Annotated in this window: 117 protein-coding genes, 2 tRNA genes and 1 pseudogene (2 of these 120 running past the window's edge); 61 read left to right on the plus strand and 59 right to left on the minus strand. The window is 50.2% G+C overall.

Features of this window, described 5'->3' with window-relative positions; genetic code table 11:
* From cysG to FCN51_RS21240, 5 genes are all read left to right on the plus strand, one after another.
* Window positions 1-188: the end of a siroheme synthase CysG gene (gene cysG / locus FCN51_RS21220; RefSeq protein ID WP_160256790.1), read on the plus strand. 1216 nt of this gene lie to the left of the window's left edge; 188 of the gene's 1404 nt are visible here — the last part of the coding sequence; its start codon lies off the left edge, out of view; the stop codon is at window positions 186-188.
* 88 nt (window positions 189-276) lie between these two features.
* Window positions 277-1704, plus strand: coding sequence for an FAD-binding oxidoreductase (locus FCN51_RS21225; RefSeq protein WP_160256791.1), 1428 nt, complete (start codon window positions 277-279; stop codon window positions 1702-1704).
* A gap of 98 nt (window positions 1705-1802) precedes the next feature.
* Window positions 1803-2615, plus strand: coding sequence for a MetQ/NlpA family ABC transporter substrate-binding protein (locus FCN51_RS21230; protein ID WP_160256792.1), 813 nt, complete (start codon window positions 1803-1805; stop codon window positions 2613-2615).
* On the plus strand, window positions 2612-3595 hold the full coding sequence (locus FCN51_RS21235) for a methionine ABC transporter ATP-binding protein (RefSeq protein WP_003626376.1): 984 nt from the start codon (window positions 2612-2614) through the stop codon (window positions 3593-3595). Before FCN51_RS21230 ends, FCN51_RS21235 begins: the two co-directional genes overlap by 4 nt.
* Complete coding sequence (locus FCN51_RS21240) at window positions 3576-4250, plus strand: methionine ABC transporter permease (RefSeq protein ID WP_160256793.1); 675 nt, start codon at window positions 3576-3578, stop codon at window positions 4248-4250. The genes FCN51_RS21235 and FCN51_RS21240 overlap by 20 nt, the downstream gene beginning before the upstream one ends.
* A gap of 53 nt (window positions 4251-4303) precedes the next feature.
* Here the strand turns inward: FCN51_RS21240 and hmpA are convergent, their stop codons facing one another.
* Entirely contained in the window at window positions 4304-5518 is a 1215-nt protein-coding gene (gene hmpA, locus FCN51_RS21245; RefSeq protein WP_160256794.1) for an NO-inducible flavohemoprotein, read from the minus strand.
* A 368-nt stretch (window positions 5519-5886) separates the two neighbouring features.
* Between hmpA and FCN51_RS21250 the strand changes: the two genes are divergently transcribed.
* Entirely contained in the window at window positions 5887-6255 is a 369-nt protein-coding gene (locus FCN51_RS21250) for a helix-turn-helix domain-containing protein (RefSeq protein WP_003626381.1), read from the plus strand.
* A 103-nt stretch (window positions 6256-6358) separates the two neighbouring features.
* On the opposite strand, the gene FCN51_RS21255 is transcribed toward FCN51_RS21250, so the two are convergent.
* Complete coding sequence (locus tag FCN51_RS21255) at window positions 6359-7519, minus strand: serine hydrolase domain-containing protein (protein ID WP_160256795.1); 1161 nt, start codon at window positions 7517-7519, stop codon at window positions 6359-6361.
* Window positions 7520-7552: 33 nt separating this feature from the next.
* Window positions 7553-8221: a DNA oxidative demethylase AlkB gene (gene alkB, locus FCN51_RS21260; protein ID WP_160256796.1), complete on the minus strand. Its 669-nt coding sequence runs from the start codon at window positions 8219-8221 to the stop codon at window positions 7553-7555.
* Between the two features lie 109 nt (window positions 8222-8330).
* Here alkB and FCN51_RS21265 point away from each other — a divergent pair, with 109 nt between their 5' ends.
* Complete coding sequence (locus FCN51_RS21265; RefSeq protein ID WP_003626388.1) at window positions 8331-8717, plus strand: hypothetical protein; 387 nt, start codon at window positions 8331-8333, stop codon at window positions 8715-8717.
* Between the two features lie 74 nt (window positions 8718-8791).
* Here FCN51_RS21265 and FCN51_RS21270 read toward each other — a convergent pair whose 3' ends face one another.
* The 9 genes from FCN51_RS21270 to FCN51_RS21310 all read right to left on the minus strand — a co-directional run bounded on the left by FCN51_RS21270 (window position 8792) and on the right by FCN51_RS21310 (window position 15585).
* Window positions 8792-10246 (minus strand): sodium:solute symporter family protein, encoded by a 1455-nt coding sequence (locus FCN51_RS21270; RefSeq protein WP_160256797.1) that lies wholly within the window; start codon window positions 10244-10246, stop codon window positions 8792-8794.
* Complete coding sequence (locus tag FCN51_RS21275; RefSeq protein ID WP_003626393.1) at window positions 10243-10440, minus strand: DUF3311 domain-containing protein; 198 nt, start codon at window positions 10438-10440, stop codon at window positions 10243-10245. Before FCN51_RS21275 ends, FCN51_RS21270 begins: the two co-directional genes overlap by 4 nt.
* Before the next feature lie 157 nt (window positions 10441-10597).
* A complete protein-coding gene (locus tag FCN51_RS21280; RefSeq protein ID WP_160256798.1) occupies window positions 10598-11089 on the minus strand; it encodes a hypothetical protein in 492 nt (163 codons plus the stop codon).
* A 31-nt stretch (window positions 11090-11120) separates the two neighbouring features.
* Entirely contained in the window at window positions 11121-12266 is a 1146-nt protein-coding gene (locus FCN51_RS21285) for an anhydro-N-acetylmuramic acid kinase (RefSeq protein ID WP_160256799.1), read from the minus strand.
* Between the two features lie 4 nt (window positions 12267-12270).
* Complete coding sequence (locus FCN51_RS21290) at window positions 12271-12627, minus strand: DUF6476 family protein (RefSeq protein ID WP_160256800.1); 357 nt, start codon at window positions 12625-12627, stop codon at window positions 12271-12273.
* Between the two features lies 1 nt (window position 12628).
* Complete coding sequence (locus FCN51_RS21295) at window positions 12629-13351, minus strand: pyridoxine 5'-phosphate synthase (RefSeq protein WP_014457337.1); 723 nt, start codon at window positions 13349-13351, stop codon at window positions 12629-12631.
* Window positions 13348-14319 carry a 4-hydroxythreonine-4-phosphate dehydrogenase PdxA gene (gene pdxA, locus FCN51_RS21300; RefSeq protein WP_160256801.1) on the minus strand — a complete coding sequence of 324 codons (972 nt, stop codon included), beginning with the start codon at window positions 14317-14319 and terminating at the stop codon, window positions 13348-13350. The genes FCN51_RS21295 and pdxA overlap by 4 nt, the downstream gene beginning before the upstream one ends.
* Before the next feature lie 54 nt (window positions 14320-14373).
* Window positions 14374-15036, minus strand: a complete 663-nt coding sequence (locus FCN51_RS21305; RefSeq protein ID WP_003626406.1) for a hypothetical protein — start codon at window positions 15034-15036, stop codon at window positions 14374-14376.
* Between the two features lie 54 nt (window positions 15037-15090).
* A complete protein-coding gene (locus FCN51_RS21310; RefSeq protein ID WP_014457335.1) occupies window positions 15091-15585 on the minus strand; it encodes a protein-export chaperone SecB in 495 nt (164 codons plus the stop codon).
* A gap of 255 nt (window positions 15586-15840) precedes the next feature.
* Here FCN51_RS21310 and FCN51_RS21315 point away from each other — a divergent pair, with 255 nt between their 5' ends.
* The 5 genes from FCN51_RS21315 to FCN51_RS21335 all read left to right on the plus strand — a co-directional run bounded on the left by FCN51_RS21315 (window position 15841) and on the right by FCN51_RS21335 (window position 18643).
* Window positions 15841-16188 (plus strand): lipopolysaccharide assembly protein LapA domain-containing protein, encoded by a 348-nt coding sequence (locus FCN51_RS21315; protein WP_160256802.1) that lies wholly within the window; start codon window positions 15841-15843, stop codon window positions 16186-16188.
* A complete protein-coding gene (pyrF, locus tag FCN51_RS21320; protein ID WP_014457334.1) occupies window positions 16181-16894 on the plus strand; it encodes an orotidine-5'-phosphate decarboxylase in 714 nt (237 codons plus the stop codon). The genes FCN51_RS21315 and pyrF overlap by 8 nt, the downstream gene beginning before the upstream one ends.
* Window positions 16895-16922: 28 nt before the next feature.
* The gene (locus FCN51_RS21325; protein ID WP_160256803.1) at window positions 16923-17564 is read left to right on the plus strand and encodes a phosphoribosylanthranilate isomerase; all 642 of its coding nucleotides are present in this window, start codon (window positions 16923-16925) and stop codon (window positions 17562-17564) included.
* A gap of 71 nt (window positions 17565-17635) precedes the next feature.
* A tRNA-Ser gene (locus FCN51_RS21330) sits at window positions 17636-17726 on the plus strand.
* A gap of 263 nt (window positions 17727-17989) precedes the next feature.
* Window positions 17990-18643, plus strand: coding sequence for a TetR/AcrR family transcriptional regulator (locus FCN51_RS21335; protein WP_020944407.1), 654 nt, complete (start codon window positions 17990-17992; stop codon window positions 18641-18643).
* On the opposite strand, the gene FCN51_RS21340 is transcribed toward FCN51_RS21335, so the two are convergent.
* A complete protein-coding gene (locus tag FCN51_RS21340; protein ID WP_160256804.1) occupies window positions 18594-20051 on the minus strand; it encodes an NCS1 family nucleobase:cation symporter-1 in 1458 nt (485 codons plus the stop codon). The two genes, FCN51_RS21335 and FCN51_RS21340, sit on opposite strands and share 50 nt — an antisense overlap.
* A 128-nt stretch (window positions 20052-20179) precedes the next feature.
* On the opposite strand from FCN51_RS21340, the gene hydA reads away from it, so the two are divergent.
* Entirely contained in the window at window positions 20180-21580 is a 1401-nt protein-coding gene (gene hydA / locus FCN51_RS21345; RefSeq protein ID WP_160256805.1) for a dihydropyrimidinase, read from the plus strand.
* On the opposite strand, the gene FCN51_RS21350 is transcribed toward hydA, so the two are convergent.
* Window positions 21577-22587, minus strand: a complete 1011-nt coding sequence (locus tag FCN51_RS21350; protein WP_160256806.1) for a 2OG-Fe(II) oxygenase — start codon at window positions 22585-22587, stop codon at window positions 21577-21579. The two genes, hydA and FCN51_RS21350, sit on opposite strands and share 4 nt — an antisense overlap.
* 220 nt (window positions 22588-22807) lie before the next feature.
* On the opposite strand from FCN51_RS21350, the gene FCN51_RS21355 reads away from it, so the two are divergent.
* The 4 genes from FCN51_RS21355 (at window position 22808) to FCN51_RS21370 (ending at window position 29265) form a co-directional block, all read left to right on the plus strand.
* The gene (locus FCN51_RS21355; protein ID WP_201762559.1) at window positions 22808-25225 is read left to right on the plus strand and encodes a TonB-dependent receptor; all 2418 of its coding nucleotides are present in this window, start codon (window positions 22808-22810) and stop codon (window positions 25223-25225) included.
* A gap of 113 nt (window positions 25226-25338) precedes the next feature.
* A complete protein-coding gene (locus FCN51_RS21360) occupies window positions 25339-26682 on the plus strand; it encodes an NAD(P)-dependent oxidoreductase (RefSeq protein ID WP_160256807.1) in 1344 nt (447 codons plus the stop codon).
* A 15-nt stretch (window positions 26683-26697) separates the two neighbouring features.
* On the plus strand, window positions 26698-27966 hold the full coding sequence (gene preA, locus FCN51_RS21365) for an NAD-dependent dihydropyrimidine dehydrogenase subunit PreA (RefSeq protein ID WP_160256808.1): 1269 nt from the start codon (window positions 26698-26700) through the stop codon (window positions 27964-27966).
* Window positions 27967-28002: 36 nt separating this feature from the next.
* The gene (locus tag FCN51_RS21370; RefSeq protein ID WP_160256809.1) at window positions 28003-29265 is read left to right on the plus strand and encodes a M20 family metallo-hydrolase; all 1263 of its coding nucleotides are present in this window, start codon (window positions 28003-28005) and stop codon (window positions 29263-29265) included.
* 49 nt (window positions 29266-29314) lie between these two features.
* Here FCN51_RS21370 and FCN51_RS21375 read toward each other — a convergent pair whose 3' ends face one another.
* The gene (locus FCN51_RS21375) at window positions 29315-30727 is read right to left on the minus strand and encodes an aminotransferase-like domain-containing protein (protein ID WP_003626574.1); all 1413 of its coding nucleotides are present in this window, start codon (window positions 30725-30727) and stop codon (window positions 29315-29317) included.
* Between the two features lie 133 nt (window positions 30728-30860).
* Between FCN51_RS21375 and FCN51_RS21380 the strand changes: the two genes are divergently transcribed.
* The 4 genes from FCN51_RS21380 to FCN51_RS21395 all read left to right on the plus strand — a co-directional run bounded on the left by FCN51_RS21380 (window position 30861) and on the right by FCN51_RS21395 (window position 38801).
* Window positions 30861-32210 (plus strand): aspartate aminotransferase family protein, encoded by a 1350-nt coding sequence (locus tag FCN51_RS21380; RefSeq protein WP_160256810.1) that lies wholly within the window; start codon window positions 30861-30863, stop codon window positions 32208-32210.
* A 40-nt stretch (window positions 32211-32250) separates the two neighbouring features.
* Window positions 32251-32640, plus strand: coding sequence for a tautomerase family protein (locus FCN51_RS21385; protein ID WP_003626577.1), 390 nt, complete (start codon window positions 32251-32253; stop codon window positions 32638-32640).
* A 380-nt stretch (window positions 32641-33020) separates the two neighbouring features.
* Window positions 33021-35708: a Hint domain-containing protein gene (locus FCN51_RS21390; protein ID WP_160256811.1), complete on the plus strand. Its 2688-nt coding sequence runs from the start codon at window positions 33021-33023 to the stop codon at window positions 35706-35708.
* Between the two features lie 654 nt (window positions 35709-36362).
* Window positions 36363-38801, plus strand: a complete 2439-nt coding sequence (locus FCN51_RS21395) for a membrane-bound PQQ-dependent dehydrogenase, glucose/quinate/shikimate family (protein WP_310255469.1) — start codon at window positions 36363-36365, stop codon at window positions 38799-38801.
* A gap of 87 nt (window positions 38802-38888) precedes the next feature.
* Here FCN51_RS21395 and FCN51_RS21400 read toward each other — a convergent pair whose 3' ends face one another.
* From FCN51_RS21400 to FCN51_RS21415, 4 genes are all read right to left on the minus strand, one after another.
* A complete protein-coding gene (locus FCN51_RS21400; RefSeq protein WP_201762560.1) occupies window positions 38889-39881 on the minus strand; it encodes a hypothetical protein in 993 nt (330 codons plus the stop codon).
* Window positions 39881-41371: an amino acid permease gene (locus FCN51_RS21405; RefSeq protein ID WP_374727183.1), complete on the minus strand. Its 1491-nt coding sequence runs from the start codon at window positions 41369-41371 to the stop codon at window positions 39881-39883. The genes FCN51_RS21400 and FCN51_RS21405 overlap by 1 nt, the downstream gene beginning before the upstream one ends.
* A 432-nt stretch (window positions 41372-41803) precedes the next feature.
* Window positions 41804-42598, minus strand: a complete 795-nt coding sequence (locus tag FCN51_RS21410; protein ID WP_160256812.1) for a family 1 encapsulin nanocompartment shell protein — start codon at window positions 42596-42598, stop codon at window positions 41804-41806.
* A 1-nt stretch (window position 42599) separates the two neighbouring features.
* Window positions 42600-43631, minus strand: a complete 1032-nt coding sequence (locus tag FCN51_RS21415; RefSeq protein WP_160256813.1) for a Dyp-type peroxidase — start codon at window positions 43629-43631, stop codon at window positions 42600-42602.
* Window positions 43632-43965: 334 nt separating this feature from the next.
* Here FCN51_RS21415 and FCN51_RS21420 point away from each other — a divergent pair, with 334 nt between their 5' ends.
* A complete protein-coding gene (locus FCN51_RS21420) occupies window positions 43966-45399 on the plus strand; it encodes a cytochrome ubiquinol oxidase subunit I (RefSeq protein WP_160256814.1) in 1434 nt (477 codons plus the stop codon).
* A 5-nt stretch (window positions 45400-45404) separates the two neighbouring features.
* A complete protein-coding gene (gene cydB / locus FCN51_RS21425; RefSeq protein ID WP_003624446.1) occupies window positions 45405-46421 on the plus strand; it encodes a cytochrome d ubiquinol oxidase subunit II in 1017 nt (338 codons plus the stop codon).
* Between the two features lie 196 nt (window positions 46422-46617).
* On the opposite strand, the gene FCN51_RS21435 is transcribed toward cydB, so the two are convergent.
* Entirely contained in the window at window positions 46618-46950 is a 333-nt protein-coding gene (locus FCN51_RS21435) for a hypothetical protein (protein ID WP_160256815.1), read from the minus strand.
* Between the two features lie 353 nt (window positions 46951-47303).
* Between FCN51_RS21435 and proP the strand changes: the two genes are divergently transcribed.
* Window positions 47304-48764 (plus strand): glycine betaine/L-proline transporter ProP, encoded by a 1461-nt coding sequence (gene proP, locus FCN51_RS21440; protein WP_050818458.1) that lies wholly within the window; start codon window positions 47304-47306, stop codon window positions 48762-48764.
* Window positions 48765-48834: 70 nt separating this feature from the next.
* On the opposite strand, the gene FCN51_RS21445 is transcribed toward proP, so the two are convergent.
* The 4 genes from FCN51_RS21445 to FCN51_RS21460 all read right to left on the minus strand — a co-directional run bounded on the left by FCN51_RS21445 (window position 48835) and on the right by FCN51_RS21460 (window position 54393).
* Window positions 48835-49581 (minus strand): lysophospholipid acyltransferase family protein, encoded by a 747-nt coding sequence (locus FCN51_RS21445; RefSeq protein WP_035362319.1) that lies wholly within the window; start codon window positions 49579-49581, stop codon window positions 48835-48837.
* 96 nt (window positions 49582-49677) lie between these two features.
* On the minus strand, window positions 49678-50298 hold the full coding sequence (locus FCN51_RS21450) for an SCO family protein (RefSeq protein ID WP_160256816.1): 621 nt from the start codon (window positions 50296-50298) through the stop codon (window positions 49678-49680).
* 4 nt (window positions 50299-50302) lie between these two features.
* Window positions 50303-53104, minus strand: a complete 2802-nt coding sequence (polA, locus tag FCN51_RS21455) for a DNA polymerase I (RefSeq protein WP_160256817.1) — start codon at window positions 53102-53104, stop codon at window positions 50303-50305.
* Window positions 53105-53292: 188 nt separating this feature from the next.
* A complete protein-coding gene (locus FCN51_RS21460) occupies window positions 53293-54393 on the minus strand; it encodes a branched-chain amino acid aminotransferase (protein ID WP_201762561.1) in 1101 nt (366 codons plus the stop codon).
* A gap of 280 nt (window positions 54394-54673) precedes the next feature.
* Between FCN51_RS21460 and FCN51_RS21465 the strand changes: the two genes are divergently transcribed.
* Window positions 54674-56137 (plus strand): protein adenylyltransferase SelO, encoded by a 1464-nt coding sequence (locus FCN51_RS21465; protein ID WP_160256819.1) that lies wholly within the window; start codon window positions 54674-54676, stop codon window positions 56135-56137.
* A 20-nt stretch (window positions 56138-56157) separates the two neighbouring features.
* Here FCN51_RS21465 and FCN51_RS21470 read toward each other — a convergent pair whose 3' ends face one another.
* A complete protein-coding gene (locus FCN51_RS21470; RefSeq protein WP_160256820.1) occupies window positions 56158-56970 on the minus strand; it encodes an ABC transporter ATP-binding protein in 813 nt (270 codons plus the stop codon).
* A complete protein-coding gene (locus tag FCN51_RS21475) occupies window positions 56967-58085 on the minus strand; it encodes a FecCD family ABC transporter permease (protein ID WP_160256821.1) in 1119 nt (372 codons plus the stop codon). Before FCN51_RS21475 ends, FCN51_RS21470 begins: the two co-directional genes overlap by 4 nt.
* Window positions 58086-58132: 47 nt before the next feature.
* Here FCN51_RS21475 and FCN51_RS21480 point away from each other — a divergent pair, with 47 nt between their 5' ends.
* Both FCN51_RS21480 and rpoH read left to right on the plus strand, forming a co-directional pair.
* Entirely contained in the window at window positions 58133-59146 is a 1014-nt protein-coding gene (locus FCN51_RS21480; RefSeq protein WP_201762562.1) for an RluA family pseudouridine synthase, read from the plus strand.
* A gap of 249 nt (window positions 59147-59395) precedes the next feature.
* Complete coding sequence (gene rpoH / locus FCN51_RS21485) at window positions 59396-60355, plus strand: RNA polymerase sigma factor RpoH (RefSeq protein ID WP_014457306.1); 960 nt, start codon at window positions 59396-59398, stop codon at window positions 60353-60355.
* A gap of 90 nt (window positions 60356-60445) precedes the next feature.
* On the opposite strand, the gene recJ is transcribed toward rpoH, so the two are convergent.
* The 5 genes from recJ to FCN51_RS21510 form a co-directional block, all read right to left on the minus strand.
* Window positions 60446-62278 (minus strand): single-stranded-DNA-specific exonuclease RecJ, encoded by a 1833-nt coding sequence (gene recJ, locus FCN51_RS21490; RefSeq protein WP_160256822.1) that lies wholly within the window; start codon window positions 62276-62278, stop codon window positions 60446-60448.
* Window positions 62279-62294: 16 nt separating this feature from the next.
* Window positions 62295-63293 carry a class II fructose-bisphosphatase gene (glpX, locus tag FCN51_RS21495; protein WP_160256823.1) on the minus strand — a complete coding sequence of 333 codons (999 nt, stop codon included), beginning with the start codon at window positions 63291-63293 and terminating at the stop codon, window positions 62295-62297.
* A gap of 53 nt (window positions 63294-63346) precedes the next feature.
* Window positions 63347-64660 carry a homoserine dehydrogenase gene (locus FCN51_RS21500; protein WP_003624416.1) on the minus strand — a complete coding sequence of 438 codons (1314 nt, stop codon included), beginning with the start codon at window positions 64658-64660 and terminating at the stop codon, window positions 63347-63349.
* Entirely contained in the window at window positions 64657-65889 is a 1233-nt protein-coding gene (locus FCN51_RS21505; protein ID WP_003624415.1) for an LL-diaminopimelate aminotransferase, read from the minus strand. Before FCN51_RS21505 ends, FCN51_RS21500 begins: the two co-directional genes overlap by 4 nt.
* Before the next feature lie 140 nt (window positions 65890-66029).
* Window positions 66030-67202 carry an OmpA family protein gene (locus FCN51_RS21510; protein WP_020944380.1) on the minus strand — a complete coding sequence of 391 codons (1173 nt, stop codon included), beginning with the start codon at window positions 67200-67202 and terminating at the stop codon, window positions 66030-66032.
* Window positions 67203-67248: 46 nt separating this feature from the next.
* On the opposite strand from FCN51_RS21510, the gene FCN51_RS21515 reads away from it, so the two are divergent.
* Together FCN51_RS21515 and FCN51_RS21520 are read left to right on the plus strand one after the other, a co-directional pair.
* Entirely contained in the window at window positions 67249-67929 is a 681-nt protein-coding gene (locus FCN51_RS21515) for an ATP-dependent Clp protease proteolytic subunit (RefSeq protein WP_014457301.1), read from the plus strand.
* 138 nt (window positions 67930-68067) lie between these two features.
* Window positions 68068-69081, plus strand: a complete 1014-nt coding sequence (locus FCN51_RS21520; RefSeq protein WP_124297268.1) for a ferritin-like domain-containing protein — start codon at window positions 68068-68070, stop codon at window positions 69079-69081.
* Between the two features lie 71 nt (window positions 69082-69152).
* On the opposite strand, the gene pqqE is transcribed toward FCN51_RS21520, so the two are convergent.
* From pqqE to pqqA, 5 genes are all read right to left on the minus strand, one after another.
* Window positions 69153-70247 (minus strand): pyrroloquinoline quinone biosynthesis protein PqqE, encoded by a 1095-nt coding sequence (pqqE, locus tag FCN51_RS21525; protein WP_160256824.1) that lies wholly within the window; start codon window positions 70245-70247, stop codon window positions 69153-69155.
* Window positions 70244-70519, minus strand: a complete 276-nt coding sequence (gene pqqD, locus FCN51_RS21530; RefSeq protein WP_003629377.1) for a pyrroloquinoline quinone biosynthesis peptide chaperone PqqD — start codon at window positions 70517-70519, stop codon at window positions 70244-70246. Before pqqD ends, pqqE begins: the two co-directional genes overlap by 4 nt.
* A 20-nt stretch (window positions 70520-70539) precedes the next feature.
* The gene (pqqC, locus tag FCN51_RS21535) at window positions 70540-71280 is read right to left on the minus strand and encodes a pyrroloquinoline-quinone synthase PqqC (RefSeq protein ID WP_003624408.1); all 741 of its coding nucleotides are present in this window, start codon (window positions 71278-71280) and stop codon (window positions 70540-70542) included.
* The gene (gene pqqB, locus FCN51_RS21540) at window positions 71277-72188 is read right to left on the minus strand and encodes a pyrroloquinoline quinone biosynthesis protein PqqB (protein WP_160256825.1); all 912 of its coding nucleotides are present in this window, start codon (window positions 72186-72188) and stop codon (window positions 71277-71279) included. The genes pqqC and pqqB overlap by 4 nt, the downstream gene beginning before the upstream one ends.
* A gap of 88 nt (window positions 72189-72276) precedes the next feature.
* Entirely contained in the window at window positions 72277-72357 is an 81-nt protein-coding gene (gene pqqA / locus FCN51_RS21545) for a pyrroloquinoline quinone precursor peptide PqqA (RefSeq protein WP_014457297.1), read from the minus strand.
* A gap of 343 nt (window positions 72358-72700) precedes the next feature.
* Here pqqA and FCN51_RS21550 point away from each other — a divergent pair, with 343 nt between their 5' ends.
* The 3 genes from FCN51_RS21550 to FCN51_RS21560 are packed head-to-tail and all read left to right on the plus strand — an operon-like array spanning window position 72701 to window position 76217.
* A complete protein-coding gene (locus tag FCN51_RS21550) occupies window positions 72701-74026 on the plus strand; it encodes a lipopolysaccharide biosynthesis protein (RefSeq protein ID WP_003624403.1) in 1326 nt (441 codons plus the stop codon).
* Window positions 74019-75056 (plus strand): ELM1/GtrOC1 family putative glycosyltransferase, encoded by a 1038-nt coding sequence (locus FCN51_RS21555; protein ID WP_160256826.1) that lies wholly within the window; start codon window positions 74019-74021, stop codon window positions 75054-75056. The genes FCN51_RS21550 and FCN51_RS21555 overlap by 8 nt, the downstream gene beginning before the upstream one ends.
* Window positions 75057-75071: 15 nt before the next feature.
* Window positions 75072-76217, plus strand: coding sequence for a glycosyltransferase (locus tag FCN51_RS21560; RefSeq protein ID WP_124297262.1), 1146 nt, complete (start codon window positions 75072-75074; stop codon window positions 76215-76217).
* 95 nt (window positions 76218-76312) lie between these two features.
* Here the strand turns inward: FCN51_RS21560 and FCN51_RS21565 are convergent, their stop codons facing one another.
* Window positions 76313-77098, minus strand: a complete 786-nt coding sequence (locus FCN51_RS21565; RefSeq protein WP_160256827.1) for an exodeoxyribonuclease III — start codon at window positions 77096-77098, stop codon at window positions 76313-76315.
* Window positions 77095-77463: a HesB/IscA family protein gene (locus FCN51_RS21570; RefSeq protein ID WP_003624395.1), complete on the minus strand. Its 369-nt coding sequence runs from the start codon at window positions 77461-77463 to the stop codon at window positions 77095-77097. The genes FCN51_RS21565 and FCN51_RS21570 overlap by 4 nt, the downstream gene beginning before the upstream one ends.
* A gap of 123 nt (window positions 77464-77586) precedes the next feature.
* Between FCN51_RS21570 and FCN51_RS21575 the strand changes: the two genes are divergently transcribed.
* The 9 genes from FCN51_RS21575 to FCN51_RS21615 all read left to right on the plus strand — a co-directional run bounded on the left by FCN51_RS21575 (window position 77587) and on the right by FCN51_RS21615 (window position 86645).
* Window positions 77587-78807, plus strand: a complete 1221-nt coding sequence (locus tag FCN51_RS21575) for a deoxyguanosinetriphosphate triphosphohydrolase (protein WP_003624394.1) — start codon at window positions 77587-77589, stop codon at window positions 78805-78807.
* Window positions 78808-78854: 47 nt separating this feature from the next.
* Window positions 78855-80654: an arginine--tRNA ligase gene (argS, locus tag FCN51_RS21580; protein WP_160256828.1), complete on the plus strand. Its 1800-nt coding sequence runs from the start codon at window positions 78855-78857 to the stop codon at window positions 80652-80654.
* Window positions 80654-81652: an SPOR domain-containing protein gene (locus FCN51_RS21585; protein WP_160256829.1), complete on the plus strand. Its 999-nt coding sequence runs from the start codon at window positions 80654-80656 to the stop codon at window positions 81650-81652. Before argS ends, FCN51_RS21585 begins: the two co-directional genes overlap by 1 nt.
* A 20-nt stretch (window positions 81653-81672) precedes the next feature.
* The gene (locus tag FCN51_RS21590; RefSeq protein WP_160257177.1) at window positions 81673-82584 is read left to right on the plus strand and encodes a segregation and condensation protein A; all 912 of its coding nucleotides are present in this window, start codon (window positions 81673-81675) and stop codon (window positions 82582-82584) included.
* Window positions 82581-83447, plus strand: coding sequence for an SMC-Scp complex subunit ScpB (gene scpB / locus FCN51_RS21595; RefSeq protein WP_160256830.1), 867 nt, complete (start codon window positions 82581-82583; stop codon window positions 83445-83447). The genes FCN51_RS21590 and scpB overlap by 4 nt, the downstream gene beginning before the upstream one ends.
* Before the next feature lie 72 nt (window positions 83448-83519).
* Window positions 83520-84188, plus strand: coding sequence for a Sec-independent protein translocase protein TatB (tatB, locus tag FCN51_RS21600; protein WP_160256831.1), 669 nt, complete (start codon window positions 83520-83522; stop codon window positions 84186-84188).
* Entirely contained in the window at window positions 84185-85000 is an 816-nt protein-coding gene (gene tatC, locus FCN51_RS21605) for a twin-arginine translocase subunit TatC (RefSeq protein WP_003624388.1), read from the plus strand. Before tatB ends, tatC begins: the two co-directional genes overlap by 4 nt.
* Window positions 85001-85018: 18 nt before the next feature.
* Window positions 85019-86287 (plus strand): serine--tRNA ligase, encoded by a 1269-nt coding sequence (gene serS, locus FCN51_RS21610; protein WP_003629393.1) that lies wholly within the window; start codon window positions 85019-85021, stop codon window positions 86285-86287.
* 19 nt (window positions 86288-86306) lie between these two features.
* Entirely contained in the window at window positions 86307-86645 is a 339-nt protein-coding gene (locus FCN51_RS21615; protein ID WP_003624383.1) for a DMT family transporter, read from the plus strand.
* On the opposite strand, the gene FCN51_RS21620 is transcribed toward FCN51_RS21615, so the two are convergent.
* Together FCN51_RS21620 and FCN51_RS21625 are read right to left on the minus strand one after the other, a co-directional pair.
* Window positions 86642-88834, minus strand: a complete 2193-nt coding sequence (locus tag FCN51_RS21620; RefSeq protein WP_160256832.1) for a protein-disulfide reductase DsbD family protein — start codon at window positions 88832-88834, stop codon at window positions 86642-86644. The two genes, FCN51_RS21615 and FCN51_RS21620, sit on opposite strands and share 4 nt — an antisense overlap.
* Before the next feature lie 93 nt (window positions 88835-88927).
* Window positions 88928-89143: a zinc-finger domain-containing protein gene (locus tag FCN51_RS21625; protein ID WP_003624380.1), complete on the minus strand. Its 216-nt coding sequence runs from the start codon at window positions 89141-89143 to the stop codon at window positions 88928-88930.
* 60 nt (window positions 89144-89203) lie between these two features.
* Between FCN51_RS21625 and FCN51_RS21630 the strand changes: the two genes are divergently transcribed.
* Window positions 89204-90313 carry an alpha/beta fold hydrolase gene (locus tag FCN51_RS21630; RefSeq protein WP_160256833.1) on the plus strand — a complete coding sequence of 370 codons (1110 nt, stop codon included), beginning with the start codon at window positions 89204-89206 and terminating at the stop codon, window positions 90311-90313.
* A gap of 120 nt (window positions 90314-90433) precedes the next feature.
* Window positions 90434-90510 (plus strand) — tRNA-Arg (locus FCN51_RS21635).
* Between the two features lie 126 nt (window positions 90511-90636).
* On the opposite strand, the pseudogene FCN51_RS21640 reads toward FCN51_RS21635, so the two are convergent.
* The 16 genes and pseudogenes from FCN51_RS21640 to FCN51_RS21715 form a co-directional block, all read right to left on the minus strand.
* Window positions 90637-91524, minus strand: a pseudogene (locus FCN51_RS21640) (tyrosine-type recombinase/integrase); the annotation flags it as partial.
* A 53-nt stretch (window positions 91525-91577) separates the two neighbouring features.
* Window positions 91578-91835 carry a helix-turn-helix domain-containing protein gene (locus tag FCN51_RS21645; protein WP_160256834.1) on the minus strand — a complete coding sequence of 86 codons (258 nt, stop codon included), beginning with the start codon at window positions 91833-91835 and terminating at the stop codon, window positions 91578-91580.
* The gene (locus FCN51_RS21650) at window positions 91828-92247 is read right to left on the minus strand and encodes a DUF3310 domain-containing protein (protein WP_087635490.1); all 420 of its coding nucleotides are present in this window, start codon (window positions 92245-92247) and stop codon (window positions 91828-91830) included. Before FCN51_RS21650 ends, FCN51_RS21645 begins: the two co-directional genes overlap by 8 nt.
* The gene (locus FCN51_RS21655) at window positions 92244-92753 is read right to left on the minus strand and encodes a hypothetical protein (protein ID WP_019087815.1); all 510 of its coding nucleotides are present in this window, start codon (window positions 92751-92753) and stop codon (window positions 92244-92246) included. The genes FCN51_RS21650 and FCN51_RS21655 overlap by 4 nt, the downstream gene beginning before the upstream one ends.
* A gap of 635 nt (window positions 92754-93388) precedes the next feature.
* Window positions 93389-93766, minus strand: coding sequence for a hypothetical protein (locus FCN51_RS21660; RefSeq protein WP_019087813.1), 378 nt, complete (start codon window positions 93764-93766; stop codon window positions 93389-93391).
* Window positions 93763-94065, minus strand: coding sequence for a DUF6874 family protein (locus FCN51_RS21665; protein ID WP_019087812.1), 303 nt, complete (start codon window positions 94063-94065; stop codon window positions 93763-93765). The genes FCN51_RS21660 and FCN51_RS21665 overlap by 4 nt, the downstream gene beginning before the upstream one ends.
* The gene (locus FCN51_RS21670) at window positions 94062-94652 is read right to left on the minus strand and encodes a 3'-5' exonuclease (RefSeq protein ID WP_019087811.1); all 591 of its coding nucleotides are present in this window, start codon (window positions 94650-94652) and stop codon (window positions 94062-94064) included. Before FCN51_RS21670 ends, FCN51_RS21665 begins: the two co-directional genes overlap by 4 nt.
* Window positions 94649-95275, minus strand: coding sequence for a lambda exonuclease family protein (locus tag FCN51_RS21675; protein WP_026019180.1), 627 nt, complete (start codon window positions 95273-95275; stop codon window positions 94649-94651). Before FCN51_RS21675 ends, FCN51_RS21670 begins: the two co-directional genes overlap by 4 nt.
* Window positions 95272-96030: an ERF family protein gene (locus FCN51_RS21680; protein ID WP_019087809.1), complete on the minus strand. Its 759-nt coding sequence runs from the start codon at window positions 96028-96030 to the stop codon at window positions 95272-95274. Before FCN51_RS21680 ends, FCN51_RS21675 begins: the two co-directional genes overlap by 4 nt.
* A complete protein-coding gene (locus tag FCN51_RS21685; RefSeq protein WP_087635488.1) occupies window positions 96030-96224 on the minus strand; it encodes a hypothetical protein in 195 nt (64 codons plus the stop codon). Before FCN51_RS21685 ends, FCN51_RS21680 begins: the two co-directional genes overlap by 1 nt.
* Complete coding sequence (locus FCN51_RS21690) at window positions 96221-96541, minus strand: hypothetical protein (protein WP_087635487.1); 321 nt, start codon at window positions 96539-96541, stop codon at window positions 96221-96223. The genes FCN51_RS21685 and FCN51_RS21690 overlap by 4 nt, the downstream gene beginning before the upstream one ends.
* A 78-nt stretch (window positions 96542-96619) precedes the next feature.
* Entirely contained in the window at window positions 96620-96922 is a 303-nt protein-coding gene (locus tag FCN51_RS21695; RefSeq protein ID WP_160256835.1) for a hypothetical protein, read from the minus strand.
* Window positions 96922-97143: a hypothetical protein gene (locus FCN51_RS21700; RefSeq protein ID WP_160256836.1), complete on the minus strand. Its 222-nt coding sequence runs from the start codon at window positions 97141-97143 to the stop codon at window positions 96922-96924. The genes FCN51_RS21695 and FCN51_RS21700 overlap by 1 nt, the downstream gene beginning before the upstream one ends.
* An 11-nt stretch (window positions 97144-97154) precedes the next feature.
* Window positions 97155-97868 (minus strand): KilA-N domain-containing protein, encoded by a 714-nt coding sequence (locus tag FCN51_RS21705; protein WP_157893970.1) that lies wholly within the window; start codon window positions 97866-97868, stop codon window positions 97155-97157.
* 381 nt (window positions 97869-98249) lie between these two features.
* Window positions 98250-99179: a hypothetical protein gene (locus FCN51_RS21710; RefSeq protein ID WP_157893969.1), complete on the minus strand. Its 930-nt coding sequence runs from the start codon at window positions 99177-99179 to the stop codon at window positions 98250-98252.
* A 124-nt stretch (window positions 99180-99303) separates the two neighbouring features.
* Window positions 99304-99672 carry a hypothetical protein gene (locus FCN51_RS21715; protein WP_124307092.1) on the minus strand — a complete coding sequence of 123 codons (369 nt, stop codon included), beginning with the start codon at window positions 99670-99672 and terminating at the stop codon, window positions 99304-99306.
* A 337-nt stretch (window positions 99673-100009) separates the two neighbouring features.
* Here FCN51_RS21715 and FCN51_RS21720 point away from each other — a divergent pair, with 337 nt between their 5' ends.
* Window positions 100010-100804 carry a P63C domain-containing protein gene (locus tag FCN51_RS21720; RefSeq protein ID WP_236661218.1) on the plus strand — a complete coding sequence of 265 codons (795 nt, stop codon included), beginning with the start codon at window positions 100010-100012 and terminating at the stop codon, window positions 100802-100804.
* A gap of 57 nt (window positions 100805-100861) precedes the next feature.
* On the opposite strand, the gene FCN51_RS21725 is transcribed toward FCN51_RS21720, so the two are convergent.
* Window positions 100862-101146 (minus strand): hypothetical protein, encoded by a 285-nt coding sequence (locus FCN51_RS21725; RefSeq protein WP_019089159.1) that lies wholly within the window; start codon window positions 101144-101146, stop codon window positions 100862-100864.
* Between the two features lie 106 nt (window positions 101147-101252).
* Here FCN51_RS21725 and FCN51_RS21730 point away from each other — a divergent pair, with 106 nt between their 5' ends.
* A complete protein-coding gene (locus FCN51_RS21730; RefSeq protein WP_019089158.1) occupies window positions 101253-101633 on the plus strand; it encodes a hypothetical protein in 381 nt (126 codons plus the stop codon).
* Between the two features lies 1 nt (window position 101634).
* Here the strand turns inward: FCN51_RS21730 and FCN51_RS21735 are convergent, their stop codons facing one another.
* Entirely contained in the window at window positions 101635-101874 is a 240-nt protein-coding gene (locus FCN51_RS21735) for a hypothetical protein (RefSeq protein WP_160256837.1), read from the minus strand.
* Window positions 101875-101972: 98 nt separating this feature from the next.
* On the opposite strand from FCN51_RS21735, the gene FCN51_RS21740 reads away from it, so the two are divergent.
* From FCN51_RS21740 to FCN51_RS21780, 9 genes are all read left to right on the plus strand, one after another.
* Entirely contained in the window at window positions 101973-102362 is a 390-nt protein-coding gene (locus FCN51_RS21740; RefSeq protein WP_160256838.1) for a hypothetical protein, read from the plus strand.
* A 58-nt stretch (window positions 102363-102420) separates the two neighbouring features.
* Entirely contained in the window at window positions 102421-102654 is a 234-nt protein-coding gene (locus FCN51_RS21745) for a helix-turn-helix domain-containing protein (protein WP_087635481.1), read from the plus strand.
* The gene (locus FCN51_RS21750) at window positions 102654-102926 is read left to right on the plus strand and encodes a DUF2312 domain-containing protein (RefSeq protein WP_160256839.1); all 273 of its coding nucleotides are present in this window, start codon (window positions 102654-102656) and stop codon (window positions 102924-102926) included. Before FCN51_RS21745 ends, FCN51_RS21750 begins: the two co-directional genes overlap by 1 nt.
* Before the next feature lie 2 nt (window positions 102927-102928).
* Window positions 102929-103288 carry a VRR-NUC domain-containing protein gene (locus FCN51_RS21755; protein WP_087651801.1) on the plus strand — a complete coding sequence of 120 codons (360 nt, stop codon included), beginning with the start codon at window positions 102929-102931 and terminating at the stop codon, window positions 103286-103288.
* The gene (locus FCN51_RS21760) at window positions 103285-103905 is read left to right on the plus strand and encodes a DNA N-6-adenine-methyltransferase (protein ID WP_160256840.1); all 621 of its coding nucleotides are present in this window, start codon (window positions 103285-103287) and stop codon (window positions 103903-103905) included. Before FCN51_RS21755 ends, FCN51_RS21760 begins: the two co-directional genes overlap by 4 nt.
* 14 nt (window positions 103906-103919) lie before the next feature.
* On the plus strand, window positions 103920-104639 hold the full coding sequence (locus tag FCN51_RS21765) for a hypothetical protein (protein WP_160256841.1): 720 nt from the start codon (window positions 103920-103922) through the stop codon (window positions 104637-104639).
* On the plus strand, window positions 104636-105523 hold the full coding sequence (locus FCN51_RS21770) for a YdaU family protein (RefSeq protein WP_160256842.1): 888 nt from the start codon (window positions 104636-104638) through the stop codon (window positions 105521-105523). Before FCN51_RS21765 ends, FCN51_RS21770 begins: the two co-directional genes overlap by 4 nt.
* Before the next feature lie 3 nt (window positions 105524-105526).
* Window positions 105527-106270, plus strand: coding sequence for a hypothetical protein (locus FCN51_RS21775; protein WP_160256843.1), 744 nt, complete (start codon window positions 105527-105529; stop codon window positions 106268-106270).
* Window positions 106271-106550: 280 nt separating this feature from the next.
* The gene (locus FCN51_RS21780; RefSeq protein ID WP_160256844.1) at window positions 106551-106733 is read left to right on the plus strand and encodes a hypothetical protein; all 183 of its coding nucleotides are present in this window, start codon (window positions 106551-106553) and stop codon (window positions 106731-106733) included.
* On the opposite strand, the gene FCN51_RS21785 is transcribed toward FCN51_RS21780, so the two are convergent.
* Complete coding sequence (locus FCN51_RS21785) at window positions 106728-106958, minus strand: hypothetical protein (RefSeq protein ID WP_160256845.1); 231 nt, start codon at window positions 106956-106958, stop codon at window positions 106728-106730. The two genes, FCN51_RS21780 and FCN51_RS21785, sit on opposite strands and share 6 nt — an antisense overlap.
* Window positions 106959-107602: 644 nt before the next feature.
* On the opposite strand from FCN51_RS21785, the gene FCN51_RS21790 reads away from it, so the two are divergent.
* The 7 genes from FCN51_RS21790 to FCN51_RS21820 form a co-directional block, all read left to right on the plus strand.
* Entirely contained in the window at window positions 107603-108160 is a 558-nt protein-coding gene (locus FCN51_RS21790; protein ID WP_201762563.1) for a hypothetical protein, read from the plus strand.
* Window positions 108161-108255: 95 nt separating this feature from the next.
* Window positions 108256-108561: a hypothetical protein gene (locus FCN51_RS21795; protein ID WP_087635476.1), complete on the plus strand. Its 306-nt coding sequence runs from the start codon at window positions 108256-108258 to the stop codon at window positions 108559-108561.
* Window positions 108562-108705: 144 nt separating this feature from the next.
* Window positions 108706-109179 (plus strand): hypothetical protein, encoded by a 474-nt coding sequence (locus FCN51_RS21800; RefSeq protein WP_019089341.1) that lies wholly within the window; start codon window positions 108706-108708, stop codon window positions 109177-109179.
* Window positions 109160-110659, plus strand: a complete 1500-nt coding sequence (locus tag FCN51_RS21805; RefSeq protein WP_160256846.1) for a hypothetical protein — start codon at window positions 109160-109162, stop codon at window positions 110657-110659. Before FCN51_RS21800 ends, FCN51_RS21805 begins: the two co-directional genes overlap by 20 nt.
* Window positions 110659-112176 carry a phage portal protein gene (locus tag FCN51_RS21810; protein ID WP_160256847.1) on the plus strand — a complete coding sequence of 506 codons (1518 nt, stop codon included), beginning with the start codon at window positions 110659-110661 and terminating at the stop codon, window positions 112174-112176. The genes FCN51_RS21805 and FCN51_RS21810 overlap by 1 nt, the downstream gene beginning before the upstream one ends.
* Window positions 112177-112221: 45 nt before the next feature.
* Complete coding sequence (locus tag FCN51_RS21815) at window positions 112222-112866, plus strand: phage scaffolding protein (RefSeq protein WP_070323753.1); 645 nt, start codon at window positions 112222-112224, stop codon at window positions 112864-112866.
* A gap of 80 nt (window positions 112867-112946) precedes the next feature.
* Window positions 112947-113108 carry the 5' portion of a DUF4043 domain-containing protein gene (locus tag FCN51_RS21820; RefSeq protein WP_160256848.1) on the plus strand. 1233 nt of this gene lie beyond the right edge of the window, so the window shows 162 of its 1395 coding nt (coding positions 1-162); its start codon is at window positions 112947-112949; its stop codon lies beyond the right edge, outside the window.

The raw sequence follows: 113108 nt of genomic DNA on the forward strand, positions 1-113108 counted from the left end.
TTAAGCACGGATTGCCTGAAAACTGGCCTGTTGCGGTGGTGGAAAAAGGTACTTTGCCAGAGCAAAGAGTATGTGAAGGCACGTTGGCAACGTTACCAGATCTGGTAGCAGAACAGCAGATACAAAGTCCGGCACTGGTGATTATAGGAGAGGTTGTACGCCATCGTGTGATCTCACCGCATCATTGATTGCAGATACAAGACCAAACCGTTGATATTTGCGGCATCTTTGGCTGCCGATTTTAAACCACTATCTATCGGGAAGACTGGATAGCGCATGACAAACACTTCATTCCCTCATGCAGATGCACCCAAACGGGCTGAAGCTGTGCTGGCGCAGTTGAAAGCGCAGTTTGGTGAACGTGTTTCGTGCAATGAATCCGTTTGTGAAGCCCATAGCCATGGAGAGGCCTTGCAGGTGTCCCGCATGCCAGCGGCTGTGGTGTTTGCTGAAAGCACGGCGGATGTATCCGAAGTGCTCAAGCTTTGCCATCATCATCAGGTTCCAGTGGTTGCATTTGGCGCAGGTACATCGGTGGAAGGGCATGTCACGCCACCAGAACATGCTATCAGTCTTGATCTTTCCCGTATGACAGAGGTGCTGGAAGTTAATCCGGCTGATCTGGATTGCCGCGTGCAGGCAGGTCTTACCCGGCAAGACTTGAATGTCCAGTTGCGGGATACAGGTCTGTTTTTTCCGGTTGATCCGGGTGGTGAAGCAACCTTGGGCGGCATGTGCGCCACGCGTGCTTCTGGCACAGCCGCGGTGCGTTACGGCACCATGAAGGAAAATGTGCTTGGACTAACAGTTGTTCTGGCAAATGGAGAAGTTATTCGTACTGGTGGGCGGGTGCGCAAGTCTTCCACCGGATATGATCTTACGTCTCTGTTCGTAGGGTCAGAAGGCACATTAGGGATTATTACAGAGGTGCAGTTGCGCCTGCACGGTATTCCTGAACAGCTTTCCGCTGCTATTTGCCAGTTCGAAAATCTGCATGATGCGGTCAGCACGGCTATTGAGATTATTCAGATGGGCGTGCCTATTGCCCGTGTGGAATTGATGGACGAAGTGCAGATGGCTGCAAGTATCAGCTATTCTGGCCTCACAGATTTGCAGCCTCTGACAACCCTGTTTTTTGAATTTGCGGGTGCACCAGAATCTGTGCGTGAACAGGTGAGTGTGACCGAAGATATTGCGTGCGAAAATAACGGTTTGCGCTTTATGTGGGCAGATACGGCCGATGAACGTGCGCGCCTTTGGAAGGCGCGGCATAATGCGTTCTGGGCAGCAAAGGCAATTGATCCATCAGCACGTGTTATCAGCACAGACTGCATTGTGCCCATTTCACGCCTGGCAGATCTGATAGATGGCGTTCGGCAGGATATTGCAGCTTCTGGCCTGCAGGCTGCTATTCTGGGGCATGTGGGTGATGGAAATTTCCACACTCTGATTATGACAGAAGATAGCGATGCCGGGCATGCGCGTGCGCTTGATCTTGACCGCAAGATTGTTGCACGTGCTCTGGCGATGGGTGGTTCATGCAGCGGTGAACATGGCGTAGGTTTGGGAAAGCTGGAGTTTCTGGAAACAGAGCACGGGGCGGGAGCGCTGTCTGTCATGCGGGCATTGAAAGCAACGCTGGATCCGCTGAACATTCTTAACCCTGGTAAACTATTGCCAGAAGGGCCTGTGTTCAAAGGGTAAGGAGCGTTCAGGCAACTTACCCGTATAAACTTGACATCTGCGTGTTATTTTCTGTTTATACACACAAAATCGTATTTATCTGAAATGGACTATAAATCATGTCTTCGTCCTTTTTATCCCGTAGGGTAATGCTTGCCGGAATGGGCGTGGCCATGATGGCCCCCTACGGTGTTGCACGTGCTGATGGTCAGGTTCTGCGTATCGGCATTATTGCTGGTGAGGATGAAGATGTCTGGCGCGTGGTGGCTGAAAACGCTGCCAAGGAAGGTCTGACCCTCAAGATCATCCCGTTTTCAGATTACAATGCACCGAACGAAGCATTGGCTGAACACGAACTGGATGCAAATGCCTTTCAGCATGGGCCTTTTCTGGAAGCGCAAAACAAGGCCAAGAATTTCCATATCGTGCCTGTAGGTAACACCTATCTGTCTCCCATAGGTCTGTATTCTCGGCGCTGGAAATCTGTTGCGGAATTACCAAACAAGGCCGTGATTGGTGTGCCGAATGACCCGACGAATGAGGGGCGCGCCCTTTTGCTGTTGCAGAAATTGGGGCTGATCAAAGTGGCGGAAGATGCCGGTCTGGTGCCCACAGCGTTAGATATTACCGAAAATCCACGCCAGATTTCTGTAAAAGAAATGGATGCCGGAATGGTGGGGCGCGCGCTGCCAGATATGGATGCGGCTGTGGTGAATACAGATTGGGCCAACAAAGCGGGTATTGATCTGCAAAAAGAGCGGATTGCACAGGAAGCCCCGCAAAATAACCCGTATGTCTGCTTTATTGCTGTGAATGAGACAGACAAAAATGCACCGTGGGTCAGCAAGCTTGTTTCAGCTTTTCAGCAAGATAATGTCAAACAGGCGTTGGTGCAGGCATTTCATGGTGCGGTTGTGCCGGGTTGGTCATGAGTCTTTTACAGGTTGAACATCTTACCCGCTCATTTGGCGGGCAGCCTGCCCTCAAGGATATTTCTTTTACGGTGGGCAAGGGCGATAGCCTTGGCATCATCGGGCGTTCAGGGGCGGGAAAGTCCACCTTGTTGCGGTGCCTATGCGGGCTGGATCGTCCTCAATCCGGACGTATTCTGCTGGAAGGGCAGGATCTGGCAGTTCTGCCAGAATCTCAGATCATTCCCTTGCGGCGGCGTATCGGGCTGGTGTTTCAGCATTTCAATTTGCTGACATCCCGCACCGTTGCCGCCAATGTGGCTTTGCCATTGGAAATTGCAGGTATCCCACGTGATCAGCGGGTAAAACGTGTCGCAGAACTGCTTGATCTAGTGGGGTTGGCTGATCACGCCAATAAATATCCTGCCATGTTATCTGGCGGGCAAAAGCAGCGTGTTGGTATTGCCCGTGCCCTTGCAGCACAACCTGCCTTGCTGTTGTGCGATGAAGCAACTTCTGCGCTAGACCCGGAAACAACAGAGTCGATATTGGCTTTGTTAAACAGCATCAATCGTGAATTGGGGCTGACCATTGTTTTTATCACGCATGAAATGGACGTTGTGCGTGCATTGGCCAAGCATGTTCTGGTGCTGGATCATGGTCGGATCATAGCACGTGGTCTGCCCGCTGATATTTTGGAAGAAACAAGCCTGCAAGCTGCTTTACCCCCCAATATGGAACGTAGCCCGCAGGAAGGTAGCCACGCAGTGGTAAGACTAACGGTGGATCAAAACCTGATTATGGCACCGTTACTGCAAAATGTGCAGGAGATGTGCCAGACACAGGCTTCCTTATTACGAGTTATTCCTGCCGAAGATGCAGAATATCAGGTTTTGGATGTTCTTTTACAGGTTGGGGATGTTTCTGTCGCAACCATGAACTTTCTTCAGCAAAATTGTCATGCAGCAGAAGTGGTAGGCTATGTCCCGGCTCATTCTTGATCTGCTATGGCACGCCACTGGCGAAACGCTGATAATGGTGTTGGTATCCGGTTTTATTGCGGTTCTTTTTGGGCTGCCATTAGCCGTTTTTATGGTTGTAGCTGGGCGAGGCGGCCTTTATCCATTGCCGGTGCTGCCACGTTTGCTTGGTGTGGTGATTGATGCCATCCGGGCTGTGCCATTTATTATTCTGCTGGTGCTGCTTATTCCATTTACCCGAATGGTCGTGGGCAGTGCGTTGGGCACAACTGCTGCCATTGTCCCGCTTTCCATTGCCGCTATTCCGTATTTTGCGCGCATTGCTGAGGTTTCCCTGCGGGAAGTCGATCACGGATTGGTTGATGCCGTGCGCGCCATGGGCGGAACGCGCTGGATGGTTATCCGGTATGTTTTGCTACCAGAAAGCATGCCTGCGCTTGTATCCGGCATAACAGTTACACTGGTAACCTTGGTGGGTGCATCAGCCATGGCAGGCACTATTGGTGCCGGTGGTTTGGGGGATCTGGCTATTCGCTATGGTTATCAGCGCTTCAATACAACAGTGATGTTAGGGGTGGTCGCTGTATTGATTGTGTTGGTGACGGGTATGCAGGCCTTGGGTAACTGGCTTTCACGTATATTGCGTCATTCAGAACGTACCAGAAATGCAGACTAAGATTGGAAGAATCTTCTCTCTATTCTTAATCGAATAGAGAGAAGATTATAAAATTAAATTCCTACAAGTTCTGCATCAGCAGCAGATCCAAAGAATTCATAGTGGATCTGGTTTTCTGGCACGCCAGCTTCGGTAAGAACTTTAATCATGTCCCGCATAAAGCTATCAGGCCCACAGATATTGTAATCTGTGGTGATATCTACACGAGGTTTAAGCCATTCTGCAGTGATTCTGCCTTCATGCAACTTTACGTTCTTGTTCGAACGATTTGTGGGCACGGGAGAATGGCTATAGAAAATATCAGCTTCAAGCGCATCTTTTTCAGCCAAAGTGTAGATGTAATCTGTAAATGCTTCATCCTGTGCAGTGTGCACGCCGTGGATGTAGTGGATATTGCGCTTGGTTCCATCCTTCAGAAACGCGCCGAGGGTAGAAATAAAAGGTGTTTGTCCAACACCTGCACACAGCAGAACAATTTTGCTGTTTTGCTCTGTTCCAGGCGTAAAGTCTCCCGCTGGTGCAGAAACGTCCAGAACCTGCCCTTCTTGCACGGTATCATGCAGCCATTGAGAAACCACACCACCATCCGCGCGGCGCACACTAATGCGGTAATGATCTGCGCCGGGTTCGGAAGAAATACTGTAGTTACGGCGTTGTGAGCCGTGCCTCGGAACATCTAGCTTGAAGCTGAGATATTGCCCGGCTTCGTGTTTCATAATGGGTTTGTTATCCACGGGCACCAGTTCGAAGGACGTGATGGTATGACTTTCACGCACTTTGCGGCGCACCGTAAACGGGCGCCAGCCTACCCATCCGCCAGGGGCTGCGGCATGTTCTTCGTAAATCTGTTTTTCACGGCCCATGAGAATGTCTGCCAAGAACCAGTAAGCCTTACCCCATGCTTCCAGAATTTCGGGTGTGGCAGCGTCACCCAGCACATGAGCAATTGCTCCCAAAAGTGCATCAGCTACGTAGGGGTAATGTTTGGGCAGAATATTTAGCCCAACATGTTTTTCGGCAATACGTTCAACCATACCGCCCAAAGCGCCAAGGTTATCAATGTTACGCGCATAAGCCAGCACAGCCAGAGCAAGGGCTTTAGGTTGTTCACCATCTTTTTGGTGAGACATGTTGAAAAGGTCCCGAATATCGGGGTTGGACAGCAGGCGTTTGTACATTTCCTGCGTAATATCTAGCCCATGTGCTTCAAGAGCTGGAACACAGGCCTTTATAATTGAGAGTGTTTTTGCATCAAGCGGAGAAGGCATGGAGAAGATCCTATAAAATGTATTTAATATACATCTTATAGGCACATAAAAAGGTGTCAATACGATGCATCTTTTGTGCGGAGATGGCTGCATTGTGGTGCACGCAATATTTAGGTGTATGAGCGCACTATATTTAGGATATTATGTTAGATAATGGTTAATATTAAACGATTTATGAAAAAAGAGATTTTTTGATTTTGCATTTCTGTAAATCTAAGCTTACTTACTGCACATAACAAAATATGTTATCAGGTTATTAAGTTTGTAATGATCTGCCATACTTTGCAGAGCATGAAATATGGCAACCATAAAATATTGGGTATGCTACAAGAACCACGGTAACTCTGGAGCAATGGATATAAAGAACAATGGCTGACCAGGACGACGTTATTTCACCCGGGATAGATCTTGGGCAAAGAATCAAGATCCTGCGTAAATCCGCTGGACTAACACAGCAGCAGGTTGCAGACGCGCTGGGGGTTTCAAGGCCGGCTATCGCTTTTTGGGAAACCGGACGGGAAGGAAGTGCCAGAAAACATATTCCCAAACTGGCGGCACTTTTTAATGTTGACCCGGAAATTTTTCTGACAGGCTATGTGCAGGAAGATATTGAGCTGGTGATTACGCCAGATGAACATGATGTGATCCGCCTTTACCGTATGCTTGATCCATCTCGTAAAGTATCTGCGCAGAAGTGGTTGGAACGGCAGGCGCGGATGGCCCGGCAGGAAGACTGAATTTATCAGACAGATTTTGATATATCAGGTCACTTCTTTTCAGTGTTTATGGACAAAAACCTTCATAAATACTGAAAAGAAGTGACCTTGATGAAGTTGCTATTTAAAGCAGCTCTAAGGCCAGTGCTGCTGCAGAAGCGACATCGTGCCTTAAGGCTACAACATTGCCCTTCCCATCAGGGTGAACCCGGTTTGTTAAAATAAGAACAAAGCTATCTGTTTGCGGGACCAGCCACAAAGAGGTGCCGGTAAATCCGGTATGGCCAAAAGATCCTACAGGAAAGTAATCCCCTCGTGGGGTAGAATAATGGGTATTAATGTCCCACCCCAAACCGCGTTGGTCAGTTTTGTCCGCAGGTTGTTGCGGAGATGACATCATAACCAGTGTTTCTGCCTTGAGCGGAAAAGAAGAAGGCTGCCCGGCACGTTTGTTCAGCAGCGCAATGGCGTAGCGGGTCATGTCATCCGCGCAGGAAAATAAACCTGCATGGCCTGCAATACCCCCCATTCGGCGTGTTGTGGGGTCATGCACAATACCGCGAAGAAGGTTTCCTTTTTCATCGTACTGGGTGGGGGCAATTGTACTGTAAAGTGTTGGTGCCGGAGCAAAAAAGGTTCTTTTTAAGCCCAGTGGTTTGAGAATATTTTGAGTTGCATAGTCTTGTAAGGTCAGGCCAGAGAGCTTTTCTATAATTAGACCAAGCAGAATGAAGTTGATGTCACTGTAGATAAACTGTTCTCCTGCAGGATGAATGGGTGCGCAGGAAAATGCCATCTGTATAGCCGTGTTACGGCCTACCCATGGTGTTGAAAGATCCAGATCTGGCGGCAACCCGGAATAGTGGGTGAGTAACTGGCGGACAGTAATATCCTGTTTACCCTGACCGGAAAAGGCAGGAAGGTAATGGCAAACAGGAACATCCAGTTGCACTAAGTGGCGTTCATAAAGCTGCATGATGGCAGGTGCCGTAATAAGCACTTTGGTAAGAGACGCCATATCAAACAGCGTATCCCATGTCATTGCTTCTGGGTGGGGCACAAGTGCGCGTTGCCCAAATACACCTTTCCAAACCACTTGGCCTTGATGACCAATGGCAGCAACAGCTCCGGGAGTTTTGTTGGTTTTGATAGCTTCCTGAAAAATCTGTTCCACTTGTGCAAAATGGTTTTTTGTATCGGAGGCCATACTGTTCTTTATCGGCATGTAGAACAGGTTTGTCATGCCCAACAGCAGAATACGGCGGCTAAAAGCGGAAGAGGGCATACTTGTTCTGCCTTATAATAAAATGCGGTTTGTTTAAGAGGCGACGAATCTGAATGTGATATTCAGGCGTGTTTCTCCTGTTCGGATATGTGCGCCAGAACGGATGGGTTTAACCCCATGAAAGCGTAGGCGATCAGGCCCACCCCACACCAGCACATCTCCATCTTTGAGCAGAATTTGCCGGGTAGGGTCTGATCTTTTGAGGCCACCCCATAGAAAAGTTGCTTCCAAGCCAAATGAGAGAGAAACTACGGGCTGATCCGTGCACCCTTCATCGCGGTCCTGATGAAGGCCCATACGGGCGCCGGGGCTGTAAGAATTGATAAGGCAGGCATTTGGTTGAAATTGTGCAAAGCCTGCTTTCTGGGCAGCCTTGTGAGCCAAGGCTTGAAAGATAGCAGGCATATCTGGCCAAGGCTGGCCAGTAAAAGGGTTTACCTTGGTATAGCTGTAGCCTTGTGCTGTGCTGATCCAGCCAAATGTGCCGCAACATGTCATGGCAACGGACATCTGCCCTCCGCCCGGAGTATGCATTTTTCTAAATGGTGCTTGCTGCGCAATGTGATGAATAGCCAGCATACAGGTTTCAGCATCGTGCAAGGCAAAACCAGGCAATAATACTGCTCCGGCATCTAATTGCACATAATCTGGCCGTGTATCAGGCAAAAGAAAATCCAGTTGCGCGGGGCGATTGTCTTTCATGCTGAAAGCTCTGCGTGGAAAGTGTTTGCGGTGGTGTGCGCACTCTGGCACAGCATGCAAAGAGTATAGCAGCACCTACGTTTGAAACAGAAGGAGCAGATTCCCAGCAATGTCGGTTTCTGGTCGGGATATGATGTTTATCGGTGGCATTCCGGCTGTTATCAGCTTTAATGCCAGTAGCCGTATGTTTCGTGGGGTTTTTATAGGCCTGAACGCAGAGGTGGATTTTCTGGCGCGTTCCCCTATGGATTTACAACCGCAGGGCGAGGCGGCTTTGCATGTGTTTTTGGAAACATGCCGCCAGCAGAATCGTTCTCCTTTGCTTGCACGGCAAGCGGGGCAAAAAGGGTATCTGCTTGAAGATATATATGCAGAGCTGGAAGAGCCTGCACGCCAGAAGGGAATAGATTTGTATCAGCTTGTGCGGGTACAGACACAGGAATTTCAGAACACAGAAAATCGAAAAAAGAATTCAACCGTTTTTCTGAATTTTTAATAAGAACGGCTCAATTATTTAAGGAAAAAGGGAAGGCTTGCTCCACGCCTTCCCTTTTTAATATCTGGTGTGTCTCAGGCCGTTGTATTGGCCGGAATATTCTGTTTGGCGGGTGCCATTACGGACACAAGTGCAACCATGGCAATATTGATAGCCAGAGAAAGAAGGCCCGTAGAAACGTTGCCTGAAAATACCCCCAGATGAACAGGGTGAATAGGTTTCAGGCCGTCCATCCAGCACATGCCAACGCCAAAAACTGTGCCTACAGCCCATCCTGTCAGCATGGCGGCTGCAGAAAAGCGCACGCGCAACAGGCCCAGAATAAGTGCCGGGAATGTTTGTAGAATAAACACGCCCCCCAGAAGCTGGAAATCAATGGCAAACTGCGCGTTCAGGAACAATACGCAAACCAGTGCGCCAATTTTCACGATGAAAGCTGTAATACGGCTTGTGCGCACCGGGTTGGCCTGTGCAGGAAGCAAATTATTGGTAACCAGATTTGCCGCGCCAATGGCCATAACGGCAGCAGGCACCAATGCGCCCACGGCAATGGCAGCAAGGCAAAAACCGGCAAACCATGCAGGAAAGACACTTTGGAACAGCATTGGCACAACCATGGATGCATTGGTGGTGTGAATGCCAGCCGCATGCGCCATAAAGCCCAACATGGCGATAAGGCCTAATACAATGGTGTACGCAGGCAAAAAGACGGCGTTCTGTTTAATGGTATCTGCCGAACGAGATGCCAGAATACCTGTAAGTGTATGTGGATATAAAAATGCAGCCAGAGCGGAAGAAAGCGCGAGTGTGGCATAAGCTAAGCTTTGTCCGGTTTTAAGCACCGTATCCGCATGTGCAGCCGTGGCAAACAGGGCGCTATAGCCGCCAGTGTGCAGGGGAATAACCGTTACCGCCACCAGCACGGCAATATAGATCATAATATCCTTGATAAAGGCCGTAAGTGCCGGAGCATGTAGCCCACCCAACCATGTGTAAGCGGCTAGAGAAATAAAGGCGATAATAAGCGGTAGATCGCCCGGAAGCCCTAGAGCCTGCACCACGGTGCGAATACCAATAAGCTGGAGCGCAATATAGGGCATAACGGCTACCAGCCCTGTTAAGGCGACTACAACCTCCAGTGCCCGGCTGTTAAAGCGCGCTTTAACAATATCAGCCGCCGTGGCGTGCCCGCCTGCACGTGCAATCTTCCAAAGCTTCGGCATAACCAGAAAAATAAAGGGGTAGACAATAATGGTATAAGGCAGCGCAAAGAATCCATATGCCCCCGCAGCATATACCAGTGCTGGCACTGCAATAACGGTGTATGCTGTGTAGAAATCTCCCCCTACCAGAAACCACGTGACCCACGGTCCAAATTCTCGCCCGCCGAGAGACCATTCTTCATGGCTGTTAGCATCACGCTTGGCGTGGAACAGGCTGCGTATCCATTGTATGGAACTGCCAACCACAATGGTGGCAGCAAAAAAGAAAACAAAAACGCCAAGCGCCCAAGGGTTTATGGTGTTCATGTGTTTTGTCCCTTTTTCCAGACAACCCAGATAAGGGCAGAGGTTACGGGTACCCAGGCGAATTGGTACCAATAGAAAAAGGGAAAACCCCATAAAACAGGATCGTACCTGTTATACAGAGGTGTCCAGAGCAACCCCAAAAAGGGCAGGGCAAGCAGGAAGTTCAGATATTTCATTACAGAAAACCCGGTCATTTTGTTTTTTTTGTTCGTGACCGGGATAAGAATGGCGATGAAAGTTACCGCCTGTCAATTATTCTGTATGTCTTTTTGGTTTGAGAAACCAAGCTGTGTCTTTTCCACTACAAGTGGGTTTACTGCCTGTGGTGGAGCAGAAAAAGGACCCACTGTTTTAGCGTGTAGCGCTGTGCTTTTTATTCTGTAAAACTTGGTTCAGCTTATCGCCATATTGCCGATAGCTACCCTCTGGCACGCAGCCCATTTCTTCCAGATCTGCCAGATCCGCACCGTGATTGATCCACATATTCACTTCGCGTGAATCAATAGAGGCTGGGATTTCACGTGGTTCATAAACGATAGGTGGATTGTCACCTTCCGCAGCACCAAAAAGCATAAAGCTATCTGGTTCTGGTGTCTTGCTGGCACTTAGGCTGATTTCACCGCAGACAACCTGCTTTTTTTCTGCATTAGGGTGCGTGGTAATGGCGCGGAAAAAAGGATGTGTATCCGGGAATCGTTTTGTCAGTGTTTTAAGGGTATTTTTTACAAAAGGAGATGCTTTTTTATCGCTACCGTCGATAATGGTTTGTGCACTCGCAGAACAGGCTAGTCCCGGCGTGCCAAGGGCAGCAAGCAACAGGCTGAATGCCAGAAAGCGTTTCATGGTTTAAGTCTTTCCTGTTCAATGGAATGTATTAAGCAATATTATACTGCACTTTCGTGTTTAAAACAGCTCTCGCCTTCCATGGCGTAATGCCGCCGCAACTTAACCGGCCCCCTTGTTGAGGAGCAGGTACACCAGTGGTGGATGGCAGAGATAAAGGTAACCCATACAGGCTTCTGACTGCCAGAAAGCCAAAGCATTCGGCTTCCAGCGCATCTCCGTTCCATCCCAGAGTTTCTGCCGGAAATACGCCGCCAGAAAGGCGTTGTGTAAGTGCCTCCATCATTGCTGGATTATGCCGGCCACCCCCACATACAAACCATGCCTTTGGCTGTTCAGGCAAAGGAGTGCGGGCAATGGTTTCTGCCGTAAAGGCAACCAATGTGGCAGCTCCATCTGCGGGAGAGAGTGCAGCAATATCCTGCAAGGCAGTATGAAAGCTCAGCCTGTCGAGAGATTTAGGGGCGGGTTTGCTAAAAAATGGATGTGCCAACAACTGCTGCAGAATAGGTGCTGAAACCTTACCGTTGCGTGCCAATTGCCCATCTTTATCGTAGGGAATGCCTGTATGGCGGAAAGTCCAGTCATCCAGCAGGGCATTTCCGGGGCCTGTATCACAAGCCAGAATCTCACCTTCTGAAGTCAGCAGAGTAAGATTGGCAACGCCTCCGATGTTTAGAATTGCAACAGGTCGCGGCTGATCATGCAGCAGAGCGGCATGATATAAAGGAGCTAAAGGTGCACCTTCTCCGCCAGCCTGAACGTCTGCTGTGCGAAAGTCATGGATAACTGGTAAATCCGTAGCAGAAGAAAGGGCAATGGCATTGCCGATCTGCCATGTGCGTCCAGGCTGGTGCAAAATGGTCTGACCATGAAAGCCAATAATATCGGCAGGCATATCAGGTGCCATCTGGCGGAGTTGCTGTACAGCTATGGCATGCACTTCTGTCAGATCATGTTCTGCAGACAGTAACGCTGGGTCAGAAGGTGCAAGCTGGGGTGCCGCATCCAGTATGTGGCGCAGACGTGCCCGTAACTCTGGCGTATAAGGTACGGTTAGGGCAGGGCCATGCCGCAATATACGTGTGCCATCGGTTTGTATAAGTGCGGCATCTACGCCATCAAGCGATGTGCCACTCATAAGCCCTATGGCAGTAAGATGAGGTCGCGCAGGCATAGCGTTAATGTGCCGCGTTTATATCTAGCCCGGTACGTAACTGGCCGGTTGGCACGTCCCATAATAGAATGCGGTCTTGCCCATGTTCTGTAACATGCAGGGCCAACATATTGTCCCGCACACGTGTTACGCTTAACAACTGCTCACCTGCAGGTAACGTCGCATGTGCTGTGGGAAGGCTAGCAGTTGGTGCAGCATCCGATAATGCAACAGGTGGAAGGTTAGGGGGGACAGGCTTACTGCTCATGCGATGAATAAGTACGCCTGCCAGTACAACAACGCCCACCACAATCAGCACACCCATGCCGATAACGGCCACAAGTAAGGCTTTGGGTGTTTTGTATTCCTGTGGTTCTTCCATTTTAAAGAGCCGCACCTTCTGCAATATGGCGTTTCATGTTTTGCACAACGGCTGCCAGACCATCAAAAATGGCCTGTCCAATCAGAAAGTGCCCAATGTTGAGTTCTCGCAGTTCTGGCAAGCTTGCTATGGGCCCAACATTTTCAAATGTCAGGCCATGTCCTGCGTGTACTTCCAGCCCAAGTGCGGCTGCTTGCGTGGCAGCGGCACGCAGGCGTTCCAGTTCCTCTGCTTTCCCTTCTGCGTAAGCGCCAGTGTGGAGTTCTACCACCTGCGCACCTGTTTTGGCGGCAGCTTCTATCTGTGCGGATGAGGGATCTATAAACAGTGAAACACGAATACCTGCTTGTGCGAGTTTTTGCACTTTAGGGGTAAGTGTTTCTAGCTGTCCTGCTACGTTCAGGCCACCTTCTGTAGTCAGTTCTTCACGCCGTTCGGGCACAAGGCAGCAGGCATGGGGGCGTAAACCAAGGGCTATGCCAACCATTTCTTCTGTTGCGGCCATTTCCATATTAAGGGGGGCGGCAATTTCTGCACGCAGGCGTTGCAGATCTTTATCGCGGATATGGCGCCGGTCTTCACGCAGATGGGCAGTAATGCCATCAGCACCAGCCTGAATAGCCAACAGGGCTGCAGCAACGGGGTCTGGATATGTGCCGCCACGTGCATTGCGAATGGTAGCGACATGATCAATGTTGACGCCAAGCCGGATAGCTGAAGTCATGCTGCGTTCCTTCTGTTTTGCGCAAGCTGTGCTGCCAACCGAATGGCTGCAACAAGGCTGCTTGGGTCTGCCTTGTTCTGCCCCGCAATGTCAAAGGCTGTTCCATGGTCGGGCGATGTGCGGATAATTGGTAACCCCAGCGTTACGTTTACGCCTTCTGCCATATCCAGCGTTTTGAGCGGGATCAGCCCTTGGTCATGATACATGCACAAGGCCACATCGTAACGGCTGCGGGCTGCGGGTGTGAACATGGTATCTGGCGGCATGGGGCCTGTAATGTTGAGCCCTTCCTGCTGTAACGCTTTAATGGCAGGAATGATAATTTGCTGTTCCTCATGGCCCATCAAACCGTTTTCCCCGGCATGAGGGTTTAATCCCGCTACAGCAATGCGCGGGGCTTTGAGGCCAAAATCACGCCTTAGACCAGCAGCAACAGTGCGGGCTGTTTTAATAATCAGCTCTGTATTTAATTGTTCCAGCGCGTGTCGGAGGGAAACATGCACGGTAACAGGCACAACCCTCAGAGATGGGCTGGCCAGCATCATCACTTCCTGCCCAGGCACATGGCATAGTTCTGCCAGATAGCTGGTGTGCCCTGGGTGCTTGAAGCCTGCGCTTTGGATGACTTCCTTGCTAATAGGGTTGGTAATAATGGCCGAAGCTTCACCATTCTGGGCCAGTTCTACAGCCAGACGGATGCTTTCAATAACACTGGGCGCATTCTGGCGGTCTGGTTCTCCGGGGGCGGCAGGTGTTGCCAGCTGGAGGGGAAGCACAGGTATGGCGTGGGAGAAAACATCTGCTCCCTGTTCCAGATAACGCACAGCTTGCACGGGAGCATGTTGTTCCAGAAGGGCGGGATCTCCCACAAAAACAAAAGGAAGCCCGCTTTCGCGCAATATGCGCCATGCTTTTACAGTAATTTCAGGTGCAATACCTGCCGGGTCACCTTGTGTTAGAGCCAGCATAGGCTTCTTCCTTCAGCGCAGGAAAATACGGATGATGTAAATAGGAAGGAAAACCTAGAAACGATCAGGCGTAAAGGTACTGAGGAACTGATAAAGCACATTAGGTGCAAAACCATATTCCACAGCCATAACAGCATCCGGGCTGAGGGCACGATACCATGCAGGATTAAAGTGATCAGACAGCACAATGGAGTTGGGGAGCGTATGCTCTGAATGAAGCAGGTTCATAAATGGTGTTAGGCTACTGAGGTTTGGGTCTTCTGGTCTGTTCTGCAAATAGGTATCTGGATCAAAAAACAGGTGACCTGAGCGCTTTTCTTTGTCGCCAGATCGAAGGAAATGGTCATATCCATTTACAAAACCGCCGGATTGTAGATTTTGCTCTGAAATGTCCGGATAGCGCTGGAGATAATAACGCTCGGAAAATAGGTAATGTGGGGAAAACTTTTTGTATCCCCCATTGCAGTAATGTTCAAAGCCGGAAACACAGGTGCCGTTTGTAATGGCCTCTGCCGCTTCGGAACAATTTACCCGGTACCATTCCTCGTTGAAATATCTGTTGGGTGAGTGACCGGAGGACGCCCCCTCCAGCTTATACCATTGTTCAAGCTCCTGATCAGAAAAAGACAACAGAGCATCCATAATCGCACCGTATTCTGTGCGGTACCAATGTGCATCAAAAGGGTACCATAAAGCTGCGGATGCTTTACCGGGCATGGTCTGTCATCTTTCGTTTTCAGGTATGGAAATCAAGGAGCCTGAATGTTGCTTTTAGCCCACTGCGCGGCGGTTTCGCCACAATGCTGCAAAATCAATCTGCTGCATGATAACTGGCAGGAAACCTGCTTCACGGCACAGCGTGGCTAGCATGTTGCGGGCGGCCGGGTATAGAAGCCGGGGGGCTTCTATAAGCAGCAGGGTTTCAAAAGTTTCTGCTGTTGCGTGCTGCAGCGTAAAGATGCCCGCATAAATCAGATTCACATCAAATAGAGGGACAATTTCTTCCCCTTCCCGTTGTGCAGGAAGATGCCCCTGACACCGCAAGATAAGCTCAACTTCAAAGTTAGGCTGATTTTCGCCCATTTGATGAGCGCGTACATCTACAGAAACACCAAGGTGAGGGCGTTCTGTTACGCGTGAATAAATGGCCGGCGCCCCAAGAACCTGAAATTCAACAGATTTGACATATTGGATTCCCATCAGAATAGACGGTGCAGGAGGTGTTTGGGATGCGCCGCCAAGTGAATCTGCAGTTTCGGTATTCATGATGGATGTCTGGTCCTCAGGAGTAATGTCGCAAACAGAAATAGCTCATTATTCGGGAAAAATGAGCAAAACAATATAATCCGCATCAGCCCTACCAGATTCAGACAGTTGCGGCGAGAGGAAACACAATAAACTCTTTTCTGTTGTGGCTCTGGCAACGCTTTAGAAATGTGTGAAATATTTTATCATTCAGCCTGTGCTTGATGGTATTCAGTCGCTTGTTCTTTACGTGTGATACGGCTACGACTTGGTGTCATGATCAGGCTGATAATTGTTGTCCCATTCCTGTTGGCGCTTGTGGTGTTCAGTGCCAGTAATCAGGATCCGCTCGATATGTGGTTGCTGACATATAGCTGGAAATCTTCCGCTGGTGTGTTGGCGCTATTGGTGGCGGCTGTTGCCTTTTTGCTGGGCGCTTTCTGTTTGTGGACGGCGGAATTCAAGCAACGCCGGCGAGCACGCAAGGCAGAACAGCACGTAAAAGAGCTGGAAGCCCAGCTTGCACAGGTGCAGGCAGTATCCAGCCAGCCGGTGGCCCCTGCGCCGGTAGCTGTCGCGGTTCCTCCTATTTCTCCTGCAAATGGAGCAGAACCACATGTCTGATACCGCAAGGCAAACAGGTTTGATTGTGGCGCTGGATACGCAGGATCCGGCACAGGCCAAGGCATGGGCGCACGCGGTGGAAGGCATTGCAGGCGTTATCAAGCTGGGTATGGAGTTTGCTTATGCGGCAGGCTTTCAAGCTGTTGCAGATGTAGCCGGGCAGAGGCCTTTATTTCTGGATCTTAAGCTACACGATATTCCCAATACGGTTGGGGCCGCTGTAAAGGCGCTTTCCCATTTGCGCCCCCGTATGCTGACACTGCATGCTGTTGGCGGTGCAGAAATGATGAAAGCTGCGCGCAAAGCATGCGATGAGGCTTTTCCGGCAGGGGAGCGCCCATTGCTGCTGGCTGTAACCGTGCTGACAAGTATGGATGACCATGCTTTGGCAGAAGTAGGTGTGCCAGATGATACGCGCACGCAGGTTTTGCGTTTGGCGGATCTGGCAATGAAGTCTGGCATGGATGGATTGATCTGTTCTGCTCATGAACTCAAGGCACTCCGAGAGGCTCTGGGCGATAAACCAGTTCTGGTAACGCCTGGTATTCGGCCCGCAGGAGCAGCTAAGGGTGACCAGAAACGTGTTATGACACCTGCGGAAGCACGTGCCGCCGGAGCAGACTGGATTGTAGTGGGAAGGCCGATCACACAGGCAGCAGATCCCGCAGCAGCAGCAGCAGCCATTGCTGCGGAACTGGCAGCATAAATCTGCTGCATTGTAGGTAGGGTAGGTTATGAGCGGCGTTCAGACGGGCGTAAAAATCTGTGGCATTACAGAAGAAGCCGGGCTGGAAGCCTGCATGGAATATGGTGCAGATTGGGTAGGCTTTGTTTTTTTTGAGCGCTCTCCCCGTTACATAAATGCATTGCAGGCAAAGGCGCTGGCAGCCCGTGTTACAGGCAGCATCAAGAAGGTTGGGCTTTTTGTACGCCCTGACGATGCGGTTTTAGAACGTGTGTTAGATCAGGTAGATCTGGACATATTGCAGCTTTATACAACGCCTGAATGTGCCGTGCAGATACAAGCTAAGTTCAGGCGGCCTGTCTGGTTATCCATACCGGTTGCATCACAGACTGATTTGCCACGCCAATGCATGATGGAACGGCTTTTGATTGAGCCCAAGCCCCCAACGGATGCAACACGGCCTGGTGGTAATGCACAGCGGTTGAACTGGGATCTGCTACATGGCTGGAAACCTGCTTATTCGTGGATGCTGGCAGGAGGTCTAAACCCCGCAAACGTAGGGCAAGCTGTTGCCGTAACTGGGGCCCCTGCTGTGGATGTGTCATCTGGTGTTGAAAGTGCGCCTGGCGTTAAGAGCCCCGATGCAATTGCGCGTTTTATCCATAATGCGCGCACTCCAGCCGTTGGTTGAGATAAAAACTTTATTTTTTCTTCTTTAGGTCTTGCCTGTTCCGAAAATTTTGCTATTACCTCTCTCGCGTCGGAGAGATGGCCGAGTGGCTTAAGGCGCACGCTTGGAAAGCGTGTGTACGTTAATAGCGTACCGAGGGTTCGAATCCCTCTCTCTCCGCCAGAATATAACCCCTTTAAAAAATTTAGTTTAAGTGCTCTGTAGAAGTTACAGCGTTTGGTTATGCTTTTCCGTATCGGAAAGCACATATGGCTTCCTACTCCATGCCTATTGCTGATTGCGCGATCCAATAGAGTTTGGAATCGTCGGGATGGATTTTGTGTGCTGATGGTAGGAGGGGGCAATGGTGGTGTCTGTAATAAGGACTTTCCGCCTCCGGTTTAATTTAGTAAGCGCATATGAAATTCTAATCAGAGATTTCTGTAATGATGCGCAAAAACGGCAATATCGAGCCATCTGTTGGCAATCCTCGTAAACAGAATACTACCCAGATATTGGATGCCGCAGAAAAAGTGTTTGCCGTTCATGGTCTAAGCGGCACACGTATAGATGACATAGCCAAGGCCTGCGCGTTGCCAAAGGCAAATGTTCTTTATTATTTCAATACAAAGGAAACACTTTATCAGGCGACTTTAGAGCGGTTTTTGGCGGATTGGCTGGGAGATGCCAATATTCATCTTTCGGTAAACATGAATCCGCGAGAAGGTTTGCAAAGCTACATTCAAGCTAAAATGCTATTTTCGCGGCAGCGTCCAGAAGCCTCTCGCCTTTTTATGCATGAGCTTTTAGCTGGCGGTGAGCAGATACAGTCTTTCCTGCGGGAAACACTCAAGCCGCATGTAGAGGATTTGGCAGTTATATTTGCAGCATGGCATGAGAAGGGACTTATCAAGAAGATAGATCCCTTTCACTTCATGTTCATGCTTTGGGCGATGACGCAATCTTACGCTGATATGCAGGTGCAATTCGCAGCCGTTTTAGGGCAAAAACGTCTTACAAAGCGCGATTTCGAAATAGGCACAGAAACGATTATGCAGTTGGTTGCCTCAATTTGTATTGATGCGGAAGAAAGGAACTGAGCAGCGTTTGTGCGAGTATGCCAATTGCAAAACCAAAAAGGCATGAAAAGTTTCTCATACTTGCTAACGCGGGTAAGAAAATAAAAAGAGCACCACACCCTGTGCTGATAAAAAGCGAGAGCAAAGCAACAGGATTAAAGCCAGACCTATACCAGTAAATGTTTCTTTGATCTGATGAATACAAATCATCCGTAATGATGGTTTGTTTTTTTATAAGATAGTAATCACTCAGAATAATGCCTATCAGAGGCGTGATGAATGTTCCCAAAACATCAAGCGTAAGATGAATAAGTTCTGGCCGTGCGTATAAATTCCATGGTGTGAACAAAATAGCGCCTATGGCAGCAATAAGCCCTCCCTTACGCCAAGATAGAAGGTGAGGGGCCATATTAGAAAAATCAAAAGCTGCAGATACAAAGTTGGCTGAAATATTGATGCCAATAGTGGCTGTAACAATAGTGATTACACCAATAATGGCGGTTCCCAGGCTTGTCGTTCTTACGGCTGTTTCTACGGGGTCAAAAATCATATGCCCAAATACGGGAAGTGTAAGTGCTATGGTAACGAGTGTAAGACATGAGAAGGCAAGAAAATTGAAAGGTAATCCCCAAAAATTTCCACGATTTATCGACTGCATGCTGGTGCCATAGCGTGAAAAATCGCCAAAATTCAAAATGATAGGGGCAAAAAAAGCAAGTATTAAAGCCATCGCATTAATAATGCCAAAAGCATGGGTGATCAGGCTAACAGGTTGATGGGGCGTAAAAATTTGGAAAGAAAGATGCCAGCCAATTTTAGAAAGCAGCCAAATATCTAATAGAGCCATCAGGCCATAAATGACGGGGCCTGCCCAATCTATAAAGTGACGTATAGCGTCCATGCCATTCCAGAACACAAGAGTTTGCAAGCCCCATATCGTAAGAAAGGCGAGCCACCCCACATAGGATAATCCGAGTAAGCCATGTTGTGTGGCATTGGCCCACGGTTCGAGAACAGGCCAGATTTTTAAGACGAGAATAACTAAAGCGTTTGATGCTAACCATGTTTGGATGCCATACCACCCAACGGCTATAATTCCACGTATGAGTGCGGGAATAATGGCGCCGTACACACCAAAGGTCATACGTGCGATAACAGGGAAAGGTGCCCCTGTTTTAAAACTAGGCATAGCCATGAGGTTGCAAGCTAATTGTACAAGTAGAATAGCAAAAAGTAGGGCTGCAAATACATCGTATAATGGGAGACCTAAAGTGAATAGACTGCCAACAGTGATGTATCCTGCTACACTATGAATATCCGACATCCATAAAAACAGATAATCTTTCCATCGCCATGTGCGTGTAGCAGATGGCGCCAAGTCTTCGTTTGTTAAACGATTATCATGTGTTGCATGATGTGTTCCACCCATAATGCTTTCCTACATTACGATTCGAATCCGAAATATATTATTGACCAATTAGTCAGAATAACAATACGATTTCGATACAAAATATATTTTGTCCTTTAACGGTCAGAAAACAGAAAGGTAGGCGCCTCATGCTTCATGTTAAAGGCGGAATGCTTGTTACGGCAGAAGGCAGTAAGCGGGCGGATATTCTGTGTGGTCCAGATGGAAAAATTGCCCATGTCGCAAGCACTATAGAAACGCCAACGGGGTGCGATGTTGTGGATGCGGCGGGGCTACTGGTGATACCGGGGGGCATTGACCCGCATACCCATATGGAAATGCCTTTTATGGGCACAATTGCGAGTGATGATTTTTATACCGGAACCGCTGCCGGTTTAGCCGGTGGAACAACAAGCATTATTGATTTTGTTATCCCTGATTCCAGAACATTCCTCGTGGATGCATGGAAGGCGTGGCGGCAGAAAGCACAGAAGTCTGCTGCTGATTATGGTTTCCATGTTGCGATCACGCATTGGAATGATCAGATTTACCACGACATGAAAACTCTTGTAGAGCAATGCGGAGTTAATTCATTTAAACACTTCATGGCCTATAAAAATGCATTGATGGTGGAAGATGAAGCCTTTCTGCATTCCATGCGTCGGGCAGCAGAATTGGGCGCTATTTGCACAGTGCATGCCGAAAATGGAGATGCCGTTGCTTACTTGCAGCAAGATCTATTGTCTGAAGGTCGCACAGGACCGGAAGCGCATCCAGTATCCCGCCCACCTGCAGTAGAAGGAGAGGCAGCGCATCGAGCCATTACTTTGGCTGGGTTGCTTGGTGTGCCTATTTATATAGTGCATGTTTCGACGCAGGAAGGTGTGAAAGCTATTTCAGAAGCACGATTGCGAGGGCAAGAGGTGTACGGAGAAGTACTACCGCAGCATTTAGTGTTTGATGAGAGCGTCTACGAAGGTTCTGATTGGTTGAAGGCGGCACAGTACGTCATGAGCCCACCGTTTAGGTCCAAACATCATCAGGCTGCCTTGTGGGGCGGTATGATGTCTGGTCAGTTACAAACTACAGCTACAGACCATTGTTGTTTTTGTGCGCCACAAAAAGAAATGGGCAAAACAGATTTCACCCGTATCCCAAATGGCACGCCTGGGATTGAGGACCGAATGAGTGTTTTATGGCATTATGGCGTTAAAACAGGAAAACTCTCGCCTGAACAGTTTGTGGCTTTAACATCTACCAATACAGCTCAAATTTTTAATATATATCCACAAAAAGGAAGTTTAGAGATCGGAGCAGATGCCGATATCGTGCTGTGGGATCCTGATGCAGAGCGTACAATTTCTGCAAAAACACATCATCAGAATGTTGATTATAATATTTATGAAGGAATGACGGTAACGGGTGTTGCCAAGAAAACAATTAGCAAAGGGCACCTTGTCTGGAATGAAGGGGATTTACGTGCGGTGCGTGGGGCAGGTCAGTACATCGCACGCCAGCCAAAAAGCAGAAACCTGCGTAAGCCTCTTTAACTTGCAGATTGATGTGCGGAATTTATAGAGTCTTCGTTGAAAGCAAAAGGTAAACAGGCATAGCGTTTACCTTTTGTAACGGGCCGCACAGCATGTAAAAGTGCACTGGAAAAAATAAGCGCTCCGCCAGCAGGAGGACAAAACCCTTGATTTGAAAATTCGGGAAAGGTGAGTTCACCACCTTCAAAAGTATCATTTAGATTAATGGAGATTGCAAAGAGTCTGTGCTTGGCACCTTCTACGGTGTTGTCTCTGTGTGGAGCAAAGTGTCCTTTGTGTGCGGCATCATAACAACTTACAATCATACGATCCATGCCGGTTACGGTGCATTGAAATGTTTTGCGAATTTCAGGAACAACACGCCTAATAATGCGTGCTTGTAAGCCTTTGATTAAGTTTTGATTTTTTATTTTACAATCATAACGGCGTTTAAACATCGGATCTATTTTTTCCACAGCTAATCCATCTGCATTTTTTGTAAGGAAGCCTGATGGGGTGGGTGAGTTGTAATGGTAATAATGTATGAGAGCATGACAAAAATCAGCTTCGAGAATATCAGTTAACAAAAGTGCTGGAATAGGTATATTTTGAGAAGATGACCTATTTTTCAGGTTATTTTTAATAGTTGAATATGAGATGGCATGTTCTGGAAGAACTTCTTTTATCCTTAACATTGGATCTGTTATTACACATGTAATTTCATCAATATTGATGCCAAAAATATTATGAACATGACAATCTAAGTCATAAATATAGTAAAAATTATCATTCTTTATGTCTTTGTCATCGAAGGATGTTGTAACAACAAAAATTTCTATAGGGATGGCTTTTTTTAGTTCTAATAGATTCTGTAATGTATTCATAATCTTATTTGCAAAAAGTTTTTGTATATCAGGAACAAAAACAAGAATGTTATATTTTCCTGCTGCCATATCAAAGCTGTAATACCCCCAATTTGTAGAGCACTTTTGGGTGAAAATAGGAGTGGGGTCTCCGGGAAGAATCATAGAATAACCCTCATGATGTAGAGAAAGTTTTTAATAACTTACTGGATATAGGATTGAAGTTTCAATCATAATTCAGTTTCAGAATAAGTGTGATGCACGAAAGACACAGGATTATAAAACTTAACCAGGCATTCAGATTTATGTTGCGAATCCGAAACGTTAAAACATAACGTTTCTGTGTCCCCGCTATTTGTCCTGTTTGTCAGAGCTGAGAAAAAACATGCCCCATCCTCGTTTTTCAGTTGTTCATTTTCTCTTGGCCGGAACCATCTGTAGTTCAATCGCAATGGAGAGTGCTGCGTTTGGTCAGTCCGTGCCGCATCCTGCAAAAACAGTAAGGGCACAGCCTAAAAATACGAACAAGAAAACAGCAGCACCTAAAAAACTAGGTGCAGTTGAATCTAAAGGTGGTCCGGAAGAAGTTCACGTAGGCGGACATGCTTTATCTGCCCAAGGTGTCACACGTCGCGCTCCTGGTGGAGGGTTGATGCGATTGGAGACTAGAGCAGGAACTATCCAATCTGTTACGCGTGACTTTATTGCCAAACAGCCACCATCAGCTAACCCTGTTCAGGTTTTGGCACTAACTCCCAGTGCGTTTGTTACTCTTACAGAACCCTATGGCATTGCTGGTGGCAACCTGATGTTACGTGGTTTGCCGGGTGACCACGTAGGTTGGATTTACAATGGGGCACCTGTAAATGATGTGGGGGATGGGGGATTTTATGCAAACCAGACATCCGATGGTGATAACCTGAAATCAGTTTCTTTGATGCCTGGTTCAGTAGATATTGATACCCCTAGTATTTCTGCGGCAGCAGGCAGTGCATATGCAGAACTAATAGATCCATCTCATAGAAGGGGAGGGTTTGTAGATTTTTCCTACGGTTCCTACAATATGCACCGTGAATTTATCCGCCTTGAAAGTGGAGATATAGGAAACAGTGGTGTAAGAGCATTTGCTTCCTTTTCTAATACAGAGGCAGATAACTGGCGCGGTCCAGGCAAGTTTACGCGTAAGCACGTAGATTTTAAAATGATCAAGGAATTTACGCCAGAAAGCCGTTGGACAATCAACGCCAGTTATAACACCAATGTTCTACAGCTTGATGAAAACCCCACAAAAGAACAGTTTGGTGAATTTGGGAAAAATTACGATTATGATTCCCATTATCATCTGAATAATAAAACAAATTATTACAAATATGGTCTTGATGCATTTCAGAACTTAATCGCTTCAGCTCCCTTGTCTGTTAAGCTGGCGGAAGGCTTGCGCTTTGATGATACACCATACCTTTGGTGGGGATCTGGAACCATTGGTGGGGTCAGTACGGTTGAGGATGGTAAAACGTATTCAGGAACCCAACCTGTTGATGTAGATGTGGCAAACGGTACAAATGTTTATACGCCCCTGTATTTCAGTTACCATCGCACAGGTAACAATGCCAAGATGACATGGACAAAAGGCATTAATACCCTAACCTTTGGGTGGTGGTATGAATGGTCTCGTACAAATCAATCCACCCCAGTCTCCTACATCAATCAGGCAGACGGTGGGCCTGCAAATATTTACGGAGATTACGGCCCACATATTTATCGTACATCGGATGGGAACCGCTGGTACCTAAATGACCATAATACGTTTACTCAGGTAAATATGTTGTATTTGGGTGATCGGGTAAAATTGCTACATGACAAGCTCGAATTACAAGCAGGTATAAGGCTGGCTATGGTCAACCGTAAGGTAGACAGTTACGTGCCGAACATTCAGCAGCACCGTGGGCAGAATGTTTTTGAACCACTCCCACAGTTTAGTGCCAGTTACAAATTTAATGAGCATCATCAAATATATATTCGTGGGGCAACAAACTTTAAAATGCCCAATAATAATACCATGTTTGAACTGTATAATATTGATGGCAGCATGTCTACGGCACCATCTAGTAATGTAAAGCCGGAATATGCCATCAATGAAGAAATAGGTTATCGCTACCATGATAATCTTCTTGTAGGGGAAATTTCTTTCTTTAACTACAATTTTACAAATAGGCAGATGGGGGTTCTGAGCTATTTTGGAAGTGCTCCGATGTCTACAACAATGAACGTAGGTAACCAGACATCCCGTGGTGTGGATATTCAGATCGGCACACGGCCTATTTTTGGACACTTCAGGCCGTATATGAGTTTTGAATATCTTGACGCAACAATGGATTCAAACATCCAATACCTTAATGATTACTTGCGCACAAAAGGCAAGCGTCCGGTAGGAACTCCACATGAAATGGGTGCTTTAGGGGTTGATTGGGACAATGGGCATATTTTTGCCAACCTGAACCTTAAATATATTGGTTCTCAGTATTCTACCTTGATGAATGATGAAAAACTACATCCATATATTATGGACACAGTGACGCTTGGCTATAGATTTTCCAATAAGTGGTATCTGCGTTCTCCCCAGATACAGTTGAATTTTCAAAACCTTGCAGGCTCACTCTATCGGAATGGGGTATATTCTATGTCTCCATTTGCGCATGCAACAACTGGCGTGTACGGCACACAATTCGCATCAGGAACAGCACCAACCTATACCTTGTCACCCGGGTTTGCCGTTTCGTTTTCAGTATCAACGGGTTTCTAATATTCGTGCTGATATTTTGAATTAAAAACTGACTAAATGGTCAGAAAAATGTTGCGGAAACGAACTTAAATAACATACCATTCTGGTATCGGGGTTGAACGGGAAATCTTCTGATGCATGTCTTGGATCTAAAAAATAGTCGCTTAACAGAGGAGGAACTCCAGAAAAACTTTTCGGATGCTCATCCTCCTCTTACGCATGAGCAGGCTTTGGTAGAGGCAGAACGTTGTTTTTACTGCTATGATGCACCTTGCACAGAAGCCTGCCCAACAAGCATTGATATTCCCAAATTTATACACGCTATTGCTACGGGTAATATGCAAGGTTCGGCGCACACTATCTTGGAATCTAATATTCTGGGGGGATCATGTGCACGTGTTTGCCCGACTGAAATTCTATGTGAACAGAAGTGTGTTCATAATGTTCGGGAAGAAGGAAAGCCTATTCGTATTGGTGCTTTGCAACGCCATGCAACAGATTGGCAAATGGAACATGGTGGTCAACCGTTTATCCGTAAACCTTTAACCGGTCGTAAAGTTGCGATTGTAGGGGCGGGGCCTGCTGGGCTTGCCTGTGCACATCGCTTGGCACTGCATGGTCATGATGTTGTGCTTTTTGATAAGCATGATCTAGCTGGTGGCCTGAATGAATATGGAGTGGCCGCCTATAAGCTTGCAGATGATTTTGCGCAGAAAGAAGTGGATTTTCTGTTTGATATTGGGGGGATATCATTTGTTGGTGGTAAAACATTAGGAACAGATTTCACCCTAGGGGATTTGCAGCGAGATTATGATGCTGTTTTTCTTTCTTTAGGTTTAGCGGGTGTGCGTCAGTTGGAAATGGAAGGAGAAGCGCTGGAGGGCGTTCAGGATGCTGTTTCTTTCATTAAGATGTTACGATCAAACAACAAAAAAGATGTTCCGGTAGGTCGGCGTGTCGTCGTTATTGGGGGAGGGAACACAGCGATAGATGCCGCTGTGCAAGCGCGTAGGCTAGGCGCAGAAGAGGTTACACTCGTTTATCGCCGTGGCGCAGAAAATATGTCTGCCACTGTTGTGGAGCGAGAATGGGCGCAAACCAATGGTGTAACGGTACGTTTGTGGGCAGCACCAACCCAGATTGTTCAGGAAAGTGGTGTACTCGCAGGTATTGAATTTGCAAAAGGTTACATCAATTCAGATGGAAAAGCCGAATACAACGTAGAGGATACGTTTTTTGTTCCCGCAGATATGCTGCTGAAAGCAGTTGGGCAGGTTTTTCATCATGATCCAATAAGCGGTGAAGATATTGAAATCTGTAATGGACGTATTGTTGTGGACGCTCATTATCGCACCAGTATGCGGGGTATTTATGCTGGAGGTGATTGCACAGCAGGTGAAGACCTAACAGTCGCCGCTGTGAGAGATGGTCGAGATGCCGCAGAAGCTATCAACATAGCTCTACAAAAAGACGCGTGAGCAGGAGAGACGTAAATGGCTAATTTAAAAACATCTTTTGCCGGAATTAAGTCTCCCAATCCATTCTGGCTGGCATCTGCGCCCCCAACCGATAAGGCGTATAATGTCCGCCGCGCTTTTGAGGCCGGGTGGGGCGGGGTTGTATGGAAAACATTGGGGGAAGATCCTCCAGTGGTGAATGTCAGCTCCCGTTACGGTTCTCTGGATTACAATGGCGCTAGAATGATTGGCTTGAATAATATCGAGCTTATTTCTGACCGCCCATTGGCAGTAAATATTGCAGAAATTAAATCTGTTAAAAGAGATTATCCAGATCGTGCTGTTGTTGTCAGCCTGATGGTACCTTGCCAGGAGGACAAGTGGAAAGCCATTCTTCCCATTGTTGAAGAAACAGGCGCCGATGGTATTGAATTGAATTTTGGTTGCCCGCATGGAATGTCAGAGCGTAATATGGGCGCGGCTGTTGGGCAGGTTCCAGAATATGTTGAAATGGTAACACGCTGGTGTAAGCAAAATACACGCATGCCTGTTATTGTTAAACTTACCCCTAATATCACGAATATTCTTATGCCGGCACATGCTGCAAAACGTGGTGGTGCGGATGGTGTTTCCCTTATTAACACTATCCAGTCTGTTATTGGTGTAGATCTGGATGCTATGGCCCCTATGCCTGTTGTGGGTGGAAAAGGGACACATGGTGGCTATTGTGGGCCAGCAGTTAAACCCATAGCACTGCGTATGATTGGTGAAATTGCCCGAGACCCTGAAATGGCTGGTATGCCTATTTCTGGTATTGGTGGCATTGGAACATGGCGTGATGCAGCAGAATTTTTGGCAATGGGGTCAACAACTCTGCAAGTTTGTACTGCTGCCATGCATTATGGCTTTCGTATTGTAGAGGACATGATAGATGGTTTGTCTGCTTGGATGGACCAGAAGGGATATGCTGATATTCCTGCGGTAAGTGGTCAGGCTATTCAAAAATTTGTTCCATGGAACACGCTTAATCTCAAATTTAAAACAATTGCCAATATTAATCAGGATGCTTGTGTAAGTTGTGGTTTGTGCCATATCGCGTGCGAGGACACATCCCACCAAGCAATCTCTAAAACCCGAGTGGATGGTGAACGCCATTACGAGGTGATTGAGGAAGAATGTGTAGGGTGTAACCTTTGTGCACATGTTTGTCCGATTGATGGGTGTATCACCATGGAACCTCAGCCTGAGGAAGAAGAACTGACATGGAACCAGCATCCTAATAACCCAATGAAAATTTCCGCATAATTAAAAAATATTACCTGATATTAGGGAGTAAAGTTTGTGTCTGATTTAGCAAAAAATAGCAATTTGCGTATTGATGGTAATGCTCTTTGGGCAGATCTTATGGAAACCGCACAGTTTGGGGGAACGAACAAAGGGGGAGTGCGCCGTTTAACCCTGACCAAGGAAGATAAACTGGTGCGTGACTGGTTCATGCAGACGTGCCAGAGCTTGGGGTGTGAAGTTTCTTATGATTCCATGGGCAACCTTTTTGCGCGGCGTCCAGGGCAGGACAATGACCTGCCACCTATCACCATGGGAAGTCATTTAGATACACAGCCTACAGGTGGAAAATTTGACGGTATTCTGGGTGTATTAGGTGGCTTGGCTGTTTTGCGCACGCTTCATCAGTCCGGATATGTTACACGCCATCCTATTGAGTTGATCAACTGGACCAATGAAGAGGGATCTCGTTTTTCTCCTCCCATGATGTGCTCTGGTGTTTTTGCAGGCATTTTTACAGAAGCCGAAGTGCTTGAAAAAAGAGATCGGGCTGGTATCCGTTTTGGTGATGAACTTGATGCCATCGGATATCGGGGGGAGGAGATTTGCGGCCAACATCCTATTTCTGCTTATTTTGAATTGCATATTGAGCAAGGACCTATTTTAGAAGCAGAAGACAAGACAATAGGTATTGTAACAGGTATTCAGGGAGCCCGTTGGTACGAAGTAACTGTGCGTGGGAAGGATGCGCATGCAGGCTCTACACCAATGACATTAAGGCATGATGCATTGGTAGCAACAGCCGGTATGATTGAAGCCGTAAGTAAAGTTGCAAAAGCACACGGTCCAAGCGCTGTAGGAACTGTGGGGCTGATTGAAAATAGGCCCAACAGTAGCAACGTGGTGCCGGGCGAAGTTTTTTTCACGGTGGATATTAGAGATCCAGACGATGCGGTTGTGCTACGTATGGAGCAAGAGCTGAAAGCATTGATGGAAAAAATTGCATCAGATAATAAAGTTACAGTCGATATCGTGCAGATATGGGACGCTCCAGCAGTTCATTTTGATCCATCTTGTGTTGATATGGTTGAACAGACAACGCTGGAAAAAGGTTACACTGCACGCCGTATCGTTTCTGGGCCTGGTCATGATGCGGGTTATTTAGCTCATGTGGCGCCAACAGCCATGATTTTTGTACCTTGCAAAGATGGCCTCAGCCATAATGAGGAAGAAAGTATTCTAGAAGAGGATGCTGAAAAAGGTGCTAATGTTCTTCTAGGTGCAATTTTAAAAGCTGATGTTAAATTTAATTCTAATTAATATGTAAATTATTCAATAATAAGGGCGCAAGGTTGTACATCTTGCGTCCTTATGTATGTGAATATATGCGCGTCATATTTTTCAAAAATGTATATAGTTCTGCTTTATCTGATAAAGTTACGTTAAAGCGAAACCATTGTGATGGTGCTTGGTTAGGGCGAAATAGACACCCAGGAGCCAGAAGGATATTATTTTCAGCTGCTATTTGTGTAATTTTTAAAGGAGATATATCAAATGCAAATCGTGCCCAAATAAATAATCCTCCCATTGGTCTATTATAAACTTCAAGGCCGGAAGATTTGAGAGCATTTGATACTTTCTTCTGGTTTTGAAAAAGTTGTTCTCGTAAGTCTGATAAATGTGTAATATACAAACCACTTTTTAAAATATTGTGCACAATCATTTCATTTATTTGTGGGGTTGTGAGGCTAATTGACATTTTATAAGAGAGAATTTTTTGTGTTATGGTGGTGGGAGCAATAACATACCCAACCCGTAAACCGGGACCAATTGTTTTAGAAAAACTTCCTATATGAATAACATTGTTATTATTTCCTTGCGATAAACAGGGTTGACGTATTGGCGCGAGATCAAGAAAAATATTGTCTTCGATTAAGATAAGACCTGTTCTTTTTGAAATTTCGTTTATTTTCTGAATATTATCAAGAGATGTACAAATGCCTGTTGGATTGTGTAAAACTGATGTTGTGACCATAACTCGGGCCTTTGTCCGATGCTGTATTTCTAATAACGCATCAGTATCTGGACCTTCTTTGGTATATGGAATGCCAACAGCACGTAAGTTCAGGTTTTGGAGTAAAAGGTAGAGGTTACAATAGCCAGGGTCATCAACCAGCACGATGTCTCCGGGCTGCGTACATGCTCGTAAGGAGAGTTCAAGCGCTTGGCTTGCTCCATGTGTAAGAGTAATATTGCTTTCTATTGTATGTATATTTCTACGTTCCAGAAGGTTGCGAATAGCCGTTCGCAAAGGTCGCAACCCAGCAGGATCTCCATACTCCATAAGGGATGGGATTAAATTTGATTGTGCTATATTTTTCAAAGATTTTTGAATAGATGATGTAAATATCTGCTGTTCAGAAAGCCATCCACCACCTACTTTAATATGTGGTGATGTGTCTTCATAAGCATGCTGTAAGAGCCAATCAGGATTGAAGGATGATTGTGTGTAGGAAGGTAATATAGGATTTTTTATTACATAATATCCGCTGCGATTTTTAGATTTAATATATCCATTCTCAGATAGTTTATTATACACACTGGCGGCCGTTACATGGCTGACAGAATAAAGGTCTGCCAGCATTCGAATGGAAGGTAGGCGATCTCCCGGCGCTATATGTCCCTTCTCAATTTCCTCTTGTATAAAATGAACAATCTGGTTTGTGATTGGGCTTTTTTCGCTGGGTTTGGATTGAAGAAAAGCAGAGTGGAAGAGTGGCATTTCACACCTGTACAGATTCCAGACGAGATGATGATTCTGTACATATCATAACGTGTGGTGTTTTGTTACGGTTATTTACTGACTTCCGTGTTGGGCGGCAGTTTGAACACATCATTATGATGGAACCCACGCAATGGTAGACATGAGCAGCAATTTTGATTCTGTAAATGAGGCGCGTAAGGGCACTTACTGGCAGCCTTTTACAAGCAATAGGTTATTGCGTGCTGATCCAGAACCCCGGATGCTTACAAAAGCGGAAGGTATTTATTATACGTCTATCAATGGCACACGTTTGCTAGATACGCTTTCAGGCTTGTGGTGTACGCCTTTGGGGCACGCTCACCCGCGTATTGCAGAAGCTGTTAAAACACAGGTGGAAACCTTGGATTTTGCTCCAAGTTTTCAGATGACGCACCCAGGAGCCATAAGTCTTGCTGAACGTATTGCAGAGATGGCCCCTGAGGGAATAAACCATGTGTTCTTTGCAAATTCAGGTTCAGAATCTGTTGATACAGCATTAAAAGTGGCTTTGGGTTTTCATCGTATTAAAGGTGAAGGCAATCGCTTTCGTATGATAGGGCGCGAGCGCGGGTATCATGGTGTTGGGTTTGGCGGCATGTCTGTTGGGGGCATTGTATCTAACCGCAAGATGTTTGCACCGTGTATGATGCCTGGAGTGGATCATCTTCGGCACCCCTATGAACCAGAATATGCAGCTTTTTCACATGGTCAACCAACATGGGGGGCGGAACGGGCAGAAGATTTGCAGCGTCTGGTGGCTTTGCATGATGCCTCTACAATTGCAGCCGTTATTGTAGAACCCGTACAGGGATCGACAGGCGTGTTGGTTCCACCCGTAGGGTATTTGGAACGTCTACGCGAAATTTGTACGCAAAACGGCATCCTTCTTATTTTTGATGAAGTGATTACCGGGTTTGGGCGTATGGGTGCCCCGTTTGCCGCCCAGAGATTTGGGGTAAAGCCAGATATCATCACTTTTGCCAAGGCGGTTACAAACGGTGTGGTGCCTATGGGAGGAGTGATTGTTACAGATGAAATTTACAACACATTTATGACAGGTCCTGAAAGTGCCATAGAATTTTGTCATGGATATACGTATTCTGGGCACCCTTTGGCAGCGGCAGTAGGGCATGTTGTGCTCGATATTATGGAAAGTGAAGATATTTTTGCCCGTGTGCGTGCGCTGGAACCTGTTCTGGAAGAAGAAGTTCATGGTCTGAAGGATCTTCCCTGTGTTTCTGATATCCGTAACATCGGTTTGACTGCAGCCGTAGATATGAAGCCAATAGAGGGAAAGCCCGGAGCACGATGGTCTGCGGTGTTTGAGGAAGGTTTGCGTCAGGGGCTTTTGCTGCGTTGTACGGGGGATACGGTTTCTTTTGGTCCTCCTTTTGTCGCCTCAGAGCAGGAATTGCGAGGTATGATTGCCTCGTTCCGTAAAGTGCTTGAAGCTGTTAGTTAAAGAGTTGTTTCTATTAAATTAATTTTGCAAAGGAATTGTTATGCCTCTTCTTCACTTCCATCTTGTTAAAGGTCGCAATCCAGCAGAAATTCGCACATTGTTGGATGCTGCGCATGGAGCCATGCTGGCAGCTTTTAAGGTGCCAGAGCGTGATCGGTATCAGATTGTTTCCGAACATGATGCCAACCATATGGTTATCGAAGATACCGGGCTAGATATCCCGCGCACGGACAAGTTTGTGTTACTGCAAGTTACATCTCGGCCACGTTCTAAAGAACAGTTTGCAGAGTTTTATCGTCTGTTGGCAGAAGCATTGCAGCAAAAATGCGGAATAGAGTCCTCGGACCTCATGGTGTCTGTTGTAGAAAATTCTGCTGAACATTGGAGCTTTGGCTATGGACGCGCGCAGTTTTTGACGGGCGAACTTTAAAGCTATTATTCGTATTGTAATATCCATGGCTATATATTGTTTGTATGGTCATGGAATATTTTTCTTTTTCAAGTATAATTTGTCTTAAATTTTTTATTACAGATATATTTTCGAAAATGTATTTGTTTTATTAATATTTTAATAATTATAAATCAGTTTATATTTTATTCATGCTGAGAAAATGTTCATTTGTCATTTCATATAGAATTCTCAAAAAAAATAAATTATTAAGAAATAAAAATATTTTATATCATATCTCAAGAAATATATTCGTACATTAACAAGTATTTAGATAAATTATCACAAACAAAACTTGCGTTTATGATGATGTTTTGATTACTATAACAAAATGTGATTCTTGTTATCTAATAGGGATATTTATGACCGATACGTTCGTCTCATCAGGCCAAACAGTTAGCGATGTAACTGTCAGTGGTGGTAATCAGCTGGTGGTGCAGAGTGGCGGCACCGCAAATAATGTTACGGTTATGAGCAACGCTAATGCTGCAGTTTCGGCTGGCGGCATTCTTTCTGGCGCTACCGTATCCAGCATTGGTGGTGTTGGAGTGCAAGGCACTGCTTATAATGTAACTGTTCAAAATGGCGGTGTTTTAGACGAACAAAGTGGCGGTTATGTTGATACAGCTACTATTTCCAGTGGGGCTTCACTTTACGTAAGTAATGCCACAATTGTGGATAGCGTTATTCTTGGTTCGGCTAGCTTTTCAGGGGGTGTTACCGCTAATAATGATACTGTAGGAAGCACTGGTGTAGTAACACTTTCTGGTTCGGCCGCTATAGGTGGTATTCCCCGGACCGATTCCCTTACAGTTGAAAGCGGTGGTACAGTAAACGCTACCTATTATGCGGCTTTGCAAGGAACGACTGTCGAAAATGGCGCTACAGTAAATGTTTCTACACAGGCCGAGATTATAGGTTCTACTGTAAATGGAACAGTTAATATCAATTCCGGGGGATATAGTTTTTCAACAGATTACGCTAGCAGTAGTGTTGTTAATGTTAATTCAGGAGGTGAATCATTTTCTGATATTTTTAACAGTGGCGCTAAAGCAAATGTTAGCGGTGGCACAGTATTATCAGCAAGTATTAATTCAAATAGTCTCATTGCCCTTACACAGGGTGGTGTTGTAAGTGCGAGTACAGTTAACTCAGGCGCCAATGTAACTATTGATAGCAAAGCCCAGTTTGATAGTAACACCGTTAGCGGTGGCACTATAACCATGACCGGTTTTAATGGCTTTTCCATCAATAATGATTACTTGTCTGGCGCTCATATTTATATCAGTGGAGTTAACAGTCTCAATAGTGATACCATTGAATCTGGTGCCACAGCATCGCTGACAAATAGCGGTGTTACTATTGGCGTAAATCTTTATGGCCAAATGACGCTGGATAGCGGGTCATGGGCTGTGGGTGGTAGCGTTGCAAGTGGCGGTGTAATGGACGTAAAAAACGATTCCATTGCCTATAACGCAGGGATTGCCAGTGGCGGCACTGTGAATGTTGATTCAACAGCAACAATTTCTGGTGCATCAGTTCAAAGTGGCGGCACTTTGAACATTAATAGCGGTGCCACACTTGCTGACTATACAGCATCAGGTAGTTCTACTGTAACGACCGTTGGCAGTGGTGGCACACTTACTGTTGCCAATGGGGGTACGCTAAGCGGCACGGTTCAGTTGGCAGATGGCGCCACCATGACCATTCCGACAAGCGCTGGTGGCACAATTGATCTGCAGGGCAATACCAATGTTGGTCTGATCATTTCTGGAACGGGTTCTGTTAACACAGTTATCAGCGGTTTTGATGGCACTTCAGCTGGACAATCTGATGGCATTACCTTGGCCAGTGTTCAGGCTGCAGATGTAACCAATGTTTCTTATCCAGATGATAACCATGTTACGTTTACACTCAAAGATGGCTCTTCCGTTGAGTTGAACATTGTTGGTGTAACAGGCTTTGGTTATAATCTTGTTGCAGATGCAAATGGTGATCTTGTTTATGAAGTCTGCTTCCTTGCAGGCAGCATGATTAGAACACCGCATGGTGATGTGAATGTTGAAGATATTCGCATGGGTGATGAGGTTATTGCATATGTGGATGGGCAGCAGATCACCCGCAAAGTAACATGGGCTGGAAAGGCACATGGTACAGTACGCCCAGATCTGGCTGATGATGAAGCAGGTTACCCTGTCCGTATCTTGAAAGATGCTATTGCTACAGGCGTGCCTTACAAGGACATGCTGATTACGCCAGAACATTGCCTGTTCTTTGATGGCAAATTTGTGCCAGCTCGTATGTTGGTGAATGGTGTATCTGTTTTCTACGATAAATCCATCACCTCTTACGATTACTATCATGTTGAAACAGAACAGCATTCTGTTATCGTTGCTGATGGTATGCTTACGGAAAGTTATCTGGATACAGGAAATCGCCAGGCCTTCCGTCAGGAAGGTAGTGTTGTGCGTCTGTGTGGTGCCAGCCGTAGTTGGGAAGATGATGCCGCTGCGCCATTGTGCGTAGAGCAGGCTTTTGTTGAGCCAATTTTCCGTGCGATTGAAAACCGGGCAGGCAATGTTGAAGGGGCACAGGTTGCTACAGTATCACCGCAACTGACCACAGACCCCGATCTTTATCTGATTACAGAAACAGGTCAGATCATTCGCAATGCACGTGTTTGCGGCAAGAATGTCATGTTCATGCTGCCCGCCGGTGTAAAGAATGTGCAGATTGTTTCTCGCGTTAGCCGCCCAAGTGATGCTGTTGGACCATTCCTTGATGATCGTCGTAAACTTGGCGTATTGATCGGTAAGATTACCCTTCTGGATGGTAACAAAATGCGCGATGTGACTTCTCATCTGGAAGGTTCCGATCTTACTGGTTGGTATGCACAGGATCAGGCATCTAACCGTTGGACCAATGGTAAAGCCCTTTTGCCATTAGATAATCGTCAGCCGTACAGCTTTGGTATGTTGTCTGTTGAAGTGCTGGCAGCTGGCCCGTACGTTATGGCTTGTGAAAGCCAGCTTCACGCCCAGATTGCCTAATTATCAGTAAAGTGTGGGCGCGCTCATTATATTTTAATGAGTGCGCCTTTCTTTATAAATGATAGCAAAATAGTTCATTTCATTGATGATAATACGAAGGTTCGACGGGCTGTGCTCTGATTTGAATTGAAGTTGTAAGATAATTTATACTTACGTATATCTGCGCTTATATAATTCATTTCGAAATATATATTGAAAATTAAAATCGCAAAATGCCGAATTTTTGAAGACATATTTCTTATACAAAAGTGTTTTCGAAATATATCCATTTTACTGGTATGTGAATGCGGATAACGTTTCCGGTTTCTCATCAAAATTTGGGTAGCAACTATAGGTTGGGGATAGGTAACCCTAAGTTTTTATTTGTAATTCACAAATATTTGGAAAATTCCAAAATATTCCTTGCTTGACAATATCTATGAATTTGGAACAGAACAGCCTGCTTTTTTCTTTTGGTCTTACTCCGCAGGTGAGGAGAGATTTTTAGTCGCGGCAGAAAATCAAGGTGTTCTGTAGTTCGCTCCAGAGCCAGCATGGCAAACTTTATGGCATAAAGTTTTATTATGTCATTTGTCAGAGCAAATTTTTCTGATTGTCAGTCATTAACCTCGTATCGGCTTATGCGCCGGACATTAATATTATTGGAGTGATGAAATGGCTGACACTCAGCCCGCAGATCACCAGGCATCTTTAGGTGGTATCTATCGCGCCTTTTTCTCTTTAATAAGTATTCTTGCTGGATGCGCCCTTGTTTATGGGGGGCTGCAACTGCTGGTTTTGGGAGGATCGGTTTATTACCTTCTGGCAGGCTTGGCATATATTGCCGCTGCCATTCTTGTTTTTCTAAAAAAGCGTTATGCTTTGCTGGTAGCTGTAGGCACGTTTATCGCAACGTGTTTGTGGGCTGTGTATGATACCCCAGAATTTGGGTATTGGGCCTTACTGCCGCGTTTAGTCGTTCCAGCTATTTTATTCACACTGAATATTTGGGCGGTCGCCACTTTTTTTAATGTCAGCCAATCTGTACGACGCGGAAGTGTTTTTACAGGTTTGGGTGTTGTGGGGTGTTTGCTCATTACTCTTGTTGAAGCATTTTACCCGCATGGGCAGATTGTTTCTCCAGAAGTGGCGGAAAAAAATCCAGAGCTGGCACAGGTGGATAAAACCGATGGGCCAGAAGACTGGGAGTTTTTTGGCAGAAATGCTGCAGGAACGCGTTACGCACCATATACTCAAATCACCCCGCAAAATGTTGATAAACTAAAAGTCGCATGGGTGTATCATACGGGCAGGCGGATACAGGGTGCAGGCATAGGTGTTGACGAAAACACGCCTGAACAGATTGGAAATGTACTGTATTCCTGTACACCAGAAAATCTTATTACAGCATTGGATGCTGATACGGGCAAACCGATCTGGAAGTTTGATCCTAAGGCCCACAGCGCAGAGCATATAACATGCCGCGGTGTTGGTTATTATGATATTGATAAAGATGCATCACTCACCGAAGCTGAAAAAACTGCTGATTCAGCGCAGATGTGCCGGCAACGTATTCTGGTTTCAACGGTAGATGCCCGCTTTATTGCGTTAGACGCTCATACAGGCACACCGTGCACCGGTTTTGGCGTTGATGGTGCGGTTGATCTGAAACCGCAGATGGGACCGGTAGAACGGGGCAAACGCTACCATCCAACATCTATGCCTGTGGTTATGGGGCATGTAGCTGTTATTGGTGGCTGGGTGCGTGATATCGTGCACGGTGAGCCTTCGGGCGTTGTGCGTGCATATGATGTGCGGAATGGTTCCTTGGTTTGGGCGTGGGATGTTGGTCATCCGGACAACACTGGCGCACCGCCAGAAGGGCAGACCTATACATTGGAAACGCCCAATGTGTGGACGATCCCGACATATGATAAAGAACTCAATCTTGTGTATTTGCCCACAGGCAATGGCCCACCAGATTACTGGGGTGGGGACCGTGATGCTGTAAAAGAAAAGTTTGGTGCTGCCATTGTGGCTGTGGATGCAGCAACCGGCAAAACCAAATGGGTTTTTCAAACAGTTCATCACGATGTATGGGATTATGATCTGCCTTCTCAGCCTGTGCTGTATACGGTTACAAATGCGCAGGGTGAAAAAGTTCCAGCACTGATCCAGACCACAAAAACTGGTCATATTTTTGTTGTGGATCGTCGGACAGGTACTCCAGTGACAGAGGTGCAGGAACGTAAGGTTGCAACGTCTCCATCCGCACAGGGCGAGCATCTTTCTCCTACACAACCTTTCTCAGTCGGGATGCCCGTTATTGGTGCAGATCCGCTTACAGAAAGCACTATGTGGGGTGTCAGTACGTTTGATCAGCTTTATTGCCGGATCATGTTCAAGAACTCTGTTTATGAAGGGCCTTTTACCCCACCAGGTGAAAAACCTTACATTGAATGGCCGAGCCTTTTGGGTGGTATGAACTGGGGCGGTATCTCTATTGATGAAGCTAAGGGCGTTATGTTTGTAAATGACATGCGTATGCCCCTGCGTATGTCTTTGGTGACGCATGAAGAAGCTAAAAAATACAAGTCATCTACAGATGAGGTGCCGGGCTTTATGGGCACAATCCGCCCACAAATTGCAGGGCCTTATTCTGGTGTAAGAATTGATATTCTTCAGTCACCACTTGCGGTGCCGTGCAACACACCGCCTTTTGGCACCATGAGCGCGATTGACCTGCATACCAAGAAATTGCTGTGGCAGGTGCCAATGGGCACTACACAGGATCTGGGCCCAATGGGTATTAAAACCCATTTGCCAATTCCTATGGGTATGCCCACGCTTGGGGGTCCAACCTCCACAGCTTCTGGGTTAGTCTTTTTTGCGGGAACGCAGGATTATTATCTGCGGGCGCTTAATTCTGCCAATGGCAAGGAAGTGTGGCGTGAACGTTTGCCTGTTGGGGCCGTAGCTGCGCCACTGGTCTATCGTTCACCCAAAACGGGTAAGGAATATGTTGTTATTTCTGCCGGTGGTATGAGCCATTCTCCAGATGTAGGCGATTATATTATTGCCTATGCGCTGCCTGATGGCACTGAGCAGAAATAAAACATTTACTTACTAAGCCTAAGAAAAATCCCCACTCATGAGTGGGGATTTTTTTGTGAGATTAAATCCTGAGTTTTATAAATTCACTTAGTATAATGCGTTAAAGGCAAACTGTGGTGATACAACGCGGGATGTATTATGCCCCGCATAATACACGGAAACACCAGCAATAACGCCATAATTGGGCGTCCAGTTGTACTCTAGTGCAGGGGCAACCTGCCAATCTCCCGAACCCGCACTGAGTTCATCTACCTTCAGGCCAGAAGCATAGTGCCCTTTTAAGCGAGAGCCATTGGCCCAATCTCGCGCTACGTCAATTGCAAAAACCCATCTCTGGGTAATACCATATTCCAAGGAAAACCCTGCTTCACCATACATGCCGGGTTGTCCGTGACCACGGAAACCGCGAGTAGTGCCATAACTAGTGACATCTCTAAGATGAGCAGAATTAAGTGCACGCCGGAATGTGGCCCATAACCGTAGCCGCAACTCGTGGTTATTGGGCATGGTGTATGTGGATTGTTCGGTTAATGTTGCGCGGTATGTGTAAACCCCACTGCCAACACCATCCTGCGAGCGCCCGAGGTGAGAGTAATCACCCGTAGGAAAGGAAACGCCGGTAATCAAATTGAGTGTGGGAATAAACCGTTTGGGGTCTGCTGTAAGATAGCGCCACATCAGGTCAACGGGTACATCTCCAATTTTCAGGCCACTACTGGTTGTATCACCATGCTTCCACCGATAGCTGATGGCCGGAGTGGTCTGAATGCTCAGGTAATCGGTTAAGGCATATCGGTAAATGGTAAAACTGGTAACCGATTGCTGGCGCGGGGAAGACATGGGCATATTATTATTGTGCGGCCCGATCATACCTGAAGGCACAGAGTAGTACATATAAGGTTCTAATAGGAACATACCCTGTTTAGAGAGAGGGCCCGATGGAGAAACCAGAGACCCCGTGTACCACTGATCAGCGGCGTAAGCGCTATGAGAGTATGTGGTTACAGTAATGGCAGATAAGGCAAGGGGTAGAAGAAAACGCAAAGGTTTGTAAGAAAAATTCCTGAAAATGGTGCTCATCAAATGTGCTCCTTGGAAACTTGATTGTTTTCCGCACATGGAAAGTCTGCATCATCAGTAAGTTCCACCGAGGAGAGTGTCTGTGGAACAATATCGTGTGGCTTCTGGTTAGAGGTTTTCCATCCAATAATGAGCACAACAGCCAATAATGGAATAGCGGCAATAGACATGGTGCCGGTTGGATAATCCAATGCCATCAGCAGTAAAATGCAGAGAAAAAACACAATGCTTAACCAGGATGTAAACGGGGCCCCGGGCATTGCAAAACCTGTAGGGGCAATGCGACCAGCTTTAATAGCCTGACGTAATTTGATCTGGCATAAGAGAATAAAGCACCAGGTGCTGATAATTCCCAAAGATGCCATGTTAAGTACGATTTCAAAAATTTGTGATGGCAGAAGGTAATTTAACCCAACACCAACTAGATAAATGGCAACAGTTGTAAGAATGGCTGCGGCAGGAACAGATTGTTTGTTCATATGCGTTAAGTAACGTGGTGCAGAACCGTTAAGTGCCAGAGCTCGAAGCACTCGGCCAGTGGAATAAAGGCCAGAGTTCAGGCTGGAGAGTGCCGCGGTGAGCACCACGATGTTCATGAGGGAATCTACTCCCGGAACACCAAGTTTGGAAAAGAACGTTACAAATGGGCTAATCCCTGCCTGATAAGATGACCACGGCAGAAGCAGCACAAGAAGAGTAACGGTACCAACGTAAAAAATAATAATCCGCCAAATAACATTGTTGATGGCAGAAGGCAGAATTTCACGCACATTCTGGCATTCACCAGCGGCAGTGCCAATCATCTCAATGCCAAAATAGGCGAATACAACACCTTGCATCAAAGCAAGTGCGGGTAGGGCCCCATGAGGGAACAGGCCACCATGTTCAGTAATCAACTGCAGGCCAGTTGTGTGTCCATCAATCGGAACGCGCAAGCCTAAAACAGCACTTCCAACAACAAGAAAAATCAAAAGTGCGGCAACTTTAATAAGCGAGAACCAAAATTCCATCTCGCCAAACCATTTTACACCAATAAGATTCATTGATGTAATAACCATAAGGGCCATTAGCGCCATAACCCATTGCGGGACGGCCGCAAATACGCCCCAGAAATGCATGTAAAGGGCTATGGCAGTAATATCGACAATACCCGTCATGGCCCAGCTGAAGAATGAGAGTGCACCCGCTACATAAGACGCGCGAGGCCCCAGAAATTCCAGCGCGTAGGAAACAAAACTACCGCTGGTAGGCCGGTACATAACCAGTTCCCCCAATGCTCTGAGCATCAGGAAGGAAAAAATGCCGCAAACCAGATAAACGATAGCAAGAGAAGGGCCTACGGCCTGAAGCCTGCTTCCGGCACCAAGGAAAAGACCAGTTCCAATAGCACCTCCTATGGAGATCATTTGGATCTGACGTTTGCCTAAAGCTTGTTTGTATCCTTCTGAAGTCTGTTGAAGGGGGTGGGATGAAGAAGTTTTTGTGTCCAAAATTTCTATCTCCATGACAACAGACAGTGCGAAATCTGCAATATATTTTATGGAACGCACCTTGTTTCGATAATGCAATAACAGTAATCGCAAGAACAGGGAAGTCATTGCAGAATCGAAATGCCGCAGATTTGATGTATAAGTTGTTTCATAAAAATAAACCACACATAGTTTATTGGAGTATACATGCGTTATTCAATCTATTTTATTTTTATTTACTTAAATTAATCTGGATATAAAAAAGTAAAAATTTTTTTATATATTATATATCGTAATCAAAAATATATTATAATATCTAAATCGGAAATTGTTTTTGGTAAATACAAATAAATTGTTAATTCATAAAATAGGATAAATAGTGATATTTATTGGATGTTTAAGTGAGGTGTCGTGCTATTTACAATAAGAGAGCTACGACACCTCTCTAAAAAGTTACGCGATGCAAACAGTTGCTTCGCTTGTAAGCACACGGAAAGTGAAGCTTTCCTGAAGATATAATTCAACGGTTTCTGCCGTATGGCTTAGATAACCGATGGAAAAGTCCTGACCGATATCAAGCTGTAAATCTCCACCACGTTTGGAGATAACAAAGGCGCCTTCAATAGCTGGGGCCCAGATAGGTTCTCCTTCAATCAGGCTTTCAATATGCTTGAGCACGGGGTAGCCGACATCATCTCCGCCGCTCACGGCTTGATAAGCTTTTGTACCAAGCACGAGGGCATAAGGGCCGTTCACACCAGCAAGGCGCAAGGTGTCCAACGCATTGGTAATGGCCCGAGGGTAATCTTTTGCAGAAGTTGGCAGTTTTGTATGAGGGTTGGATGAACCCTGCCGAATGCCCGTAATGCCAGCGGCGGTATAGCCATCGAAAATGGCACGGTCTTCTGCAAAGGCAATTTTCTGGGCGGCATCCTTAACGGGCTGCCAATCAGAATCCAGAGAGCCACGCTCTACAGCATCAATTTCTGCGCGTGATAAGGTAAAGGGCACACGCAGTTCAATAATAGGCAACACTTCGCGCTGCACAGCCTGTATGCCATCGCTTGGGGACTGGATCTGTTTGTTACGGCCCGTGCCAACGCTGGAAAATGCTGTACCTTTAGGTTCTGGTGTATCAACCACGCGCCGGCCAGCCAGATTGCGGCGGATGGTGCGAGCAGCCTCCTGTTCAATTTCGACCCAAGCTGCGTGGGAAATGGGGGCGAGATGTTTATGCAGGTTGTTCATGTTAGGCGTCCTTATTGTTTAATGATCCAATGCCAAGAGAACCGTGTAGAGCTTTGGGGAGAGGGGAAGCCGTTACAGGTTCTGGAGATGCCTGTGTATTTTCTGTGCTCATGTTGGGAGCATCGTCAAGAAATTCACTTGTGGGAATAAAGAAGAGAGATCCCGTTACCGCTGTGCTGACATCCAGAATTCTATCGTAATTGCCCGGAGGCTTTCCGATAAACATATTTTGTAACATTTGCTCTGTGCGTGCAGGGGAGCGTGCATAGCCAATAAAGTATGTGCCAAACTCTCCCTTGCCCACTTCTCCAAAAGGCATGTTGTCACGTACAATCTGAAGCTGCTGCCCGTTTTCTTCAATGTTGGTCAGAACATTGTGCGCGTAGCTGGGTTTTGCGGCTTCAGGTAATTCTATGTCGGATACTTTTTTGCGGCCGATAATGTGTTCCTGCACTTCAGTTGGAATGGCATCCCATTTTTTAAGATCATGCAGGTATTTCTGAATAATAACGTAACTGCCGCCTGTAAAGGATGGATCTTCATCTCCAATAACGGTTGCCGCAAAAGCTGCCTGCCCGGTTGGGTTTTCGGTGCCATCAACAAAACCAAGCAGATCTCGTGCATCAAAATACTTAAAACCATGCACTTCATCTACAACCTTTGCGACACCTTCCAAGCGGGAAGTAAGAGCCGTTGCAAGTTCAAAGCATAAATCCATACGCGTAGCGCGGATATGGAACAGGAGATCCCCCGGTGTTGAAGGGGCGTGATGAACACCGTTAATTTCCTGAAAAGGATGAAGTTCTTTGGGGCGTGGTGCGCCAAAAAGCAGATCCCATGCGTTTGAACCAATCCCGGTAATACAGCTTAATTTGCCATCAGGAATACGAAATCCGACACCTCGTACAAGTGAAGAAATATCACCAAGCAGATCCAGAACCTGAGTGCGCACCGTGGGGGCATCATTCAGGGTCATCACAAGAAAAAGGGCCGATTGTGTTAATTTGGTATCAACTGGCTGCGGTGTAACCACTGTGAGGGAACTCCTGAATGCATGACGCGTTATATAATCGCAACTGATGCCTAGCATAGGCAGATGAATATTGGTGGCAAGATGGAAGGTGGTGTCAAATAAACACATCCATCAGATAATAATTTTTCATGATAAGTATCTTTTATCATAAGATAAACAAAAGGTCTTGGACGAACGCGTGTTATTAATTTAGCATAAATACCAAATCATGATGGTGTTGTTTCCGATGTATAATGCGTATTCATAGCATTTATGACGTATAGATAGATTTTTTATTGATATCCAACGTCAATTTTCGGTCAAAATACCACAATTATAAGTTTGGAAAGAACCTATGCAACCTGCGCATGATATTGCGCTTCTTTTGGCGCGCTTCCAGTTTGCCTTTACTGTAGGTGTTCATATCATCTTTCCGGCCTTTTCAATCGGGCTGGCGGCTTATTTGGCTGTATTAGAAGGATGCTGGCTGAAAACCGGACGTTCTGTTTTTCTTGATCTGTATCGTTACTGGATCAAGGTATTTTCAATCGTTTTTGGTATGGGCGTCGTTTCCGGTTTGGTAATGTCGTATGAATTCGGCACGAATTGGTCGGTTTTTTCTCAAAAGGCAGGCCCCATTACAGGGGTTCTTTTGTCTTATGAGGTTATGACAGCCTTTTTCCTTGAGGCCGGGTTTCTTGGCATCATGCTCTTCGGCATGAACAAGGTTGGGCGTAAGCTGCATTTTGCGGCTACGTGCTGCGTATCAGTCGGCACTTTGATTTCCATGACGTGGATTTTGTCTTCCAATTCATGGATGCAAACGCCGCGTGGCTACATGATAGATCCTGCAACAGGGCGTTTTATGCCAGCAGATTGGTTGGCCATTATCTTTAATCCGTCTTTTCCATTCCGTTTGGTCCATATGGGGTTGGCGGCTTTTTTGTCTGTTGCCTTTATTGTTGGTGCAACAGGTGCATGGCATATGCTCAAGGCGCGGCGAGAAGGCAAAGCCGCTACAGCTCCTGTACGCACCATGTTTTCCATGGCCATGTGGATGGCAGCTATTGTGGCGCCTTTACAGATCATGGCAGGTGATGCGCACGGCCTGAATACGCTGAAATATCAGCCAGCAAAAATTGCAGCTATGGAAGGGGATTGGGATTCCACCGCCCGTGCGCCGGAGCTGTTATTTGGCATTCCTAACATGAAAACCGAGCATACGGATTATGCCGTAAAGGTTCCGCTGCTTGGCTCCCTGATTTTAACGCATAGCCTGGAAGGTAAAGTGCCGGGGCTGAAAGACTTCCCGCGCGATCAACGTCCACCCTCACAGGTTATTTTCTTTTCCTTCCGTATCATGGTTGCACTTGGTGTGCTCATGATGTTGCTTGGTTTCTGGTCTCTCTGGCTGCGGCGTACACGTACCTTGTTTACGAACGCTGTATTCCATCGTGTTGCGGTGTGTATGGCGCCAGCAGGTTTTCTCGCCTTACTCTGCGGTTGGGTTACCACGGAAGTGGGGCGGCAGCCTTGGACAGTTTATGGGCTGCTCAGAACATCGCAAAGTGTTTCACCAATTATGCTGCCCAGCATGGCTGTAACAATGACAGCCTTTGTTGTGGTGTATGTGATTGTGTTTGGTTCTGGCATTGGCATTTTGGTGCGCCAACTGGGGCATGCACCGCAGGAAGGTGAGCAGGAAACCAGCTCCGCCAATGCATCCGACATTTTGGCAGAACGTATGCATCCGGAAGTTATCGAATCTACTTCTGGTAAAGGGGCTTGAATATAATGGATCTTACATATTGGCTCCCGATTATATGGGCCGTTATCTTGGTGGCGGCTATTTCAATCTACGTCATTCTGGATGGTTTTGATCTTGGCATTGGCATGCTGTTTGCATTGGAGCATGACCCCGGCCGCCGCAATGTGATGGTGAGTACCATTGCGCCAGTATGGGATGGCAATGAAACATGGATGGTGCTGGGTGGGGCTGTGCTTTACGGTGTATTTCCGGGAGCATATGGCACGCTATTGCCGGCTTTTTACCTCCCGATCATTCTTATGCTGCTAGCACTGATTTTTCGTGGCGTAGCATTTGAATTTCGGGTCATGACGCACGGGACAGGCCGCGAGAAGCTATGGAATGTCGGTTTCATGGCTGGATCTGGCATTGCCGCATTTTGTCAGGGGGCCATTCTTGGGGGCGTTGTTCAGGGCGTAAAAGTTGTTGATGGTGCTTTTGCCGGAAGTGCGCTTGATTGGCTAACGCCTTTTAGCATTCTGTGCGGTCTAGCCGTGATGTGTGGTTATGCTTTGTTGGGAGCGACCTGGTTGATTTGGCGCACGACCGGAGCGTTAGAAGCATCTTGCCGCCGCTGGGCGAGTAAGCTGGCCATTGGGTTGTTTGTAGGGATTGTGGCCGTCAGCTTGTGGACGCCACTGTTGCATGCACCTTATTTGCGCCGTTGGACAGATTGGCCAAATATTGTTTTTGTTCTTCCTGTGCCGGTTCTTGTGGCTGTGTTGGGTGTTCTGTTCGTGCGTGGCTTAAGACATGAACATTCCAAAGGCCCATTTCTATGCGCGCTCGGCTGGTTCTTTTTATGCCTTTCCGGTTTGGGTATTACGGTTTGGCCTTATATTGTTCCGCCCGGTCTGACACTTTGGGATGTTTCGGCTCCCCCAAGTAGCCAATTGTTCCAGCTTGTTGGCACAGTTATTCTGCTACCAATTATCCTAACCTACACAATTTATTCCTATCGTGTGTTTCGCGGAAAGGTAACGGAAACAGATGGCTATCACTAAAATTGTTCAGGGAAATGGAGATGGTGCCCCAAAGAATATCGGGGCACGGATTGGATGGTTTGTAGTTATCTGGACGCTGAGTACCGCAGTGTTTTTTGCTGGGGCCTCTTTATTACACCTGATGATTCCCAAATAAGTAAGTTTTAAGGTATTCCCCTGCTTTGCAGGAAGCAGGGGAATACCTTAAAAATGTGTTTTATTTTGAAATAACAGTATTCTCTCTTGGTTGTTTTGTAGAATTATCTTTGTTGTTTTTTGAAACAGTGTCAGCATTTTCTAATTGGCTGCGTGGTGTAATTTTAAAGGGCGGGATTTTTTGCCCAGGTAAATAATAAGGCCCTTGGTAATTTTGGTCGAGCTGAGCATTGTTAAGCTTATCGATCATATTATCGCCTGTTCCATCTGAATACATGGAAGATTGCGGCGTGGAGACTGCCTTTTGCGGTTTAGGAGCGCTTTGCGCAAAAGCTGGCATTGTCAGATACCCCAAAGCCATTCCCGTATATATGATCTGTTTTATGCGTGACATGAGGTATTTCTCTTTGCTGAGTATAGGCGGAAAAGAATGGCAAGGCCCATCAAAACAGAAGCCTCTATATAACTGTTCATGGATATGTGGCGTTCCTCGGTGAACGCAAAGAATTTTTCATTCACGAAGAATGCAACATTCATACTGGTATTTCGTTTCTAAGGTATGAGTTTGTTTTGCATTCAATGGGTATACTAACGTTATTTAAAGTATTGTTTTTAAATGTATAAATGAAATAACCGAACAAAATATCATAAAATAGTATAACTTAGAAAAATATTGAATAAATTTCTGCGCAATGATAATATTTTAGATACACATTACGTATGAAATAAGAGGTGAGGGAATATTTTATGAAGGATTCTGGAGCGGCGCACGCGCATTTTGGTTGGTTTAAGCGCCGTAAACAGATGAAGCCGCAGGACATTACTGTTGTTGATGCCCAGATGTTAAATAAGGCAGTGGGCGCAGCTGCCTTGGGTAATGCCATGGAGTGGTTCGACTTTGGTGTCTATGGTTATATTGCCGTCACGCTGGGGCAGGTCTTTTTTCCATCGGATGATGCTGCAACCCGTCTGATTGCAACTTTTGCTACGTTTACTGTTGCATTTCTGGTCAGGCCTCTTGGCGGTATGGTTTTTGGGCCGCTGGGGGATCGGTACGGGCGGCAGAAAGTGCTGGCCTTTACGATGATCGCAATGGCAATCGGCACGTTCTCTATCGGTCTGATTCCATCTTATGCCCAGATTGGTTTATGGGCTCCGTTGCTCTTGCTGCTGGCGCGTTTAGTGCAAGGGTTTTCAACCGGTGGGGAATATGCCGGTGCTGCCACTTTTATTGCCGAGTATTCTACCGATAAAAATCGCGGGCTTATGGGGAGCTGGTTGGAGTTTGGTACTCTGGCCGGTTATGTGGCAGGTGCAGGTATTGTAACGGCCTTGCAGATCGGCTTGAGCCACACGGCCATGTTGCAATGGGGATGGCGTATTCCTTTTTTAATTGCCGGCCCACTAGGGTTGTTGGGGGTGTATATGCGCTCCCGGTTGGAAGAAACGCCAGCTTTTCAGGCATATGCAGAACAGGCCGCACAGCGGGATGATGAAAAACCGGGTTGGGGTGAACTGCTGCGTGTGCATTGGCGGCAGTTGCTGAAATGCATGGGCCTTGTGCTGGTATTTAACGTAACCGACTACATGCTGCTGACGTACATTCCCAGCTATCTGACGGTTGCTTTAGGATACGCCGAAAGCAAAGGGCTTTTGCTGATTATCATCGTCATGCTGATGATGATGCCATTGAACGTAATGGGTGGGTATTTAAGCGATAAACTGGGGCGTCGGCCCATGATTATCGGTGCCTGTATTGCTCTTCTGGTGCTGTCTATTCCTTCTGTTCTGCTGTTGCAAAGCGGGAATGATTGGCTGATTTTTGCGGGCCTGATGCTTCTTGGTCTTGCTCTTGTTTGCTTTACCAGCAGCATGCCATCCACTTTGCCAGCGCTTTTCTATACGCCTATCAGATATACGGCGCTTTCTATGGCGTTTAACGTATCTGTTTCCATGTTTGGTGGCACAACACCGTTGGTAACAGCATGGCTGGTTGGGCATACGGGTAACCTGCTTATGCCGGCTTATTATCTCATGTTTGCGGGTGTTGTTGGTATTGTGACAATGCTGACGGTGAAGGAAACAGCCTGCATGCCTCTGCGAGGGTCACCACCAGCAGTGGGGAGCGAAGCAGAGGTTAAAAAGATCCTTCAGGGAGATCACCCTATCACGGTAGATTCTACGTTGCCGCCTATTCCTCAGGAATAAGGTAAAACGGAATACTGTTGCTATGATGCAGGCTCAGCATGAAATCACTCATGCTGAGCCTGTTTTGTATTCAGGCCAAATGGTCTTTCAGCCAGCTTTCAACAGCTTCAAGCAAAGCGCGCCCGCTTGCTTCATCTCTGGCAGGGGCAGGAAAGTACGGGCCAGTTTGGATTTGATACCGCATAGGTAGAGGAGGCTGTTTCAGAAAAGGCCACCCCTGAGAAAGATAAGGGGAATCTGTTTTGATCAGGAGAGTTTGCACGGGCAGGCGCGTGCGCTGCGCAATAGCTGCAAAACCCGGCTGCATGGGGCTGGGTTCTGTTCCTGCGCGGGAACGCGTGCCTTCGGGAAACAGGAGTAACTGATTGCCTTCTTTCAGGCGTTCAGAAGCAGGCCCGATCAGCCGCAGAAGACTATCATGCCGGATGTATCCTGCTGTGCGTAATGTGCTACCTAGAGTTGGACGCTCCCAAATGGAGGCTTTGGTAACGCAAACCAGATGCGGCAGGGCGGAGGCCAGAATAAGGCTGTCTAACCGTGAGGGATGGTTTGCAACCAGTATAATGTTAGGGATATTTTTAAGGGTATCGAGCTGGGCTAGGTCACATTCCAAAATACCGGCAGCTTCAAGATAACGCACGGCAAGCCGCGCCATAAAACAGAGCCATGCCTGTCCTATTTTACGGCGTTTTGGTCCTTCAGGCAGAGCGTGGCGTAGCAGAAAAGAGCCTGCATCCAGCGCCAGAAAAATAATACCAATAACGGCAAGTGATGCATAAAACCGTAAGCTGGTACTCAATTTTGAAAACAACGACATGAGAATACAGTACAGCTCTGGCAAAAAGAAAAGGTGAGCATAACACGCATTACACCACAACGTATAAAACGTGTGGGGTAATAGACTTAGCCGAGATTACCCACCGTTCTGAGGTTGCATGATACGGCGCAGATCTTCCGCCATATGGGCACTATCTGCACGGGCATCAACCATTCCCTTGTAACGCACCTCTGGGCCCATAACCACAAACTGTGGAGACATCCGCATGGTATATGTCCATTCGGGGTCAGGCACCTTTTCAATAGGAGCATGATATTCCTTTGCCAGATCAGCCAAAGCAAAGGGTGCGGCTGTGCCGCTTACAACACGTGGGCCAATACTTTCACCATATTGGCGTAGGCGTTCTGCATCATCTCTATCTGGGTCAAGGCTTACAAAAATGATAACGGCATTATGCCTGCCACCTTCTACCTGATCTAATGCCGCAGACATATTGCGTAGGGCAGGGGCGCACGCCTCTTCCGCACAATGGGTGGCGCCAAACAGAACAAGCATCCAACGGTTACGGAACGTCTGATCCGTCATGGTGCCTGTTGTGGAATCCATAAGGCGGAAGGAACCACCAACCTCGTTGCCATAAGTGTTGAGTTGTACGCCGTGTTTTAAGGCCAGATGAGTGGCCGTGTAACCTCCGGCGGCGGCCAGAGCCAGCACACCAAAGGTCATGAGGGCTATACGTTTTCCAGCCGGTGTCATGGTCTTAATGTGCCTCCGCCCAATTCTGGCCTATTCCGGTTTCTACAACCAAGGGTACAGCAAGATCTGCTGCTGCTTCCATAATGTTTTTAATAATTGCTGCTACGGCTTCGGCTTCTGATTCATCTGTTTCAAACAACAGTTCATCGTGCACCTGCAAAAGCATGCGTGTTTCGCCAAAGCCTGCCTTTTGCAGGGCCAATGGCAAATGCACCATGGCGCGTTTTATAATGTCTGCAGCGCCACCCTGTAAGGGGGCATTAATAGCTTGCCGTTCGGCATATTGGCGTCTGGCAGCACTTTTTTCATGAATGCCCGGCACGTAGCAGCGTCGGCCAAAAGGTGTGAGCACATAGCCATGGGTGCGTGCTTCTTCGCGCATACGCTCCATGTAATCACGGATGCCGGGGTAACGGGCAAAATACGCATCTATATAAGTGCGTGCTTCACCGGCCGGAATGCCAAGCTGTTTGCCAAGCCCAAAAGCCGAAATGCCGTAAATAATGCCAAAGTTAATGGCTTTGGCGCGCCGCCGGGTCAGGGCATCCATACCCTCAAGCGGGATATTGAAAACTTCCGATGCCGTGCGGGCGTGAATATCCTGCCCAAGCTGAAAAGCCTCACGCAATGCGGGAATATTGGCAACATCGGCCAGTAGCCGCAGTTCGATTTGCGAGTAGTCAGCAGAAATCAGCTTCTTGCCCGGAGGAGCAATAAAGGCTTGCCGGATACGTGTGCCTTCTTCCGTGCGCACAGGAATATTTTGCAGGTTGGGGTCTGTAGAAGACAAGCGCCCGGTGGAGGTGATCGCCATCTGGAAAGATGTGTGCACGCGGTCATTACGCCCAGCCTGACGTAACAAGGCATCTGTATAAGTGGATTTCAACTTGGCAAGCTGCCGCCATGCCAGAATGCGTGCAGGCAGATCATGCCCTTGGTCGGCCAGATCCTGCAAGACAGAGGAATCTGTGCTCCAAGCCCCAGCCTTGCCGCGTTTGCCGCCTTTCAGGCCCATTTCATCAAACAGGATTTCCCCAAGCTGTTTGGGAGAACCGATATTGAACTGTCGACCGGCGGCTTCGTAAATATCGTTTTCCATGCCCTGCATGCGGGCTTCAAAGTCCTTGGAAAGTCGATCCAGTTCTGCGCGATCTACTGCAATGCCTGCCTTTTCCATGTCCGCCAGAATGGCCGAAAGCGGGCGTTCAATCTGCTCATACAGCGCCAGTGCCTTATTGGTGCGCAGCGTGGGGTGCAGAACATGCCATAGGCGCAAGGTAACATCAGCATCTTCAGCAGCATATTTGGTGGCTGTTGCAACAGGCACTTGTGCAAAAGGCAGGCGGTTGCGGCCTGTGCCCGTCACACTGTCATACGTGATGGGAGTATGGCTTAAATGCAGGGCAGAAAGTTCATCCATGCCTTGCCCATGCAGCCCGGCAGACTGGCTGTAAGAGATCAGCATTGTGTCATCTACAGCGGTAATGCTGGAAAGAGGGATGCCCGCATGATCCAGAATGAGCAGATCAAACTTGGCATTATGGAAAATCTTTAAAACGGCATCGTCCTGCAAAAGAGGTGCCAGCAGTTTAAGGGCTGCATCAACCGCAAGCTGTTCGCCTGTAGGGGCTTCCAGCGTGCCTTCATGTTTTAAGGGCACATAGCAGGCTTTGCCTGGAGCCGTTGCAATAGAAAACCCGACAATATTGGCAGCAAGTGGGTCTAGCCCATCCGTTTCTGTATCTACAGCACAGATCCCGGCTTCCTGCGCTGCGCTCACCCATTTTTGCAGGGCTTCTGCTGTGCGCACGGTTTCATAATCATGATACGGGGCGGAAAGCACAGATGCATCTGGGGCCGATGCATCATCAGCGGGTGTGGTTGCCCCGGCGACTGATGCTGCGGCGACTTTTCTGGCAGCACGATGTGCGTGAGCACCAGAGGGGTGGCCAAGCCCCATACGGCTGAGAATGGAGCGAAAGCCCATACGGTCCAGCCAGTCTGCCAAAACCAGCATGTCTGGCTCACGCGTGCCAAGCTCTTCTACCGGCACAGGTAGTGGAACGTCAGTGGCAAGGGTGACCAACTGGAGAGAAACACGTGCCGCATCGGCGTGTTCGATTAGCATGTCACGCCGCTTGGATTTTTTCATTTCCGGTGCAGCGTTCAGCACAGCTTCCAGTGTGCCGTATTCCTGCACAAGTGCTGCTGCTGTTTTGGGACCAATACCAGGCACGCCGGGCACGTTATCTGTGGGGTCTCCCATCAGGGCCTGTACATCCACCACTTTTGTGGGAGGCACACCAAATTTGGTTTCTACCTCAGTAGGGCCAACTGGTGTCTGTTTGATAGGGTCCAGCATGCAAACGCCGTCTCCCACCAGTTGCATCAGATCCTTGTCGGATGAAACAATGGTGCACGTGCCACCCTGTGCCCGAATGGCCGTTGCATAGGATGCAATCAGATCATCTGCCTCCCAGCCGGGGAGTTCGATGCCCGGCACATTGAAGGCCTGCGTGGCTTCCCTGATCAGGCTGAACTGGGGACGCAAATCTTCAGGCGGTTCAGGCCGGTGCGCCTTATATTGCGGATAGATTTCTGAGCGGAATGTCTGGCGGCTGGCATCAAACAGCACTGCCAGATGGGTGCCTACATGGTCTTTAAGCAAACGGGCCAGCATGGTGGTAAAGCCGTAAACGGCATTTACTGGTACACCTTCCGGGCTGGTCATGGGCGGGAGGGCATGAAAGGCGCGGAAAATAAAGCCGCTGCCATCTACCAGAACCAGATGGGGTGTTTCTGTCATACGAATGCAAACCGTGTAAGCGGAAGGGAAGGCAAAAAGAAAGCCATAGGGTTTGGATATGCCCCTTGGGTTTTGATGTCCAGCATTGGGCGCCCGGCTTTCTGGAGGGTAATGCTGCCTGTAACAGGCAAATACCCCGGCCTAGGCCGGGGTATGGAAGGTATATTTACAGGAACGATACCTGCAACTTAGTCAATTTTTTTAACCCAGCCATGCGTGTCTGCTGCACGCCCAAACTGGATATCGCACAAAGCCTTACGCAGGCTGCTGGTAACTTCACCAGTCTGGCCGCTGCCAATGGTGCAGCCGCCTTCAGTGCTTTTGAATGTGCCAATAGGTGTCACAACAGCAGCGGTGCCGCAGGCAAACACTTCTTTCAGTTTGCCGGAATCGGCATCACCATAAAGCTGATCAATAGCGTAGCGTTCTTCCTTGACCTTCAGGCCACGATCACGCGCCAAGGTAAGCAGGGAATCGCGCGTAATGCCGTGCAGGATGGTGCCGCTGTCCAGCGGAGGCGTTTGTAGGGTGCCATCTTCAAACACCATCATCACGTTCATGCCGCCCATTTCTTCCAGCCAGCGGCGTTCCTGCGCATCAAGGAACAGAACCTGATGGCAGCCGTGTTCCTTGCCTTCCATCTGTGCCGTTAGGCTGGCGGCGTAGTTACCACCACATTTGGCTGTGCCTGTGCCCCCGCGGGAGGCGCGTACTGTGCGTTCTTCCACCCATACGGAAACCGGGCCGGCATCTTTGGAGAAATATTCACCAGCGGCACAGGCAATCACAATAAACTTAAATTCAGATGCCGGCTTTACGCCAAGGGCAGCTTCCGTCGCAATCATGAAGGGGCGGATATACAGCGTGCCAACTTCTGGCTTGGGCACCCAATCTTTATCCAGCTTCACAAGCTGTGTCACGGCATCCAGAAACAGGTCTTCTGGCACCTGTGCCATAGCCATGCGTTCGGCAGAATGGCGGAAGCGGCGGGCATTTGCATCCGGGCGGAAAAGCTGCACGCTGCCATCCGGGGTGCGATAGGCCTTCATGCCTTCAAAAATTTCCTGCGCGTAGTGCAGCACGGATGCAGCAGGGTCCAGCATCAGCGGCTGGCGGGGCAGGATTTCAGCAGAATGCCAGCCCTTACCTTCCGTATAGGTGACAACAGCCATGTGGTCGGTAAAAACGCGGCCAAAACCCGGATTGGCCAGCATGGCTTCCCGCTCTGCTGCGGGGGTAATGTCTGTTTTGCGGGTAATCTTGAAGGCGGTGTCAGATTCGGTGGTCATGGGTTCTGCTGTCTCCACGGCGCTGGGGTCTGAACCAGATAGTCTGGCGGCTCCGTTGCCTCGGTTCTTTTTTTGCTTTCAGACGTTCTTATATCTAGGTCTGAGTTGGCAGGCGTGATGGGGCTTTTCCTATCATGTTCATGCTTTATGTGCCAGAGAGCCAGACAGGCATGCCCCGTGGGGCGGGTTTGCATCTGGCGGAGTGGGTGCTGTTTTCAGCAACACAGGCCGTTATTGAGCCACTTGGGCACTTTCCGTCTTTATTCCGGAGAAATGAGTTATGGCACCACTTCCTTTCCGACAAAGCTATGCAGCATTGCCAGAGCGGTTTTATGCCAATGCTCCTCTTTCTCCTGCGCCAGCCCCTAAGCTGATCCGGCTGAACCATACTTTGGCAGAACAGCTTGGGCTGGATGCAGAATGGCTTGCCAGCCCGGAGGGCGTAGCCATGTTATCTGGTAGCGCCATGCCAGAAGGTGTGGAACCACTTTCCATGGCGTATGCAGGTCACCAGTTTGGCAGCTTTAACCCGCATTTGGGGGATGGCCGTGCCCTGTTGCTGGGGGATGTGCAGGATGGCCAAGGCCATGTGTGGGAAGTGCAGCTTAAAGGTTCTGGTCCCACGCCGTTTTCCCGCAGAGGGGACGGTCGCGCTGTGTTGGGACCTGTGTTGCGTGAATATGTGGTGAGCGAGGCCATGCATACCTTGGGTATTCCCACAACCCGTGCATTGGCTGCCGTAAAAACAGGCATGACTGTTTTACGTGAAACCATGTTGCCCGGTGCTGTTCTGGCGCGTGTGGCATCCAGCCATATTCGGGTTGGCACATTCCAGTATTTTGCATCACGGCAGGATATGGCGGGCCTGCGGCTTTTGGCAGATTTTGCCATTGCCCGGCATTACCCACAGGTAGCACTAGCTCCTGCGCCGTATCTGGCGTTCCTCCAGCAGGTTATTGAGGCTCAAGCCAAGCTTATCGCCCAATGGATGCTGGTTGGCTTTATTCATGGTGTGATGAATACGGATAATATGGCCGTATCGGGGGAAACCATAGATTACGGCCCCTGTGCCTTTATGGATCAGTATGACCCGAATACCGTGTTCAGCTTTATTGATGAACGCGGGCGTTACGCTTTCACCAATCAGCCAACAATTGCCCTGTGGAATCTTACGCGCTTGGCGGAAGCATTGCTGTCACTTCTTTCCGAAGATGAAGAAGAAAGTGTTGCTTTGGCGGGGCAGGCGCTTGAGCAGTTTGGAGGGCTATTCCACGGCGCATATTTTGCGGGATTGCGTGCAAAGCTTGGTTTGAAAACACAGCAGGCCGGGGATGAAACATTCTTCCATGCTTTGTTTGCTCAAATGCAGGAACACCAGGCTGACTTCACCAATACGTTTCGCAGTTTGAGTGATGAGCGCGTCATAACAGGAGAGCATGTGCCCGATATATTGGAAGGCATGCAGCCGTGGCTTACCCAATGGCGGCAGCGCTTAATGCAGGAAGTAGAGGAAGCTCCAGCTATACGGGCGGAAAACATGCGCCGCGTAAACCCATGTTATATTCCGCGTAATCATCTGATAGAGGCCATGATAAGCGCGGCTGTGAATAATGATGACTACACGTTGTTTGAGGAAATGCTGCAGCTTATAGCCTCACCCTATACAGAACAGGGAGATATGGCGCGGTATGCACAACCTCCGCAGCCTGAAGAGCGTGTAAGATACACTTTTTGCGGGACGTAATAAGATTAAAGTGTCGCCGTTTATATACAGTCGGTAATCACGATAAATCTGTGGTTATCGTCTGTTATTTCAATGCGTGCCTCTACGCGGTACACGGTGCGGAGCAGTGCGGGAGTTAACACCTCCGCCGGAGGGCCGGAGGCAATAATTTGGCCTTCGTGAAGCACGCATACCAGATCGCACAAGTTCAATGCGATGTTCAGATCATGCAGCACCATCAACGTTACAAGATTGTTTGCACGGGTGATCTGCGTAAGCAGTTTTGTAACGGCGTACTGATAGTGCAGATCCAGTGCGCTGAGTGGCTCATCCAGTAACAGGGCGTGCGGTTGGCGGCCAAGTGCCTGTGCCAGACCAATAAGCTGGCGTTGGCCTCCGGAAAGCTCGTTCAATTTGCGCAATGCCAAATGGGCAATGTTAAATTGCTTCAGCAGGTCCAGCGAAGCCTGAATATCTTCCTCATGAGGCGCATCTGCAAAACTTTGCCCTTGTCTGCTGGGCATAATACGTTTGGCAGCCAGCATGGCTTCCAGTGCAGTAATGTTGACGGGCGCGGGAAGTGCTTGCGGGAGATACAGGCAGTGTTGGGAGCGTTCAGGCAAGCGCAGGCTGCCAAGTTGAAGCCCATCTAGTGTGATACACCCTTTAACAGGCAATAGGCCGCTTATAGCGCGCAATAAGGTAGATTTTCCGCTACCATTTGGCCCGAGCAGGGCGCAGATACGCCCATGTGGAAAGCAAGGTGTTGTCAGATCATCCAGCACCGTATTGCGCCCATAATGGACGGTAAGATTTTGCGCTATCAGGCCTGAAAAAGGTTTGTCTGCTGTCATACCATTGGCCGCTGTTTGAGAATGATGGCCAGAAAGAACGGAATGCCCACCAGTGACGTAATAATGCCAAGAGGCACAATAATGCCCGGCACCAAAATACGCGCGACCAAAGAAGAAACGGATAGAATAAGTGCGCCAGTCAGTAAGCTGCCGGGCAGACTGAAGTGATGATCTTCTCCCACCAGTCGGCGTGCGATGTGTGGGGCCACTAACCCCACAAATCCAATAACGCCCACAAAAGCAACGGAAAGAGCGCATAGAAAACTGATGCGTAAAAGGGCGGCCCGACGCAGGCGCGGAACATCCACCCCAAGGCTGGCGGCGCGTTCTTCACCCATTCTTAAAAGGGTTAGTTCGCCAGCAGAGCGTAGGGAGAGTGGAAAGATAAGAGCCAGACTTCCAGCTAATAAAGCCAGAGTGGCCCATGTAGCGCGGCTTAGGCTGCCAAGCGTCCAGAAAACCAGATCTTGCAGCGTATCTTCACTGGCAACAAATTGCATGAGAGCAACAAGCGCCTGAAACGAAAAAACAAGCGCAACGCCACAGAGAATCACCGTGCTTGTATCCGCCTGCCGGAAGCGTGTCAGCATATCCAATGCAAAAACAGAGGATACGGAAAACACAAAGGCGCATCCTGCTACCAGCCAGTTATCAGGCACGCCTGCAATGTGCCATTGCAAAACAATAGCTAGAGAAGCTCCAAACGCTCCGGCGGCGGAAACGCCCAGTGTAAACGGACTGGCTAATGGATTGGCCAGAACTGTCTGCATTTCTGCCCCTGCCAAGCCAAGAGCGCCCCCTATACAGGCAGCCATGAGGGCGTAGGGCATACGAATCTGCCACACAATAATGGCAGTTTGCTGCGGCACAGAAACTGAATTGAACAGTGTCTGCAAAAACAGGCTTGGGGGAAGATGAGCAGGGCCAACCAGAAAATTGGCACCAAGTGAAAGTACAACGCCAGCAGCCAGACAACCAAGGATAAATAGCCGTTTGTAGATGCTGACACGATATGTAGCTTGCACAGCAGTGATATCTGGCAGCGTATCCTTGTAGTCCGACATGGTATCCTGAGCTTGACGGTGTGCAGTGGAAAAGGCTTTGTGCGTTTTCATCTTTTCCTTCTGCATGAAACTTGAAAAACGGGTGGGTGTTGGCACAGATGGTTATAATGCAAAATGGTTATGATCCATCTTTGCCAGTAAAGGAAACAGCCGTCTCCTTTACTGTAACGCCAGAGCAGGCAGGAGAGCGGATTGACCGTTTTCTGGCTGCCACAATGGAAACGCTTTCACGCTCACGCATCAAAAGCCTGATTGAAGAAGGGCATTTGGCATGTGATGGCGTGTGCATAAGGGAACCCGCAGCCATAGCCCGTGCTGGTATGGAAGTGGTGCTCACCATTCCTCCCGCTGCTCCCGCAGTGCCCCAAGGTGAGGATATTTCTTTTACCGTTTTGTATGAAGATGATGATCTGATTGTGCTGGATAAACCGGCTGGTCTGGTTGTGCATCCTGCACCGGGGAATGAAACAGGCACTCTTGTAAACGGCCTGATTGCGCATTGCGGGGAAAGTCTGAAAGGCATTGGTGGAGAACGCCGCCCCGGTATCGTGCATCGGCTCGATAAAGATACTTCTGGCGTGATGGTCGCGGCCAAAACAGAAATGGCGCATCAGGCTCTGTCAGAGGATTTTGCTGCGCGTCGGATAGACCGTGCCTATCTAGCTTTTTGCTGGGGGCTACCTAATCCGGCAGAAGGAGATTTTGAAGGAGCTATCGGGCGCGATAAGCGCGACCGCAAGCGCATGGCGCTCACGCCCAAAGGTGGAAAATGGGCGCTCACACATTATCGCACGTTGCAGGCTTTTGGTACGGGGGCTGCACTTGTGGCCTGCAAGTTGGCAACAGGGCGCACCCATCAGATACGTGTGCATTTTTCTGCGAATGGGCACCCTTTGATAGGTGACCCGCTATATTTGAGACGGATTCCCGCTGCTTCTCGTGTTCTGCCATCTGCGGCCCGTTCGGCTGCGCTGGATTTCCCGCGGCAGGCCCTGCATGCAGCGCGGTTGGGGTTTATACACCCCAGAACGGGTGAAAAACTACTGTTCGAAACCCCTATGCCTGAAGATATGCAGGTGTTGGAACGTAGCCTCAAGGCGGATCAGGAATAGGTTTTTCGATTCGGAAACAGCAAACAGGACTGTACAGGTCCAGAAATGTGGCTGTCTTCTGCCATGCATCTTAGAATTCTTGACACATGTGCTTTTTCCAGCGCACCCTGTTGCACCCACTAGGCCTTGGAAGCCGTAGCCGAACTGGTGGGAGAGCCTCTTTTCAGTCTGCCGCTCATACGGAGGGCAGAGGGATTGAGGTGTAAGACATCTGTCCATCGCATGACTGGATCTTGCCTCTTTTTATGAATGTTTTGCGGGCGTTACGGGAACCCAAAGCATTCAAGGGAGTTTCCAGTTCAGGGGAGTAGTCAACACATGGTATCTTCCGTTATCAATGTTGGGCCTGAAAACAATCTTTCAAGGTACCTTCAGGAAATCCGCAAATATCCTCTCCTTACACCAGAAGAGGAACTGAGCCTTTCACGCCTGTGGCGCGATAAGGGAGACGTTAAGGCAGCGCATCAGCTCGTCACCTCCCATCTGCGTCTGGTTGCAAAAATTGCCATGGGTTACCGTGGTTATGGCCTGCCGATCAATGAACTGATCAGTGAAGGCAATATCGGCATGATGCAGGCCGTAAAGCGGTTTGACCCTGAAAAAGGGTTCCGTTTGGCCACATATGCTATGTGGTGGATTCGTGCAGCTATTCAGGAATACATTCTGCATAGCTGGTCCTTAGTGAAAATGGGCACCACTGCGGCTCAGAAAAAGCTGTTCTTCAATCTGCGCCGTCTGAAAGGGCAGATGCAGGCCATTGATGATGGTGATCTGAAACCAGAGCAGGTGAACAAGATTGCCACGACACTGGGTGTATCTGAACAGGATGTGGTGGATATGAACCGTCGCATGGCTGCGCCAGATCATAGCCTGAATGCGCCCATGCGGGCCGATCAGGATAGTGAATGGCAGGACCGGTTGGTTGATGATCACACCAACCAGGAAGATGTTTACGCTGAGAATGAGGAACTTTCTGGCCGGAAGGCGCTGCTTTCTTCCGCTATGGAAAACCTTAATGAGCGCGAACGTCGGATTTTTACGGAACGCCGCTTGAAGGATGATCCTTCAACATTGGAAGAACTGGCGCACGAATATGGTATCTCGCGCGAGCGGGTGCGTCAGATTGAAGTGCGTGCGTTTGAAAAAGTGCAGGCGGCCATGAAAAAGGAAGTTCAGGCCCGGCGCGAAGAAACAGCCCAGAATACGTAAGCGGGGTTTGGCGCTTTCTATTTGCAAATCATGCAGGCAGGAAGCGCCTATACGCTCTTATTTATTTTAGCATGTAAGGCAGGCTTGTTATCAGGCAGCCGCAGCGTCCTGAATAAAGAAGGTGGCGTCTGTTCTGCCATTCCAGCTTTCTGCCCGCAGATACCCGGCAAGATGTAGGGCAGGGCGTGTTGTGTCTTCCAGTTTGGCCGCTAAAGGGTTTTCATGCGCGCGGAACAGCAGCGCTTTCAACCGGCCATTATTTTCACCCTTTAAAAGCAGGCGCAGCGTGTTGCCGTCTCGGCCAATGCGGTCTGCCCGTATAACTGTTACACGGGGTATAGCTAACAGAGGCTCCGGGTTTCCGGCACCAAATGGGGCAAGGGCTCCCATATCCTGCGCCAGTTCTGCTGTGGCGCCAGAAATGGATACCACCGCATCTACGGTAAGAGGCACTTTTTCTGGAAGCGTAGCCGCCTGTGCTAACCGAGTATCCAGAAAAGTATGAAAATCTTCCAGCTTATCAGCAGTAAGGGAAAAGCCAGCAGCCATGGCGTGGCCGCCGCCTGTTTTCAGCATTCCAGCCTGACGGGCTGCAATAATCACGGTGCCAAGATCTAACCCGGGAACAGAACGGCCAGAACCTTTAATGGTGCCATCTTCCTGTTCGGCCCCAACAAGGGCAGGCCGATTGAAGCGTTCCTTAATACGCCCTGCTACAATACCTACAACACCTGGGTGCCAATCTTTTCCGGCCAGCAGAATAACAGCGTGCCCAGCTGCTTTCTGGGCTTCAGCCTGTTGCATGGCGCGGTCCAGAATATCGGCCTCAACACCTTGTCTGCGGCGGTTTACGGCATCCAGACGTTCGGCCATCTGGCGGGCTTCAAAGCTATCAGGGCAACGGAGCAGGCGCAGGCCCAAAGCTGCTTCTGCAATACGGCCACCTGCATTGATACGCGGCCCCAATGCAAAGCCGCAGGAAAAAGCATCCGGAGCTTTGGTAACGCCAGCAATTTCCATAAGGGCATTCAGGCCAGTGCGTTGGCGGCGGGCCATAATTTTAAGCCCTTGCGTTACAAAGGCGCGGTTAAGCCCATGCAGGGGCATAACATCACAAACCGTTGCCAACGCTACCAGATCAAGCTGGCGCATAAGATCGGGCGGAGGTTGGTCTGCTGTAAACCAGTCTGCACGCCTTAGGTCTCGCGTGGTCGCAACAGCGGCAAGAAAGGCGAGGGCTGCAGCACAGATATGGTGCAAGCCAGAGGAACAGTCTGGCCGGTTAGGGTTAACTGTTGCCAGAATAGGGGGAAGGGCATCTTCCGATTTGTGATGGTCCAGCACAATCACATCGGCTTTGTCTGTCACTTGAGACAGAATATCTGCCGAAGCTGTGCCGCAATCTACACAAATCAATATGGAAGCGCCTTGCGCCACCAAATTATCCAGCGCGGCTACGTTAGGGCCATATCCTTCGGTCATTCTATCCGGGATATGGGTATGAACGGTGCAGCCGAGTTCTTCAAAAAAAGAGGCAAGAATGGCGGAGGCGCAGGCACCATCCACGTCATAATCACCAAAAATACCAATTACTTCACGGTTCTGGACAGCTTTTGCCATGCGCTCAGCAGCTTTATCCATATCCGTGAGACTGGAAGGATCGGGCATAAGTGCCCGCAACTTGGGCTCTAGAAAATGAGGGGCCTGATCTGGTGTGATCTGACGCATGGCCAGCAGACGGCCAACAATTTCTGGAATACCCAGTTGTTGGGCCAAAGCAGCCCCCAAGCGCATCAGAGCAGGATCTTCTGCTCCCGCACGCCAAACCCAACGCCGCCCAATAAAGCTGGCTTCCACCCCCAATACAGCAGGGGAGGAAGCTTCTTCAGAGTGTTTGGTAAGTTGCAAGGTGCTGCTTTGCATCAAAATTCAGGGCTGCTTATTGCGGAGCCCATGTTTTGGTTTTGAAGTTATGGTGGCCTTCAATAAAGCGCACCGTGCCAGATTTGGAACGCATGACCAGAGAATGCGTAATAGCCTGATGCGGCAACTGCCGAACACCACGCAGCAAGGTGCCAGTGGTAACACCTGTGGCGGAAAATAGCACAGACCCTGCAGCCAGATCATGCAGGCCTAGCTTGCGGTCTGGGTCTTTGCCGGGGTTCATTTTGCAGGCACGTTCGCGCTGGCTGTCATCTTCAAATAGTAGGCGACCCTGCATCTGCCCTTCTACGCAGCGAATGGCAGCAGCAGTCAGCACACCTTCAGGTGCACCGCCAGAACCCACATAAATATCAACCTGACTGGTATCAAGGCAGGCAGCAATGCCGCCAGCCACATCGCCATCTGTCAGCAGGCGCACACGCGCACCAGCAGCACGGGCACGGGCAATCATTTCTTCATGCCGTTCCCGATCCAGCGTGCAGAGTAGAAGGTCCTGAACACTCTTGCCTTTAGCTTTGGCCAGATTTTTCAGGTTGTTCTCAATGGAGTTATCCAGATCAACAACACCATCGGGCAGATTGGGGCCGACCACAATCTTGTCCATATAAATGTCTGGCGCATGCAGGAAGTTGCCCCGCTCTGCCAATGCCACCACGGTAATGGCGTTTGGCATATCTTTGGCGCAAAGGTTGGTGCCTTCCAGCGGGTCCACGGCAATATCCATGCCGGGGCCGCCAGAGCCAACTTTTTCACCAATATAAAGCATGGGGGCTTCATCCATTTCCCCCTCACCAATCACCACCATGCCGTCAATGGCGACGGTATCAAACGCTGTGCGCATAGCTTCTACAGCAGCGCCATCAGCATCGTTCTTGCGGCCGCGTCCTGTCCACCGAGCGGAAGCCAGAGCAGCGGCTTCCGTTACGCGCACCAATTCAAGCGCGAGATTGCGGTCAGAAACAACAAAAGGAGAGGGGCCTATGGAATCAGACATCAGAAACAGGATCCTTGCTTAAAAGTCTATGATACCGGAAAAGGTGGCTAGAATCAGGCTGTTTCGATCCGAATCATCACAGGGCTGTCCGTCACTACGCTCAGGGCATCTATTTTGGTGATAGCTTCCTGCATGGACGATTCTGATGTCTGATGCGTAACCAGAACAAGCGGAACATACGGAGTTGTTTCATTTTCCGCAGGATGCTGGAGCATGCTGCGCAGGGAAACACCGCAATCGCGCAACACTGCTGTAATATCTGCAATAACGCCAGGGCGGTCTTCCACCATCAGACGCAGATAGAAAGCACCAGCTCCGGTGCCTGCCGGGCAAGCGCGCAATGCAGGTTCGGCACTGGCTTGCACGCCCCATACCGGAATGGTGTGGCCACGGGCAATATCAACCAGATCTGCGGTTACGGCACAGGCTGTTGGGCCAGCACCCGCTCCGCGGCCTTCTAGCATGATACGGCCCACAAATTCACCTTCGGCCACAACAGCATTAAATACGCCATCTACCTGCGCAATAGGTGCATTGTGGGGGAGCAGGCACGGTGCAACACGTGCCTGAAGGCCAGCATCTGTCAGGCGGGCAAGGCCCAGAAGTTTGATGCGGTAGCCGAGGGTACGGGCAAAAGCAAAGTCAATGGCACCAATCTGGCGGATGCCTTCTACCTGCACGGAATCAAAGGCTACAGGGCGGCCAAAAGCCAAACCCGCCAGAATTGTCAGCTTATGTGCTGCATCAATGCCATCAATGTCGGTGGAAGGATCAGCTTCTGCATATCCGAGATCCTGCGCATCTTTCAGCACCAGATCGAAATCCTTGCCCGTTTCACGCATCACGGTCAGGATATAGTTGCACGTGCCGTTCAGAATGCCGCCCACATGCAGCAGTTTGTCTGCGGCCAAACCTTCCCGCACTGTTTTAATAGCCGGAATGCCACCAGCCACAGCTGCTTCAAACAGCAGCGGTGCGTTATTATCTGCACTGAGCTGGGCAAGGGCGGAGCCATGCACGGCAAGAAGTGCTTTGTTGGCGGTTACAACAGGTTTGCCAGCAGATAGCGCTTTTTCTACCAGCGCACGGGCCGGACCTTCGCTTCCACCAATCAGTTCTACAACAACATCCACGTCGGGGTCAGAAACCAGATCCAGCGGGTTTTCATGCCAACGCAGGGTGGAAACATCTATACCGCGGTCGCGTGTGCGATCTCGGGCGCTTACGGCTACCACTTCCAGTTTGCGGCCTGCGCGTGCGCTTAGCAGATCAGCATTCATACGCAGCAGGCGAATAGTGCCCGCGCCAACCGTGCCCAGACCGGCAATACCAAGACGAAGAGGAGAGGAATTGGAACAGGATGTCACGGTGCAACAGGCTCCGGCTTTTTGGTAGAGGAAGGAGAAGATGGCGAGATGCCATGCGCAGACAGGAACCCACGAATGGAACGCAGGGCCTGGCGCAGGCGCTGGGTGTTTTCAACAAGCCCGATGCGAACATGGTCATCACCATATTCACCAAAGCCAAGGCCAGGGGCTACAGCTACGCCAGCTTCTTCCAGAAGAAGTTTGGAAAAGGCAACGCTGCCCATTTCACGGAATGGTTCAGGAATAGGTGCCCAAGCAAACATGGACCCTTCTGGGGAAGGAACATCCCATCCAGCTCCGTGAAGGCCGCGGATCAGCACATCGCGCCGGTCTTTATAAAGAGCGCGCAAATCAGCTACGCAATCCTGCGGGCCGTTAAGGGCAGTTACGGCAGCCACTTGAATAGGTGTGAAGGCGCCGTAGTCCAGATAAGATTTAATGCGGGTAAGGGCTGCAATCAGGCGCTCATTTCCTGCGGCAAAGCCTACGCGCCATCCAGCCATGGAATAGGTTTTGGAAAGAGATGTGAATTCCACTGCAATATCCTTGGCACCCGGCACGGCCAGAATGGAAGGGGGCACAAGATCACCAAAGTAGATTTCAGCATACGCCAGATCAGACAGGATCCAGATTTCTTCCTTGCGGCAGAAAGCAACCAGTTCCTTGTAAAAATCCAGATCAGCCAGATACGCTGTGGGATTGGAGGGGAAGTTCACAATCAATGCTGTGGGCTTAGGCACGGAGTGGCGCACTGCCCGTTCCAGCGCACGCAGCATGTTTTCATCCGGTGTTGCCGGAATGGAGCGGATGGATGCTCCAGCAATAATAAAACCGAACTGATGAATGGGGTAGGAAGGGTTGGGCACCAAAATGGTGTCCCCCGGGCTGGTAATGGCAGAAGCCAGATTAGCCAGACCTTCCTTGGAGCCCAGTGTGACAATCACTTCCTTGTCCGGATCCAGCCCAACGTGAAAGCGGCGTTCATAGTACCCGGCAACAGCCTTGCGCAGCCCCGGAATACCGCGGCTGACGGAATAACGGTGGGTGCGTGGGTCCTGCACCGTTTCTAGCAGTTTGTTGACAATATGCTGTGGGGTGGGCGTGTCCGGATTACCCATGCCGAGGTCAATAATATCCTCGCCTCGCGCGCGCGCTGCTGCCTTGGCCTGGTTTACCGAAGCAAATACATAAGGCGGCAGGCGGCGGATACGATGGAACTCTTCAGTCATGGGTTTCTGATGCTCTAAAGAAACAGGGGGTAAGGAACCCCCGCAGGTTTGTGGGAAGAAGCATAGTAATCGTCAGAACAGAACAGGCAACTCCTCATACCGCCCAAAATGCTGGAATGACACTTTTTGTTAAGTGGGTTTTATGGGCTGGTAGCTACTTTGGCACCCGTGCCAAAGGCATCACCCCGCACATGAATGCTGGCGGAAGGAACGCCAAGCTTCACCAGTGCTGCTGCCAGGCGTTGTGCCCGCAAAAGCCCAAGTTTTACGGCGTCAGACTGATCCTGCGGGCTAAGTGAAAGCGCATTGCCAAACCCACGGATAAAGAACGGCCCATTAGGGTGATCTGTTTTGAGTTTGCTGAGAGTATTTTCCTGCCCGCTGGAGAGCACGTCTGACTGTGGCACAAAGTGGAATGAAGTGCCTTTTACATCAACCAGATCATAGTTTGGCTTAATGGTATCCGGTACGTGCGCATCGGATGGTACATCAAAACCCGGGAATGATGGTGCTGTGGGCGGGCCATCTGGAATTTGCGGAATATCGGAAGCCGGTATTTCTGTTTGCGCGGCTTTTGGGCGCACTTCTGGTAAACCAACCTCTGGCTCGGTTTCCGCAGTTTTATCCTGCTTCTTATTGGCATGGCTATCTTTGGAAGATGCTTTGCCAGGTTGGGAAGCAGAGCTTTGTGCGTTTTGGTCTGGTGAGGAATCCGCTGCATCCATAATGGCGCCGCTCACACCTTCCGGTAGACTGGCTTGTTGAGAACCATCCTGTGCAGCGCCATTTGGCTGGGTGGACGAGCCAGATGCAGGCGCCGCACTTTTTGCAGGAGACTGCGCTGCAGCAGAAGGCGGGGGCGGAATATCGGGTATAAGGCTGCCATTCGCAGCCACTGTCCGATACGCCAGATTGCGTTCACGAATAAGCCCTTGGGTTACTAGCGCACGGTCCTGAGGAGAGGGCATTTCTGGCGCTTGTGTGGGGGTAAGGCCAACATGCGGGTAGGGATCATAAATGCCCGGCGGCGGCGGCCGTTGAGAGGCAATAACCCCACCGCGCATGTGCTGTACCCAAGAAAGTGTGCCATCAACCGCATCTTTATGAGGGCTGCACCCGCCGAGCAGCAGCGCACCGGAGGCCATGAGCATTCCAAGCCGTACAGCAGGTTTTAGACTTATGGCGCTGCGGAGTGTCCGCTTGTGTTCTAAGCAGGGTTGCGGCATGGCAGCGCAGATACTCCGATTAATGGAAACCAGACAGTAAGACGGAGCGCACCTTACCCTTTTCCGTCCCGGCTGGCGAGACAGCACATGATTGCCCCTTGGCAGGCAGGCTTAGGCAGCGCAGGATAAGGGAATGTACACAGATACAGAACATGCGGAGAAAGCAATGACGGGCATTTTCCCCCGTAACGCCATCAAGATGGATGACGAACCGGAAACTCCGGCAGCCCCGGAGAAGGCAGAAGAAAAAACAGCCGGCGCCCCGCATGGCGAACTGGAACACAAGTTGTTCAAGCAGCGGAAAGTGCTGATTTTTGGCGGGATTGATGACAAAATCGCCCGTGATGTAACGGGCCGCCTTTTGGCGCTGGCTGGTGAATCTGACCAGCCTATTGATGTCTACGTCAACTCTCCCGGCGGGCATGTGGAAAGTGGTGACACGATCCATGACATGATCCGCTTTGTCGATTCGATTGCACCAATCAACATGATTGGGACAGGTTGGGTGGCATCTGCTGGTGCGCTGATTTTTGCTGCCGGCCATAAAGATCGCCGATTCTGCCTGCCAAATACGCGCTTCCTGCTGCATCAGCCGATGGGTGGCGTGCGTGGCCCGGCAACGGATATCGACATTGAAGCGCGTGAAATTATCAAGATGCGCGAACGGCTGAACCGGATTTTCGCTAAGGAAACCGGCCATAGCTATGAAAAAGTCGCAAAAGATACGGATCGCAACTACTGGATGTCCGCCAAGGAAGCGATTGATTACGGCTTAGTGACCAAGATCATTTCAAAGCTGTCTGATCTGCACTAATACACATCGCGCCTGCTTCGCATTTCCATCTCTGGATTGGGCGAGGCAGGCGCGTTTGCGTTACTGGATCTGCCAGAATGTCTGCCCAAACGGTTGGGTGTCGTATCAGGCGAGATCCCTAGAAAACAGGTTCCTCACATGGGTTCTCTGAGCGATATCTATTCTCATCTGCCTGAAAGCATGGATGATCTGCCCCCGCCGCCCAATGAGGCAGCAGTGGAAGAGGCTGATTATCGGGCCCGCCATTGGGTAAGCCCCGTAAAAGGGCCGCTTAAGCCGGGGTCTGAGGCGCATAAACATGCCTTGGCGCAAATGTTCCGCGAGACGTTTAATCCTTACAGGCCATCTGTTATTAACTGGCCTAAGCTGGACCCAGAAACGCTCAAGCGCGTAACCTCCCTGCCTATCTGGGATATCGCTGTGCAGACAGAAGGCAAGGCCCGCCTGCGCATGGCTGCTTATGCCAATCTGGTTACAGATCCGGATATGAAGGATGCCATCTCCCGCAATGCGTGGGAGGAAAACCGGCATAAGGAAGTGCTGTCCAAAATGGTGGCAGCCTATAATATTCCTATGGCGCCGGAACCACCTTATGTTGAGCCCAAGGACGTTGAATGGGCCTATCTGGTGACAGGTTTTTCGGAATGTGCGGACAGCTTTTTTGCTTTCGGCATGTTTGAACTGGCCAAGCGTTCCGGCTATTTCCCGCCCGAACTCACAGATACGTTTGAACCCATTATGCAGGAGGAATGCCGCCATATCCTTCTGTTTGCCAACTGGTTGGCATGGAACCGGGCTGTAATGCCTTGGTGGCGTCGGCCTTACTTTGAGCTTAAGGTTCTGGCTGTTTGGGCTTTCCTTGGTTATGAGCGTTTGTCTTTGGTGCGCACGGTGGATGATGAAGGCCACGTACATACGCAGGACAACAACTTTACGGTAACTGGCACCAAGGAAGTGACCAACATCCAGATCAATCTGCCTGATTTCATGCAGCTTTGTCTGGATGAGGATGATAGACGCTTTTCCGGCTATGATCCGCGTCTGTTGCGTCCCACAACCACGCCCGCCATTGCACGTGTTATTCGTGATGTTGGACGGTGCTGGGAATTCGCAAGCGGTGTCTTCAAGGCAAATCGCAAAACAGCAGCGTAATCTGTTTTTAGGGATTACCCCAACCAGCGAGATTATTTTATCTGGGCTGGTTGGGTAATTTTTTATCCGCCTTACACTTTGGCGTTGCCATAGCGCCTGTAATGGAAAGGTGGCGGGGTTTCTGGCCGTTCGGTTATGGCTTGGGTAATAAGATCATGTTCCGGGGCACGGTGGCATACGGGGTCAGTTGCCGTAGCGTCTCCTGCCAGGGCCAAAGCTTGGCAGCGGCATCCGCCCCAGTCATCTTCCTTGAATGCGCAAGACTGACATGGTTCGGGCATCCAGTCTGTGCCGCGGAACAAGCGGAATAGCGGTGCATTTTCCCAAATGTTAGCGAGAGCTTCTTCCGCAACAGAAGGCATCTGAACGCCCGGAATACTTTCTGCCGCGTGGCATGGCAGCACCTTGCCTGCGGGAGAAACGTTTAGAAAGCGCTGGCCCCACCCGCCCATGCAGGGTTTGGGCCTGTCAGCATAATAATCCGGTGTTACAAAATCTATGCTCATGCGGCCAGAAAGGCGCGCGCGTGCTTCTGCAACCACCTTTTCTGTCTCTTCTACCTGAGCGCGGCTGGGCAATAATGCATTACGGTTGAGCAGCCCCCAGCCATAATACTGCGTATGTGCAATTTCTACGCGTCTGGCCCCTAGCTGTTCAGCCAAGGCCAGCATGGCAGGCACACGTTCACAATTTTGCCGATGGATAACAAAGTTAAGGGTAAGGGGCAGACCTTCGGTTTTAATAAGCTGTGCGGCTTCAAGCTTTTTGGCGTGGGCACCCGTCATGTGGGCAATATGGTCTGCGCTCTCAGCTTCGGCATCCTGAAAGGAAAGCTGAATGTGGTCTAACCCAGCATCAGCCAGTTCTTGCAGGTTTTTGGCATTGAGCAGCACGCCGGAGGTGATCAGATTGCTGTATAATCCTGCCTTGGCTGCATGAGCCACAAGCTCAGGCAGATCTGGCCGCGCCATAGGCTCACCACCAGAAAAGTGAACCTGCAATACGCCCATTTCAGCAGCTTCACTCAGCACACGCTTCCAGTCCTCAGTGCCAAGTTCTTGTGTGCGTGGTTCCAGTTGCAAGGGGTTAGAGCAGTAAGGGCATTGCAGAGGACAGCGGTGCGTGAGCTCTGCAAGCAAGCTCATGGGGGGCGGCGGAGCACTCATATGGCTTGCAAAACCTGTTTGGTGGCCAGATCCCGTAAAAGGGTCAGCACATCCTGTGCGATAATGTCCCGTGGGGCGGCAAATTTCTGGCAAAGTAGATCCAGTATGCCCCCCACATTGCGGGTGCCATCTATAAGTTGCAGCACTTCAACAGCAATAGGGTCTGCATGAAAGGCGCGTTCAGGCGCTTGAATGAACCATACATCTCGCACGCGGTCATGTTGCAAGCGTGTGCCCCGGGCAAAGCGGAGGATACTGTTTTCAGAAATCATTGAAGTATCAGCTATTTGGCTTATGCCGCAGTTTCTGGGCGGAAAGCGCCTGGGGGAATACGTGCGGGCGTGACATAAGCGTAATCCAACGCATCCAGCATGGACCACAACACCCCACATTTAAACTTTAACGCGTTGAGCACACTCTGCTGTTGTTCAACCGTACGGGCGTGTTGCTTTACATAAGCCAGAGCAAAGGCAGAATCTTGCGGGGCCTGAGTGAGGCGTGGCTTAAAGTAAGCCAGTGTTTCTTCGGTAATGAAGGCATAGTTGCGCAACATGCCCGAAACACGTTCGCTGATAATGGTGGGGGAGAACAGTTCTGTCAGGGAAGATGCAATGGCTTCCAGCACAGAGCGTTCACGCACAAAATGCACATAGGCTTCTACAGCAAACCGTGTGCCGGGCAGCAGGCCTTCGAGTGATTCTACATACGCACGGTCCAGCCCAAGCCCATCTGTCAGCTTCAGCCAACGCGCCACACCACCAGAACCTGGTTCTGTGCCATCATGGTCTTCTAGACGCCGCCGCCATTCACGCCGCAGTTCGGCAGTGGGAAGGCGCGCAAGGAGAGAGGCATCTTTAGCGGGAATGCTGGCCTGATAGTAATATCTGTTCAGTGCCCATGCCTGAACCTGCCCCTTGTTCAGTTTGCCGTCATGCAGCGCACGGTGGAAAGGGTGCAGGTTATGGTAACGTTCTGCGCCTATGGCACGCAGGGCTTTTTCCAGTTCATCCGGGGTGAGCAGTTGGTTGGTCATAGCGAGACTTTCATTCCATCAAATGCAACATCCCATCCGGCTTGCTCTACGGCACGACGTTCTGGTGAATCGGCCAGCAGAATAGGGTTGGAATTGTTGATGTGGATGAGAATTTTACGTTTCACATGCAAGAGGCGGAAGGCGGCAATGGTGCCATCTGGCTCATCTGCAATGGACATATGGCCCATGCGGTGGCCAGTTTTGCTGCCAAGCCCGGCACGGATCATTTCATCATCCGTCCACAACGTGCCATCAAAAAACACAACATCTGCGCCGTTTATGCGGTTGCGTAGGTCATCCGTCATCATCGCGCAGCCGGGAATAAACAGGGCGCGGGCGTGGCCGTCCGTTATTTCCAGCCCAATGTTTTCCCCATTGCTCATGATTTCAGCAGGGTTTTCAGCCTTTTCTGCGTAAAGGGGCACTTTGCCCGGCACAATAAACGGCGTGATGCTAAATCCGGCAGGCACTAAAGGAATAGGGTGTTCTGGCTGCATGGCATGGCGCGGCACAATCGTGCGATCCAATGCATTAAAAATAGGGTTTGCGTTGAGCTGATCGAGCACAGGCTGTGTGGCATACAGATTAAAATGCTGCCGTTCCCGCAGGGTTAATAAGCCCGTAATGGCATCGATTTCCCCACTTGTGAGCACAACGCCGGAAATGGGGGTGGAGCGCAGCCCCTCACGCGGGAACATATCCGGTGTCTGGTTGATCTGGGTGCGCAGATCGGGTGAGGCATTGAGCACATACCAGTGCAGGCCATCTCCGCTTACAGCAATGGAGGCCTGAGTGCGGGAAGGGGCTGCGGGGTCTCCCGCACGGGCGCGGCGGCAAGCGGGGGCGTTAGAATTCCATTGCGGAAAACCGCCACCTGCACCTGCACCAAGAACAACAATCTCAAGCATAACAACACATCTAAATAAAAAAGCCGCCAGTGCAAAACCGGCGTTCACACCGGTAATGGCTGGCGGCTAAGCTGGGTATAACCCTGACTTATTTCTTCTGGCCGCAAACGTAGCTGTTGATTTCAGCGCCCAACGGAATTTCGGTTACTTTTGGTGCAGTCCAAGCCATGAGCCTGTCTCCTTGATTGAGTTGAAACAGGGCCGTTTCCTACAGGTTCTTGAGATAAAGATCCGCAGGAAAAAGCCGCTTTTGCGCCTTGCAGTGTGATGAAAAATGACTATCACGCAAGTGTTTTACCCTCCAAACAGGCGGGTAGAGGGTCTATTTTCACGCAACTGTGAATAAAAGTGGGGCTGTACACCGCAACCGCACAAAATCTGTGCAAGATTTGTCTTGGCTGGCGGAGTCTTCTAAAGCAGCCCACATAAGCAAGGCTTTAGCCCAGCGGGGTAACGATGCTGGGGAGGAAACAGATGAGTGACCAGATACGCGGTTGGGGTAAGACACACGCATGATGAGTAGTCAGGTTAAGGCGCTGTTTGTCCGTGTCTTTCGCAATACCGGGTATATTCTGGGGGGGCGCGGGTTTTGCGCCGTTTTGTCACTTATAACCACCGCTGTTTCCGCACGCGCATTGGGCTTGCAGGATTACGGTGTTCTGCTGCTTATCAATTCCTTTGTTCTGTCCTGTTCGGCAGGGTTGCGGTTTCAGTCTTGGCAACCTTTGCTGCAATACGGAAGCAGCCTGTACCGTAATGGAGACAGGCATCCGTTCCAGATGCTCTTACGCCATTGCATGTTGCTAGATGGCATAGGGGCCGTGGCAGGTATGGGGCTTGCCCTGCTGTTGTGTGAATGGTTCGGGAATCTTTTGGGCTGGGGAAATGCCTCTTCTGCCACGCCGTTCTGGTACATGACTGTGATCCTCTTCATGAACGCAGGCGGTGCCATGGGCGTGATGCGGCTGCTAGATCGGTACGAACTTTCTGTGCTGGCAGATAGCGGAAGCGGGCTGATCCGTCTGGTAGGCAGTCTTGCCGGGCTATTCTGGCATTGGTCTTTCACCAGCTTTTTGGTGATCTGGTATATTTCGACGGTAGCATCATTCTTTATCAATTACGGAATGGGCGCGTATCTGCTTTTGCGTTCCGATAGTTTGCAGAATTTCCGTATATTTGGTGTGCCTTGGGTAAGCCCTATCAAAGGCATCTGGCGCTTTATTTTTTCTGTCAGCATCAATCAGGCACTCGCACGGCTTTCTTCCCGCTTAACGGTGATGATTGTAGGTGCCGTTCTTGGGCCACAGAGTGCGGCCATTTACAACGTGACATGGCAGATTTCTGATGGTCTGGCCCGCCCGGCACAGATGATGACACCGGCCTTGTATCCAGAATTGGTAGCTCTGAAAGATAAGCGAGACTGGGCATCCATTCGGCAGGTTACGCACCGTATTCTGCAAGTGCTCGGTGTGTTCTCGGCCGCGGTGCTGGCTATTGTGTTTGTGCTGGGGCCTTGGTTGTTGCATGTGCTGCTGACTGTGCCTTGGTCTGGCACTCGCACACTTTTGCTGCTGATGACATTAACCGCCATTCTGGATTTGTGGGATGTGCCGCTGGAGCCCTTGCTGGTTTCTCTCAACCGCGCCCATCAGATTTTGCTGGGGCGGTTGTTTACAATGTGCGTGACACTGCCTTTGCTGTATTTCCTAACTTCAGGGTTGGGGATGACGGGGGCAGGTTTGGCAACGTTGATAGGTGAGTTGGTGATCTTCCTGACTCGTTTGGTACCTTACCTGTTGATGAGCCGAAAGCAGGATTTTGGAAGAGGCAATGGCTGAGGCTGCTCCGGTTCCTGATACATCTGAGGTATGGATACTGGATACCCACCGTGCTGGTGAAATGGCGCAGTGCCGGGCTTTGGCAGATATGCTTGGGTTACCGTGCCAGATTATTCCGCTTCAGACTGATTTCGGCTTACCTGAGCAGATCCCGGATACCCAAAACCTTAGGTTGATTTTGTCTTTTGGTAACGCAGTGCAGGCCGCATTGGCATTGCGTGCGCGTTGTAAAAACACGCCCGCCATTGTGCAGCTTGGGCGTCCGAGCCATGTGCCTGCAGCAGATTTGGATCTGATAATTCTTTTGCCGCAGGATGATTATCCGATAGCGCCCAACGTCTTGCGCTTAAGATTTCCCTTAAACGGTGCGCATAAAAGCCAGACATCTATCCCACAAATAGACCCAACAAGGCGGCATGGTGGCACTGTTGTTTTGTATGGTGCACCATCGCGGCAGTTTTTGCTGGATAAGCAGGATACGTATAAACTGCTACGCTTTAGCCACGAACTGGCACAAGCACATCATGAGCCTTTGCATGTAATTACCAGCCCAAGAACCCCTGTTGAGGCTGAAGGATGGTTGGAAGATATAAGCAAAACCATTCCGATGCAGATTTATATATTCCGTAAAGGCGTTAACCCGTTCCAGAAGTTTTTGCAGGAAGCCAACCGGTTTGTTGTAACCGGAGACAGTGCGTCCATGTTGGCTGATGCGTGCCGCACAGGCGCGCCTGTATGGCTGTTTCCATTACGGCCCAAGCACAGCTTCATGACACGTTTGCAAGCCAGTGTAGATCGGTGGGGGCTACAAAATATCCGCAACGGGCTCGTGCGTCGTGGTTGGCTGGGGAGCGGGACATGCTTTGGTAAATGGCATGCCACTTTGGCCGAGCAGAATTATATCCATTTGGTAACACCACAGGCTTCTGCTGAGATGTTGAAATGGCAGCCAGATGCATCCCGGCGGGATGATGATATGCAAAAATGTTATGCAAGTATCATGAAACTGCCTTTGTTTATTGCCAGATAAGCCCCAGCATTAGATATGCGGGGCGTGTGGCAATGTTTGCCACGCTTATGGTTTCTGCCATTGGGAAGTTTGTTTCGGCTGACGACTTATAACGGCATTTCACGACAGGCAGACATGTGCATGCACGATACTCTTGAGCAGAATACGCAGGCAGTTCTACAGGGAACATGCGCAGCTATTGTGACGTATGGTAACCGCGTTTCATTTCTAAATCAGGTTTTAGAGGGTGTTTTTGGCGCAGGTACCGGGCATGCTGTTGTTATAGATAACGGCACGGAAAAAAGTGTGGCGGCAGAAATTGCCAGATTACCAGAAATATTTGGTAAAGATCGTCTCACCATTGTGCGTTTGGCAACCAACACTGGGTCTGCCGGTGGTTTTCATGCGGCTATTCAAGCCGCTGCGGCGCGTGAAGATACCCAGCATATCTGGGTGCTGGATGATGATAACAGGCCTGAACCAGATTCTCTTACGGCGCTTGCCAAAGCATGGAGAGGCATGGGTGCAAATACGCAGATATGCCTGAGCAGTTTTAGAGAAGATAAAACAACATATAAAAAACTTTTCAAAACCTGTAAGTTTCACGGCATTACAAAAAACTCATTTTTTGGCTTTTCTATGCAAACATTGCTGCGCAAACAAAAAGCAAAGGTTTGGCAGAAAGATGGGTTGAAGTGTTTGCAAATGCAGATGTCGGCTTATGGTGGTTTCTGGTTCCATAAAAGTTGGATTCAAAAAGTAGGGCTGCCGGATGCTCGGCTTTTTCTTTATTTTGATGATTATGATTTTACCCTGCGGATTACAGAAAACGGAGGGCAAATTTGGGCATGTCAGAACAGTGTTCTGAAAGATCTGGAACTTTCATGGCAGGTTAATGATTCCGCATTACAGCACTGGTTGCGTGAAGAAGAAAATTTTTCGCGCACTTATTTCTCTATTCGAAACCGTGTTTATATTGAGAAAAAATTTGTAAAAAATAAGTATATTTATAATGCAAACATCATTTTATATTTTTTGTCGAAGATTGTTTTTAAAAACAAGCAGAGCGTTTACTATCATTTCCAGCATCCATGTTTGGTGTATAGAAGGTGGAAGCTGATTGCACAGGCTATCAAAGCAGGAAAAGCCGCAGATTTTCAAACACCTCCGCCAGCGGTTTGATAGGGGCTTTTGTGCAGTAAACACCGCCTGATCATTTCATCAAGCATGTTTAACCCCGGTGCAATCTGGAATTGTCCCGGGGCTTTTTGAAGTTCTTAAACAGGCGGTTTTGCTGAAGCTTTTAAAGTTACAATAAATGGCACATGGTCAGATGGGCGCGGCATTGCGCGTTCATTTCTATCAGGTTCAGCAGTTTGCAGGCGCTCTGCTAGGCGAGGAGAAAGCAGCATGTGGTCAATCCGCAGCCCGCAATCTCTTTCCCACGCGCGGGCCTGATAATCCCAGAAGGTATAAGCTGCGCCTGTTGGGTGTAATGCCCGCAAGGCATCTGTCAGCCCCAACCATAGCAAGCGACGGTACGCGGCCCGGCTTTGCGGGCGTACGAGCGCATCTTCTGGGCCCAGGGCCCCCGGGGCGCAATCTATGGGGGCAGGGCAGATATTGTAGTCACCCGCCAAAGCAAAATCTGTTTCTTCCGCCAGCAAAAGGCGTGCGCGGGCTGTAAGGGCATTCAGGAACTCAAGCTTGGTAGCATAGCCCTGTTCTCCGCCCGAATTGCCATTGGGCAGATACAGATTGCCCAGCACCATACCTTGGGTGCGCACTTCTACATACCGCGCGGCCGGGTCTGAAAAGCCGGGGAGGTGGTCTGTTGTTACGCTAAAATCTCCGCGCACAAGGGTGGCAACCCCGTTGTAGGATTTCTGCCCCACTACGGCGCAACCATAACCAGCATCCTCAAACGCAGCTTTGGGGAACTGATCCGTCTCGCACTTGATTTCCTGCATCATCAGCACATCTGGCTGTTCGCGCTTCAGCCAATCCAGAACCAGATCCAAACGTTGCCGGACGGAGTTTACATTCCAAGTTGCGAGTTTCATGCCACAGAAAAGCTTGTGCCACAGCCGCAGGAAGACGCTGCATTGGGGTTGTTTACTGCAAAATGTGCGCCCATCAGCTTGTCTGCAAAATCAAGCTCAGCACCGGCCAGCAAATCCATGCTGGCTGGGTCCACGACCACCAGCGCACCGTTTCTTTCTATGCGTGTATCATCGGCTGCAATATCAGCCTCAGGAATAAGCGTGAAGAGATACTGAAAGCCGTTACACCCTCCAGCTTCTACAGATACCCGCATGGCAACAGGTGCTGGTTTTTCTGGTGCGGCAGTTGCCTGCTTTTTAGCAATCACGCTGGCAATGCGGTTTGCTGCAGATTCCGAAACGGAAAAGGGTGTTGGCTGTGTCATACTCTCTTAAATAGCTTGCGTGCCTTCTGGTTTGAAGGGGCAAGATGCCAAGAATAGTCAACTTTGGCGGAATATTCTAAACTCCTATAAGCTTCATTCGGATTAGATACCGGCAACACGCTGGTGGACCGTGCAGCAAAGGAAACCGCAGGAGTGCCAGACACGACAGAATGCAGGGATCTGATGCCCTATGCCGTTCAACCGGGAGAAGGCCGGGCGCGCCGCCTTTATGATGAGCCGGAATCTCTGACACGTTCACCGTGGCAGCGTGATCGGGATAGAGTCATCCATTCGTCAGGCTTTCGCCGCCTGCAATATAAAACGCAGGTGTTTGTGAACCATGAGGGAGATTTCTTCCGCACGCGTCTGACGCATTCCTTGGAAGTGGCTCAGGTGGCCCGCTCCATGGCCCGGTTTTTAAAGCTGGATGAAGATCTGACAGAAGCCGTCGCTCTGGCGCATGATCTGGGGCACACACCTTTTGGGCATGCGGGGGAAGATGCACTGGCGGCCCACATGCAGGAATGGGGCGGGTTTGACCATAACACGCAGGCCCTTCGTCAGGTGATGTTAAAGGAACGCCGCTATCTGGCGTTTGATGGATTGAATCTGACATGGGAAACGTTGGAAGGGTTGGCCAAGCATAATGGGCCGGTCAAACGTCCATCGGCACGGTTATTGGAACTGGATGCACTGTTCCCGCTGGAACTTTCCACATACGCCTCAGCCGAGGCACAGGTGGCAGCGCTGGCAGATGACATTGCCTATCACGGGCATGATCTGGACGATGGCGTGAAGTCAGGCCTGCTCTCGCTGGATGATCTGGTGGATGTACCAGTGGTGGGGGAAGAACTGTTTGAAGTGCGGAAGGCCGCGGCTGATCTGCCTTCTCAGGATAAGCGGACCTTACAGCGTATCCGGCATGAAATGGTGCGCCGCGTTATTCATAAGCTGGTGACGGATGTGCTGATCTGCACGCGTGAACGCCTGCAGGATCTGGCGCCCCGAAATGTGGAGGATATACGTGCAGCACCAGGCCCGGTTGTGGCGTTTCATGAACCCATGGCCCAAGCCAACAAAGGTATCCGCAAGTTTCTGTTTGCGCACCTGTATCGCCATTGGCGTGTAAACCGTATGACGCATAAGGCACGGCACGTTACGGCGGAGCTTTTTGATACGCTTACGGAGTCGCCATCTCTGTTGCCGGCTGAATGGCAGCGTGAGGCAGAGGGAAAAGATGCCACAGGGTTACGGCGTGTGGTGGCGGATTATGTGGCTTCCATGACAGATCGCTACGCCATGGAAGAACATAGACGGTTGACTGACCTGTCTGTTGCAGGCTGATAAACGCGCTTTCAGCGCTTTCTTACTATTACGGGGTTAAGTGTTTTATGTCTGACTGTGTGTTTCAGCGTTACCGTCAACATGTTCTGGCCATTGTGCAGGAACTGCTGCCCAATGTGCCGGAAGAAACGCTGGCCCGCGTGGAACTGACCCCAACGCGAGATCCTTCGCACGGAGATATGGCAACCAATGCCGCTCTGCTGCTGGCCAAGGTGGCACGCCGTAAACCGGCAGATATTGCGGCTGATCTGGTAACCGCCCTGCAAAAGGTAGAAGGAGTTGCCTCGGTAGCCGCTGCAGGGCCGGGGTTTGTGAACATTACGCTCAAGCCTGATGTCATGCGCGGCATTTTGCCTGCAGTGCTGAATGCGGGTGAAGCCTATGGGGCATCTCAGGCAGGCAAGGGCTTACGGGTGAATGTGGAATATGTTTCCGCCAACCCAACCGGGCCAATGCATGTTGGGCATTGCCGTGGCGCTGTGGTGGGGGATGCCCTTGCCAACCTTATGGCCAAGGCCGGCTTTGCCGTTACCAAGGAATTTTACATTAATGATGCCGGTGCGCAGGTAAGGGCGCTGGCATGGGCAGCCTACTGGCGTTACCTGCAAGCCCTTGGCACCAAAATGACGCAGGATGATTTTTCTGTGCTGGCACCGGGTGGCCTGCAATATCAAGGGGAATACCTTATTCCCGTAGGTATGGAACTGGCTGCGGAATACGGAAACAAGCTGACAGAAACCGACGCCGATGGAAGCCCTCTGCCTGCGCCAGAAGCCACATGGCTGGAAACAGTGCGTGGTTTTGCCGTGACGCATATGCTCACGGCTATCAAGGAAGATTTGGCAGCCCTTGGCGTGCATCATGATGTGTTCACATCAGAAGCCGAAGTGCTGCGCCGTGGCGTAACAGATGCGGCTATCAGCAAGCTGGAACAGCACGGCCTGTTGTATGAAGGCGTGCTGGAGCCCCCCAAAGGCAAGCTGCCGGAAGATTGGGAAGAGCGCGAGCAGCTTCTGTTCCGTTCCACTCAGTTTGGGGATGATGTTGATCGTCCGCTGCGCAAGTCTGATGGCACCAATACCTACTTTGCCAACGATATTGGCTACCATGCAGACAAGGTAGCCCGTGGCGCGCAGATGATGATTGACGTCTGGGGCGCTGATCACGGTGGCTATGTCAAACGGATGAAGGCCGCCGTTAAGGCCATTACGGGCGATACGGTGCCGCTTGAAGTGGTGCTGTGCCAGATTGTGCATATTCTGCGTGATGGACAGCCTGTTAAAATGTCCAAACGGGCCGGCACGTTTGTCACGCTGCGTGATCTGATTGATGAAGTCGGGCGTGATGCGGTGCGTTTTACCATGCTTACCCGTAAGAGCGACGCCCAGATGGAGTTCGATCTTGATCTGGTTGTGGCGCAGCAGCGTGATAACCCGGTCTTTTATGTGCAGTATGCTCATGCCCGCTGCCGCTCCGTGTTGCGGGCCGCAGCAGAAGCCGCCGCGTATGGTGAGACTGATGATGCCGCTTTGGCCTCAGCATCGCTCGAATCTCTGACATCTGATGCGGAAATGGCGCTTATCCGTCGTCTGGCAGAATGGCCGCGTATGGTGGAAGCCGCAGCGCTTGCGCGGGAACCCCATCGTGTGGCCTTCTACCTTGCTGATGTGGCGGGTGATTTTCATGCCCTCTGGAATCGTGGCCGGGATGATGCCTCTTTGCGCTTCCTCCAGCCTGATGCTGTAGAGGCCACCCGTGCGCGTCTGGCCCTTGTTGCAGCTACAGCGGTGGTTATCCGCTCTGGTCTTGCAGTCATGGGTGTGGAACCCGTGGAGGAAATGCGCTGATGAGTGATGAAGACCGACCCAAATTTTCAGCGGATGACAGAATCAGCCGTGCGCGTGAGCGCATGAGCATGGATTACGAAGATCCGGCACCTACGCGACCAGCAGCCGTAGGTGGCCGCCCAACCGAAAACGTGCTGACCCGCTTTTTAAGCAGTGATACGGGCACGCGGCGTCTGGTTTATGGGGCTGCTGGTCTGGGTGGTTTGCTGGTGTTGGGTATTGGTGGTTGGGCACTGGTGGGGCACCATCAGCATGGTATTCCCATTATGGGGCCGCCACCGGTTTCCATGCGTACAAAGCCGGTTGATCCGGGTGGGATGCAGCTTGATTCTGTTGCCATACCGGATGAAGATGGTGATGCAAAGGCGCATCCTGTTCCTGCCCCGGAAAAACCTAACCCAGAAGCTCTGGCAGCCCAATATGGTGCGCAGGGTGAAGGAGATTCTGGTAAACCGGAGGGAGCACCCGCTCCGGTAACCGGCGCTGAAGGAGCAGGTGCAGGGCAACCAGCAGATCAACAGGCATCCGCAGCAGCGCCTCCGGCAGATGCACAAAGCACTTCTGCGCAGGAAGAAACCGAAGCTTCTACCGGCGGCGAGGAAGGGGATGCCGCTGCGGCTGCGCAATCAGCCGAAAGCAGCCCGAAACCAAAGCCAGCAACTCCAGCTCCCGTCAAGGATACTGCTGTGGCAAGTAAAGCGGCACCGGCTGATACAAAAGCATCCACTGTGCCACATGGTGGTGTAGAGGGCGGGAAGTATCAGGTGCAGTTGGCTGCGGTCCAGAACGAAGATGAAGCGCGTAAAGAGTGGTCGCGCCTGAAATCTCGTTATCCCACCTTGTTCGGAGATAGCACGCCTTCCTTTGTGCGGACGGAGCAGAATAACGCCACGTTCTATCGCTTGCGCGTAAAGGGCTTTGCTTCTGTGGCAACTGCACGTGAATTCTGCTCTGCCGTGCGAGAACGCGGTATGGCATGCATGGTCGTGCGGCAGTAAGTTGCAACTGGTCTGGCAGAATGGAAGCAGGATACACGCAGGCAGATATTGAAGGTGCGTCAGGCCCAGTAGAGGCAACTGGCGCACTGTCTGCTCATGCCGATGCACAGGCAGAGCAGGCGCCGCGTGTGCCGCTGTTGCGTCTGGATGGGTTTGAGGGTCCAATGGATCTTCTGCTCGATCTGGCGCGGGCGCAAAAGGTCGATCTGGCGCGTATTTCCATTCTGCAACTGGTAGAACAATATCTTGCGGTTGTAGAAAATGCCCGTCGGGTTCGGCTGGAACTGGCCGCAGACTGGCTGGTTATGGCGGCATGGCTAGCGTGGCTTAAGTCGCGCCTGCTGCTCCCTCCGGATGATGAACTTGCCGTGGAGGGTGAAGAAGCTGCGGAACTCTTGCAGGAACGGCTGATAGAGCTTGCCTGCATGGGTGAACTGGCCCGTTGGCTAGATGACAGGCCCAGATTGGGGCGCGATGTGTTTGCCCGTGGTGTGGCAGAAGATCTGGTGGAAATAGACCGCTCTGGTTTGGCGCTAGATATGTCGCAGCTTATGCGGGCCTATATGGCGGCCATGCGGCGTAATGCCCGCAAGCGTATTTATGCGCCACGCACGTTACGGTTTTGGACAGTGCAAGATGCCTTAAGCAGGCTGACTCGCTTGTTAGGAGAAACGCCTCCCGGCTGGAGCAGTCTGGATGCGTTTTTGCCCGATGTTCTGCCCGAACAGGCCGAAGGGGTGGATGCGGTGCGCCAACGGCGTGCTGCTGTGGCAGGCACATTGATTGCTGGTCTGGAACTGGCAAAAAGTGGACGGCTAGAATTGCGGCAGGAAGAGGTGTTTGGGCAGATTATGCTACGTCCGCATGAAGAAACGCATGAGCCAGATAGTGCTGAAAACGCACTTGCCACAGAAGAAGTGCAAAATTCATGACCACGCACATAGCGGATAATGCTGCTTCTGAAAGTGCAGAGGCTATTAAGGTAGTTCAGCCTGAAAACACTATGGTTTCAGAAGAAGCTTTGCGCTTGGCTGAAGCGCTTATTTTTGCGTCTACCGAACCTGTAAGTGCGCGCCGGTTGGCGGAGCTGCTGGAATTGCGCCAGCTTGTGCCAGATGGAGTGGATAATCTGGCTGTCTTTGTAACGTCTGTTTTGCAAGCTCTTGTGCAACGTTACGAGGGGCGGGGTGTGATGCCTGTTGAAATAGCCGGAGGGTGGCAGTTTCGGACAGCGCCAGACTTGGCGCCAGCCCTTACGCGCGTGCTGGAGCGGCCCCGCCGTTTTTCACGCGCAGTTATGGAAACACTGGCGATTATTGCTTACCACCAGCCCTGCACACGCGTGCAGATAGAAGAAATACGCGGTGTAAGCCTTGGGCAAAATGTGCTGGATACGCTGATAGAATCAGCGCTTATTATGCCCAAAGGGCGCAAGGAAGTGCCGGGGCGGCCGGTATTGTGGGGCACAACGCAGGATTTTTTGCGTCACTTCAGCTTACGTTCTTTGGCTGATCTGCCGCGCCGGGAAGAACTGCTGGTGGAAGTGCCGGAAAACGCAGGGGCAATGGGGCGCCCACAAACAGAAATCACTTTTGTAAATGGTGCAGAAGAGGTTGCTGATCAGGCAGAACACACATCCGATATATCAGGCATGGATGCACAGTTAGAGAGTGCACTACAAACTGATGCTGGATTGGCCTCGGCTGCCGAAAATACAGATATGCAGGCCGAGAAAACGCCAGAAGTTGCGGAAGAAAGCAGAAAACCGCATGTTTCCGCGTCAGAAGGCTCATGATAGATACTCTGCATCTGGTTGCGCGGGCATTTTTGTTTTTCCCGTGCGGTGCGTGCAGCAACGGAACTGCCCATGTTTGATTTTGCCTGGTCTGAAATCGCGCTGATTGGCGCCGTGGCTCTGGTCGTGATCGGCCCGAAGGATTTGCCCGTGGCCATTCGTGGGCTGGCAAGGGCTGTAAAAAAGGCACGCAAACTGGCGGGGGAATTTCAGTCTCACGTTGATGAAATGGTGCGTGAAGCCGATCTGACAGAAGTGCGCGATCAGGTTCGAGACCTCAAAAATCTCAACGTACGTAATCGGATCATGAAGGCGATTGATTCCGATGGCACGTTAAGCAGTTCCTTCGCTCCGCCACCACAAATTGCTGAAAAGCATATTCCCGCAGGCCCTCGTGCATTGGATATGCCCGTTTCCAGCACACCAAGTGCCACCAATGCTTCTGTTTATGTGCCCAGCACGTATGAGCCTACTGTAACCGATGAAGATATTGCCAGTGCCCCGCCAGAACTGCCGCCCAATATTGTGCGCCGCATTTTGAAGGAGCAGGAACGCTTGCACCCTCCGGCATTTTTGCCGCCAGTGCGCGTCATGCATGGTGGGCGCAGTGTGGCGCCGGGTGAAAGGTTGGGGCGTGTGGCTGGCCCAAGCAGGCCGGCATGGCAGCAAGACGTGGATATACAGCCAGAGCCGCCAAAAGGGGCTGAGCCAGAACAGCAGATAATGGATCATCAACCATGAACGAAAACGAAACCGTGGGGGAAGATCCTATTCACGATCAGCCAATGCCGTTGATCGAACATCTGCTAGAATTGCGCCGCCGTTTGTTATGGGCAGGAGCGGCTTTTATTCTGTGTTTTGCGCTGTGTTACCACTACGCAGGTGATATCTATCTGTTTCTGGCGCGCCCGTTGGGTGAAATTATGCGCCAGCAGGGTGAACAGCCGCATCTCATTTACACTGCACTGTATGAGGCATTTTTCACATACATTCGTGTGGCGTTTTTTGGTGCAGCTTTTCTGTCTTTTCCCGTTGTGGCCATGCAGGCCTGGATTTTTATAGCCCCCGGCCTTTACCGGTCAGAAAAGCGTGCTTTTGCACCGTTTTTAATTGCAACGCCCATTCTGTTTCTGGTTGGGGCATCGCTGGCTTATTACTTTATTTTCCCCATCGCATGGCGTTTCTTCCTGTCGTTCCAGACCGCAGGCGCTGGGCATGATGGTGTGCAGATAGAGCTGCAAGCCAAGGTTTCCGAATATCTTTCACTGGTCATGAAACTGATCATGGCCTTTGGCGTGGCGTTTGAACTGCCAGTGGTGCTTACGCTTCTGGCGCGTGTGGGCATTGTTACGGCAGATATGCTCCGCCGGTTTCGTCGCTACGCCATTGTGGGCGCTTTTGTTATCGCCGCTATTCTGATGCCGCCAGATGTCATTACCCAGATCGGTCTGGCCGTGCCGTTGGTCTTACTTTACGAAATTTCCATTATCTGCGCGCGCTTGGTCGAGCCTAAGTTTAAGGCCAGCCAAGCGGAAGATACATCCAACACCTAGCAGGAGGTTCCCTAACCCATGCATGATATTCGCGCCCTGCGGGCTGATCCCGCTGCTTTTGATGCCGATCTTGCCCGCCGTGGGGTGGAGCCTGTTTCTGCCAAATTGCTGGCATGGGATGAAGAACGCCGCCAGGCCCAGACCGTGTTGCAGGAAAAGCAGGGGCGCCGCAAAGCGCTGGCGCGTGAAATTGGCGCACTAAAGCGCAATGGTGGCGATAGCAGTGATCTGGAAGCCGAAGGCTTGGCCCTGCGCGCAGAAATGGAAGCGTTGGAAGAACAGGTAAATGTGCTGGGGCGCGAAAGCACAGCACTTTTGGCCAACCTGCCAAACCGTTTGGATGCCACCGTGCCAGAAGGCCCGGATGAAAGCGCCAACGTGGTGCAGCATGAATGGGGTACAAAACCTACCTTTACGTTTACACCCAAGCAGCATTTTGAGCTGGGTGAAACGCTGAAGCAGATGGATTTTGCAACAGCAGCCAAGCTTTCTGGCTCACGTTTTGTGGTGTTGCGTGGTGGTATTGCACGTTTGGCGCGTGCTTTGGGCCAGTTCATGCTGGATCTGCACGTTACCGAGCACGGATATACGGAAACGCAGGTGCCCGTCATGGTGAATGATGATGCCATGTACGGAACAGACAAGTTGCCAAAATTTGCAGATCAATCTTTCCGTACGGAAGATGGCCGCTGGCTTATTCCCACAGCAGAGGTGCCGCTTACAGCTTCTGTTTCTGGGGATATTCTGGAGGCATCGGCATTGCCGCTGCGTATGACAGCACTGAGCCAGTGCTTCCGGAGCGAGGCTGGTGCTGCTGGGCGAGATGTGCGTGGAATGCTCCGCCAGCATCAGTTTGAAAAAGTGGAAATGGTTTCCGTAACCACGCCAGAAGAAAGCGATGCCGAGCATGAGCGCATGACGCGCTGTGCGGAAAAGGTGCTGGAAAAGTTGAACATTCCGTATCGCCGCGTGCTGCTATGTGCTGGTGATACCGGGTTTGGCGCTGCTAAAACCTTTGATCTGGAAGCATGGCTGCCGGGGCAGGATGCTTGGCGGGAAATTTCTTCGTGCTCCAATACGCGGGATTTTCAGGCGCGCCGTATGAACGCCCGTTATCGCCCGCAGGCCGGTGCTGCACCTGCTTTTGTGCATACGTTAAATGGTTCTGGCCTTGCTGTAGGCCGTACCCTTATTGCGGTTATGGAAAACTATCAGAATGAAGATGGCTCTGTAACCGTACCGGATGTTCTGCGCCCATATATGGGGGGCATTGAAAAAATCAGCTAAGAAGTAGGGCTTAGATACAATGGTTTCCAAACCTTCCTTATACTTGGCGATTGCCATTGTATCTGAAGTTATCGGCACATCCTTGCTCACAGCCTCACATGGGTTTGCGCGCTGGGGATACGCTGTTGCCAGTCTGGCAGCGTATGGATGTGCCTTTTACTTTCTGTCTATCCCGCTCAAAACCATTCCAACGGGCATTGTGTATGCCATCTGGAGCGGGGTGGGCATTGTGCTTGTTTCTGGCATTGGTGCTTTATTTTTCAAGCAAATGCTGGATACACCAGCCCTTATTGGCATTGGCCTTATTATGGTTGGGGTGTTGGTTATCAATCTGTTTTCAGGTTCCATACAACATTAACGTGTGGAATTTATGGTTTTAATAACCAACCCTGGTGTGAGCACCTGCGGCAGCGTTATGGGCGCCCCGTTAGCCGGAATAAACAGGTAAAAAGGCACACCATCGCGCCCATGTTGGCGTAGGAAAGCTGTAATAGCGGCATCGTGCGTTGTCCAGTCTCCGCGCAGCAGGGTGACATTCTGGGTTTTAAAGGCCTCGCGCACGTCTGGCACATCTAACGCTACGCGCTCGTTTACCAGACAGGTAATGCACCACGCAGCTGTCATATCCACAAATACGCCTTTGCCGCTGTCATGTAGGGTTTGTAGCCGCGCGGTGGAAAAAGCTTCTACTCCTTCGGGCAAGGTCATGCCTTGGGGAGAAGATGGAATTGCTGCTTGCTGCCGTAATACAGGCAGCAGAGATAATGCGCCCAGCAATGCCAATAGTGCCAAACCATGCAAGGCAAAGCGTTTGTGATCCGATAATGTGTTCTGATGTGTTTGGGTTAAACCATGCACCCATGCGGCCAATCCCAACAACACCATGCCGGCCCCAAGCAAGACCACTATGGAAGCACCACCTTCCAGCGTGGCAACCCATAGCAACCATACGCAGGATGCCAGTAGAGGAAATGCCAGAAATTGGCGCAAATAGACCATCCATGCGCCAGGACGTGGCAGAATTCTGGCGCAGGAGGGGAAGGTTGCAATCAACAGATAGGGCAGGGCCAAACCCAACCCGAGTGCCGCAAAAACAGTAAGACCGGCAATGGGAGGGCCAGACAGAGCCCCAGCAATAGCCACTCCCATAAAGGGTGCTGTGCAGGGTGAGGCCACAACAACAGCAAGCACACCTGTTAAAACATCGTTCCACAAGCTGTGGCGTGTATGTGGTGCACTGTTGATGGATACGGCCGAAAAAGAAAACACTCCCAGAAGGTTCAGGGCCATGGCAAAAAGCAGCCAGCAGATCATTCCCACAAAAAGGGGAGATTGAAACTGAAAGCCCCAGCCTGTTGCTGCACCAGTCAGGCGAGCAGCCATCATGGTGGCGCCCAATAGTGTAAAACTACCAATAACCCCAGCAGCGTAACATGCTGCGCTCAAAATTTGTTCTCGTCTTACTGCATGTCCGAGCCGGGTAATGGCCAAAGCTTTCATGGCCAGAATAGGGAACACACAAGGCATTAGGTTCAGGATAAGGCCGCCTATAAAGGCAAACAGCATTTGCTGCATAAACCCGGTGGAAGCGGAAAGTGTATTTTCTGATGTATCGGTAACTGTGCCGGGGTTGGCATGAATTTGCAGGGCGCGCTCTGTGCCAGCTTTGTCCTTTAAAACCACAATTCCAGATAAAGACCGCAGTGCAGAAAAATCTGTAGTCGGCTTAAGATGCAGCGTTACAGAGCCATCGCTAATGGTGGGTTTTTGCGCGGCGGCTTCGGTAATCTGTCCCTGTTGCTCTGGCATAAACCAAGCATCGGATACGGATGTGGGGCTGAGATCTTTCCCTGTGAGCTGTAAAACACCATTGGAGGAAAAGGTTGCCGTATAGGGTGAGGGCACAGCCATATGCTGTAATGTTTGCTCAAACAAAGGGGCTTGAGCAGAAGGCGCTGGGATGCCTTTATCCAATATGAGCGCAAGATCAGCTTCTTCGGGTACACAGACATGCTCACACACTAACCAGCTTGCATGCGCCTTGATGTTGACCTTGTCTGATTTCTGATCTGCTGGTTGAAGAGGAAGTTCCAGAGGCAGGATTACATCGCCAGTATAGGCGTAAGACATAAGTGAGGAATCGGGAATACGCTGCGGCACCGGCCACTGGATGGTTTGCGTGCTGCCTTGCAATGCACCATCAGCTTTTATGGTGATAGCTGGAGGGTCTCCCGCATCTCCCGGATTTTGCCAGTATGTGTGCCAGCCCTGTTGAAGCTGAAGCCGTAAGGCAATGCGCAAGGGGCTATCAGCTTCAACTGTATCAGAGAAGGTTATCAGGCTTGCAATGCTATGGCCGGTTTTAACCTGCGGGCTTTCTGCTGCGATTGAAGGATGTGAGAAAACAAAAGGCGCCGCCAAAATGGCAACAGAAAGAGCCAGCCAGCCTGCAAGGCCACGCCTGTTGCCTTTTGCCTGCACCGGGGCAGGAGCAGAAGACAGATTAAAGGCAGTAAGACGCGAAAAGGGCATAACAGGCAAACTCATGGTGCATTCTGCGGTAAGGAGCGCGCAGCATAAGCCAAATTCGCCTGTAATTGTAAGCTGATGTTGTTGAAGATCAGGGTGCAGAAAAAGCAGTTAGTGTTCTGCTAGAGCTTCAGCATCAGGTTGTAGAACAAACAGACGTGAACAATAGGGACATACGGTTTGATGGCCGCCAATTTTCAGCCATACGCGCGGATGCCCAAGTGCTCCTAAACCGCCATCGCAGGCAATTTTGCGTTTATCCACCATAATGGTTTCAACATGCCCCAGTTTGGGGTGTGGCACAGGGTTGGCAGGCTGTATCAACATAGGTGTGGTATTCCCTTTTTGCTATGATGCCCAAATGAAGAACATGTGCTGGTTGTGTGCATGATAGCTGTGTGGGCTATGGTTTTGCACCTTTCTTATCTTCCCATGCGCGTGAGCAGATATGGACGATACAGTTGCGCGTTACTGGTTGTGTTTTTGAGTTTGACAGGATGCAGTGTGAAACTCCCTGATCCCCCCAAGCCTCCATCACGTTTTGCGGCAGCCGCTCAGCTTGTGCCGCCTGACCGTATGTTCACACTGTCTGATGGTGCAGCCATTCCGGCTCGTGTCTGGAAGGCGCAAGGGCAGCCTCGGGGCATATTGCTGGCGCTACATGGATTTAATGATAGCCGTGATGCGTGGGAGCAACCTGCACCATTTTTTGCCGGGCAGGGCATAACTGTAGTCGCGCCAGATCAACGGGGGTTTGGGGAGGCTCCAAAGCGTGGAGAATGGGCGGGTTCAGACCGCATGGTGCAGGATGTGCGTGAAGAAATAGCCATTCTTCAGCAAGAAAACCCGCAAATACCGCTTTACCTCACGGGTGAAAGTATGGGGGGCGCTATTCTCATGCTGCTGATGTCTGCCGCAGATGCACCATCGGTTGCGGGCACATTGCTGCTAGCCCCTGCTGTATGGAATCTGGGCCTAGGGGCAGATATTCCGCTGGATGTTCTGGCAACGCTCTTTCCGCACCATTTGGTAACAGGGCGGGAACTGCCGGTGCATGTGGTGGCAAGTGATAATCCGGCCGCCCTTTTGCGCCTGTATTTTGACCCACTTACTCTAAGGGCTACTCAGCTAGAGGCCTTACGTGGCTTGGTGAGCTTGATGAAGCAGGCTGCTGCCGCCGCGCCACAAATTAAAGGGCCGCTGCTTTGTGTGTATGGAGATAAAGACCAACTTGTGCCTTCCAAGGCAATGGCCAAGGTATGGGAAACCTTGCCCAAAGGTACGCGGCTGGATCTGATTTCCGGCGGCCACCATTTGTTGCTGCGTGATAAAAACGGCAAACAGGTGATGCAGGACATGCTTATCTGGATTACGCAACCAGACAGTTTTTTGCCATCGGGTGGAGATGTAGCTGCCAGCACATGGCAGGCGCAAAACCCGGCAAAACCGGAGGGCAAGTGGTTTCCGGCCTCATGGTTTGATGGTTTGGCGCGTTAAATCTATGTGCCCAGAATGGCGGTGACGGAATACGGAGTAAAACTCTATCTGTTGAAGTTATCGGGATAATGCAGATAGAGGCTTGGCAAATACCCCTGAATTGCGTTAGGGAAGGCGCACGGACCCGTAGCTCAGCTGGATAGAGCGTTGCCCTCCGAAGGCAAAGGTCGCGCGTTCGAATCGCGCCGGGTCCACCAAGAATTGTCTTTTTCCGCAGTTTTCTGCCGTTTTTCGTCAAGGTTAGACACTTCGTCTGTTGCGGTTAGACACTTTCCCCCAAGCATTGACATCGCGTCTTCTGCCATTTTTCTCTGCTCAGCCGCTCGTGTATAATGGGCAACATCAGTCAATCTTTTGTGTCCAGTGATGGCGGCAATCTGATGCGCAGAGCATCCGGCCTCAGCTAGCCGCCTTGCAGCAGCCTTTCGCAATCCGTGAGGTGAGCAGTTTTCTGGTAATTCAGCTTCCCGGCACCATGACTTGAATACGTTGTAGAAGCCGTTTGCCGTATAAGGGCTCCCCTTGGCAGCTTCCAGAAACGTCTGTCCCGTGCCGCTCCACTGATTAAGCTCGTGCAGAAGCGCTGTATGCAGAGGGAGTACCAGTTCAGTCTTTGTTTTTTTCTGCTTGAGGTGAATGGCTCCCTGAGAAATATCTGCTGGTCCCATAGTGACTACATCACTGCGCCGCTGCCCGGTGTATAGCATGAGGTAGAGCGCCAGCCTCTGGATTGAGCCGGACGGCCATCTCCTCTCAAACTGAGCTATCTCTTTCTCTGTCCATGAATGGATACCTTCGCTTTTCTGGCGCTTTATCTTTATTCCTAGCGTTGGATCATCATCTCTCCACCCCAGAGAAATGGCGAATTGCATTAGCTGCCCCAAGAGCCGCAGGATGCGTTGCGCTGTTGTAGGGGCAGTTCCGAAGTGTGAAACCAGAATTCGTATATGCTTCTGCTGCATTGTAACAGCATCGCCATGCCGCGCTTCGCTTTCACGGATGCGGTTTAGCAGGCGCATATATACAGCCTTGGTGCTGTCTTCCAGCCTCCCAAAGTGGTTGGACTTTATCCACAACACAATGAGATGATCCAGAGAATGGCTTTTAGTTCTTTCGGAACGGGGCTCTATTCTTTCTTCGCCTGAAAGAGCGGAATGATAGGCAGATAGGAATGATGCATCCAGCATGTCTGGAAGCCGGACGCTCTTCATTCCCTTTTTGCGAAAGTAATAACGTGTCTTCCCGTGCCTATCCCGGTATATTTTTACGAATTTGAGGTTAAACGGCGGCACAGGCTATCCCATTCATTGCCGTTATGCGGAGAGACAGAACGGCCAGCTTTGGCAGATAGGTAGGAATCAAGATCATCAATAAGCCAGACCTTTCTGTTCTGGCTTATCTGAACCGCTGGTATTTCATTTCTTGCCAGCATTCTGAAATGGGTTTCTGATATTCCCAAATACTCAGCGGCTTCACTGGCCCTCATAACCCTGCGCCGTACAGGAGCGAGCGTCTCACCCATTCCCGCCTCCTTCTAGTGTTGTAATGCGGGCTTTTAACTTCTCCATCATCTGGGGATAGGCATAATGTCGAGCTTCTTCCCCATAAATAGCATCCCCAAAGTAATCCATGTACCAAGTCGCATTAAGTATTGGTCGCTTCCATTCTCCGGCTGACCACAAGAGACCACGCAAAGGTGCTTCGTGTTGTGCAAGATTCCGATATATATTCCCCATAATCGGCGCGTCATTGTGACCATACCAATCCTCTAGAAAAGCCACAGCCTTCCGAAGATCCTCAACCTCGCTACCCTTATGCCCAGCGCGGTAAACATACTGGAACGCCTGCGCCATGTTGCCGGACATATAGCGGGTCACATCCCAGACTTGCAGACCATTTTCTGTTTTGTAGTGGTCGGGGGCTATGGCATTCATAGGGTTGCCTCTTTGGTTGGTGGTTGAGCAACAGCACAAACAATCATACCGATTGCATCTTCATCAGAGATCGCGCCACCTTTCCAGCAGCGCAGAGTGATCTTTGCCACTCGCATGCGGTCGGGTGGAATGTTGTGTGGTACGATATGAGCTTTTGTGGCCGCATCAATGCGTGCATCAGTCATTTCCCAGACCCCCATAGCGGCATCAATGGCTTCACGAACCGTTTCCCCGTCGCCCATGCGAGAAACATCCCCATCTGTGAGAAGAACCCAATCCTCACGCAAAGTGGCATAAAGGCGGATATTTCCTGTTTCTTCTCTTTCCACCTTATCCAACCAATCCAACCGCCGCGTATCAGCCGCACATTCTGCCTGTGCGCGTTCGTAGCCACGCTGCTCTGCTTCTGTAATTACTTTATTAACAACACAAACCACATCAATATCCGATGAACTGTTGCGCATTACATTAATAATATCAGAAACCTGCTCGCCTCTCGTCCTCATGAGGCGGTTCCTAATTTGCGGATTGTTACAACACATGATGATAAGCACCCGTTAAGCCATTCTGCGTCTGGGTGAGGGTCATCTATTGGAGATGGTGAAATGGCGTGACTAATAACGACACTTGCACACCGCTCCCGTTCCGCTGCCAGCATTTCGTTTATCTGCGTGGGGGTGAGGACGGGGCAAACATAGGTGAAACGCAAAGCTGCATCAGCGGCACTCATCCAGTGACTATTACGCAGTTGCCAATTTCCCCCAGACCCCGCATCCCAATGGAAACGAGCCCTGACTAACGCTTTGTCTGATCGTCGCATAAGGATGTGGTCTAGAATCAGTCGGGGGTCTTCATAACGATATGGCACGCCGGGGCGCTTTGGGTCGGGCCAGTTTTTATCATTCATGTTCACTGTTCCCATTACATTCATCACATGGCACGCCACGCTTAACGGCTGTCACATTCTTCATGTATATCCAGCCGCTTTCCCAACCACAGCGATTGCATTTGAACTCTGCAATCTGGGTCATGTTGCTATCTTGCGGCGTGCAGTCACTTATGCCCACGTCAACCATGTGGGCCATAAACCGTCTGGGTGATCTCGGCCTTTGAAAGCCGAACAGATCTGATTTCGTCTGCATCACGCCTTCTCTCCTGCGCGGGTGTTCCTGCTAGTACGGGCTTCAAGTGCTTCTATTGGATCATTAAGGGCTTCCACTCCTTTTTGGATCTCTGCGAGTGCGCTCTGCAAAGAATTCACATATCCTAAAGCGGCATCTCTTTCTTTCTGTGCGGATTGAAGACTTTCTTTTAGTGTCGAGATGTTTTCATCTTTGTGTGTAATCTCAAGTTTAAGAATACCAATCACCGCATCCGCATCAGCCTTCAAAACAAGCGGCGCTGACACAGGCCCATTACGCTCTGCCCGTAATTGCGTAACATTGATGCCGCTGGTTGGGTCGCGTAGGGCGTCTGCCACCAGTGGGTTGATGTAGCCAACAATGGGGAGGTGGGTCATTTGGCGATTGCTTTCGCAAAACGAGGGACAAAAAAGCCAACAATCCTTCCAGTTTCCCGGTTCAGGTAATTTCTGATGCCCGCAATGTCATGCAAAATATTGAAGTCATCTGCCTCCCGCATACGTTCAAAATCCATCGGGCATCCGTTTGCATGAGTGGCAAGCAGATCCATCCGCGTGGACAACGAAAGCTCATCTGCATTTGCACCGGTAGCAGCGCAAATTTTAGGAACAATACGGGCCACGATTGCATCCACATTTGTAATTTCTTTCTTGGTGGCATCAAATTTCACCGTCATGCTCCAGCTCCTTCCACATCACGCAGATGGAAGAACAGACGAGCGCAGGCTCGAACGTCTACCATGGCATCGTGTGCGCCTTTGAGTTCTTCATTGAAGAAGTGCTTGATACATTCTTCCAGTTTCGGTGCTTTGGGCTTGTCGATGCCCGCAGCGATCATGCGTTCTGTTGGTGGCAGGTTCACCAGCGGGGCCGCTGCATCCATTGTGCAGAACTTCTCGCCCAGCAGACGCCAGCCACGCGGCACACGCGCAAACATAATGTCGATGATCTGCACATCGAATTTGATATTGTGCGCAACCAGAAGATTGGCCTTTTTGGTCAGATCATAGAAGGCCGCTGCGGCTATTGCTTCACGTACACCGCAACGCTGCGCCATTTCTGTTGTGATACCATGAACCTTTGCCGCCGCTTCCGGTATCGTCCACCCATCAGGGTGAACGATCAGGTTCAGGCTTGCGCGTTCTGTGCCATCGTCTTCCGTCAGCAGGGCGGCAAGCTGCACGCAATGCGGCTGCCGGTCGGAATTGAGGGGAGTGTACCGGTCGGGTAGGCCTGTAGTCTCCGTATCAAAAAAGAGGATCATGCAGCCACCCCTTCAATCTGAGCTGCACGCACTTTGTGCAGCATTTCCATTTTCATTTCGTGAAAGTCTTTGAGCGCCTGAGATAACTTCTTCAGGAATGGTTCATCTCGATATGTTCGCTCGATATGTATTGGCAATTCATCGCTATATGAAACGCGATCATTCCATTCACGCTCAGCGAAAAGCAGTTGGCCTTGGGCTTGAATGTAGTAATCTTTCTCAAAGCCCATGGTCATATACAGGATGTGATTGGTAGGCAGTGGGCATTTAATTTCCACAAGCCCATCGGCGCCAACCAGACGGTCTGGGCTTACGCCAACCGTGCCTTCATTATTTGTTATAAAACCAACCTGTTCTGTCTTGAGGTCTGTCGCAAACTCATAAGCCAATGCCGCTGTAGGCTCCAGTTCATGCCCACGCTGTACAGCCTCAACATGCGACAAATCCTTATCCATCGATCGTCCGAGAACAATCTCAGCGACTAGGCGTGCCGCATACCTCTTTGCCTGATCAGATGGTTTCCCAGACTTGGTCAGGACAAGAGAAAATTCCGATGCCGTCGGTATTCCAAGGCGTAAGTCATGCCACGCTTGCGAGCCTTGTTCTACATTGTGAATTTTCATTTGCTGCCCCCATTTATTTTTTGGAGCAACTTCGCTTTAGCATTGCTAAACGCTTTTTCGGGCATTGCATCCAAGGTTTTGCAGTGGAAATACGCGAGGAATGCTGATGTATTGGCGCCAGACTTTTGCAAAAGATCCACAAGCTCATCTTTTTGGTCTGGTGTTATTAACTTTATTTCCTGTTTTTGCGGGGTATATGCGCCGTCATTGTCCTCATTTGTGCGGACAATGTTGAGCAACATTTCTGCGCAATACCGCTTACCATAGGAAATTGTTGAGCCCCGTGCCTGAACTTCCGTTCGGCCTGGCCCATTATCAATAGGCAATTCCATGGATGATTCCTGAAATTGACCGTTAGCATGCGTTATTCTGCCAATAACACGTATATAATTCCCCTCTGCTCTTTCCGTAGTAAAAGACAGGCGCAGACCATGGCGCAACAAGACGGGGCGAATGGCGCTATCCATATCTTCCCAGCGCGCGAACCTATATGAGCCCTTGCCATTCATCTCCTTGATGCCGGCCTTGAATATCTGCGGCATTTCACCCATTGCAGCAGACATAGCTTCGCTAAATTCTTTGCGGTCATCCATCTCCATGACCTGCTTTTTCATATCTAACAGGGCACGAAGTTTTTCCACATCGCATTGAGGGTTACTTGCCGCTTGGGTGATGATGGAAAGAAGCTGATCACCTTGGTTTGGTGGGGCTACCTGTTTTTGCGCCTCCTGAGGGCGTGTCATAACTTCACTCATCACGCAGCCTCCAGAGCACGAAACGGATGCACGCGCCGCACTGCTTCCATGGCATCGCGGTTTTGCAATTCCAGCCGCACGTATTCGCGTGTCAGATTGGAAAGTGCCTTCATTGCCATGTCACGTTTATTGTCTGGGACATGTTGCAGGATGAGGGAGTGCACGACTGCCTCGTGTTCATTCCACGCGCTCATGCCGCGCACTCCGCAACTTTGCGCATGTCGTCATTATGCGACAGGGCAGCAGACTTAATGCTTTCCTTCCGCTTTTCGCGCAGCTCATGCACAGCGCAGACCATTTCCGAGATTGCTTCTTCTGAGTATTCGATCATCGTGTCTGCAAAATCACGGTCTGAAAATTCATCCCGCTGCATACGCATGATGATCTGGCAGTGCTGATCTATTGCTGCTTCATATTCACGGATTTCACGCGCTACATGCGCCGACACATCATCCGTATTAAACATGCCATCACGCACGGCGTTTGCGTACGTCTTGTTTGTGTAAGCCATTTTCTACTCCTAGCGTGGAGAAACATTCGGCCAATGCGGCCATGCAACCCGCTGCGGACAGCGGGAAACATTGCGGCATCAGGTTTCTGGGGTTTCGCCTCTGGCTTTTGCGAGGGCTGCACAGGCAACTTTTACTTCTTGCGTTCCGGACACTTCTGCTGTTTGACGGCAAAGAAATAGAAGGTCACTTAAAGCCTCATAAAGATCAGGTGCTGTGGAAATCAGATGGGCGTTGGCTTCCTTATTCCCTGCCATACAGAACATGGTCGAGCAGACGATTGCATCTGACCCGTCATGCACTTGCCAATATTGGTTGAAATCACCTGATCCATCGAAGCCAGCATCAATAACCCACGGGCCGGGCGTGAACTTCGCTTCCATCACGCACCTACCGCAAACTTAACGAAGCCAACAAAAGTCATGTCCAAGTATTCAAGGAACTGCAGACCAGTGCTTGTGAACATCAGACAGAAAACAGCCACGTAGAAAAACACAGCCAGACAGAACAACTGCCCCAGTGCCGTAAACTGCAACCAGTCGCACACATCCCGCGCACCGCTGCCGATGCGTTCTGGCCATTCTTTGTTTTGGAGAGTGTTCATTTGCTTTACCCTCAGTGCTGGCCAGAGATTTTAACGAGGCGCGTAATGCCCTTTGGTGTGAAAAACACCTGTGGGCTAAAGCGCTCATCGCCGTCACGGTCGCGGTATGGGTGAAACTTTACGTAGCAATATCCAGCCTTCACCTTGTCGGAGTAGGCGTTCCATTTTCCGTTCTGCTTAAAGATGAATCCGTTTGCATGTGCTGCGCGTGTGAACTGGCTCAAGGGCATTTGCGCAGCTTTGGCTGACAGGTTCAGCGTGTAGAGGCCATCACTGTCTGCGATCTTTTCAGCCACTTCCGCTTTGGGAGCGAGGATGGCGTTCTCTGCCTTGAGTTCTTCAATCTGCCGGACTGTGATCTGAAGCGCTTGTGCGACAATTTCCTGTTCGCTTAGTGCGGGTGCGGCGATCTGGCCCGTCACCAGCGCATCGAAGGCGCGAATGACCTGCAAGTGAAAAGCTGGGCTGATCCACATGGCGTAAGCGTAGACCAGTTCTTTGCAAGCGTAGGTTCCAGAGGCATTGCCGCCCTTGATTGATGTCAAAGCAGGAATTCCTGCTTCGGCCTGAATTTCAGCGATCAATGCTTTTGTCTGGGAGTTATCCACCCAGATTGAAGGACGGTTCTTATTTTCACCGCCAGAAGCCTTATGGCAGTCATTCAGGCAGAACCGGCCTTCTGCATCCTGCCGTATCTTCGTTCCGAGAATTGAGAGAGAAGTCATCGCCCATCACCTTTCGTTCGTGATGGGATGAATGTGCGGTAAAAATACCGCCTATGTCAACGGTAAAAATACCGCACATGGTGTAAAAAATATCCCGCTCCGAATTTGGGGCGGGATAAAATGAGCTTAGATTAATGCCGAGGTGCGTAAGCCATCATGCGCTCTACACCGAACCATCTAGACACAGAGAGGAGTGAGAAAGCCTGCCTGGTAATGTCGATCACGTAATAGGAAATGCGTTTCATCTGGCCTTGTCCTCTTATTGGATAAGAGGAGGTTGGCAGGTGACTTTGCCCGTGCTTGGGCGAGAAAAGGGCAGGGATTGGGCAAAAAAAATCCCGGCTGGTTAGGCCGGGATTGATGTTGGGAATGAAATTCTTTTTATTCAAATTTAAACGGTATCTGTCTTGCCGCCGGTTTATGGTCGATAACTTTCTCAACTGTATATTCAGTTTTCAGGCCAGAGTCTGTTTGCCGTTGAACGATGTGCATATCGCATACCAACACATCTCCTTGCGAAAAAGATATTTCACTTTTGTGAACTCGATCGAGAAAGTCTTTATCATCAATTTTTACGCTAAGAGTATTTGTCCCATCATATAAGCGCCATTTATTATCGTCTTTAAATGCAAGAGCCATAATGGAAAAAGCTGCACGCCTGTGATCATCAACTAATATTTCATCTGGCAGTGATGGTTTGGCAAAATATACAGATTCATTCCTATTAATAGTCTCAATAGCTTTCCCATTTTTTCTAACTTCGAATGTATCTATTCCTTCGATTTTTAATGGTTCTTCTATAATCTTTTGAAGGGCGTCCCTAACGGGAATACTCTGAAATAACTTCAGACATTCTATAGATAAATCAATGGTTTCATCTCCGTACTGCAATCTAACAAGCCCATCTTTAAGAGGGATGACTTTATCTGGAGACTTCCCGCGGAATCGTTTGATAAGATATATTACACCACCAATTGCGCTACCAAATCCTAATAAACTTTGCAGATTAACGGCGGCAGATACGGTAGGACTAGATAGGAAAGTGATTAGATGATCATAGAATGTCTGGATAACTTCAAATGAAATTTGAAAGCTGCCACTCTCAAGTGCTGACACCTTAACTTTTGTTTTTGCGCTATCCCCATTTAATGTAAAATTGGCAGCATCAAAAAGCGCACCAAATCCCAATAGGGCAGGCGCAAGCGCACGTACATCCATTGCATGATTTCTCAATGCTGGACCATCATAGGCAATGGTGAATGTGGCCTTGCTCATATCTTGAAAATTATCAGATTGGTTACTAGGGGTCACTTAAATTCTCCATAATTACTTTTCTTCAAGGCCTATTTTTCAGAAATTTTGAGCTCTTGATGTTCACGTTTCGTTCTGACATACTCGCCACATGGTACGGGCACACAGAATCACTGGCGAGGGGTTAGGCGACATCGGAGCTGAGCTTATGCTCAAGCAAGAGAAGCCACGACCTACGTTGATCCTCGTCCATTCTGCGCCAGATCTGAAGAAGAGCGATCTCCTCGTCATTATGCGGCGCATTATCAGGAGGTTGGACACTCAACCCAAGTGTCTCAGCTGTAATCCCAAGAGGTTCTAGGAAATATGACGGGGCAACATTTAAGACATGCGCCAATTTAACCACCGCCAGAATATCCGGGGAGGTTCCTTTGCGTCGAGGATTTCTGGTGGTGTCTTCCTTTACGCCAGCCAGTTCCGTCGCTCTTCTATTGCTTAAACCAGCGGCTTTAAGCGCAGAATCATAGCGTCGAATAAACTCTTGAATGTCCATGCGGTGAAATTGCCGCATTCAAGGCCTTTCTTCACGCGGTAAAGTAACCGCATTTCCTGTTGACGAATACGGTAATAATACCGCATATAGTCGTTATGGAACTTACACAGCGCCTACTGAAGCTGACCGATTGCTACTGCGCTGCGCGTAGTATTTCGGACGCAACGGTTTCAGGGATCATCTTCAAGAATAGTCGCACAATCCCTCGTATTCGTAGTGGTGGTGACATAACGACACGCAATTATTCGCGGGCGGTCGAGTGGTTTGCTTCCAATTGGCCAGATGATTGCGCATGGCCGCGGGCGGTGGAGCGCACCCCAGCAAGGGATGCCGCCCAATGACTGCCGACATCATTCCTTTCAAGATTGAGCGGCAGGACGATGGTGAACTGCGCATCAGTGATGTGGAGCTTTCCAAGCATCTTGGATACTCTTCCGTACGCGCTTTCAGAAATGCAATTCGGAAAAATATTGATGATATAAAGGAACTCGACTTTTGCACCACTGCGATGCAAAAGTCCTCTGGCGGTCGCCCGGAGAAAATCTACTGGTTGACAGAGCGGCAGGCTGTTCACATGACTTACCGGGCGGATACCCCGGAAGCGCGTCAAATAGCTATTCTTTTGACCAAGGCTTTTGTGGCCCTTCGCCGCAAGACAGAGCGGCATTTGCCACTTCCTGAGTTCTTCCGTCTTCAACTTATTAACGATCAGGTGCGCCAGTGGCAGCGGGAATATCCTGCTACGTTCTTTATTGAACTGCATCGTGTTCTTGGGTTGCGGCGTCCAGCCATTGGCAATCACTCTAACTGCTCTCATTTCATCAATCGCTACGTGTATCAATTTCTGTTTGGAGCGCTTGGCCTAGATGCCATACGCGGCGCTAACCCAGCAGATGAGGAGCATGTACGCGCTCACAAGCATCATCAGGTGCTTAGGGAGAAGCATATGCCTCGCCTAAGGCAACATATCGACAAAGTTGGTGCGTTACTCGCCAACGCGGTTTCGATTTCTCATTTCGATGACATGTTCAATCGCTCTTTCCCATCAATGGATACGCAAATTGGCTTCATGTTTGCGGAAACTCCGCTGCTGGCTATTTCTCGCACCCCAGCGCAGGAGGCGGCACGATGAGTGCAGGAATAGCCACTCCACGGCCAGAAAGGCTAATTCCTACGCTCACAGGGTTTATTACTGCTCCTGACTGGATGTCAGACGAGGAGGTTGCTTATTATCGAGCGCCTCGCGGAGGATTTTCTTTAACCAAGCCGTGCGCTCTTTCGGAGAGAGATCGGGAGTCATTGGCGCGGTCCATTTCATCGCGCCTTTTATCCGGCGGGGATCAGACAAATCCTTTGGTGCAGAGGTGGGCAGAATGTCCCATTCGGCGGTTATCTCCATCATTGGCATGTCTTTGTGAGGTCTTTCGTGCTCGTTCAAAGCGCGCTCAGACCAAGCTGTCAAAACAAATTCCATTTTTTCGAATCTCCATGGTGGTTGTGGCGATTACCATGGTGGTGGGGCTTCGGGCGCTGGTCAATCAGTGCTCGAAGCATACCCGCACAGACGGGGAGGCCCCGTGATGGTGGGAACTCCATGGAAACAGGAAGAGGTGGAACTTCTTAACCGCATGGCGAATGCGGGAGAAAGTTGGGAAGTCATTGGCAACGTGCTTAATCGCACGCCTAAGGGATGCCAATATAAAGCGCGCGTGTCCCTTGTCATTTCTGATGCAGCAAAGAAAAAGCGTTGGGAAGATAGCAGGAAAAAACAGGGGGCAGCGCAGCGGGGCAGGGCTCGCAGATGGAAGAAGGCAACAGCTATCAATGGCCATGCGAGCGCTGAAAATCTTGATCTTCGCACGCGCGCTTGCAGCAGGTGCCGCACTGTTTTTACAACGCCGCATAAATGCCGCTTCATGTGCAATAGCTGCAATTCATATGCATCAAGCTTGGGCTGGTAACTCACCCAATGCATGCCGCATCAACCCCCAGCTTGTCGGCTACATCCTGTAGCAAAAGCACGCGCTGCCTGATGGTGGCGTGGGGGTTGAGCTGCGCCCAGATGATCGCGCTGCGCACAATGGCGTTCCAGAGGAACGGTGTGCCATGCGGGATATCAGGCGCTGCATCGCAGGCGTTCAGCAAATCGGGGAAGTATTCTCCCCCGAACTCTACAGTTCCGAATTCAGTCTCCTTCTTCATCGTTTCTCCAGTTCACGACCTCAACAATCGTGAATGTGGCAGGGATGAATTCCGTGGAGAGAGAAAAGTTTTCCGTGAGAGCAGAAAGGGGTCACGACATGACGCCTGAAGCTATTGCACGGCAGGTTCAGGGCCAGTTGCGTGAGGTTGTTGACGCAACCGGAGAACGCTCCTGCCTGAAGCAATCGTTCGCTTCTATCGCCCGCAAGACTGGGCTGACGGAAGGGCAAATCAAGCGGCTGTTCTATGGAGAATGGAGCGTTATTCCAGCGCACATTTTCCTGAATGTAGAACGGCTTTACCGAAATCATCTGGCGCAGATGCGTGCGCGGTCTGAACATCAAGCCGCCATGTATCGCACCAGAAGTGAAGAATGGGATCGCAAATGGGGCGACTATTCCTCCAATGGCATATCCGCATCACCCGCTGGCGTGCCTGCCGTGCGCTCAATCGAGCCTTCTATTTCCGAGAGCTTGCCCAATGGCTGAACACCAAGGCGGATAAATTGCAGGCGCGAGCGGATAGGCTGGCGAGGGAGTGCGAAGAATGAAGCGCGGCAACAGTATGGATGATGCTGATGTTTTCAGAATTGTTGACCGCGCAATCAACAAAGCCGGGTCACAATCAGCCTTTGCGAGAAAGGTTGGGATAACCCGTTCAGCACTCTGCAAGCAACACAATGCCAAAACGGCCAAGGGATATACCAATGAGGTTCTTCTCGCCGCCGGGATCAAGCGCTTTCAGCCGCCTACCGAATATTACCTGATGGATGAAATCTGATGCCTGAATTTCCAAAAGATCACAATGAGACTTCTGATGTTGGTGGTATTGCCGCAGATCGGCTGCGCTCCATAATTGAGCGCGTTGAGCGCCTGGAAGAAGAGCGCAAGGCGCTTTCAGGTGACATTAAGGACATCTTCACGGAAGCCAAATCCGCTGGCTTCAACGTGAAAGTTATCCGCCAGATCATCCGTCTTCGCAAGCAAGAGCCTGCGGATGTGGAGGAAGAAGAAACGCTGCTTGATATCTACCGCCGTGCATTGGGAATGTAACCATGTCCCAACACGAAGAAGATAGGCTTCACACATTCATCTGGAAGGCCATGCAGTTCATGCTACCGGATGATGCCGTGGCGTGGAGCAATGAAAACCGCCAGTGTGGCCCGCGTGAAGGCTTTCGGCGCAAGCAGCGCGGCTGTGTGCCCGGTGTTCCCGATATGGTGGTGAACTGGAAGGGAAGGCCGCTCTATATCGAGATCAAGACGCCCAAAGGCACGGTCTCGAAAGTGCAGCGGGATATGCACAAGCGCCTCAAAGCAGCAGGCGCAGCCGTGGCCATATGCCGGTCGCTAGAGGATGTTGTGTATTTTCTGGAAACGCATGACGTGCCGCTGAAAGGCGCGGTGATGGCATGACCAAACCACATCACGCGGTGCCCGGCCGCTCTGACGAATGGTTTACTCCTCCAGAGATTTTCGAGGCAATGGCTGTTCAGTTTGACCTTGACCCATGCCAGCCAGAGGAGGGGCGGGAGTTCTTGTCCGTCCCAACGCACCGCTATTATACGGCACAGCAGGACGGCCTTACCGCCTCATGGGATGGCTTTGTATGGCTCAATCCGCCATTTGGTGGTCGAAATGGTGTCGTGCCGTGGCTGCGTAAGTTCATGGCGCATGGGAATGGCGTTTGCTTAGTGAATGCCCTGACCAGTTCTGGCTGGTTTCACGACTGGGCGCCCTCTGCAGAGGCCATACTCTTCCCTAGAGGGAAAACAAAATTTGTGCGTCCAGATGGATCGCGCGGTGCGTCCCCAGCTAATGGAATTGCCCTCCTAGCCTGTGGGGCAAAAGGCGCTCAGGCCTTACGTAATGCTCAATCAAATGGGTTGGGTATGTGCCTATCTGGGATGAAAACCATTGCTCCAAAAAGCAACTTTTCACCTGCGCCCCCGTACCCAACGGGGCGCAACCCTGCTAACATGACGAAGGCCGCTGGTTCGGGGGAACCGGGCGGCCTTCTGACCAATTCTTGAAGGAAGCTCAAGACATGGCTGTATCAGTTTGTACCAAAGAAAAAGAGAAATTGCCAACGCCGCTTAAATGCTTCGTCGTTCATGACGGCGATGAGGGATGGTCAATTCAGTTCGCCAAGAGCGGTGTCGAGGGGCGCAGGTGGGGAGCAAATGAAATTGGATGTGATTTTGAGGATATAGAAAGCTGCCGTCGTAAGCCTGAATGGGATAGATACGCTCCCGGCCCAGTCCCTACTGCTGCTCAGATTAAGGGCGGCTGGTGGGTATCCTGCTGCCAATGCGAACGCATGATAACTGAAGATGGGGCAGATTGGCAGGAAGTAGAGGAAGAAGCCAAATCTGGTTATTCATGCTGCCAAATCGCACCAAATCCAGAAGTAATTGAGTGGCGCAATTTGGCTTTTTGTGGGCCAGATTGCGCGTGGGATTGGATACAAAACGAGCGGCTTAAAGCCATAGTTAAAACAGCCGTCGAAGAATGGGCGATAGAGCGCGTTAGAGAATTATGCCCAGAAGCAAAGGGTATTTTTGCACGCTCTGAGGCATCTGGTTTTGAGCCTTGGTGGGTTGAAGTGTCCTTTATGTTTCCCGGCGGCCAGTATCCAGCGCACTATTATTGGTCGAAAGATGCCGGGAATAAGTGGCAGAGGAATAATGGCCTAACGTGCGCCCGTGATGATGAAGCAGCGTGGTACCGATATCGTCCTGCGCCAAGCAAAGGCGAGGTGGCATGAGCAAAATCAAAACATGGATGCCGCTCTACATTGGGGACTATCTGGCTGATACGGCCAGCCTCTCTACGTTGCAGCATGGCGCCTATATGCTTCTGATGATGGAGATATGGCGTAACGGGCCCATCCAGAACAACCCGCGCAGATTGTCGCGGGTTGCCAAAACAGACGTGCAGACTTGGGAGGATGAAATATGGCCTGAGTTGCAGGATTTCTTCACCGTTGTAGATGGCTGCCTGGACCAAAAGCGGTTGCGTGCAGAGCGTGAAAAAGCGGAAGAAATCAGCAAAAAGCGGGCTGATGCCGCAGCCAAAAGGCACGCAAGTAAGCAAAACGCATGCAAAACTGATGCAAATGCAGAGCAAATGGAAAGCAATAGCTCTGCAAATGCACATGCAAATGCAGAACAAGTGCATAGCAAATGCAGTGCAAGTGGACATGCAAACGACATCCAAAAGGATACACAATCACAATCACAATCACATTCTTCACTACGTTCAGAAGATGTAGGTTGTAATCGCGCGGCCGAAATCGAAAAACCGATTGCCGACCGGTGGCAGGAATTGGCCGAGGATGTGATCGCCGCCACGGGCAACAATCCTGCCCGTTCGATGGTTCGGGCTGATTGCGTGCGCCAATGGCTGGCTGATGCCTCTGCCCGCGGATATTCGTTCGAGACCGCAACCGAGATCATCCTTGGCACCGTCCGGGAGAAATCGCGCTTTGGCGGCAAGGGCAAACCGCCGGCATGGTTCAACAGCCCCGTCACGCAGGCCTTGGCCAGCGGAACAATCCCATCTGCCCACATCGTGGGGAATGCCCCGAAATCTCGCGCAGACCGAGTGGCTGACGCATGGGCCGGTGTGCCCGATATCCCCGGAGTTTGACCGATGAACGCAATTTCGACACTCGCACCATCAGCCATTCGCCAGCCAAGCCCGGATTTGAGCGTGCTTCTCGATGCCGTCCGCAACAGCGTGCCATTGCAGGTTCGTGACCTAACGCCGCAGCGTGTTGCCGAAGCGCGAGCTGTTGCAGGCGTTGCACTCCAACCTGCTGACCCCGTGCTGATTGCTGCCTGGCTGAAAAAGTTGGCCGGGTTGGTGGTGAATGGGCCGGATGAAGCACGGGCCCAACAGCAGGCGCATGCGATGGTGGAAGTTTGTGGCGACCTGCCAGCAGCCGTGTGGTGCCCCGAAGCGCGTAGGGCATGGGCCCGATCTGGTGAGCGCGGCAAGTTTTGGCCCGCACCGGCTGAGCTTTACGCCCACTTGCTGCCGTTCGCCGAGAAAATCCGCTGGCAGGTTCATGCAGCCCGCAAGGTGGTGAAGATGGCCGAGGGCGCCAAGGAAGCACCCAAGCGCCGCACGCCAGAGGAACGCGCTGCTGTTGAGCGTGTTGTCAACGCGTGGAGGGGGCGTCAGCCAGTGCAGCCCAAAGATGCGGTGAAACGGATGCAGCCAGATCAGCCGAGCCTGCGCCAGCGCATTGCCGAGTATCGCCGTCAGCTCGAAACGGCAGGCCCGGAAGCGCGGGCATGGTTGGAGCCGCTGATTACGAACCTAGAGGCGCAACATGCAGCGATATGCCGGAAGCAGCCGCGAGGTTTCGCGGAGAGCGCGGTAAGAGCGTGAGAACGATAAATGACCGCATGAGTGGCTACGGTACACTCTGCGAGAAGATGTGGGGATTTTAGGGGTATGCGTGAATTGGCAAGACGGGACCAGAACCTCTCAAAAGTCCTGATGGTAGGTGGCCCATTGGATGGCGAATGGCGGGAGCTTCCATACACCACAACTGGATACGTAGTCCGGTTTAGGCCGAAGGGGGCACCGCATAAAAATGGGATTTATGAACTCGGCGTTGAGACAGAGGACGGTGGAGAGTTTTATTTTTTGGGGTTTGAGGAACTAGATGATGATTACTGCAAAAACTGACCTAATAGGTTGGCACGAATGGCCGACAAACCGGCGTGAGGCCACACAGCAGACACGCGCCGATCTGCCGCCCATACATGAGCCAGAGCCGGGGTTGATGGATGAGGAAATCCTGCCGCTTCGGGATGATTGGATGAAGGGACCGGGGAGGGTTTCATAGTTTTTCTTGTGGGGGAACGCGCTTTTCTTCCCATCCTTCTGGCAGAGGGTGTTCGAGGCGGAATGCCGCAAGGGTTTCAAGCCATTCCGCCAGATTAGGAGGAATGGGTTGCTTCCCTTTACTCCACCTCTGCACAGTGGTGTTGTGGGTGTCCAATATTTTTGAAAGCTTGTGGATTGAAGTACCCAGAATATCAAGGCATTCGTTGAAACGCTCAGGGGTCATAGGTAGCTTACTCCGAAATAAAGTCCGACAGAGAGCCCAATAAGAGCGGCCAGAACGAAAATTGCTGACAGCTGTTTATTGCTCATGGTCATGCCAAAATCCTTTACGTAAAAGGGTGAGGGGCCGAAGCCCCTCGTGTTGTTAGTGATGTTTGAGAAGCTTCCCGATCACTGCGCCAAAAGCAAGAAATGTTGTCGCTATGGTGCAGGCGGTTTGAATAATCGCCATGATGTAAATCTGGTCTTTTTTCTTCATAAGGAATGCTCCTTTTCACCGCTTAGCACGTCGCTTTCGGTATGTGTCAATTATTAACACAAAGAGGGAGATTGGCAACACCTTTTTTGATGTATTTTGCTTTTATTTTCCCTGTACTTTCTGGGCAGTTTGTGATTCCATCTGCGTATGAAATGGTGCGAAAACCTCCCAGACTTTCTAAAGCCCGGCAACGTGGAAATATACACAGCGCCAGTTGATTGGAATGTTGCCTGTGCGTTGCAGAATGTGCGGGCTGGTGTGCCGTTGACTGAGGCGCAGAAAGGGTTGGTCAAGAATGCGCACGACTGACCGCACACCGCCACGCATTGTGATCGGCCTCTGGCTGGTGTTGGCATTTTTTGAAATTGTTGCAGGATTGGGTGGGTAATATGCAGAAGGTCGCAACAAAACCACGCTACATTATTCCCCATGCGCAGGATAATGGACCTACGCCTGAACGGGCGGCGAAGAGTATGTTTGCGGGTGGACGCCCTACACGTGAAAAAACTGTTGTTGATGCAATGCTCAACGCAGGGGATATCTCGCAAGATGAAGTCAACGCAGCCGATCGATGGTTGCGCACGTGGATATTTGCTTATGATGGGTACAAGGAGTTTCCTGAAAATCACCTGCCCAATACAGAAATTAAGCACGATGCTCTTTCATGGCTGATGACGCGTGGCGATGCTGTGGGGTATTTGTATGATGTTCGTCAAGCCATTGGAGCGTGCGGAGAATTGAGGCTTAAAGGTATGTTGCTGGAGAAGCTATCGTTTAGCGCGATGGGGCGTGCCTTATTTCCTCGTATATCTCCAGATCTGGCGCGTAAGAAAGTTTCAGCGCAATGCGCATTGGTTCTAGAGCAGTTATCTGAATTCTATCAAAACGAACGGCTCACGAAGAAGTCTAAAAAAGAAACTTGTACCCCGGTACCTTTTCCAGTATAAAAACATTATCATCGCAAGACTTATGTTCACAAGCCGCCACAGTGCGGCTTTTTCTTTGCCCGGACAAAATGCAGATACTCAGGCGTGGCGACATCGTGCGTTTCAAGCGCCGTGATTCCCTGTGTGTTGGTATTGTGTCCGGCCTGTCGCTTCTTTGCGACATCATGCCTGCAACAGAAAATACATGGCACCGTGCAGACTTGCCGCTGTCTATGATGGAATGCGCGAGCGCGGGGCTTCGTCCTGATGTGCGTATTCGGTGTTGGCCACGGTTTGGTTTGATGCGCGGGAATGTATCAGGCCGCGTTTCCAATGCGCTGCTGATTGCAGTCGATGGGCGTGTTCAGCGTGAAGCAATGTTGCAGCAATTCGAAAACAGTTTCGGGGGCGGCCACTCTTAACGATGTAGCGCACATCGCAATCCTGTTCTCTCTAACCGTTGGCTCCCGTGTAGTAGGTATTGGTCAACGGCATGGGTAAAACGTGCCGCCTTAAATTAGCAGCGTTAAGGCAGGAAGCGCATTTTTCATTCTGGAGTGTTGGATATGGCCGGACGGCCCAGCAAGTACCAAGAAGGGTTTGCTGAGCAGGCAAGGAAGTTGTGCCTTCTCGGTGCGACAGATCAGGATTTAGCAGATTTTTTCGAGGTAAGTGAGCAGACAATAAATGCTTGGAAATCTGCGCATCCCGAATTTCTTGAGTCCATAAAAAAGGGGAAAGATTTAGCCGACGCTGAGGTGGCTGATCGCCTTTTCCAGCGCGCTCTTGGGTATTCTCATAAGGCGGTGAAGATCTTTAATGATCAAGGACGCCCTTTGGTTGTTGATTATGAAGAGCATTATCCCCCCGATACTGCAGCAGGTATCTTTTGGCTAAAAAACCGCCAGAAAGACAAATGGCGCGATAAGATTACTCAAGAGCATTCCGGCCCAGACGGCGGCCCGATAGAAGTGAAGGGCGGCGGTGTTTCCGGCTTGCTCAACGCGGCATTGCAGGAAGATGGCTCTAACTCAGGCTGATATTGCTGATTACCGCAAACTGCGCGGTATCTGGCGTAAAGATCCTGTTCTGTATGCCCGTCAGCGCTTGGGGCTTAATCCGACCACGCAACAGCGCCAGTTGCTGGAGGCTATTGCCCCGCCCGGTGCCAAGGTATCGGTGCGGGCAGGCCATGGTGTCGGCAAGTCGGGTTCTACATCTGCGGCGATTTGGTGGCATCTGGAGTGTTACGAATACTGTCGCATTCCATGCACGGCCCCGACTGCATCGCAGCTTTACAACGTTCTTTGGGCAGAGCTTTCCAAGTGGGGGCGTCGGTCTGAAGAGCGAGCGCGTGCAGATGGCCTGCCGGAAGAATTGTGGCTGGCAAATCTGTTTGACCGCAATCAGGACAGGATATCCGACAAAGGCCAGCCCGCTGAGTGGTATGCCGTTGCCCGCACAAGCCGCCGAGAATCTCCTGACGCATTGCAGGGCTTTCATGCTTCTGACGTGCAGATCACGGATGATAACAGGGCGGTAGAGCGTTCATCGTCTGGCGGCTCAATCATGTTCGTGATTGAAGAAGCAAGCGGCGTTCCAGACGAGATATTCGAGGTTGCGGAAGGCGCGCTTTCTTCTCACGGCGCACGCCTGCTTATGGTTGGCAACCCAACCCGCAACACAGGCTTTTTTGCGCGCTCTCAGAAGCAGGACAGGGCGCTGTATACGGCGCTTCACTTTCGCTGTTCTGATAGCCCGTTGGTTGACCCCAGCTACCGCGCCAATTTGGTGCGCAAGTATGGGGAAGGTTCAAACGTTGTTCGCGTGCGTGCTGATGGGGATTTCCCTAAGCAGGACGACGACGTTCTGATTCCGTTGGAAACGGCAGAGGCTGCGCTTGCACGTGAACCAGCGAACGGAAAATACGAGCGCAGGCTGGGTGTGGACGTTGCCCGCTTTGGTGACGACAGAACAACATTTGTCCTACGCGAAGGCCCACGTGTTGAGAAAATAGAAATTAGAGCCAAGCAGGATACGATGGCCACAGCCGGAATGGCGGCAGATTTCTTTCGCCGCTGGAATGCTGACGGCATTTACGTTGACGTTGTTGGCGTGGGTGCTGGCGTTGCTGATCGGTTACGCGAACAGAAATTACCGGTCGTGGACGTGAACGTGGCCTGCCGTGCGCCTGATGAGGTTGTCGCAGATGACGCCAAGCCCGCAAAGCTGCGCGATTATCTGTGGCTGCAAGTGGCCGCTTGGTTGCGCACTGGTGACGCCTCTATTCAGGCGGAAAGCAAGGATAACGCAGAGGATCTAGCCGCCGAGCTTTCAACGGTTCGGTACGGCCTAGACAGTTCCGGCAATCTGCTGGTGGAAAGCAAGGATGCCATGAAAAAGCGCGGCCTGCGTTCTCCTGATATTGCCGATGCTTTGGGGCTTACTTTTGCGCCAGGGCCGGTGGTCAAAGCTCCCGCCCGCTTCGTAACAAACAAACGGTTCTCACTGAGCAGATAATGGACTGGCAGGAATTACAGGAAACAATTCTGGTGCCGCAGCAGGTATCTGCACGCGCCCAGCGGTTGCTGCGTCTGTCTGCTGTGCGTGACGGCACGATGTATGACGCGCTGCCGTATCCGTTTTCGAAAGAGTGGAATAACGATGAGTATATCCCGCTCTCCCAGCGCAGGCCGTCTGTGCGTTCGCATCTATGCACAGTTGTGGTTGAGGATGCGGCCAGCCTGACATTCGGTGAAACGCATTGGCCAACACTGAAATGCGATAGCCCTGACACAGCAGAAGCACTTTCCAGCATTACACGAGAGTGCCAGTTGCCTGCGGTTCTAATGGAAGCCGTTCTCAAAGGCTCTATCGGTTCTGCCGCATTGCTGGTTGAGGCGGTTGACGGGGCTTTGTCGGTTTCTGTGCTGGATACGCCATATCTGGAGCCTGAATGGGACGCCAAGGGTGATCTGGTGCAGGTTGTCAGCCAGTATCTTATCAAGGGCCGTCAGGTGCGTGCTCTGGGGTATGCTATTCCAGAGGGAAGCGACGCTGTCGATTACTGGTATCGCCGTGAATGGACGCGAACTGAAAGCCGCGTTTACAAGCCATGGCTAGCAACCAGTGATGCTGACCCGGAAGTGGATACTGAGCGCAGCGGTCCGCCGCACGGCTTGGGCTTTGTGCCGATTGTGTGGGTGCGAAACCTAGCGCCGCCAGGGCAGGATCCAGATGGGCCATGCACTTTTGAGCGTGCGATTGATACGGTTATTGAGGGTGATTACCAGCTTTCGCAGGTTGGACGTGGTCTGAAATACTGCTCTGACCCTAAGCTGGTGATTACTGGTGTCGGTGGCGACCCTGCGGGTGGTGGTGATGCACCAGCCAGCGAAGGTGGCTCTGCAACGGCGATTGTTCTGCCCGAGAAAGCCAGCGCGAAAATGCTGGAGATCAACGGCAGTTCTGCTGGCACGGTGATGGAATACTGGCGCGAATTGCGTGCGCTGGTTCTGGAAATCCTGCACGGCAACAGGGCGCATGCTGATAAGATCAGTGCTGCGCAATCTGGCCGGGCTATGGAGATGATGTGTCAGTCACTCGTGTGGCTCGCGGACCGGATGCGTCTGTCTTATGGCGAAGGTGCTTTACTTTCGCTGTATCGGATGATCTGCGATTTCTCTCTGGCAATTGAGGGTGGTATTCAGGTTGATGGCGAGCGTGTCACGCTAGATGATGCTGGTCTGGCGTTGGAATGGCCGCCGTATTTTTCCGCAACTGATGGTGAGATTTTGCAGTTGTCACAGGCCCTTGTGACAGCGGTAAAGGGCGGCATCCTTTCGAACGAAAGCGCATGCTCGATATTCGCGGCCAAGACTGGCTGCGCAGACCCCGCCACTGAGTGGGAGCGGGTGCAGGCAGAACTACAAGACCCAACAATACAAGCTGCCCGGAATGCAGACGCAGCCGCGACCAAAGCGGTGCGTGCGGCAGCGGGCGTTGGGAAAACAGAGACGCATCAGGTTACGGCCTGACGCTTCCGGCTGATGCCGGTTTTTTAATCAAAAAGTGAGGGACTGATGTCCGATAATGCAAACCCTGCTGATGCTGGGAACGGTGGCGCTGATCCTAACACGCCGCGTGAATTGGCGCGTGCGCGTGCCGACCTTGTGACTGTGCGTAACGAGCTTAAGGCTGCGCGGGAAGATGTGGATGCAGTGCGTGCTGAGCGTGATGCGGCCATTAAAGCCCGTGATGGCTTCAAAGGGCAGCTTGCACAGCAGAAGTCCGACTTTGAAGGTAAGCTGGCTGAGGCACAGCAGGCCGTTGAAGCTTCGAAGACTGAGGCGCAAACGGCAGTCGCGCAGTCCAAGGCGCAAGCGGATCAGGCCGTCATTCGGGCAGAAGCCAAGGCGCTGGCAACCAAGCTGGGCGCTGTTTCTCCTGATGATGTGGTGCGGCTGATTGATCTTTCTGAGGTCAAGATGGGCGAGAATGGGCAGATCGAAGGGCTGGATGCTGTGATGGACGCAGCGAAAGAAAGCCGTGGCTATCTGTTCACTCAACCCGTTGAGCCCGGCACCAAAACCGGCACCACCAAAACGGCGCCAGACCCTAAGCCGGGTAAGTCTGAACCGTTTGATGCGCGCAAGGCAACACCAGAAGAAGTGGCGGCCAAAGCGCAGGCAGCGGGACTTAACCCCAAACTTTTTACACCCTCCTAACCGACTGCTGATGCAGTCTCGCCCAGCGGCTGATGCTGCGGGCGCTGTAGCAATGACTCTGCAAACAGTGAGATAACGAAATGGCAATTGCCGATTTCCCCGCAGCACTACAACCCATTATCCAGCAGGGCTTTCTGGCCCGTGCGTTTGAAGCCAGCCTTGAATCCAAACTTGGCTTTCGTTCCGTTGCTGACCGCATGGAATTTCCGGCTCGTATCGGTCAGACCATTACGGACACCCGT

Origin of the sequence: Acetobacter pasteurianus (assembly GCF_009914215.2) — a bacterium.
GTDB lineage: Bacteria > Pseudomonadota > Alphaproteobacteria > Acetobacterales > Acetobacteraceae > Acetobacter > Acetobacter pasteurianus.

Coding starts and splice junctions, on each gene's coding strand:
- FCN51_RS21375 (WP_003626574.1), bottom strand. CDS start 30,727: ATGCCACTCTTCCACTCTGCTTTTCTTCAATCCAAACCCAGCGAAAAA.
- FCN51_RS21730 (WP_019089158.1), top strand. CDS start 101,253: ATGGTGGGAACTCCATGGAAACAGGAAGAGGTGGAACTTCTTAACCGC.
- FCN51_RS21420 (WP_160256814.1), top strand. CDS start 43,966: ATGCAACCTGCGCATGATATTGCGCTTCTTTTGGCGCGCTTCCAGTTT.
- FCN51_RS21470 (WP_160256820.1), bottom strand. CDS start 56,970: ATGACAGCAGACAAACCTTTTTCAGGCCTGATAGCGCAAAATCTTACC.
- pyrF (WP_014457334.1), top strand. CDS start 16,181: ATGTCTGATACCGCAAGGCAAACAGGTTTGATTGTGGCGCTGGATACG.
- FCN51_RS21550 (WP_003624403.1), top strand. CDS start 72,701: ATGATGAGTAGTCAGGTTAAGGCGCTGTTTGTCCGTGTCTTTCGCAAT.
- rpoH (WP_014457306.1), top strand. CDS start 59,396: ATGTTTTGCGGGCGTTACGGGAACCCAAAGCATTCAAGGGAGTTTCCA.
- FCN51_RS21660 (WP_019087813.1), bottom strand. CDS start 93,766: ATGACCCACCTCCCCATTGTTGGCTACATCAACCCACTGGTGGCAGAC.
- FCN51_RS21285 (WP_160256799.1), bottom strand. CDS start 12,266: ATGCCTGCGCGACCTCATCTTACTGCCATAGGGCTTATGAGTGGCACA.
- FCN51_RS21515 (WP_014457301.1), top strand. CDS start 67,249: ATGTACACAGATACAGAACATGCGGAGAAAGCAATGACGGGCATTTTC.
- FCN51_RS21570 (WP_003624395.1), bottom strand. CDS start 77,463: ATGACACAGCCAACACCCTTTTCCGTTTCGGAATCTGCAGCAAACCGC.
- scpB (WP_160256830.1), top strand. CDS start 82,581: ATGACCACGCACATAGCGGATAATGCTGCTTCTGAAAGTGCAGAGGCT.
- FCN51_RS21310 (WP_014457335.1), bottom strand. CDS start 15,585: ATGAATACCGAAACTGCAGATTCACTTGGCGGCGCATCCCAAACACCT.
- FCN51_RS21630 (WP_160256833.1), top strand. CDS start 89,204: ATGATAGCTGTGTGGGCTATGGTTTTGCACCTTTCTTATCTTCCCATG.
- FCN51_RS21700 (WP_160256836.1), bottom strand. CDS start 97,143: ATGAACACTCTCCAAAACAAAGAATGGCCAGAACGCATCGGCAGCGGT.
- FCN51_RS21735 (WP_160256837.1), bottom strand. CDS start 101,874: ATGAAGAAGGAGACTGAATTCGGAACTGTAGAGTTCGGGGGAGAATAC.
- FCN51_RS21760 (WP_160256840.1), top strand. CDS start 103,285: ATGACCAAACCACATCACGCGGTGCCCGGCCGCTCTGACGAATGGTTT.
- FCN51_RS21620 (WP_160256832.1), bottom strand. CDS start 88,834: ATGAGTTTGCCTGTTATGCCCTTTTCGCGTCTTACTGCCTTTAATCTG.
- FCN51_RS21395 (WP_310255469.1), top strand. CDS start 36,363: ATGGCTGACACTCAGCCCGCAGATCACCAGGCATCTTTAGGTGGTATC.
- FCN51_RS21615 (WP_003624383.1), top strand. CDS start 86,307: ATGGTTTCCAAACCTTCCTTATACTTGGCGATTGCCATTGTATCTGAA.
- FCN51_RS21770 (WP_160256842.1), top strand. CDS start 104,636: ATGAGCAAAATCAAAACATGGATGCCGCTCTACATTGGGGACTATCTG.
- alkB (WP_160256796.1), bottom strand. CDS start 8,221: ATGAAAGACAATCGCCCCGCGCAACTGGATTTTCTTTTGCCTGATACA.
- FCN51_RS21800 (WP_019089341.1), top strand. CDS start 108,706: ATGGCCGGACGGCCCAGCAAGTACCAAGAAGGGTTTGCTGAGCAGGCA.
- FCN51_RS21390 (WP_160256811.1), top strand. CDS start 33,021: ATGACCGATACGTTCGTCTCATCAGGCCAAACAGTTAGCGATGTAACT.
- FCN51_RS21225 (WP_160256791.1), top strand. CDS start 277: ATGACAAACACTTCATTCCCTCATGCAGATGCACCCAAACGGGCTGAA.
- FCN51_RS21685 (WP_087635488.1), bottom strand. CDS start 96,224: ATGAGCGCGTGGAATGAACACGAGGCAGTCGTGCACTCCCTCATCCTG.
- FCN51_RS21720 (WP_236661218.1), top strand. CDS start 100,010: ATGACTGCCGACATCATTCCTTTCAAGATTGAGCGGCAGGACGATGGT.
- FCN51_RS21785 (WP_160256845.1), bottom strand. CDS start 106,958: ATGACCCCTGAGCGTTTCAACGAATGCCTTGATATTCTGGGTACTTCA.
- tatC (WP_003624388.1), top strand. CDS start 84,185: ATGAACGAAAACGAAACCGTGGGGGAAGATCCTATTCACGATCAGCCA.
- FCN51_RS21670 (WP_019087811.1), bottom strand. CDS start 94,652: ATGATCCTCTTTTTTGATACGGAGACTACAGGCCTACCCGACCGGTAC.
- FCN51_RS21465 (WP_160256819.1), top strand. CDS start 54,674: ATGGCACCACTTCCTTTCCGACAAAGCTATGCAGCATTGCCAGAGCGG.
- FCN51_RS21715 (WP_124307092.1), bottom strand. CDS start 99,672: ATGGACATTCAAGAGTTTATTCGACGCTATGATTCTGCGCTTAAAGCC.
- FCN51_RS21725 (WP_019089159.1), bottom strand. CDS start 101,146: ATGGAATTTGTTTTGACAGCTTGGTCTGAGCGCGCTTTGAACGAGCAC.
- FCN51_RS21450 (WP_160256816.1), bottom strand. CDS start 50,298: ATGACACCGGCTGGAAAACGTATAGCCCTCATGACCTTTGGTGTGCTG.
- FCN51_RS21745 (WP_087635481.1), top strand. CDS start 102,421: ATGAAGCGCGGCAACAGTATGGATGATGCTGATGTTTTCAGAATTGTT.
- FCN51_RS21335 (WP_020944407.1), top strand. CDS start 17,990: ATGATGCGCAAAAACGGCAATATCGAGCCATCTGTTGGCAATCCTCGT.
- FCN51_RS21380 (WP_160256810.1), top strand. CDS start 30,861: ATGGTAGACATGAGCAGCAATTTTGATTCTGTAAATGAGGCGCGTAAG.
- FCN51_RS21460 (WP_201762561.1), bottom strand. CDS start 54,393: ATGACCACCGAATCTGACACCGCCTTCAAGATTACCCGCAAAACAGAC.
- tatB (WP_160256831.1), top strand. CDS start 83,520: ATGTTTGATTTTGCCTGGTCTGAAATCGCGCTGATTGGCGCCGTGGCT.
- FCN51_RS21645 (WP_160256834.1), bottom strand. CDS start 91,835: ATGGGTGAGACGCTCGCTCCTGTACGGCGCAGGGTTATGAGGGCCAGT.
- FCN51_RS21585 (WP_160256829.1), top strand. CDS start 80,654: ATGAGTGATGAAGACCGACCCAAATTTTCAGCGGATGACAGAATCAGC.
- FCN51_RS21325 (WP_160256803.1), top strand. CDS start 16,923: ATGAGCGGCGTTCAGACGGGCGTAAAAATCTGTGGCATTACAGAAGAA.
- pdxA (WP_160256801.1), bottom strand. CDS start 14,319: ATGCTGGCTCTAACACAAGGTGACCCGGCAGGTATTGCACCTGAAATT.
- pqqC (WP_003624408.1), bottom strand. CDS start 71,280: ATGACCAACCAACTGCTCACCCCGGATGAACTGGAAAAAGCCCTGCGT.
- FCN51_RS21690 (WP_087635487.1), bottom strand. CDS start 96,541: ATGGCTTACACAAACAAGACGTACGCAAACGCCGTGCGTGATGGCATG.
- recJ (WP_160256822.1), bottom strand. CDS start 62,278: ATGCAAAGCAGCACCTTGCAACTTACCAAACACTCTGAAGAAGCTTCC.
- FCN51_RS21355 (WP_201762559.1), top strand. CDS start 22,808: ATGCCCCATCCTCGTTTTTCAGTTGTTCATTTTCTCTTGGCCGGAACC.
- serS (WP_003629393.1), top strand. CDS start 85,019: ATGCATGATATTCGCGCCCTGCGGGCTGATCCCGCTGCTTTTGATGCC.
- FCN51_RS21705 (WP_157893970.1), bottom strand. CDS start 97,868: ATGACTTCTCTCTCAATTCTCGGAACGAAGATACGGCAGGATGCAGAA.
- cydB (WP_003624446.1), top strand. CDS start 45,405: ATGGATCTTACATATTGGCTCCCGATTATATGGGCCGTTATCTTGGTG.
- FCN51_RS21740 (WP_160256838.1), top strand. CDS start 101,973: ATGACGCCTGAAGCTATTGCACGGCAGGTTCAGGGCCAGTTGCGTGAG.
- FCN51_RS21290 (WP_160256800.1), bottom strand. CDS start 12,627: ATGGAAGAACCACAGGAATACAAAACACCCAAAGCCTTACTTGTGGCC.
- preA (WP_160256808.1), top strand. CDS start 26,698: ATGGCTAATTTAAAAACATCTTTTGCCGGAATTAAGTCTCCCAATCCA.
- FCN51_RS21755 (WP_087651801.1), top strand. CDS start 102,929: ATGTCCCAACACGAAGAAGATAGGCTTCACACATTCATCTGGAAGGCC.
- FCN51_RS21565 (WP_160256827.1), bottom strand. CDS start 77,098: ATGAAACTCGCAACTTGGAATGTAAACTCCGTCCGGCAACGTTTGGAT.
- FCN51_RS21815 (WP_070323753.1), top strand. CDS start 112,222: ATGTCCGATAATGCAAACCCTGCTGATGCTGGGAACGGTGGCGCTGAT.
- FCN51_RS21655 (WP_019087815.1), bottom strand. CDS start 92,753: ATGAGGACGAGAGGCGAGCAGGTTTCTGATATTATTAATGTAATGCGC.
- hydA (WP_160256805.1), top strand. CDS start 20,180: ATGCTTCATGTTAAAGGCGGAATGCTTGTTACGGCAGAAGGCAGTAAG.
- FCN51_RS21780 (WP_160256844.1), top strand. CDS start 106,551: ATGATGATTACTGCAAAAACTGACCTAATAGGTTGGCACGAATGGCCG.
- pqqD (WP_003629377.1), bottom strand. CDS start 70,519: ATGATTTCTGAAAACAGTATCCTCCGCTTTGCCCGGGGCACACGCTTG.
- proP (WP_050818458.1), top strand. CDS start 47,304: ATGAAGGATTCTGGAGCGGCGCACGCGCATTTTGGTTGGTTTAAGCGC.
- FCN51_RS21445 (WP_035362319.1), bottom strand. CDS start 49,581: ATGTCGTTGTTTTCAAAATTGAGTACCAGCTTACGGTTTTATGCATCA.
- FCN51_RS21275 (WP_003626393.1), bottom strand. CDS start 10,440: ATGACCGGGTTTTCTGTAATGAAATATCTGAACTTCCTGCTTGCCCTG.
- FCN51_RS21680 (WP_019087809.1), bottom strand. CDS start 96,030: ATGAGTGAAGTTATGACACGCCCTCAGGAGGCGCAAAAACAGGTAGCC.
- FCN51_RS21805 (WP_160256846.1), top strand. CDS start 109,160: ATGGCTCTAACTCAGGCTGATATTGCTGATTACCGCAAACTGCGCGGT.
- FCN51_RS21775 (WP_160256843.1), top strand. CDS start 105,527: ATGAACGCAATTTCGACACTCGCACCATCAGCCATTCGCCAGCCAAGC.
- FCN51_RS21675 (WP_026019180.1), bottom strand. CDS start 95,275: ATGAAAATTCACAATGTAGAACAAGGCTCGCAAGCGTGGCATGACTTA.
- hmpA (WP_160256794.1), bottom strand. CDS start 5,518: ATGCCTTCTCCGCTTGATGCAAAAACACTCTCAATTATAAAGGCCTGT.
- pqqB (WP_160256825.1), bottom strand. CDS start 72,188: ATGCTTGAGATTGTTGTTCTTGGTGCAGGTGCAGGTGGCGGTTTTCCG.
- FCN51_RS21790 (WP_201762563.1), top strand. CDS start 107,603: ATGCAGAAGGTCGCAACAAAACCACGCTACATTATTCCCCATGCGCAG.
- FCN51_RS21765 (WP_160256841.1), top strand. CDS start 103,920: ATGGCTGTATCAGTTTGTACCAAAGAAAAAGAGAAATTGCCAACGCCG.
- FCN51_RS21810 (WP_160256847.1), top strand. CDS start 110,659: ATGGACTGGCAGGAATTACAGGAAACAATTCTGGTGCCGCAGCAGGTA.
- FCN51_RS21385 (WP_003626577.1), top strand. CDS start 32,251: ATGCCTCTTCTTCACTTCCATCTTGTTAAAGGTCGCAATCCAGCAGAA.
- FCN51_RS21410 (WP_160256812.1), bottom strand. CDS start 42,598: ATGAACAACCTGCATAAACATCTCGCCCCCATTTCCCACGCAGCTTGG.
- FCN51_RS21295 (WP_014457337.1), bottom strand. CDS start 13,351: ATGACTTCAGCTATCCGGCTTGGCGTCAACATTGATCATGTCGCTACC.
- FCN51_RS21750 (WP_160256839.1), top strand. CDS start 102,654: ATGCCTGAATTTCCAAAAGATCACAATGAGACTTCTGATGTTGGTGGT.
- argS (WP_160256828.1), top strand. CDS start 78,855: ATGTCTGACTGTGTGTTTCAGCGTTACCGTCAACATGTTCTGGCCATT.
- FCN51_RS21650 (WP_087635490.1), bottom strand. CDS start 92,247: ATGAATGCCATAGCCCCCGACCACTACAAAACAGAAAATGGTCTGCAA.
- FCN51_RS21520 (WP_124297268.1), top strand. CDS start 68,068: ATGGGTTCTCTGAGCGATATCTATTCTCATCTGCCTGAAAGCATGGAT.
- FCN51_RS21230 (WP_160256792.1), top strand. CDS start 1,803: ATGTCTTCGTCCTTTTTATCCCGTAGGGTAATGCTTGCCGGAATGGGC.
- FCN51_RS21240 (WP_160256793.1), top strand. CDS start 3,576: ATGTCCCGGCTCATTCTTGATCTGCTATGGCACGCCACTGGCGAAACG.
- FCN51_RS21475 (WP_160256821.1), bottom strand. CDS start 58,085: ATGAAAACGCACAAAGCCTTTTCCACTGCACACCGTCAAGCTCAGGAT.
- pqqE (WP_160256824.1), bottom strand. CDS start 70,247: ATGAGTGCTCCGCCGCCCCCCATGAGCTTGCTTGCAGAGCTCACGCAC.
- FCN51_RS21590 (WP_160257177.1), top strand. CDS start 81,673: ATGGAAGCAGGATACACGCAGGCAGATATTGAAGGTGCGTCAGGCCCA.
- FCN51_RS21665 (WP_019087812.1), bottom strand. CDS start 94,065: ATGACGGTGAAATTTGATGCCACCAAGAAAGAAATTACAAATGTGGAT.
- FCN51_RS21255 (WP_160256795.1), bottom strand. CDS start 7,519: ATGCCCTCTTCCGCTTTTAGCCGCCGTATTCTGCTGTTGGGCATGACA.
- FCN51_RS21625 (WP_003624380.1), bottom strand. CDS start 89,143: ATGTTGATACAGCCTGCCAACCCTGTGCCACACCCCAAACTGGGGCAT.
- FCN51_RS21340 (WP_160256804.1), bottom strand. CDS start 20,051: ATGGGTGGAACACATCATGCAACACATGATAATCGTTTAACAAACGAA.
- FCN51_RS21305 (WP_003626406.1), bottom strand. CDS start 15,036: ATGCCCGGTAAAGCATCCGCAGCTTTATGGTACCCTTTTGATGCACAT.
- FCN51_RS21235 (WP_003626376.1), top strand. CDS start 2,612: ATGAGTCTTTTACAGGTTGAACATCTTACCCGCTCATTTGGCGGGCAG.
- FCN51_RS21435 (WP_160256815.1), bottom strand. CDS start 46,950: ATGTCACGCATAAAACAGATCATATATACGGGAATGGCTTTGGGGTAT.
- polA (WP_160256817.1), bottom strand. CDS start 53,104: ATGACAGAAACACCCCATCTGGTTCTGGTAGATGGCAGCGGCTTTATT.
- FCN51_RS21400 (WP_201762560.1), bottom strand. CDS start 39,881: ATGAGCACCATTTTCAGGAATTTTTCTTACAAACCTTTGCGTTTTCTT.
- FCN51_RS21695 (WP_160256835.1), bottom strand. CDS start 96,922: ATGGAAGCGAAGTTCACGCCCGGCCCGTGGGTTATTGATGCTGGCTTC.
- FCN51_RS21360 (WP_160256807.1), top strand. CDS start 25,339: ATGCATGTCTTGGATCTAAAAAATAGTCGCTTAACAGAGGAGGAACTC.
- FCN51_RS21505 (WP_003624415.1), bottom strand. CDS start 65,889: ATGACTGAAGAGTTCCATCGTATCCGCCGCCTGCCGCCTTATGTATTT.
- FCN51_RS21350 (WP_160256806.1), bottom strand. CDS start 22,587: ATGATTCTTCCCGGAGACCCCACTCCTATTTTCACCCAAAAGTGCTCT.
- glpX (WP_160256823.1), bottom strand. CDS start 63,293: ATGTCTGATTCCATAGGCCCCTCTCCTTTTGTTGTTTCTGACCGCAAT.
- FCN51_RS21250 (WP_003626381.1), top strand. CDS start 5,887: ATGGCTGACCAGGACGACGTTATTTCACCCGGGATAGATCTTGGGCAA.
- FCN51_RS21560 (WP_124297262.1), top strand. CDS start 75,072: ATGCGGGGCGTGTGGCAATGTTTGCCACGCTTATGGTTTCTGCCATTG.
- pqqA (WP_014457297.1), bottom strand. CDS start 72,357: ATGGCTTGGACTGCACCAAAAGTAACCGAAATTCCGTTGGGCGCTGAA.
- FCN51_RS21555 (WP_160256826.1), top strand. CDS start 74,019: ATGGCTGAGGCTGCTCCGGTTCCTGATACATCTGAGGTATGGATACTG.
- FCN51_RS21270 (WP_160256797.1), bottom strand. CDS start 10,246: ATGAACACCATAAACCCTTGGGCGCTTGGCGTTTTTGTTTTCTTTTTT.
- FCN51_RS21280 (WP_160256798.1), bottom strand. CDS start 11,089: ATGAAACGCTTTCTGGCATTCAGCCTGTTGCTTGCTGCCCTTGGCACG.
- FCN51_RS21265 (WP_003626388.1), top strand. CDS start 8,331: ATGTCGGTTTCTGGTCGGGATATGATGTTTATCGGTGGCATTCCGGCT.
- FCN51_RS21480 (WP_201762562.1), top strand. CDS start 58,133: ATGGTTATAATGCAAAATGGTTATGATCCATCTTTGCCAGTAAAGGAA.
- FCN51_RS21315 (WP_160256802.1), top strand. CDS start 15,841: ATGATCAGGCTGATAATTGTTGTCCCATTCCTGTTGGCGCTTGTGGTG.